Raw genomic sequence first — 114775 nt, 5'->3', positions numbered from 1 at the left:
TCCGCGACAAGCTGCTGGGCAGGCCGGTGAATGACCACGACTGGGTGGTGGTGGGCGCCACGCCCGAGCAGATGCTGGAACTGGGCTATCTACCCGTAGGGCGTGACTTTCCGGTGTTCTTGCACCCCGAAACGCGTGAGGAATATGCCCTGGCCCGCACCGAGCGCAAGAGCGGCCGGGGCTACCGGGGCTTTGTGGTGGAAAGCTCGCCCGATGTGACGCTGGAAGAAGACCTGTCGCGCCGCGACCTTACTATCAATGCAATAGCTACCAGCGCTTATGGAATAAGCGCTGGAGGCACTTTTGATCCTTATTCCGGCATCCAAGACCTGCAAGCCCGGGTGCTGCGCCACGTGACCGATGCCTTCCGCGAAGACCCGGTGCGCATTCTGCGGGTGGCGCGGTTTGCGGCGCGGTTCACCGACTTCACCGTAGCGCCCGAGACGATGCAACTGATGCGCGAGATGGTGCAGCACGGCGAGGCCGACCACCTGGTCGCCGAGCGTGTGTGGCAAGAGCTGGCGCGCGGGCTGATAGAAGAACAGCCCTCGCGCATGTTCGAAGTGCTGCGCGAGTGCGGCGCGCTGCAGGTGCTGTTGCCCGAGGTGGAGCGCCTGTGGGGCGTGCCCCAGCGCGCCGAATACCACCCCGAGGTGGACACGGGCGTGCACCTGATGATGGTGCTGGACATGGCGGCCCGGCTGCATGCCCCGCTGACCGTGCGTTTTGCCTGCCTGACCCACGACCTGGGCAAAGGGACGACAGCGGCCGACATGCTCCCGCGCCATATTGGCCACGAGCAGCGCAGCGCAAAACTGCTCCAGGGCCTGTGCGAGCGCCTGCGTGTGCCCACCGACTGCCGCGAACTGGCCGACGTGGTGGCACGCGAGCACGGCAACATCCACCGCAGCGGCGAGCTGGGTGCCGCCGCCCTGGTGCGGCTGATGGAGCGCTGCGACGCCATCCGCAAACCCGCCCGGTTTGACGAGGTGCTGCTGGCCTGCGAATGCGATGCGCGCGGGCGGCTGGGGTTTGAAGAAGCCGCCTACCCGCAACGCCAGCGGCTGGCTGCGGTGCTGGCCGCCGTGCAATCGGTGGCTACGCGCGATATTGCAGCGCTGGCAGCGGCCAGGGGCGTGAGTGGGCCGAAGGTGGGGGAGTTGATCCACCAGGCGCGTGCGGGGGCCGTAGCGCAGTGGCTCCAGGAGTCTGCCGCGCACTGACGCACAGTGCGCGCGGGTCCTAGACCTACCAGCGCAGCAAGCGCGGCCCCAGCACAGCCCCCAGCGCGGTCGGGATGGCCATGCCCGCCAGGTACCACACGGCCAGGAACGGCGTGGCCATCTCGGGGCAATGCAAGGCGTACACCAGCGCACCCAGTGCGCCCGCCAACAGTCCCGCGCCTGCACCCGCCCACACCAGGCGCGTGGGGGCAGCGCCCTTGAGCGCCCAGAAACCAGCCACGAACGCCGGCACCGACAGCGCCGCGATATTGAATGGGCAAGTCCGCCAGGTGCTGCCCAGAATCAGCGGCATGCGCTCTGCTGCAGATACCTGCGACAACGCCCACAAGGCCATGGCCCACAGCACCAGTGGTGGCACGGCCAGCCACAGGGCTGCGTGGCCCAGCGCCATGCCCGGGCGGGCCATGCGGCGCAGCAGCGCCACGCCAGCGGCTGCCAGAGCTGCGGCAAACACCAGCTTGCCCCAGAACATGGGCAGCGCCATGGTGGCCAGCAGGTCGGGGCGCAGACCGAACAGGGCCAGCATCAGCACTCCGGCCCCCGCAACGCCCACGGCGCTTGCAATCGCAAACCGTTGCTCGATGGCGGTGGACTGCACGGGCCGGTCATCGGTGGCCAGCAGGTGAATCAATTCATCGGTTTTCATGCCATTCCTCCTGGGACTGACGCAAATCAGGATGCACCACCGACCGATCTGCGGCAGCAGGCGATTGGCTTGAACCCGGTTTTGCGTAAGTCATGCCCCTGATCTTGGCGGCCAGGGCCTTGAGCCCCCGGTGCACGCCGACTTTGACGGCCGACTCCGACAACCCCGTGAGGCGCGCCGTCTCGACCACCGACAACCCTTCCAGCTTTACATACTCAATCGGCAGCCGCTGCTTGTCTGGCAGCGTGCGCAGCAGTTGCCCCAGGTCGCGCCGGGCTTCGGCAGCCTCGCTGTCGCTGCTGGCAAACAACTCGTCGGCATCGTCCAACGGGTCGTTGCGGCCTTCCTTCACCGCGTGCGAGCGCAGCCAGTCGATGAGCTTGTAGCGCGCAATCGCGTGCGCCCAGGCCGTCACCGGCATCTCGGGCCGGTAGGTGTGGCGCTGGTTGTGCACGGCCAGCAGCGTCTCCTGCACCAGGTCTTCCACCTCATCGGGCCGCTGCGCGAGGCGGCGACGCAAAAAGGCGCGCAGGTGCGCACTCAGCTCCTTCAAAAAGCGCTGGTACGCGGCTGCGTCGGCATCCAGCCCCTGCAACAACAAGCCGCGCAGGCGCTCTTCCACTATCTCCATGGTGTCTCCCTGCAGGCAATTCGTATGTCGGAGTCAATGGGTTACAGGCAGCACAAAAAATATTTGCGCAACGCCGTCACGATTTTTTTGCGCAGTGCTGTAACCCGCCTGCTGCATCGCGCGAATTACAACGCAGATCGGGCCACGCAACGCAGCCTCTGCGCAGCCACCCGGTCGGATTCAACCTTTATCAACCCTCGGAGAACCGCACCATGACCACCCGCACCCTCAGCCTCGGCGCCCTCGCCCTCGTTGCCCTGACCTCTGGCGCCGCCATGGCCCAAACCAGCGCCGCCCCCATGGACGGCGCCAAGCCCGCCATGGAGAAGTGCTACGGCGTCTCGATGGCCGGCAAGAACGACTGCGCCGCCGGCCCCGGCACCACCTGCGCGGGCACGTCCAAGATGGACTACCAGGGCAACGCCTGGAAGTTTGTGCCCGCAGGCACCTGCACCACCATCAAGACGCCCAAGGGCATGGGCATGCTGACGCCCATGAAGAGCTGACCATGGCATCCCCCCTCACCGCTGGCCTGGGCCTCAAGCCCCAGCACTACGACGAGGCGCTGCGGTGCACCGCCCCCGGCCTGTGGTGGGAGGTGCACCCCGAGAACTACCTGGCCGATGGCGGCCCGCGCCTGGCCTGGCTGGAGGCCATTCGCGCGCGCCACCCTGTCGCGCTGCACGGCGTGTCACTGTCGCTCGCGGCCGATGCACCACCCGACGCGACCCACCTGGCCCGTCTTGCGGCATTGGCTCGGCGCATAGAGCCCGCTATCATCTCGGAACACCTAGCCTGGTCCACCTGGCGCGGGCAGTACCTGCCCGACCTGCTGCCGTTTCCGCGCACGCATGCGGCACTGCACCGCATCGCAAGCAACATCGCCCGCACGCAAGATGTGCTGCAGCGCCCCATCGCCATCGAGAACCCCGCGCACTACCTGCACATCGACGGCCACGACTGGCTTGAGACCGATTTTTTGGCCGAACTGGTGCAGCGCACCGGCTGCGCCCTGCTGCTGGACGTGAACAACGTGTACGTCAGCGCCAACAACCTGGGCTATAGCGCGCAAACCTACCTCGACGCCTTCCCTCTGCACGCCGTGGCCGAAATCCACCTGGCAGGCCACCATGCCGACCCGGTACATGGCAACGCCCTGCTGATCGACAGCCACGATGCGCCCATCGCCCCTGCGGTGTGGGCGCTGTACGAGCAGGTGATCGCGCGCACGGGCCCCGTGCCCACCCTCATCGAGCGCGACGACCAGTTGCCCGCCTTCAGTGAGCTGTTGGCCGAACGTGACCGGGCCCACAACGCGCTCACAGCGGCGCAGTCCGAGGAGGCAGCATGCAGCTGAGCGCATTCCAGGACGGCTTCTGCGCCGCGCTGCTCGGCCATGCCGAGCACGCACCGTGGCTGTCTGCGCTGGAATCCCAGCCCGGCTTTGCCGTGTACCACAACACCGTGCTCAAGGCTTGCATCGATGCACTGCAAGCCAACTACCCCACGGTGTGCCAGCTGGTGGGCGAAGACTGGTTCCGCGCCGCTGCTGCGGTGTTTGTCCGCTCGCAACCACCGCGTGACGGCCTGCTGGCGGACTACGGCGCGGGGTTTACCGACTTTCTGGCCGGGTTTGCACCGGCGGCCGAGCTGCCCTACCTGAGCGCCGTGGCGCGCTTGGACCGCTGCTGGACCGAATGCCATCTGGCGGCAGACGCCACCGCTGTCGGCCGCGACTGGCTGGCGCAGCAGGCGCCCGGCACATTGCCCTTGGCGCAACTGCGCCCCCACCCCTCCGCACGCTGGGCCTGGTGCGATGCGCATCCCGCCTATGCCCTGTGGCAGCGTCACCGCGAAGGCCTGGCACTGCCCGACTCGTTGAACTGGTGTGGCGATGGCGCCCTGCTCACCCGGCCCCATGCGGAGGTGGTGTGGCATCCACTGTCGCGCGCAGGAGTGGCCTTTCTGGACGCCTGCGCCCAAGGCCTACCGCTGGAGGCGGCCGCCACTTCGGCCCTGGATGTCGAACCCACCGCAGACTTTGCCGCCCTGATCAGCACCTTGCTGGACGCAGGCGCTTTGATACCCACCGATTCACGCCCAGGCTGAGGAGCCCTTCATGACCACCAGCACACACTTCCCCACTGCACCTGCCAAAGGCCCACGCGTGCTGTGGGCGCGCCTGGCCGATGCCGCCACATGGCTCACCCCGCACAGCCTGCTGGCCGTGGTCAACCGCGTGGCCGTGGCGGGTATCTTCTGGCTGTCGGCACGCACCAAGGTCGAGGGCTGGTTCACCGTGTCCGACAGTGCCTACACGCTGTTCCGCGATGAATACAAGCTGCCCTTGCTGCCACCCGAGCTGGCGGCGCAGATGGCCACCGTGGCGGAGCACCTGTTCCCGGCCCTTCTGGTGCTGGGGCTGTTCACGCGCCTGTCAGCCCTGGCGCTGCTGGGCATGACGCTGGTCATCCAGGTGTTTGTCTATCCCGATGCCTGGCCCACCCACCTGTCGTGGGCGGGGCTGCTGCTATATCTGGCCGGGCGTGGAGCGGGCCCTGTGTCGCTGGATCGCGCGCTGGGGATTCGCTAAACGGTCACCGCCGTCGTCTGGAGATCAGGCCGCTGCTGTGCGAACCCAGCGCACGATGTCTTGCGCCCCGAGCGCGCCAGACACACGGGCCACTTCACGCCCGTGCTGAAACAGCACCATGGTCGGAATGCTGCGGATCGCAAACCGCGCTGCGATGGCCTGCTGGTCTTCGGTGTTGAGCTTGGCCAGCCGCACGCGGGGTTCCAGCTCGCGGGCAGCTTGCGCAAAGGCGGGGGCCATCTGGCGGCAGGGCCCGCACCAGGGCGCCCAAAAATCCACCAGCACCGGGATGTGGCTGCGCGCCACGTGGCGATCAAACGAGTCGCCATCGAGCTCCAGCGGCACCCCGGCAAACAAGGGCTGGTGGCACTTGCCGCAGTCGGGGGCATGGGCCAGATCAGCGTCTTTCACGCGGTTGGTGGTGTGGCAGTGGGGGCAAACGATGTGCAGGGCGTCAGTCATGGCAGCGGTGGCATGCGGGTTGAACGTGGGGCGTCATTGGGTGCGATAGATGCGATAGGTGCAATGAGGGTTCAAATCACACAAAGGCATGGCACACAGCGACATTGCGGACATTGTGTTTATTTTCAGAAGAGCAGATGGCGGCAGGGGCGGCCCGTTTCAAGATCCCCCCTGCGCGGAAAACGCCGGTCTACCCACCGCGCGCGGCGTCGAATCACCCTTTGCGCGCGGTCAGCTTTAAAGTGTCTGCTAAGGTTTCACCCCATGCAGCTGCTCCCCCAATTGACAACTGCCCACGCGCTTTTTCTGGATTTCGACGGCACGCTCACCGAGCTGGCGCCGCGTCCAGAGGCGGTGCGTGTTGCCTCCGGGCTCATCCCGACCCTTCGTGCCCTGCACGCCCAGCTGGGCGGCGCACTGGCCATCGTGACCGGCCGGCCAGAGGTCGACATCGACCGCTTTCTGGCCCCGTTGCGCCTGCCGTTGGCCAGCGAACACGGCGCCAGATACCGACTGAGCGATACGGCCATTTCAGCCATCGAGCCGCCCGGCCTGGCACCGGTCTTGCACGCCGCCCAGGCGCTGGCAGAGCGGCACCCCGGCCTGCTGGTGGAGCAGAAAAGCGCCAGCGTGGCACTGCATTACCGGCTCATTCCGCACCTCGAAAGCCTGTGCCACGACACCCTTTCGCACGCCATGCAGGGCGTGGAAGGGGTGGAGCTGTTGCGCGGCAAATGCGTCTTGGAAGTGAAGGCCCGCGGCGTGCACAAAGGCCAGGCCATCAGCGACTTCATGCGCCAGTCGCCCTTTGCCGGGCGCACCCCGGTGTTCGTGGGCGACGACGTGACGGATGAAGCCGGGTTTGCCGCAGTCCAGGCACTGGGCGGCTGGAGCATCAAAGTCGGCGAAGGCCCCACCATGGCGCAACACCGCTGCATGACACCCGCCGCCCTGCGCGGGTGGCTTTCGGCCGCACGCACACCGGCCACCACCTCACATGCCCGCGCACCATCCAGCGTGCGACCCGGCGTACCAGAGGGTGCGCATGCCGGTGTACCCGCTATGAACCCGCCAGGAGAGCAAGAACGATGAGCACGGCCGCCACCGCCCCACAGCCCGGCTCCTTGAACCTGGGCATGATCGGCAATTGCGCCATCAGCGCCTTGATCGACGACCACGCTCGCATGGTGTGGTGTTGCCTGCCCCGCTTTGATGGCGACCCGGTGTTCAACGCACTGCTGCAGCCTGGCGACGAGGGCAGCCACTTTGCGATCGAGATGGAAAACCTGGCGTCGACCCACCAGTGGTACGAGCCCAACACCGCCATCTTGCGCACCCAGCTGTTCGATACCGCCGGGCACGGCGTCGAGATCACCGACTTTGCGCCCCGCTTCTACAGCCGCTCGCGCTACTTTCGCCCCACCACACTCGTGCGCCGGGTGCGGCCCATCAACGGCGCACCGCGCATCCGCGTGGCGCTGAAGCTGCGCTACGACTGGGGGCAGACGGAGCCGCGCATCACACGCGGCAGCAACCACATCCGCTATGTGGGTGACAGCATGACGCTGCGCCTGTCCACCGATGCGCCGGTGTCGCATGTGTTGTCGGGGCAGCCGTTCGTGCTGACGCGCGAACACAATTTCTTGCTCGGCGCAGACGAAACGCTCACGGATGGCATCGCCGACACCGCGCGGCTGTTCGAGCAAGAGACCACCAGCTACTGGCGCGGCTGGAGTCGCTCCCTGGCCGTGCCCCTGGAGTGGCAGGAGGCCGTCATCCGCGCGGCCATCACGCTCAAGCTGTCGCTGTATGAAGAAACCGGCGCCATTGTGGCCGCCATGACCACCAGCATCCCCGAGTCGGCCCACAGCGGGCGCAACTGGGACTATCGCTATTGCTGGCTGCGGGATGCGTTTTTTGTGGTGCGGGCGCTCAACAGCCTCTCCGAAGTCGGCACCATGGAAGACTATTTGCGCTGGCTGAGCAACGTGGTGGTGCAAGGCGGCGACAACGCGCAAGGGCATATCCAGCCGCTGTATGGCATCGGGCTGGAGCAGGACCTGCCCGAAAGCCTGGTGCCGCAACTGGCGGGGTACCGGGGCATGGGACCGGTGCGCGTGGGCAACCAGGCGGCAGAGCATTTTCAGCACGACGTGTACGGCAACATCGTGCTGGGTGCAGCGCAGGCCTTTCACGACCACCGCCTGCTGCACCGCGCGGGCCTGGCCGAATTCAAGCGGCTGGAACAGGTGGGTGACAACGCCGTGCGCGTGTATGGCCAGCCCGACGCGGGCATGTGGGAGCTGCGCACGCGCGCCCGGGTGCACACCTCGTCCGCGCTGATGAGCTGGGCCGCGTGCGACCGGCTGGCCAAAATTGCGGTCACCCTGCAGCTGCAGGACCGGGCTGCCTATTGGCAACAGCATGCCGACCGCATGCGCGCCGAGATCATCGACAAGTCGTGGAACGAATCGCGCCAGGCTTTTGCCGAGAGTTTTGGCGGCCATGAATTGGACGCCAGCGTGCTGCTGATGGCCGAGGTCGGCCTCATCAACCCCAAGGACCCTCGTTTCGTAAGCACCGTCGAAGCCATGGAAAAGAGCCTGTGCGACGGCCCCTACATGCGCCGCTACGAAGCCGCCGACGACTTCGGCAAACCTGAAACAGCGTTCAACATTTGCACCTTCTGGCGCATTGACGCGCTGGCCCGCATCGGCCGCAAGGCTGAGGCCCGCGCTATCTTCGAGACCATGCTCGCAGCCCGCAATCCGCTGGGGCTTCTGTCGGAGGACACACACCCCGAAACGCGCGAAATGTGGGGCAACTTCCCGCAAACCTACTCGATGGTGGGGGTGATCAACGCCGCCGTTCGCCTGTCCGCACCCTGGGACAGCGTGATCTGACCATGTAGGGCGGCCCCCCTGGCATCCGACGCGTTGCGATTGGCGGCGGTGTCTGACAGCCTGCAACACGCGTTTGCACGGATGATGAGGCCATGAGCAGACTCGTCGTGATATCCAACCGCGTGGCAGACCCGCGCAAACCCGCCGCTGGCGGCCTGGCTGTGGCCCTGGGTGAAGCCCTTCATCAAACCGGAGGCCTGTGGTTTGGATGGAGCGGTACCGTGGTGGAAAAAGGCACGGCGGGCGAAGGTGAGTTGCACACCCGCAATGCCGGCAATGTGACCCTGGCCACCGTTGATCTGTGCGAGGAAGACCACCACAGCTACTACCACGGCTACAGCAACAGCGTGTTGTGGCCGGTGTTTCACTACCGGCTCGACCTGGCGGACTTCAACGCCAACTACATCGCCGGGTATCGCCGGGTCAACCAGCTTTTTGCACGCAAGCTGCTGCCACTGCTGCGCGACGATGACGTGATCTGGGTGCACGACTACCACCTGATTCCACTGGCCGCCGAGCTGCGCGCCATGGGCTGCAAGCAACGCATCGGGTTTTTCCTGCACATCCCCATGCCGCCACCGCTCATCATGGCCGCCATCCCCCAGCACGAATGGCTCATGCGGTCCCTGTTTGCCTATGACCTGGTGGGTCTGCAGAGCGAGGCCGATGTATCGCACTTCACCCGCTACGTGCGCAGCGAAGGCAGCGCCGAAGAGATCGACGAAAAACGCGTGCGCGCTTTTGGCGCCACCGTGGTCGTGCAGGCGTTTCCGATCGGCATCGATGTCGACGAGTTCACGCGGCTCACCCATGCCAGCGAAGCAATGGACACGTGCGAAGGCATGCGCGCCGAATACTCGCGCCGCCGCTTGCTGTTGGGCATTGACCGGCTGGACTACTCCAAAGGCATCCCCCAGCGGGTGCGCGCCTATCGCGAGTTGCTCGACCGGTACCCGGAAAACCGGGGCAGCGCCACGCTGATCATGATTGCGTCGCCCACCCGCGACGACGTGAACGCCTACGCCGACCTGCGCCAGGAGCTTGAAGGGCTGTGTGGCTCCGTCAACGGCGACTACGGCGAGCTCGACTGGATGCCGGTGCGCTACATCCACCGCATGGTGGCGCGCAAACGGGTGCCGGGCCTGTGCCGCGCGGCGGCCGCGGGGCTGGTCACACCGCTGCGCGACGGCATGAACCTGGTCGCCAAGGAATACGTGGTGGCGCAAGACCCCGATGACCCGGGCGTGCTGGTGTTGTCACGTTTTGCGGGCGCGGCCGAGCAACTCAAAGAAGCCTTGCTGGTCAACCCGTACGACTCGCAGGGCATGGCCGACAGCATCCAGCAGGCGTTGCAGATGCCGCTGCACGAACGCAAGGAGCGCCACGAGAAACTCATGGCACGCATCCGCCAGCACGATGTGCACTGGTGGCGCCAGGCATTCTTGCAGGCACTGGAAGCGGCGGGACAAGACTGACCGACCGACCGACAGGCGCTGTGGCAACGGCAAAAGTGTTTGAAAAAAACTTGGGTTGGTGGCCCTAAAGCCACTTGGCGATCAGGCTGATCAGAAAGCTCAGCAGCAGCGTGGACGCTACCGGCACATCCCAGTCCCGCCCGAGCCATCGAAACCGCAGGTCCCCCGGCAGCCGCCCAAAGCCCAGGCGCCGCAGCAACGGCGAAAGCCAGCTGATGAACATCAGCGCGAGAAAGGTGACCAGCAACCAGCGCAGCATGGCAAGACGCGTGCGACGAGCCTACAACCGGTGCGAGCGGTCGCCGCGCACAAAACCGAGGGGCTCCCACGCCTCGCCCACGCCCAGCGCCAGCACCTTGAAGAGCTCGCCCATTTCGTGTTCCATGATCAATTTGGCCGCTACCGCACGATCTGCCTGCGTTAGCAGCTCCATTTTTGATAGCAAACCACAGTTGATGAGAAAGTGCGCCTGCGTGGTGTAGCCCAGCACGTGCAGGCCCGCGTCCTGCGCGGCCAGCGCCATGGCCGTGAAGTTGACGTGGGCGGTGATGTCCTTGAGGCCCACCGCCGCCAGCGGGTCGCCATCGGCCAGGTGGCCCTGGTGGCACATCACGGTGCCCATGTGGCGCTGGGGGTGGTAGTACTCGCTCTCGCCAAAACCGTAGTCCAGCAAAAAGGCCGCGCCGCGTGTGAGCCGGTCGGCCAGGGTGCGGATGAAACCCTCGCCCTGGGCGTGGATTTCGGTCAAGTAGTCCTGCGGGCCTTCGATGGCTATGGGTGGGCGCAGGTCGGTGGAGCGGTCGGCCCAGGCAAAGCTGCCGTCGTCCTGCACCACCACGCCGCGCTCGTGCCACACACCGCCCTGCTGGCCGCCGTGGCGCGCCAGCAGTTGCACGGGCATGGCATCGAGCACCTCGTTGCCGACCACCACGCCGTCGATGTGCTCGGGCAGTGCATCCACCCAGCGCAACTTGTGGGCGTGCGCCACCAGCTTGGCCTGCTGGCGCGCACGCAGGCTGCCCGACAGATCGACGATGGTGTAGCGCCGCACCTGGTCGCCCAGCGCATCGAGCAGCTGCAGCGCGAGTGCGCCCGAGCCCGCGCCAAACTCCCACACCTCATCGGTGCCGGTGACCGCCAGCGCCTGCCCCACCTGTTCAGCCAGCGTCTGGCCAAACAGGGGCGTGAGTTCGGGCGCGGTCACGAAGTCGCTGCCGGACTCGGGCATGGCGCCGAACTTGGTGGAATCGTTGGCGTAATAGCCCAGGCCGGGCGTATAGAGGGCCAGCGCCATGAAGCGGTCAAAACCGATCCAGCCGCCATGGGCAGCAATGGCGTCGCGGATGTGGGACTGCAGGGCGGTCGTTAAACTGTCGGGCTTTTGGGTCACGGCCCGCATTGTCCTTCACATGTCGTCCCCATCCTCCCCATTTGCCATGCTATCGCCCCGCACCGTGCTGGTGACTGGCGCTGCCAGGCGGCTAGGCCGCAGCATCGCGCTGGCGCTGGCAGCGGGAGGGTGGCAGGTGGCAGTGCACTACCGGTCTTCCGAGCAGGATGCTATTGAAACAGTAGCTGCCTGCGCAAGCTACAAAGGCGCTAGCGCCCATTTTGAGGCAGATTTTCAGGATGAGGCGTCTGTAAAGGCGCTGGTGCCGCAGGTCATTGGGCACTTTGGCCAACTGGACGCGGTGGTCAACAGCGCATCGCTTTTTGAGCACGACAACGCCCAGACCTTTGGTTTTGCCGCACTCGAAAAACACCTGCGCAGCAACACGGCAGCCCCTGTGCTGCTGGCCCAGGCCCTGCACCAGCACATGGCGGACCGTGCCGCCGCCGGCGAAACCAATGCCCAGGGCGCGGTCGTCAACCTGCTGGACCAGAAACTCTGGAACCAGAACCCCGACTTCATGAGCTACACGCTGTCCAAGGCGGCCCTGGAGGCCGCCGGCACCATGCTGGCCCTGGCGCTGGCGCCCCGGGTGCGGGTGGTGGGCGTGGCCCCGGGCCTGACGCTGACCAGCCACCTGCTCAGCGAGGACAGGTTTGCGCAGTTGCACGCCCTGAGCCCGCTGGGCCGGTCATCCACCGCCGAGGACGTGGCCGCCACGGTGCGGTTTGCACTGGAGAACCGGTCCATCACCGGCACCACCCTGCTGGTGGACGGGGGGCAGCATCTGATGAAGTTTGATCGCGATTTTTCGATGATGTGAGCGCAAGCTCACCGCAGGACCATTCATGAACCAAGCCGTTGGCACCCAGATCCTCACACTCACCGGTTTGCGCTTTGATGCCAACCTGGGCATTCTTGACCACGAAAAGACCGCGCCCCAGCCGATCCAGGTCGATGCCGAGCTGAGCCTGGGCGTGCAGCCGCTGGCCCCGCGGGACGACGACATCGGCCATGTGCTGGACTACCGGCGCGTGCGCCAGATCATCATCGACGAGTGCAAGGCCGAGCACGTGAACCTGCTGGAGAGCCTGATCGGCAAGCTCGCCCACCGCCTGATGCAGTTGCCCGGCGTGCTGGGCGTGCGGGTGAAGATCGCCAAACTGGAAATCTTCGACGATTGCGAAGTGGCCATTCGCATCGAAACGGGGCAGTGGTAGGCCGCTTTGCTGCCGGTACGCCCTGCTGCCGTGCCGCCCCCCCGCCTTTTTGCGGCTTGTGTCTCGTTCTTACTGGGGCAGCACCTCAAACGCCAGGAACTGCGTGACCTGGTTGTCGGCAAAGTTGTTGTCGGCCACCAGCACCAGCGTGCGGTTGCCGTTGGGCAGGCGCGGCCCCCACGAGGCGCCCTCGATGTTGTCGATCTTGACGCCCTGGTAGGTGATGGGCATCTCCAGCAACAGCTGCTTTTTCATGGGCTTGTAGCTGGCGCCTTTCAGGCTCTTGAAGGACTGCACGTTGGTGGTGTCGGCCTCCAGCGTGGCCAGCACCAGCCGGATCGTGTTGCCCACGCCATCGGCATAAGCGCGTTCCACGGCAACGAACTCGGTGTTGGACACCGCCAGCAGTTCGGGCAGGCCGTTGTCGGGCGCAAAGGCGCCGGTGGGGGCCTTGTCCACGGGAATCGCAGGCAATGGGTAGGCGTATTGCGCGACGCTCTTGCCACTGGCGGGGTCGAGCTGGAGCACGCGCACCACGCTGCCCGCCTGCAAGCTGGTGATGGGGCCGTCCTCGATCAGCGCGTCTTCGTTGGCAGTGAAAACCATGCCATTGGGGGTAACCGCCAGCGCCTCGAACAGCTTGTTGCTGCGGGCGCCGGTGGTGCTGTTGTCCACATAGTTGAAGGCGCTGGGTGTTTCAAACGCGCGAACAAAGCTGCCATCGGTGCGGATCTCACGCACGAAGGGCTGGTACAGGGCCGCCCCCGTGCCGAAGTTGCCTTCGCTGGAGATATAGAGGTTGCCATTGGGGGCCACGCGGATGCCCTCGGGGTCCACCGTGCGCGTGGTGCTGGACAAGGGCTTGCCATCGGGCCCCTGGATGGAGACCATCTTGTTGATGCGTACGCTCTTGAAGCGGGTGGCATCGAAGTCGAGCGATAGCGAATAAAAGCGGGGGGTGCCACGCTCGCCTCCGCGCTCGTCCGAAATGGCCCAGTAGGTGCCGTCCTGGGCCCGGTCGATGCCCGAGATGCCGCCAAACTCCACGCCTTCGTACAAGGTCTTGGTTTTGATGGCGTAGTCGCCAATCAGGCGCAGGCCGCCAATGCCTTCGGCTGCATCACTGCCGCCGCAGGCCGTGAGCATGCAGGCCAGCCCCCAGATGGCCACGGAGCCGACGACGCGGGAGAAAGTGCAGGAGAGTGGCAACATGGTCAAACCCAAGGGGCAGGAGTCAAAAGCCCCGGAGTGTGCAAGTGCCATATGACGGCGTCGTTACGCAGCCCGGCCAGGGCCCTGCACAGGCAAAGGCCACGCCCCCACGCGCGCCCGGCGCGGCAGGAATGAGACAATTGGCCCATGAGTACCGTCTGGACAGAAGCCGAAAACCCCACCGTTGCAGCGCCACGCAACGATATCAAGATCGAGCGCGAAACCCACAAGCTCGAAAAACGCCTGTGCCGCGAAGTGGGCAAAGCCATCGTCGACTTCAACATGATCGAAGAGGGCGACCGGGTGATGGTGTGCATGTCTGGCGGCAAAGACAGCTACACGTTGCTCGACATACTGCTCAAGATGAAGGCTCGCGCGCCTATCCACTTTGACCTGGTCGCTGTGAACCTGGACCAGAAGCAGCCTGGGTTTCCCGAGCACATCCTGCCCGAATACCTGGCCAGCACCGGCGTGCCGTTCCACATCGAGAACGAGGACACGTATAGCATCGTCAAGAAGCTGATCCCCGAGGGCAAGACCACCTGCAGCCTGTGCAGCCGCCTGCGCCGGGGCATTTTGTACCGCGTGGCCGATGAGCTGGGCTGCACCAAGATCGCGCTGGGCCACCACCGCGACGACATCCTGCAGACCCTGCTGCTCAACATGTTCTTTGGCGGCAAGATGAAAAGCATGCCCCCGAAGCTGGTCAGCGACGACGGCAAGCATGTGGTGATTCGCCCGCTGGCCTACGTGGCCGAGAAGGACACCGCCCGCTGGTCGGCGCACCGCAACTTCCCCATCATCCCCTGCAACCTGTGCGGCAGCCAGGAGAACCTGCAGCGCAAACAGGTGGGAGAGATGCTGCGCGAGTGGGAGAAGAAGTTCCCGGGCCGCGTGGAGAACATGTTCAACGCCCTGCAGAACGTGGTGCCCTCGCACCTGCTGGACGGCAACCTTTACGACTTCAAGAACGCCAAGGCCACGGGCATCGCCAGCGAAGACGGCGACAAGGCATTTGACAAGGAGGAGTTCCTGGCACCCGCGCCATCACTCCTGGGCCCCGGGATGGTGCAGGTGGTGCAACTGTCGTGAACCTCCGCGCCCCGGCGGCACTCTGACCGGTATTGCCTCTCAGGAGAACCGAATCATGACGCGTCGATGGATTTTTTCGCTGTCGCTGTGCGCAGCCGCAGCCCTGGCGGGCTGCAGCACCGGCCCACGCATTGTCGAGGGCCAGGTGCAAAGTTTCTCCACGCTGGCGGCGGTCCCCGCGCCAGCCACCTACCGCCTTGATCGCCTGCCCTCGCAACAGGTGCCGGCCTTTGACCCCATTGCCGCACTGGCCGAACAGGCGCTGGCCCGGGTGGGCCTACAGCGCGACGATGCCGCGCCACGCTTTTTGGTGCAGATTGGTGTTCAGGCGGGTGTGGTTCCCCGCTACGACGGCATGGCGCCGTATGGACCTTCCGGCCCGTGGGGGTTTGGTGGCTGGGGCGGCTGGCATGGCCGGGGGGGCTGGGGCTTTGGCGGCAACTGGGGGTTTTACGAGCCTTCGCCACTGCACCGCCGCGCCGTGAGCCTCATGCTGCGCGACGCTGCCACGCAGGCCGTGGTGTATGAAACCTCGGCGGTACATGAAGACATCTGGGTGAGCGACCCCGCCGTGTATGGCGTGTTGTTTGACGCGGCACTCACCGGCTTCCCCAAGCCTCCCCAGGGCCCCCGGGAGGTGCGTCTGCCCCTGCCCATGCTGGCCCCCCAAGCAACACCTGCCCCGGTCGCGCGGCCAGCGCCCTGACTTTTTCGACACTACGACGACCATAGTCTCCCACCTGCATGCAATCCACCCGCATCGTTGCCGTACGCCATGGCGAAACCGCCTGGAACGTGGACACCCGCATACAGGGTCACCTCGACATTCCATTGAACGACACCGGTCTGTGGCAGGCAGCCCAACTGGGCGAGGCCCTGAGTGGTGAGCCGATTGGCGCCATCTACACCAGCGACCTCCAGCGGGCCCACGCCACCGCCCAGGCGGTGGCCCGCACCACGGGCGCGCCGCTGGTGGCCGAGCCGGGGCTGCGCGAACGCAGCTTTGGCCACTTCCAGGGCCGCACCTTTGCCGAGATCGAAGCCGAGCTGCCCGAGGACGCCCGGCGCTGGCGCAAGCGTGACCCGCACTACGCGCCCGCCGGTGGCGAGTCGCTGGTGACACTGCGCGAACGCATCGAGCGCACGGTGACCACGCTGGCGCAGCAACACGCGGGCGAGCAGATTGTGGTGGTAGCCCACGGGGGCGTGCTGGATGTGCTGTATCGACTGGCCACGCGCCAGGAGCTGCAGGCGCCGCGCACCTGGCAGTTGGCCAACGCCGCCATCAACCGCCTGCTATGGACCCCCGACGGCCTCACGCTGGTGGGTTGGGCAGACACCCAGCACCTTGAAAACGCCGACCGCACCGCACGCGATGAAACCCATTCCTGAGGCACTGGCAGCCACCGTGGGCCTGCGGGTGGACCTGATCGACACGCCCGCGCTGGTGGTGGACCTGGACGCCATGGAGCGCAACATGCAGCGCATGGCGGACTTTGCGCGCAAACACCAGGTGCGCTGGCGCCCGCACGCCAAGATGCACAAGAGCGCCGAGCTGGCACTGCTGATGCAGCAGGCTGGCGCGCAGGGCGTGTGTGTGCAAAAAGTGTCCGAGGCCGAGGCATTGGCCGCAGGCGGCGTGAACGACATCACCATCACCAACCAGGTGGTGGCCATGCCCAAACTGCAGCGTGTGGCCCGGTTGGCCGCACAACTGGCAGCGCGCGGTGGGCGTCTCGCGCTGGCCGTGGACCACCCCGAAGGCATCGAGCGCCTGGCCGAAGCCATGGCGCAATATGGCAGCGACGCGGGGGTGGATGTGCTGGTGGAAATCGATGTGGGCCAGGGCCGCTGCGGCGTGGCCCCGGGCGAGGCGGCCGTGCCATTGGCGCTGGCCGTGGCCGGCACGCCACGCCTGCGGTTCGCCGGCCTGCAGGCCTACCACGGCCGCGCGCAGCACATGGCCAGCACCGTGGGCCGCCGCGAGGCCATTGCAGCCGTGGTGCGCGCCGCCGCCCACACACGCCAACTCATTGAAGCGGCGGGGCTGCCCGTGCCCCTGATCACCGGCTCGGGCACCGGCACACTGGTGCACGAGGCCGCCAGCGGCGTGTTTGGTGAACTGCAGGCGGGTTCGTTCCTGTTCATGGACGCCGACTACGCCCGCAATGAGCGCGAGCCCGCACAACCGGCTTTTGAACACGCATTGTTCGTCAAAACCCAGGTGATCTCGGTGCGCGACGGCCATGCGGTCTGCGATGCGGGCCACAAAAGCCATGCCATCGACTCGGGCCTGCCCACGGTCGCACTGCTGGCGCCCGAACGGGGCTTGCGCTACGCCAACGGCGGCGATGAACACGGCATTCTTTACCCCGATGGCCCCAAGGCGCGGCTGCCCGCGCTGGGCCGCATGCTGTGGCTGGTGCCTGGCCATTGCGACCCCACGGTGAATCTGCACGACTTCATGATCGGTGTGCGCGGCGGGCTGGCGATGGGCATGGTTGAACGCATCATCAGGGTTGATGCCAGAGGCGCGCTGACCTGATTGGGGCAAAAATGCTGCGGCATGAGCGCCGCACCGGACCGCTCCCAGCAAGCTCGCGCCATCGTGCGCCGCAGGAAGGTTTCCCATGAGCCCCAGCCAGATCATCGTTCTTGCCACGCCGGTCTTTTTGGTGCTGATCGCCATCGAGCTGGCCATCGGCTGGCGGCGCCAGCGCAACACCTACCGGCTGGCCGATGCGGTCAGCAGCATCAGTCTGGGCATGCTGAGCCAGACCAGCGCGGTGTTCACACGGCTGCTGCGCATCGGCATCTACACCGCCGTGTTCGAGCATGTGGCCTTGTGGCGCGGTGATGCTTTCTGGCTCAGCGCTCCGGGCTGGCTGCTGGCGCTGGTGTTCTACGACTTGTGCTACTACTGGCTGCACCGCATGGGGCACGAGTCGGCCGTGTTGTGGGCGGCGCACGCGGTGCACCACCAGAGCCAGGATTACAACCTCAGCACCGCACTGCGCCAGACCAGCTCGGGCGCGTTGCTGGGCTGGGTCTTTTACGTGCCGATGGCCCTGGCGGGGGTGCCACCGCTGGTGTTTGCCGTCGTGGCGCTTATCGACCTGCTCTACCAGTTCTGGGTGCACACCGAGCAGGTCGGCCGGCTCGGGTGGTTCGACCGCTGGTTTTGCAGCCCCAGCAACCACCGTGTGCACCACGCCGTGAATGACGCGTATCTGGACAAGAACTATGGCGGCATCCTGATCGTGTGGGACCGGATGTTCGGCACTTTCAAGGATGAGGACGCGCAGGAGAAATGCGTGTACGGCACGCGCGGCCTGCTCAACAGCTGGGACCCGCTGTGGGCCAATGCGCAGGTGTATGCAGGCTTGGCGCACGACAGCTGGCATGCACGCAACTGGGCCGACAAGCTCCGGGTCTGGCTCAAGCCCCCGGGCTGGCGGCCTGCCGATGTGAGCGAGCGTTTTCCGAAGCCCTCCTTCAGCATGGCACAGATGCTGCGCTACCACCCGCCCATGTCGCGCGCCGTGCAAGGGTTCGCCGTGCTGCAGTTCGCCGCGCTGCTGACAGGTGTGGCGGCGTTCCTGTGGCAAGCCGACAGCACCCCGCTGGCAGACAACGCCCTCTGGTTCGCGGTGCTGCTCGTGGCGCAGTGGGCCCTGGGCGCGGTGATGCAGGGGCGCATCGGCATGCTGCAGGCGCTGATGCTGCAAAGCGGAGCGCTCGCCACGGCCACCAGCGCCCTGGGGTTCACGCAGTGGCACTGGTTGTTCAAGCCGCTGACGATGGTGATTGCTCTTATTTTGGTAGCTATCAGCGCTTATTCAATAAGCGCCAGAGGCCGATTTGAATCAAAGTCTTTGTACTTGATGGGTGCGGCGCTGGCCGGGTCGCTGGCGGGCGATGTGTTCCTGATGTTGGACGGTTTTTTCATTCCCGGGCTGGTGAGCTTCCTGGTGGCCCATCTTTTCTACGTGGCGCTTTTCAAGCGCGGCCAGCGCTGGTTTCCGCACCGGGGGGCCTTGGCCGCCACGCTGGGTATCGGCGTGGCGATGTATGCGTTCTTGTGGACGGGTGGCCTGCCCGCCGCGCTGCGCGCACCCGTGGCCGCCTACGTGCTGGTGATCGCGCTCATGGCAGCCCAGGCCATCGGCCGCGCGACGGTGCTGCGCGATGCGCCCGCGCTCTGGGTGGCGCTGGGCGCCGGGTTCTTCATGGTCAGCGATTCCCTGCTGGCCACCCACCGGTTTGTGGTGCCACTGCCGCTGTCCTCTGTGTGGGTGCTGGCCACCTACTACGCGGCGCAGGGGCTGATCGTCACCGGGTGGCTTCGCGGCCTGGCCTCGGCGCCCACCCACACCGCGTTGCGCACAGGCGCCGCCGAGGGCACAAGCGGCACACCAACGTCTGTGGAGATGGGCGCCCCACACGGCGCACCAGGCACACTGGCACGCTCCTAGCCCCCGGGATCTCGTCACTATTTATATAGCCAAAAAGACTTATAGCGCTTATCCACAAAGCGCTGACAGCTATCGATACAATAGCAAATAGCAAATAGCAAATAGCAAATAGCAAATAGCAAATAGCAAATAGCAAATAGCAAATAGCAAATAGCAAATAGCAAATAGCAAATAGCAAATAGCAAATAGCAAATAGCAAATAGCAAATAGCAAATAGCAAATAGCAAATAGCAAATAGCAAATAGCAAATAGCAAATAGCAAATAGCAAATAGCAAATAGCAAATAGCAAATAGCAAATAGCAAATAGCAAATAGCAAATAGCAAATAGCAAATAGCAAATAGCAAATAGCAAATAGCAAATAGCAAATAGCAAATAGCAAATAGCAAATAGCAAATAGCATTGCAGCATGTCAGCCGCCCGGCACGGGCAGTGCGCCACCGGGCGCAGGCTCCACGCCCCAGGTGATCGCTTCATCGCGCGCAATGCGCCCGTCGATCAGCTCCACCAGCCGGTCGCAGCGCGCGGCCAGCCGGGGGTCGTGCGTGACCACCACAAAACTCGTGCCGCGCTCGGCGTGGATGCGGCGCAGCAGGGCAAACACATCGACCGACGAGGCGGTATCCAGGTTGCCCGTGGGTTCATCGGCCAGCACCAGCGGCGGGTCCATGACCAGCGCGCGCGCAATCGCCACGCGCTGCTGCATGCCGCCCGACAGCTCGCCCGGGCGCTTGCCCATCGCCTGGGCCAGGCCCACGGCGGCCAGCAGGCCGCGCGCGTGCTCGCGGTGTGCGGCGCTCACACGCCCTTCGGCCATGAGGGCGGGCAGCGTGACGTTCTCCAGCGCCGAAAACGCTGGCAGCAGGTGGTGAAACTGAAAGACAAACCCCAGCGTGCGGCGCCGACGCAGCGTGAGCGCGGCATCATCGAGCCCCTGCACCGCTTCGCCATCGAGCCGGTAGCTTCCCGAGGTCATGGTCTCCAGCAGGCCCAGAATGTTGAGCAGCGTGCTCTTGCCCGAGCCCGAGGGGCCCATCAAGGCGATGAACTCGTCCCGGCGCACCTGCAGACTGATGCCATGCAGCACCTCGGCCTCGCTGGGGCGGCCCAAGTTGTAGCTCTTGCGCACGGCATCGAGCGCGATCAGTTCGGAGGCGACGGGGTGGTTCATCACATCCTGATAGCCTGCGCCGGATCGAGCGCCGCCGCGCGCCGCGCCGGGGCCACGGCGGCCAGCACGCCGCAGACCGACGCAATCAGCGCCACCTGCAGCGCCGCAGCGGGTGCCAGCGTGATCGAAAACAGCGGCATGCCGTCTGAGCCCCGCACGAAGTGCGTGAACACCCAGATGAGCGCCACCGCCAGCAGCAGGCCCAGCACCGAGCCCAGTGCACCCACCACGGCGCCCTGCACCAGAAACACCCGCAGCACCTGCCCCCGCGTGGCACCCATGGCGCGCAGGATGCCGATCTCGCGGCCCTTTTGCACAACAGACACCACCAGCACGCTGGCAATGCCCAGCACCACCACGGCAAGCACCACGCCCCGGATAATGGCCGTGCTGATGGACTGGGCATTGAGCGCCGACACCAGCTGGGCATTGGTCTCCTGCCAGCTCTCGATCTTGTAGGGGAACTGCGTTTGCAGCTCGCGCGCCAGGGTCTGGGCCACCCACACGTCCTTCAGGGTCAGGTCGAGCTGGCTGGCACCCCCCGGCAGCGCCAGCAGGCTTTGCGCAGCACGCAGCGGCACGATCACGGTGCGCCGGTTCAGGTCTTTCACGCCCAGGTCCACCAGCGCGGTAACGCGCACCGAATCGCTCACCGTGCCGCCCACGCTGCCCGTCTGCACCGTGAGGCGGTCGCCCACGCGCACGCCCAGGTCCTGCGCCAGCTCGCGCCCCACAATCGCCTCGCCCGGTGCCAGCCGCGCGCTGCCGCTGACCACCTTGGAGCGCAGCCCCACCACGCGGTCATAGCGGTCCAGGTCCACGCCCATCAAGGCAATGGCCTGCGATGCCTCGCCGCGCAATGCCAGGCCACTGCCTGACACCATGGGCGAAACCCCGGCGACTTCGGGTAAGCGCTCCAGCAGCGGCACCAGCGCCTGCCAGTTGGCCACCGAACGCAAGCGCTGCGCGCGCGGCTGGGTTTCGGTGAACACAGCGGCCCCGGTCACAGGCAGGGCTGCCGGTGTGACGAGATCGTCCGGCGCGCGCAGGGTGATATGCGCCTGGGCGCCCAGTGTTTTGGCCAGGGTGTTCGATTGCAGGCCGCTGATCAGCGCCGAGATGTAGGCGATGACCGCCACGCCCGCCGCCACGCCCACGATGATGAGCACGGTCTGCATGCGCCCTTCGCGCAGAAAGCGCAGCGCCACACGCAACTCAAAGCCGGGCCACATCAGCATGGCAGCACGCTCAGCGGCCCATGGCATTGGTCAGCGCAGAGCCTGCGTCGCCCCCCTGCCCTTTGCCTTGCCCGTTCCCTTGTCCGTTGCCCTGGGCAGTGGCGCCAGGCGCAGCCGAGCCTGGGGCCCATGGCACCGTGCGAGCCCGCACGCGGTCGCCCGCCTGCACGGCGCCGCCCCGCAGCACGGTGTCGCCTCCTTTCAGGCCATCGAGCACCTCGACCGCATCGAGCGTGTGCAGGCCCAGCCGCACGCTGCGGGCCTGGGCACGCCCCTCCTGCAGCACCAGCACGGTCGCCTTGTCGCCCTCCACCGGGCCGCGCAGGGCCGCCTGTGGCAGTACCAGGGCACGCTCGCGCCGCGCCGTCTCTACTTCGACCGACAAGGTCATGTCCTCGCGCAGGAAAGCGGGGGCCTCATGCTCCAGCGCAAATTTCACCTCGATGGCGCCGCGCTGGGCATCCACCGCCGGTGCGATGGAGAGCACGCGCGCTGCAAAGCGCTGGCCGGCAAAGGCATCAGCCACCACCACCGCCTTCTGGCCCGGCTGCAGTTGGTTCAGAAAGCGCTCGTCCACCTGGGCCACCAGTTGGGTGGGCCCGGCCAGCGCCAGGCTAAGCAAGGCCTTGCCGGGTTGCACGATCTGCCCGGGCTCGACCGCGCGCACCAGCACGCGGGCATCAGCGGGCGCGAGCAGATCGGTCTGCGCCAGGCGGGCCTGGGCCGCCACGGTAGCCGCCTGGGCCAACGCCCATTGCGCCTGGGCTTGCGCCACATCAGTGCCGACATCGGCGTTGGCCTGCATCTGCGCCTGCGCGCTGAGCTGCTGCGCCCGCGCCACCTCCACCGCCCGGTGCGCCTCGTCGAGCTGCGCAGGGCTATAAAAACCCTCAGCCACCAACTGCTGCACCCGCGCCAGGCTGGCGTTGGCGGCCTGCAGGGTGGCGTCAGCCTGTGCGCGAGCCGCCTGCGCGGCGGTGCGGCCGCTGCTGCGCAGGCCCGTGATGCGCGCCTGCGCTTGGCGCTCGGCGGCAACGGCCTGCGCCAAGGCGGCGCGCAGTTCATCCGATTCGAGCCGCACCAGCACATCGCCCTGGCGCACCTGCGCGCCTTCTGCCACGCGCACCTGGGCCACTCGCCCGGTGACCGTGCAGCCCACGTCTACGCGTGACAGCGTGGCCACGCGCGCTGAAAATTGCAGGGTACGCACCAGCGGGGCCGGCTGCAGCACCAAGGCATCGACCTGCGGACCGCGCAGCGCCAGGGCGCCAACCGTGGAGGCAATCACCAGTACGGCAGCGCCCAGCGCCACGGCAAGCCAGCGGCGCTTCACAGAAAATGCCTCAGCGCCTTGGGAGCCATTGGGTCATTCCACAAACAACCCGCCTGCGGCCTGCGGCGGCGTGACCCCGAGGTGCCGATAGGCGGCCAGCGTGGCAATGCGCCCGCGCGGCGTGCGCTGCAGATAGCCTTGCTGGATCAGGTAAGGCTCGATCACGTCTTCGATGGTGCCGGACTCTTCGCCAATGCTGGCAGCGATGTTGTCCAGGCCCACGGGGCCCCCATCAAAGCGGTGGATCAGGGCCTCCAGCAGCTTGCGGTCCATCACATCAAAGCCTTGCGGGTCCACATCGAGCATGGCCAGCGCCTTGTCGGCGATGGTTTTGGTGATGCGGCCATCGCCCTTGACCTCGGCGTAGTCGCGCACGCGGCGCAGCAGCCGGTTGGCGATGCGCGGCGTGCCGCGCGAGCGCCGCGCCAGTTCGAAGCCGCCCTCATCGTCCATGGGGGTCCCCAGCAGGCCCGCGCTGCGTTTGACTATGCGCGCCAATTCTTCAGGGGTATAAAACTCCAGCCGCGCCACGATGCCGAAGCGGTCGCGCAGCGGATTGGTCAACATGCCCGCCCGCGTGGTGGCACCCACCAGGGTGAAGGGCTGCAGGTCAAGCTTGATGCTGCGCGCCGCAGGCCCTTCGCCGATCATGATGTCGATCTGGTAGTCCTCCAGCGCGGGGTAGAGGATTTCCTCGACCACGGGCGAGAGGCGGTGGATCTCGTCGATGAACAGAACGTCGTTTCTTTCGAGATTGGTCAGCAGCGCCGCGAGGTCTTTGGGCTTTTCAAGCACCGGGCCACTCGTCTGGCGCAGGTTCACCCCCAGCTCCGCCGCAATGATGTGGCTAAGCGTGGTCTTGCCCAACCCTGGCGGCCCAAAGAGCAGGACATGGTCCAGCGCCTCACCCCGCATCTTGGCTGCGCCGATGAAGATCTCCAGTTGCTCACGCGCCTTCGCCTGGCCCACATATTCCTGCAGCAGCTTGGGCCGCAAGGCGCGCTCAATGGCCTCTTCCTGCGGCGACGCCGGGGCGGCAGAGATGACACGTTTGTCGGGCGCGGGAGCGAAGTCGTCGGTCTGGATGGTCATTGATTTGGTGTGTTTACAGAGACGGCCCGCTTAAGCGCCAGGTTTCAACCACTGTTTGAGGGCCGAGCGGAATGCCACGTCAAAACGCCCGTAATAGTCACGTCCCGCAGGGGCCAGGCAACTTGACGAGCCCCCATAGAGTTGCCCCACCACGTAGCGAGACGATCCGATCCCCAAGAACAGCCCCGAGCCACTGCTGCCGCCTTCGGTGGTGCCCTGGGTCCAGCCCACGGACAAAAAGCGCCCATCCTGCTGGGTGCTTGCCAGGCACTGCTCGTTGCTGCAGTTGCTGAACTGCGCCACGGCGCCTGCGCTGGTCTTTTGCAGATCGCCGGAGGGATGGTGAATGCCGATAACGCTTGCCGATTGCGCTACGTCACCAAAATAGGAACCGGCATACACGACGCCTTGGGGCGCAGCGCTGTTCAGACGCATGAACGAGGTGTCGGTGGCTGCATCGGCGTAAAGCAGCAAGGCACCGCCCGCAACGCGCTGCGTCGCCGGGTTCAGGCTGCCGCTATCGCATGCGGTGGAACGGTAAAACCAGTCGGTGGTGAGGGACGACGCCACCGATTGCGACGAAACGCAGTGGTTGGCACTGAGGAAATACGGCGTGGTGCTGGACTGGCTATCGTTGAGCAAGGTGCCGGTGCAAAGGTAGCTGTTGCCGTCGCGAACGAAGATCATGCGCGCCACCGAGCGGCTTTCGCTGCTGAGCTCGGGTTTGCACGACACGTCAATGTTGCAGGTGCCCGCCTCGCCCACTTTGGTGACCGTTGGTGCGGCGACTTCGGCGGGTGACAGCACAAAGTGGGAGATCGCGGGGACGGCCATATCAAGCTGCGCCAGGTTCGCGCCCACCGGCACCTCCACCTCCAGCGTGGTCTCGGCGCCACCAAAATCTGGCGACCAGTAGGTGCGCGCCGCATCCCCGGTGTCGCCGGCATCCAGATTGCGCTGGATGGTGCGCAACACCTCTTCCCCAGACACCTGCACGGGCGATCCCCCCGCCTGTGCATAAAACCGCAAGGTGGTGGCGGGCGGCAAACTGCGCACCAGCACCCCCACGCGCACCCCCAACGCGCCGTCTGCCGTGAAACTGATGGCAGCGCGCTGCAGCCCGCCACCGACGGGGGTCCATTGCAGCTGCGCCAGCGTGGCCTGCGGCGTAGCTGTGGCGCGCACGCTCCGGGCCACACCGATTTGCTCAGGGGCACTCTGGCCAGGCACGGCTTTTCCCGTCGCCTTCAACAGGCTCTGCGAGGAGCCCAGCGGGCCGAGTCGAACCGAGACCGGCGGCAGGGCGCGCCCGCGCAGAGTGACCGCCTGAGCGGCCGCGTTTGCAACCTTGGGAAGCCCCAGGTCGAGCGGCTCAATGCGGTTGGTATCCACAGGCGCTTGCGTAACAGGGTCCGCAGGGGCACTCCCGCCGCCGCCCCCGCCACAGGCAGACAACAGCAGAACGGCACACAGACTTGTGAGCCTTTTGAATGCAAGCAGTTTTTTATCCATTTCTTGATGCCTCATGTGACCTATGCCATGTACCAAACCATTACTTCGCCAACGCCTTGAGCGCCAGCTTGATGCCGTCGCTCACCCCCACATCGCTCGGCAGGGCCTTGAGCGCCGCAGCGGCTTCTTTCTCGTTGTAACCCAGCGCCAATAACGCTTGCTGGATATCCGCCTGTGCATCGCTGCCGGGATGACCCGGCACGGCGCCCATGTCGGCGCCCAGTTTGCCCTTGAGCTCCAGCAACAGCCGCTCAGCGGTCTTTTTACCAATGCCGGGCACCTTGACCAAGCGGCCAGCCTCCTGCAGCGAAATCGCCTGGGCCAGATCCGCCACGCCCATGCCCGAGAGGACGGACAGCGCCGTGCGCGGCCCGACGCCTGATATCTTGATGAGCTCGCGGAATGCCTGGCGCTCGGGCGCAGTGGCAAAACCATACAGCACCTGGGCATCTTCACGCACGATGAACTGGGTGAGCAGGCTCACGCGCTCGCCCACGGCGGGCAGGTTGTAAAACGTGCTCATGGGCACATTTACCTCATAGCCGACGCCGTGGCAGTCCAGCAGCACCTCGGGGGGATTCTTCTCCAGCAGGGTGCCGGTCAATTTGCCTATCATTGGAGTCCTTTGGCGCCGCTGCATTGATGGGCAGGCAGCGCACTCTTTTTTGCCGTCATTGGCTTTTGCCGACTGGAATTATCAGCGTGATCCTGCGCCACACCTTCACCCCGCACAACAACACCCGGCTTACCCACCTTTGTGGCCCGGCAGACGCACACCTGCGCACCATCGAAGTGGCATTGCAGGTCACCATTGCCCACCGGCATGAGCAGTTCAAGGTCGATGGTCCCAAGGCCCACGCCACGCAGGCGATGGAGTTGCTGCAAGCCCTCTATGAGATGGCTGAGCGCCCCATCGCCGAGGACCACTTGCAGCTCATGCTGGCGGGCGACGGCGAACTGCTGGAGGCGCCCGAAGGCGACATCGTGCTCAACACCCGCCGCACCGACCTGCGCGGGCGCACCCCCACGCAAAGCCTGTATCTGCAGAACATCGCCTCGCACGACATCACCTTCGGCATTGGCCCGGCGGGCACGGGCAAGACCTATCTGGCGGTGGCCAGCGCAGTGGACGCGCTGGAACGCAGCAGCGTGCAGCGCATCGTGCTCACCCGCCCTGCGGTGGAGGCCGGGGAACGCCTGGGCTTTTTGCCTGGCGATCTGGCACAAAAGGTGGACCCTTATCTGCGCCCGTTGTATGACGCGCTCTATGAGCTGATGGGCCACGACAAGGTGCAAAAGGCGTTCGAGCGCAACGCGATCGAAATTGCCCCCCTGGCCTTCATGCGCGGGCGCACGCTGAACAATGCGTTCGTCATCCTGGACGAAGCGCAGAACACCACGCCCGAGCAGATGAAGATGTTCCTCACCCGCATCGGCTTTGGCGCGCGCGCCGTGGTCACGGGCGACGTGAGCCAGATCGACCTGCCCAAAGGGGCGATGAGCGGGCTGATCGACGCGGAGCATGTGCTCAAGCGCGTCAAGGGCATCGCCATCACGCGGTTCACCAGCGCCGACGTGGTACGCCACCCGCTGGTGGCCCGCATTGTGGATGCCTACGACGCACCGCGCCGCGCCGCGCCCAAACGCAGCTGAGGGCCAGGCACTCCAAACACTATTATTTTTATAGCTAATTGCGCTTTCGCATCAAGCGCTAGAGGCCAAAATGACCTTGAATCAACTCTCCCTATCTCTGCAGTTCGGCCCGTTCGACACCGTGGCCGAACACCGCGCGGCGTTGCCGCGCCACAAGGTCACACGCTGGATTCGCCACGCGCTGTCCACCGACGCAGAGATCACCGTGCGCATCGTGGGCGCCGACGAGGGCCAACGACTCAACCGCGAATACCGCAAAAAAGACTACGCCACCAACGTGCTCACCTTTGACTATTCCCAGGAGCCGGTGGTGACGGCCGACCTGGTGCTCTGCGCCCCCGTGGTGGCACGTGAGGCGCAAGAACAGAACAAGAGCCTGGAAGAACACTACGCGCACCTGCTGGTGCACGGCACCCTGCACGCCCAAGGATGGGACCATGAGACCAGCGCCGAAGACGCCGATGACATGGAGTCGTACGAAACCGACATCATGCAAGAGCTGGGGTTTGCCGACCCCTACGCCAAATAGGGGCCGTCAGGCAGGGCCGACGATGCCCCCCGCCGGAGGCATTGCGCCCCGGTGGGTGGCCCATCTCTGGCCCTCAGCCCACGATCACTCCTTGCGTTCGATCAGCCGATTGATCCGCAGCGCGGCCAGGGTGCAAACGGCACCCGACAACAAATACAAGGAAACGGCTCCGAGCCCAAACCGAGCCGAAAGCCCCAGCGCCACCAGCGGCGCAAACCCCGCGCCCAGCAGCCAGGCCAGATCGGCAGACAGCGCAGCCCCGGTGTAGCGGTACTGCGCCGAGAAATTGGCCGTCACCGTGCCCGACGACTGCCCGTACGACAGCCCCAGCAACACAAAGGCCACCAGCATGAACACGTTGTTGCCCACCGTGCCGGCGCCCAAAAGCCATGGCACCGTGAAGCTGAAGAGCCCGATCAACGCGGCCATCAAGCCCAGCAGGTTGCGCCGCCCGATGCGGTCGGCCAGCCAGCCCGACACCATGATGGCGCCTGCGGCCAGAAAGGCGCCCACGATCTGCACCCCCAGCACCTCCGTGATGGACTGTTCGGAATACATGGTGATCCACGACAGCGGAAACACCGTAGCCAGGTGAAACAGCGCAAAGCTGGCCAACGCAGCAAAGGCGCCAATCAACACATTGCCGCCCTCGTTGCGCGCCACCTGCGCAGCGCTGACCGGTTGCAGCTCGCGTTGCTGCAGCAGCTCGGCATACGACTGCCCCACCACCAGGCGCAAACGGGCAAACAGGGCCACCACGTTGATGGCAAAGGCCACAAAAAACGGGTAGCGCCAGCCCCAGTCCAGGAACTCCGCCACGGTCAGGTGGCTATAGAGGTAGGCGAACAGACTGGCCGCCAGCACAAAACCCACCGGCGCGCCCAATTGGCCGATCATGGCGAACCAGCCGCGCCGCTCGGGCGGAGCGCTCATTGCCAGCAATGACGGCAGACCGTCCCAGGTGCCGCCCAGCGCCAGACCCTGGCCAATCCGCAAGATGACCAGCGCCGCAATCGCTTTGCCCCCCACCGATGCATAACTGGGCAAAAAGGCCATGCCAGCCGTACAAGCACCCAGCAAAAAAAGCGCCAGCGTGAGTTTGGTCCCCCGGCCCCAACGCCGCTGCACCGCCATGGAAACAGCCGTACCCACGGGTCGCGCCACGAATGCCAGCGAAAAGATGGCAAAAGCCATCAACGTGCCGTCGAGTCGCGACAAAAACGGGAACAACAACGATGGAAACGCCAACACGCTGGCGATTCCGAACACAAAAAAGTCGAAATATTCGGACGAGCGCCCAATGATCACCCCCACGGCGATCTCACCGGGGCTCACATCTTCATCGGTATGGGCCCGTGCCAGCGATACCGAACTCTCCAAGCCGGGTGCAGGCAGTGCTGCAGAACCTTGGCTATACATATTGACGCTCCTCAAGCAACTGATACGCCTCCGTTCTACACCCCCCCGGCGAGCCCCACAAGTGAGCTTTCGCTAGAGGCGCCGTAGGAAAACCCTGATTGCTGACCGCCCTGGGAGCCTGTCGGACTTGGAGCGTCGAAAGCGAAAATGGACCCCAGCGAGGACAGTTTTTGCCGGATTTGCAGCCCCATAGCCCGGCTATGGGGCAAGAAGACGGTGTTCTCGAAGAGCCGCGAAGCGAAAAATGGACCGCTGCGGTCCATTTGCAGCCGACGATTTCCAAGTCCGACAGGCTCCTAGCGCCCTGCGACAGATCAAACCCGCCCCATTGCGCGCAAAACCGTTGGCCCGTCATTGACGTTGGACAAAATGTCCAATCGACAAATTCGCTAGCGGTACTACATTGCCCCCCTTCAGTCACTCGCGTTTTTACCTAAGCGCTCTTCTGCCGCGCCCCTAGCATGCTCAAAAACAAGGAAATTCGCAGGCCCGCCTGGTTGGCAGCGATGGCACTGGCCGCCGGTCTTGCCGGCTGCAGCAAGGCTGTTGTCCTCAACCCGGCCGGCGATGTCGCCGCCCAGCAAGGCCATATGGTCGTTACCGCCACGCTGCTGATGCTCATCATCATCGTGCCGGTGATTGCGCTCACCCTGTGGTTTGCCTGGAAATACCGCCAGTCCAACGCCGCCAACACCGAGGCCGACTACGACCCCGAATGGCACCACTCCACCACGCTGGAGCTGGTGATCTGGACCGTGCCGCTGCTCATCATCATTGCCCTGGGCGCCCTGACCTGGATCGGTACCCACAAGCTCGACCCCTATCGCCCTCTGGACCGCATCGACGCCCAGCGCCCCCTGGACGCCAACGTCAAGCCGCTGGAAGTGCAAGTGGTGGCGATGGACTGGAAATGGCTGTTCTTCTACCCCGAGCAAGGCATTGCCACGGTGAACGAGCTGGCCGCCCCTGTGGACCGCCCCATCCTGTTCAAGCTGACGTCCACGTCCACCATGAACGCGTTCTACGTGCCTGATCTGGCCGGCATGATCTACGCCATGCCCGGCATGCAGACCGAGCTGAATGCGGTGATCAACAAACCAGGTGTGTTCAACGGCATGTCATCGCACTACAGCGGCGCGGGCTTCTCGGGCATGACCTTCAAGTTCCATGGCCTGAGCAATGGCGACTTCGCCCAGTGGGTGCAAAAGGCGAAGACTGAGGGCAAGCCCCTGGACAAGATGACCTACCTGAATCTGGCCAAGCCCAGCGAACGCGACCCCGTGCAACGTTTTGCCTCGGTGGAAGACGGCCTGTACGACAAGGTACTCAACCGCTGCGTGGAAGACGGAAAGATGTGCATGCACCACATGATGGCGATCGACGCCCAGGGTGGCGACGCCTATGTGCGCTCGGCAGGGCTGAATCTGCCGCAGGACTGGTGCACTGCCCAGAATGCCGCCCAGGTGGTGGCTTCGCTCCAAACCCGCAACGCACCAGCACAAGCCCCTAGCGCCAGCATCCGCCAATGAGTCTTCCTATGTCCTCCGAAACCATTTCCCCACCCCACTGGGCCCTTGGCCGGCTCAACTGGGACGCTGTACCGATGGCGCATGAGCCCATCGTGCTGTGGACCTTCATCGCCGTCGTGCTCGGCGGCCTGGCCGTCATGGCGCTCATTACCCGGTTTCGCCTGTGGGGCCCGCTATGGCGCGACTGGATCTGCAGCATCGACCATAAGAAGATCGGGATCATGTACATGATCCTGGGAATCGTGATGTTGCTGCGCGGCTTTGCCGACGCGGTCATGATGCGCCTGCAGCAAGCCATGGCCTTTGGCGACAACATGGGCTACCTGCCCCCACACCATTACGACCAGATCTTCACCGCCCACGGCGTGATCATGATCTTCTTCGTGGCGATGCCGCTGGTCACCGGGCTGATGAATTACCTTGTGCCGCTGCAAATCGGTGCGCGCGACGTGTCGTTCCCGTTCCTGAACAACTTCAGCTTCTGGATGACCACTTCGGGCGCCGTGCTGGTGATGGTGTCGCTGTTCCTGGGCGAGTTCTCCACCTCCGGCTGGCTGGCGCTGTCCAACCTGGGGGCGCAGAGCCCGAGCACGGGTCTGGATTACTACATCTGGGCGCTGCAGATTGCCGGGGTGGGCACCACGCTGTCGGGCATCAACCTGATCGTGACCATCATCAAGATGCGCGCGCCGGGCATGAGCCTCATGAAGATGCCCGTGTTCACCTGGACCGCCCTGTGTACCAACGCGCTCATCGTGGCGTCCTTCCCTGTGCTGACGGCCGCGCTGGTGCTGATGTCGCTGGACCGCTACGTGGGCACCAACTTCTTCACCAACGAGCTGGGCGGCAACCCCATGCTCTACGTGAACCTGATCTGGATCTGGGGCCACCCCGAGGTGTACATCCTGGTGCTGCCCGCGTTCGGCGTGTTCTCCGAAGTGGTCGCCACCTTCAGCAAGAAGCGCCTGTTCGGCTATACCTCCATGGTGTATGCCACGGTGTGTATCACCATCCTGTCGTACCTGGTGTGGCTGCACCACTTCTTCACCATGGGCTCGGGGGCCAGTGTGAACACCTTCTTCGGCATCACGACGATGATCATCTCGATCCCGACGGGCGCCAAGATCTTCAACTGGCTGTTCACCATGTACAAGGGCCGCATCCGCTTTGAGCTGCCCATGATGTGGACCGTAGCCTTCATGGTGACCTTCGCCATCGGCGGCATGACCGGTGTCCTGCTGGCCGTGCCACCCGCTGACTTCGTGCTGCACAACAGCCTGTTCCTGATCGCCCACTTTCACAACGTGATCATTGGCGGCGTGGTGTTTGCCATGTTTGCCGGCATCAACTACTGGTTTCCCAAAGCCTTTGGCTACAAGCTCGACCGCGCCTGGGGCGTTCGCTCTTTCTGGCTGTGGGTGGTGGGTTTCTGGGTGGCGTTCATGCCGCTGTACATCCTGGGCCTGATGGGCGTGACCCGTCGCGCCAACCACTTTGAAGACCAGTCTTTGCAAATCTGGTTCATCATCGCGGCCGTTGGTGCCGCAATGATCGCCGCCGGCATTGGCTGCTTCCTGATCCAGCTGGTGGTGAGCTACCTCAAACGCGAACAACTGCGCGACTGGACGGGCGACCCTTGGGACGCCCGCACCCTGGAATGGTCGACCTCGTCGCCCCCACCCGACTACAACTTCGCCGCCACCCCTGTGGTGCATGAAATTGATGCGTGGTGGGATATGAAGAAGCACCGCTACCAGCGTCCTCTGAGCGGGTTCAAGCCCATCCACATGCCTGCCAACACAGGCTCGGGCGCCGTCATCTCGGCCCTGTCGCTGGTGTTCGGCTTTGCATTGATCTGGCACATGTGGCTGCTGGCGGGCGTGTCATTCGTCGTCCTAGTGCTGGCTGCCATCGTCCACACGTTCAACTACCAGCGTGACTTCTACATTCCAGCGTCCGACGTGATCGCAACCGAAGAAGCCCGCACACTCCAACTGGCCCGCCATGTCTGATATCCGTTACTCCGCTGGCGCCGCAGCAGGCGCCCTGGCACCGCGCGACTACCACCTCGCGCATGAGCCCCATCCCGAAAACGGCACCGCGTTGGGTTTCTGGCTCTATCTGATGAGCGACTGCCTCATCTTCGCCTCCCTGTTCGCCACGTATGGCGTGCTGGGCCGCAGCTATGCCGCCGGCCCCACCGGGGCGCAGCTGTTCGACTTGCCGCTGGTTGCCCTCAATACGGCCTTTTTGCTGCTCTCGTCCATCACCTTTGGCTTTGCCATGCTGGAAAAGCAGAAGAAAAACGTCAGGACCACGCTGGTGTGGCTGGCCGTGACCGGCGTGCTGGGTTTGTGCTTTCTGGGGCTGGAGCTGTATGAGTTCTCGCACCTCATCCATGAAGGCGCAGGGCCACAGCGCAGCGCGTTCCTGTCGGCGTTCTTCACACTGGTTGGCACCCACGGCCTGCACGTCACCTTTGGCCTGATCTGGCTCGTGGTGCTGATGCTGCAGATCGGCAAACATGGCCTGATCCCCGAGAACAACCGCCGCCTGATGTGCCTGTCGATGTTCTGGCACTTTCTGGACGTGGTCTGGATCGGCGTCTTTACTTTTGTGTACCTGATGGGGGTGCTGTAAATGAGCCCACAACACACAACCCACGCACCGCACGGCCCTGGGCATGACGATCACCACGCCGGGCACCATGACGATAGCGGCCCGCACAGCACGCTCTCGGGCTACATGATCGGGTTCATCCTGTCGGTCATCCTCACCGCTATCCCCTTCTGGCTCGTCATGGCCAAGGTGATTGCCGACCGCAACACCGCCGTGCTGGTGCTGGGCGGTTTTGCGGTGGTCCAGATTTTGGTCCACATGGTGTTTTTCCTGCACATGAACGGCAAGGTTGAAGGCGGATGGACCTTGTTGTCCACCATCTTCACGGTGGTGTTCGTAGCGATCGCCATCACGGGCACGCTGTGGGTCATGTTCCACATGAACGCCAACATGATGCCCGAGCACCCGACCATGCCCGGGGCCACACAAAACGGCTCGGGCCCGGGCGCCGCCCACGACGCCGCGCCTTGACCGCAATCTGGCCACCCACTCGCCACACCGTGCCAACCTCTGAAGCGGGCGCAAAACGCCCGCATTCCAACACGACCCTGGCGATGCTCACCGTGGTGGGCATCGCCTTTTTTGTGGGGTTTGTCACGCTCGGGGTTTGGCAATTGCAGCGCCTGAGCTGGAAGCTCGACCTCATCGCACGCGTCACGCAGCGCATCGCAGCGCCTCCCGGCCCGCTGCCACCCCAGGCGCAATGGCCCACGCTGGACGTCACACGCCACGAATACCAAACCGTGCGCATTCAAGGAATGTGGCTGGACAACAAAACGGTGCTCACCCAGGCCAACACCGTCCTCGGGCCGGGCTACTGGGTGCTGACGCCGTTGCAGATGGCCGACGGGGGCACGGTGCTGGTGAACCGAGGGTTTGTGCCCCAGGACCAGCGTGCGCAATGGCTGGGGCCAGCCGCGCCGGGCCCGTCGTCTGCCAAGCAGCCCCAGCCCGTCACGGTCGAAGGCCTGGTGCGCATGAGTGAACCCGACGGTGGCTTTCTGCGCCACAACAACCCCGCAGAGCACCGCTGGTATTCGCGTGATGTCGCCGCCATTGCCCAGGCGCAAGCGCTTGCGCATGTGGCGCCGTTTTTTGTGGATGCGGGATTGCCCGGCGGGCGTGCCACCATGGCCACGGCGGAACCATCCTCATCCGGCTCCGTGGGGGCATGGCCCCGCCAGGGGCTGACGGTGGTGCACTTTTCCAATACGCACCTGGTGTATGCGCTGACCTGGTTCGGGTTGGCGCTCATGGTGGTGGGGGCCGCCGTGGTTGTGGCACGCTATGAGGCCCGGCTGCGCGCGGCCAGCCGTCCCCCACTTGCCCATGAACAGCATTAGCACCCGCACCAGCAACGCCCCCGGGGCAGGTCCGACGCCCTCACCCCCTTCGGGCCGCGCCCGCTTTGCCAACGCGGCGGCGGGGCTCAAAAACCTGCACCAGCTGATCCAGCTGCGCTGGATCGCTGTCGTGGGGCAGCTGCTGACCATCGAAGCGACCCACTACAGCCTGGGCATGGTCCTTCCGCTGCAGGAGATGCTGACCCTCGTGGCGTGCATGGTGGCCTTCAATATCGCCAGCCTGCTGCGCTGGCGCAGCAGGCTGGCAGTGGCCGACGTCGAACTCTTCATCGTGCTGCTGGTAGACGTGGCAGCACTGACTGCACAGCTGTACCTGAGCGGGGGCATCGCCAATCCCTTCGTGTTTCTGTATTTGCTGCAGATTGCCGTGGGCGCCATGCTGCTGCGCAGCGGCTACACGTGGTCCATCGTGGTGATTGCGTCGGCCTGCGTCATGCTGCTGTCGCAGCACAGCCGCCCCCTGCCGCTGGCGCCCAACCTGCACGGCGGCTGGCACAGTCCCTATGTACTGGGTCTCCTGGTGTGTTTCATGCTCAATGCCGCGCTGGTGGTGATCTTCATCACGCGCATCAGCCACAACCTGCGGCGGCGCGATGCGCGCCTGGCGGCGGTGCGCCAGCGCGCTGTGGAAGAGGAACACATCGTGCGCATGGGTTTGCTGGCATCGGGCGCGGCCCACGAACTGGGCACTCCGTTGTCCACCATGGCCGTCATCCTCGGCGACTGGAAACGCATGGCCCCCCAGGCCTCAGACCCCGTTTTTCAGGAAGACATCGCCGAGATGGAGGCGCAGGTGCAGCGCTGCAAAACCATCGTGAGCGGTATCTTGCTGTCCGCCGGCGAAACGCGTGGTGAGGCATCCAGCCAGACCACGGTGTGCCAGTTCCTGGACACCTTGGTGAAGGACTGGCGCTCCACGCGCTCCATCGAAACGCTGGTGTATGACAACCGCATTCTTGACGACAGCCCGATGGTGGCCGATGCCACGCTGGAGCAGATGGTTTTTAATGTGCTGGACAATGCACGCGACGCATCGCCCCACTGGGTCAGCTTGCGGGCGGAGAGCGATCGCGATGTGTTGCGAATCGTCGTGACAGACCGGGGCCCTGGTTTTGCGCCCGCTGTGCTGGCACAGGTGGGCACGCCCTACCGCTCCACCAAGGGGCGGCCCGGCGGCGGGCTGGGGCTGTTTTTGTCCATGAACGTCGCACGCACGCTGGGTGGCAGCGTCACCGCGCGCAATCTGCCCGAAGGGGGCGCAGAAGTCACCGTCACGATTGCACTCGCCACCATCGCCCTGCAGGCCCCTCATCAAAAAGACCATGGACACTGAACGTTTGCTGTTGATCGTGGAAGACGACGAGGCCTTTGCCCGCACCCTGGCGCGCTCGTTCGAGCGGCGGGGCTACAAGGTGCTGCATACCGACGGCGTGGTGAAGATGGAAGAGCTGCTGGCCAAGCACACCCCACGCTACGCGGTGGTGGACCTCAAGCTCAAAGGCGACGCCACCGGTCTGGCCTGTGTGCAGCAATTGCATGCCCACAGCGACGCGATGCGCATTGTGGTGCTGACCGGGTTCGCCAGCATTGCCACGGCCGTCGAGGCCATCAAACTGGGTGCCGGGCACTACCTGGCCAAACCGTCAAACACCGATGACATCGAGGCCGCCTTCAACCTCATGGAAGGCAACACCAAAGTGGAGCTGACCAATCGCTCCAGCTCCATCAAAACGCTGGAGTGGGAGCGCATCCACGAGGTGCTGGCCGAAACCGGCTTCAACATCTCGGAAGCGGCCCGCCGCCTGGGCATGCACCGGCGCACGCTCAGCCGCAAGCTCGAAAAACAGCGCGTGTGACGAGAGCGCGGCGGATCGCCGCGCCCTTGCGCCGACGCGTTTACCCACCTTCAAGGCAAAACACCTTTGCGCAGACGCCGTGGCGACAGCGGCGCATCCCTCTCCACATCTCCCGCCATGGCAGGCCTGGTGCGGCCTGGGCGCTGATCGCTCCCTCTTTTTGCGGCCGGCCAAGACATGCTCGCGGCGCCCGATGCGGGGTGGCGCAGGGTCTGCAGCCAGTACGATCCCGCGATGACCGCATGCTTGCCCTCCGAGGCGGCCGCATTTTCGATGGATGGAGAGCCATGTTTGAAACCGCCCTGCTTCTCGCCGCCGCCTTTGTGGCGGGCGCCCTCAATGCCGTTGCCGGGGGCGGCAGCTTTTTGACGCTGCCCGCCCTCGTCTTCACGGGCGTGCCACCCGTGGTGGCCAATGCCACGGGCACGGTGGCGCTGCTGCCAGGCTACATGGCGGGAGCCTGGGGCTTTCGGGAAGACACGGCCCCACCGCCGGGGTTGTCGATGCGCCTGTTGGTGGCACTGTCGGTGGTCGGCGGCGCGGCGGGCGCAGCGCTGCTGCTGGTCACGCCCGACGCCACCTTCCGCCTGATCGTGCCCTGGTTGCTGCTGGCGGCCACTGCGCTGTTTGCTTTTGGCCCGCAATTGCGTGCGCTGCTGGCTGGCGGCAACCCCTCTACCGCCAAGGCCACCGTGGGCGTGCTGGCGGTGGCCGCCTACGGTGGCTACTTCAACGGCGGGCTGGGTATCTTGCTGCTGGCACTGTTTGGCCTGCTCGGGCAAACGAACCTGAATGCCATGAATGGCCTCAAGAACTGGGTCTCGGCCGTACTTACCGCCATTGCCGTGGCGATCTACGCCGCAGGCAGTGTGGTGCTGTGGCAGCAAGCGCTGATGATGATGATGGCCGCCACCGCTGGCGGCTATGGCGGCGCGCGCGTGGCGCGGCGCATTCCTGCGCAGTGGCTGCGCTGGGGCATCGTGCTGACGGGGCTGGTGATGGCGGGGCTTTTCTTCTGGCGGCAGTGATGATCGCCACGGGAAGAATATGAACAAAAACAGCTGCTAGCGCTTATCAGCAAAGCGCCAGTAGCTATTATTTTTGAATAATCAACGGTTTGGGTTTGTATGGGCTGCTGGCGCGGACGGTGCCACCCGCAGCGGAATCGTCACCGGCCCGTCGTTGACCAGGTGCACCTGCATGTCGGCCGCAAACTGGCCGGTGGCAACATCGGGGTGCGCCTTGCGCGCCTGGGCCACAAAATAGTCGTACAGCCGCCGCCCCTCGTCCGGCGCGGCGGCCTGGGTGAAGCTGGGGCGGTTGCCGCCTGTGGTATCGGCCGCCAGGGTGAACTGGCTGACCAGCAGCAGGCCGCCACCGATGTCCTGCACGCTCTGGTTCATCTTGCCGGCAGCGTCCGAAAAGATGCGCAGCTTGAGCAACTTGGCCAGCAGCTTGTCTGCCTCGGCCTCGGTGTCGCCACGCTCGGCGCACACCAGCACCAGCAAACCCGCGCCGATGGCACCGATCGTTTGGCCTTCAACATCGACACGCGCTTCGCGCACGCGTTGCAACACACTGATCACGCCACATCCTTCGGGTCGTCTATATGCGCTTCCACATCGGTGGGCAGCAGTTCGATGGTGGCGCGCAGGCCAGGCACTGCGGACATCAGCCCGCGCTCGACCTGGCCGCGCAATTCAGCGGCATGGCGCAGCGTCCAGTCGGCCGGCATATGCAGGTGCATGTCCACAAACTGGCGCTGGCCCGCGCGGCGGGTGGACACATGGTCGAAACGCACCGCCCCGGGGGGCTGGGTTTGCACGAACTGCTGCAGGGTCGCGTCGATGGTGGCCTGCACCTGGGGTTCCACCGCCGAATCCATCAGCCCCTGGGACGAGCGCCAGACCAGCTCAACGCCCTCCTTGAGGATGTTGAGTGCGACCAGGATGGCGGCCGCTGCGTCCAGCCACAACCAGCCCGTCAGGGCTGCGCCGGCAATCCCCACCACCACCCCGACCGATGTCCACACGTCGGTGACCAGATGGCGGGCGTCGGCCTCCAGGGCGATGGAGCGATGCACCCGCGCCGCCCGGAACATCACCCACGCCAACAGCCCGTTGAGGCCCGAGCTGAACACCGACAAAGCCAGGCCCCAGCCGACCTGTTCGATCGCCTGCGGATTCACCAAGCGGTGCCCGGCGGCCCAGAAAATGCCCACCGACACCCCCACGATCAACAGCCCTTCAAAACCCGAAGAAAAATACTCGGCCTTGTGGTGGCCATAGGGGTGGTCGTCATCTGCGGGGCGTTGCGCCACCGTCACCATGGCCAGCGCAAACATGGCGCTGGCCAGGTTCACAAACGACTCCATCGCGTCCGACAGCAAACCCACCGAGCCCGAGATCGCCCAGGCCAGGGTCTTGAGCGCGATGGTGACCACGGCCACTGCCGCTGATGTCCACAACAGATTGCGCGGCGTGAGCCAAGGAGAGGATGGGGGGGCAGACGGAGACATCGGGTCTTTCAACAAAGTAGGCAAGTGTTCAGGCGGACCAAAACTATCAATTCAATAGCTGACAGCGCTTGCTGAATAAGCGCCAGCAGCCATTTTCATACTAATCCGTCACCAGCCGCGCCTTGACGGTTTTGCCCTTGACCCGGCCATCATTGAGCCGCTGGGCCGCCTGGGCGCCAATGGCGCGGTCGACCGCCACGTAGGTGGAGAAGTCGTTCACATTGATCTTGCCGATCTGCTCGCGGGTGTAGCCCATCTCGCCGGTCAGTGCGCCCAGCACGTCGCCCGCGCGGATCTTCTCCTTGCGCCCGCCAATGATCTGGATGGTGACCATGGGCGGCACCAGCGGGCCACTGCCCGTGGGCGTGAGGTCTGCCACCGGGAACCAGCGCGACTCGCGGCCCTGCAGCACCTCGATCTTGCCGACAAAGCCCATCTCGTCTAGGCTGGCCAGGTTCAGCGCCAGGCCCTCGGCGTCACCCCGGCCTGTGCGGCCAATGCGGTGGATGTGCACCTCGGCATCGGGCGTCACGTCCACGTTGATGACGGCCGCCAGGTTGGCAATGTCCAGCCCGCGCGCGGCCACGTCGGTGGCTACCAGCACCGAGCAGCTCTTGTTGGCGAACTGCACCAGCACCTGGTCGCGCTCGCGCTGCTCCAGCTCGCCAAACAGCGCCAGCGCGCTGAAACCCTGGGCCTGCAGCACGCCCACCAGATCGCGGCACTGCTGCTTGGTGTTGCAGAACGCAATCGACGATTCGGGGCGAAAGTGGTTGAGCAACTGCGACACCGTGTGCAGGCGCTCGCTGTTCTTCACCTCGTACCAGCGCTGCTCGATCTTGCCCTCGGCATGCTGCGCTTGCACCGTGATCTGCACGGGCGACTTCATGAACTGCGCGCTGAGCTTGGCGATGCCTTCGGGGTAGGTGGCCGAGAACAGCAGGGTCTGGCGCTCTTTGGGGCACTGGCGCGCCACGGTGGCGATGTCGTCGAAGAAGCCCATGTCGAGCATGCGGTCGGCCTCGTCGAGCACCAGGGTGTTCATCGCTTCCAGGCTCAGGTGCTGGCGCTCCAGATGGTCCATCACACGGCCGGGCGTGCCCACCACGATGTGGGCGCCGTGCTCCAGGCTCAGCGTCTGCGCGCGCAGCGGCACGCCGCCGCACAGGGTCACGACCTTGATGTTTTCTTCGGCCCGCGCCAGGCGGCGGATTTCGGTGCTCACCTGGTCGGCCAGTTCGCGCGTGGGGCACAACACCAGGGCCTGCACGGCGAAGCGACGCGGGTTGAGGTTGGCCAGCAGGGCCAGCGCGAAGGCTGCTGTCTTGCCGCTGCCAGTGCTGGCCTGGGCGATCAGGTCCTTGCCGAGCAGCGCGGGCGGCAGGCTGGCCGCCTGGATGGGCGTCATTTGCGTGTAGCCCAGCTGCTGCAGGTTGGTCAGCGTGGCGGGGCTCAGTGCCAGCGCGCTGAAGTCAGTGCCGGCTTGGTTTTCTTTGGAGGTCATGGGGGGATTATCGCGACGCTGAACAAGGCCCCCCTTGAGGCAGGGCCCCCAAGGGGTGGGAGATGGGGGTGGGCAGGTGCCCTTTTTTTAAGGGGGCCCACTGGCCCGTGGCATCAGGGCAAGTCCCTGACAGAGGCGTAAGCCGCATCGGATATAACAATTGAATACATACCGAGCGGGACATGCCAGATTCTTCCTTCGCAGCCAAAGCCCCCCGCCCTGGGGGATCCAGCGACTCATTGCTGCGTCTGATCGCCGATTCGGTGCCCGCGCTGATGGCTTACTACGATGTGGCCCATCTGCGCTGCCAGTTCGCCAACCAAGGCTACGCGGCCTACAACGGCCACACGACAGAATCCATCCTGGGGCTGACGGTCCAGGAGGCTATTGGCGACAAGGCCTGGCGGGCCATTGAGCCCCATGTGGCAAAAAGCCTGCGCGGCGAGCATGTGAAATACACCCGCGAACAAACCCTGCCCAATGGGGAGGCGCGGATGATCGAGGTCAACCTGATTCCGCACGTTGACGACCTGCAGCGCACGTTGGGCTCGTTTGTGCTGATCACCGACATCACCGAACGCTGGCGGGCCGAAAACACGGTGCGGCAAAGTGAAGAGCGCATGCGCAAGTTCACTGAGGCCACTGACGAGGCCATCGTTTTCCACCGCGACGGCGTGATCACCGACAGCAACGAGGCCATGCACCGGCTCTCGGGCTACCGGCTCGATGAGACACAGGGCCAGTCGATTTTCAATTTCATCAGCGCCGAGTGGCGCGCCGTGGCGCTTGAATACACGCGCACCGGCCGCGAAGACCCCTACGAGGTGACGATCCGCCACAAGGATGGCCACACCATTCCGGTCGAGGTGGTGGGCAAGACCATGCCCCAGCAGCATGCGGACTACCGCATCGTGGTGGTGCGCGACATCACCGCCCGCAAGCAGGCCCAAGAGCGCGAGGCCTTCATCGCCCTGCATGACAGCCTCACCCACCTGCCCAACCGGCATTTTTTGATGGAACAGCTGTCCCAGGTGCTGTCGCTCGCGCGCCGGCGCCACGGCCGCGCGGCCGTGTTGTTCATCAACCTGGACCACTTCAAGACCGTGAACGATTCACTCGGGCACCAGGCGGGTGACCAGTTGCTGCGCAACGTGGCCGAGCGCCTGCGCCTGGGCGTGCGCGACGCCGACGTGGTGGCGCGGCTGGGAGGCGACGAGTTCGTGGTGGTGCTCACCGATGTGCAGCACCAGGACGATGTGGCGATGGTGGCCGACAAGCTGCTGCACATCATGCATGGCGTGTTCACGGTGGACACGCAGCCCTTGACAATCTCGCCGTCCATCGGCATCAGCCTGTTTCCCGAGCATGGCGCCACCGCCGACACCCTGCTGCGCAGCGCCGACGCGGCCATGCACTACGCCAAAGACAGCGGCCGGGGCAACCGGCAGTTCTATGCCCCCGGCATGGACCCCAGCGCCATCGACGTGCTGCAGCACGAACGCCTGCTGCGCGAAGCCATCGCCCACCACCAGTTTGTGCTGCACTACCAGCCCCAAATGAGCCTGGCCGATGGGTCACTCCAAGGCTTCGAGGCCCTGGTGCGCTGGCAACACCCCCAGCGCGGGCTGGTGGGGCCCGATGAGTTCATCCATTTCTCCGAGTCGCGCGGCCTCATCACGCCCATTGGGCGCTGGGTCATGCGCGAAGCCTGCCGCCAGCTCAAGGCCTGGCAAGACCAAGGACTGACGATGGTGCCGGTGGCGGTCAACTTCTCGGCCCTGGAGTTTCGCCAGCGCGACGTGGCCGCAGAAATTGCGGCCGTCCTCAATGAAACCGGGCTGGCGCCGCAATACCTTGAGATCGAACTGACGGAATCGGTGCTCATGCACCAGACGGGCCCGGTGCTCAACACGCTCAATGCACTGAAGGCCCTGGGGGTCGGCATCTCGGTGGATGACTTTGGCACAGGGTATTCATCGCTGGCCTATCTCAAGCGCTACCCCATCGACAAGATCAAGATCGACCGCTCTTTTGTCATCGAAACCCCCGACAACACCGACGACGTGGCCATCGTCACCGCCATGATCCAGATGGGGCACAGCCTGCAGATCCAGACCGTGGCAGAAGGCGTGGAGACACAGGCGCAGGTGGACCTGCTGGCGGCACTCGGGTGCGATCTGATACAGGGATTCGTGGTGTCTCCCCCCATGGACGCACAGGCGGTGGGCCTGTGGCTTCACAAAAAATAGCCCCGCCTTGTGGACAATAGGGCCATGCCCCTCATCCCCGAATTCATTGCACCCACCCGCCACACCGACCCGGCCGACGCATTGGCCCAGGTGCAGCGCATCTATCAGCAACAAATTGGCCACCTGCGCGAGGCGATGCAACGCTTTGTGGGCGGCGAAACACCCACCAGCGCGGTGCGCGCGTTCTACCCGTTTGTGCGGGTGCACACCACCACTGTGGCGCGGGCCGATAGCAAGCTGGCCTATGGTTTTGTGGAAGGCCCCGGGCGCTACGAAACCACGCTGACCCGACCCGACCTGTTTGCGCGGTACTACGCCGAGCAGTTTCGCCTGCTGCGCGCCAGCCACAACATCGAGCTGGAGGTGGGCACCAGCACCCACCCCATCCCGATCCATTTCTCGTTTGCCGAGCACGACCACATTGAAGGAACACTCACGACAGAGCGCCGCATGCTGATGCGCGACGTGTTCGACCTGCCCGACCTGGCCGCCATGGACGACGGCATTGCCAACGGCACCTGGCAGGCCGCACCCGGCGAGGCCCAACCGCTGTCGCTGTTCACCGCGCCGCGCGTGGACTACTCGCTGCACCGCCTGCGCCACTACACGGGCACGGCGCCCGAGTGGTTCCAGAACTTCGTGCTGTTCACCAACTACCAGTTCTACATCGACGAGTTCGTGCGCCTGGGCCATGCCGAAATGGCCAAGCCCGACAGCGAATACATCGCCTTCATCGAGCCCGGCAACGTGGTCACGCGCCGCGTGGGATTGAGCGCCGAGGCAGGCGACGACCTGGGCGCCGCCCCGCCCCGCCTGCCACAGATGCCCGCCTACCACCTGGTGCGCCAGGACGCGAGCGGTATCACCATGGTCAACATCGGCGTGGGGCCCTCGAATGCCAAAACCATCACCGACCACATCGCCGTGCTGCGCCCCCACGCCTGGATGATGCTGGGCCACTGCGCCGGCCTGCGCAACAGCCAGCAGCTGGGCGACTACGTGCTGGCCCACGCCTATGTGCGCGAGGACCACGTGCTGGACGAAGAGCTGCCGCTGTGGGTGCCCATCCCGGCGTTGTCAGAGATCCAGGTGGCGCTGGAACAGGCCGTGGCCGATGTCACGCAGATGGGGCGCGACGAACTCAAACGCATCATGCGCACCGGCACCGTGGCCAGCACCGACAACCGCAACTGGGAACTGCTGCCCGACAACACGCCCCAGCGCCGCTTCAGCCAAAGCCGCGCCGTGGCGCTGGACATGGAAAGCGCCACCATCGCCGCCAACGGCTTTCGTTTTCGCGTGCCCTACGGCACCCTGCTGTGCGTGAGCGACAAGCCGCTGCACGGCGAGATCAAGCTGCCCGGCATGGCCAACCACTTCTACCGCGAGCGCGTGGATCAGCACCTGCGCATCGGCATGCGCGCCATCGAGATCCTGCGCGACGGCGGCGTGGCCCGCCTGCACAGCCGCAAGCTGCGCAGCTTTGCAGAGGTGGCGTTTCAGTAGGCCAGCGCTACAACAGCCAAGCCTGCAGCGCTGCACTCGCCCGCTGCCGTGGCCACAACCACCATGTCCTGCCCCACCCGCCCCACTGCAGCAACCCTGCGGTGGCAGGCGCGACCATTTCCACCATGCCGGCGGCACCGCGTTCCACGGGCTCAAGCAGAGTTGCCGGAGCTTGGCAGCGTGCGCAGTGAGGACGGCGCAGAGGATCAAAGGGTGGCATCGTTTTCATCTTTGATAACTGTCGCAGCCCGGAGGATCTATTCGCCAGCGTTGGCCAGATGCCCCAATCGTCCAACAGGCTGCTGCTGCGACGGCTGAAGCAAGTCGAACAGAGCCTGGCCCTTGCCCACACAGAAACCCGTTCTGGCGGAGTAATTCCTAAAAACATAGCTACTAGCGCTTAATGGATAGGCGCTAGAGGCAAATTTGGCTCATATTTTCAGCCCTGTGCCTTGCGCGGCTTGACCTTGCTGGCCGCCAGCTTGGCGTTGCTACGCGCCGTGTCCACATCGGTTGCCCGCGCCAACGCCACGCCCATGCGGCGCTTGGTGAAGCTCTCGGGCTTGCCGAACAGGCGCAGGTCGGTGTCGGGCACGCGCAGGGCCTCTTCCACGCCGTCGAACACGATGCCGACCGCGTCCACGCCGCCGTAGATCACGGCACTGGCGCCGGGGTTGCGCAGGCTGGTGTCCACGGGCAGGCCCAGAATGGCGCGGGCGTGCAGCTCGAACTCGCTCTGGTGCTGGGTGCACAGCGTGACCAGGCCGGTGTCGTGCGGGCGGGGGCTGACTTCGCTGAACCAGACCTGCTCGCCCTTCACGAACAGCTCCACGCCGAAAAGTCCCTGGCCACCGAGGTTGTCGGTCACGGCCTTGGCGATCTGGCGCGATTTTTCGAGCGCTGCGGGGTGCATGGGGTGGGGCTGCCAGCTTTCCACGTAGTCGCCGCTCACCTGCACGTGGCCGATGGGGTCGCAGAAGCTGGTGACGATCTGGCCGTCTGCACCCACCGAACGCACGGTGAGCTGGGTGATTTCGTAGTCAAAATCGATGAAGCCTTCCACGATGACACGGCCGTGGCTCACACGGCCACCGGCCATGGCGTAGTCCCAGGCTTTTTGCACGTCGGCCGGGCCGTCGATCTTGCTCTGGCCCTTGCCGGAGCTGCTCATCACGGGCTTGACGACGCAGGGGTAGCCAATCCCGCCATCAATGGCGGCCTGCAGTTCTTCCAGCGAATCGCAAAACTTGTACGGGCTGGTGGGCAGGCCCAGCGTTTCGGCGGCCAGCACGCGGATGCCTTCGCGGTCCATGGTCAGGCGCGCGGCGCGGGCGGTGGGGATCACGCGCACGGTGCCCGCGGCTTCCAGCTCTTCAAGCATGGGCGTGGCGATGGCTTCGATCTCGGGCACCACCAGATGGGGGCGCTCGGCCTCGATCAGCGCCTTGAGCTGGGCCGAGTCGCTCATGGTGATGGTGCGTGCGTGGTGCGCCACCTGCTGGCCGGGCGCGTTCTCGTAGCGGTCCACGGCAATGGTTTCGACGCCCAGGCGCTGCAGGGCGATCAGCACCTCCTTGCCCAGCTCGCCCGAGCCCAGCAGCATGACTTTGGTGGCATGGGGAGACAGAGGGGTTCCGAGGGTGGTCATGGTGGGGCTTTCGGTGCAGAGGTGGTCAAAAAAACGAGGGAGAGAACACGCGCCACCGGCAAGGTGCAAGAGCCTGTTCCAAGAACGTGTTCACGATATAAGGGGCTCCGGGCAACGAGCGCCACATCGGCGCCCTGTGGTGGCAGGTGTGTCCATGTGATGTGCGGGGGGATTTTGACATCGACTGAATCCAGCAGGCACGCCGCGGCGTATTGCACACAGCAGCCAGCTGGCTGCTGACGTTTCAACCCAACACAGAAGTGATACGCCATGAACACGAAAGCCACTCGCTCCCCCACCCTTACCCGCTTCCTACCCATGGCAGGCGCCCTGGCGACCGCCACCTTGCTGAGCGCTTGTGGCTCCATGGCGTCGCCCGGCCATCGTATGTACTCTCAAGCCGACGTGCCCGCCGCGGTGCAGGTGCCCGTCGGCCACAAGGTCGCCATGGAAACCGAGGGCGTGGGCGAGATCACCTATGAGTGCCGCGACAAGGCCGACGCAATGGGCCAGATGGAATGGTTCTTTGTGGGCCCCAAAGCCGTTCTCAATGACCGCACAGGCAAGGCTGTGGGCTCGTACTATGGCCCGCCTGCCACGTGGGAGTCGATGGACGGCTCCAAGCTGACCGGAGCCCAGGTGGCGGTGGCCCCGGCTGGCATGGGCAATATCCCGTACCAGTTGGTCAAAGCCAACCCCGCCATGGGCGCAGGCGCGATGACGGGGGTCACTTACATCCAGCGCGTGGCCTTGAAGGGCGGCGCGGCGCCCGCTGCAGCGTGCAGCACCGCGAACAAGGGCGAGCGCCAGATCGTGAAATACCAGGCCGACTACATCTTCTGGAAAGCGGCCTGAATGAAGCGAACCACCCTCTGAGACGCCCTGCGGTTTGCTCCTGGAGGAGGAACGCAGCCCGGACTTCGGAGCGGCCCTTGCACGGTGGTCGCCTGCCTGGGTCGCACCCATGCCACGGGCTGCGGGTGGCGCCTCGCGCGTCAATCACGGACAGCGGTTCATGAATTACCCAGAAAGGCCCGATGCCGCGCGAGCGGCGTCGCTGCTTACCCCGCCCCGCGCAGCCAGTCCACCGCCTTCTCGGCAATCATCACCGTGGGCGCATTGGTGTTTCCACTCACGATGCGCGGCATGATCGATGCGTCCACCACACGCAGGCCCGACAGGCCGTGCACGCGCAGCTGAGCATCCACCACATCCAGAGGCCCAGGGCCCATGCGGCAGCTGCCCACGGGGTGGTAGATGGTGTCGGCGTACTGGCGGATGAACTGCTCGATCTCGGCGTCGGTGCGCGCGCTGGCAGATGCCGCCAGCTCCTTGGCGCCGAACTTCGCGAGCGCCGGTTGCATCAGGATCTCTCGCGTGCGCTTGAAGCCACGCACCATGCGAGCCATGTCATCGGGATCGGCCAGGAAGTTCGGGTCCACCAAGGGCAACGCCATGGGGTCGCGGCTGGCCAGCGTGACCGAACCCCGGCTCTTGGGCTGCAGCAGGCACACGTGGGCCGAGTAGCCGTGGCCGAACACGGTCTTGCGCCCGTGGTCCACCAGCTTGCCGATCACAAAGTGCAATTGCAGATCGGGCGCAGCCTCCGACGGGTCGCTTTTGATGAAGCCGCCCGCCTCGGCAAAGTTGGTGGTCAACATACCGGTGCGGAGCTTGCGCCATTCGATGATGCCGCGCATGGTCTGCGCCATGCCTGAGAGCGACAGGCCGAACAGGTCCTTCAGTTCGGGGGCGTCCAGCACCTGCACCACGTCCGGGTGGTCGTGCAGATGCTGACCCACGCCGGGCAGATCGTGCAGCACCGGGATGCCGTGTTGCTGCAAATGCTCGGCAGGCCCCACGCCCGACAGCATCAGCAGCTGCGGGGACAGCAGCGCGCCTGCACTCAGCAGCACCTCGCGCCCGGCACGCACCTGTTGCAGCGCACCGCCTTTGCGGTATTCCACACCCACCGCACGCGTGCCGTCGAACAGGATGCGCGTGGCATGCGCACCGGTGATGACCTGCAGGTTGGGCCGCGCCAGGTGCGGCGTGAGGTAGCCCTTGGCTGCGCTGTGCCGCTCGCCGTTCTTGTGCGTGACCTGGTAGAGGCCCACGCCTTCCTGCGTGGCGCCGTTGAAGTCGGTGTTGTGCGGGTGCCCGGCCTGCACACCTGCGTCGGTGAAATATTGGCTGAACCGGTTGGGTGCACGCAGGTCTGCCACGTTGAAGGGGCCGCCCTGGCCATGCCACGCGTTGGCACCACGCTCGTTGTGCTCGGCACGCAGGAAATAGGGCTTCACATCCTCCCAGCCCCAGCCTGGGTTGCCCTGCGCAGCCCAGTGGTCGTAGTCGGCATGCTGGCCCCGGATGTAGACCATGGCGTTGATCGAGCTGGAGCCCCCCAGCACCTTGCCGCGTGGCTGGTAGCCGCGCCGGTTGTTGAGCGCAGCCTGGGGCGTGGTGTTGAAGCCCCAGCCGTTCAGCTCGAACTTGGCCATCACGGCCAGCCCGGCAGGGCAATGGATGAGCACGCTGTTGTCGGTGGGACCCGCCTCGAGCAGGCAGACGCGCACTGCGGGGTCTTCGGTCAGGCGCCCCGCCAGCACAGAGCCCGCAGATCCGCCGCCAATGACGATGTAGTCGAACATGTTGTGTTGTCTCCTCCGCCATGCGGTGTGGCGGCTTGTTGGTCTAGAGTTGATGCACGATAACCGAACGGTCGTGCGGTTCGCTTTACCATTCCCCCATCCGTTTCACTTTGAAGAGGGCTCTCTATATGACGATTCAAACCGTTGGCATCATCGGCGCGGGCACCATGGGCAACGGCATCGCGCAGGCCTGCGCGGTGTCGGGCATTCACGTGGTGATGGTTGATATCTCCGATGCTGCCGTGCAAAAAGGCCTGGCCACCGTGGCCGGCAGCCTGGACCGCCTGATCAAGAAGGAAAAGATCAGCGAAGCCGACAAGACTGCGGCCCTGGCGCGCATCAAGACTTCCACCAGCTACGACGACCTGAAGGCCGCGCAGCTCGTGATCGAGGCCGCCACCGAAAACTACGAGCTCAAGCTCAAGATCTTGAAGCAGGTGGATGCGCTGGTGGCGCCCGAGGTGCTGATCGCATCGAACACGTCTTCGATCTCCATCACCAAGCTGGCCGCCGCCACCAGCCGCGCCGACAAGTTCATCGGCATGCACTTCTTCAACCCCGTGCCCATGATGGCGCTGGTGGAGATCATCCGTGGCCTGCAGACCAGCGACGCCACGCACGACGCCGTGAAGGCCCTGGCCGAGGCCCTGGGCAAGAGCCCCATCACCGTGAAGAACGCGCCCGGCTTTGTGGTCAACCGCATCCTGGTGCCCATGATCAACGAGGCCTTCTTCGTGCTGGCCGAAGGCCTGGCCACCCCTGAAGACATCGACGCTGGCATGAAGCTGGGCTGCAACCAGCCCATCGGCCCGCTGGCGCTGGCAGACATGATCGGCCTGGACGTGTGCCTGGCCGTGATGGACGTGTACCTCACCGAGTTTGGCGACAGCAAGTACCGCCCCTGCCCGCTGCTCAAGGAAATGGTGGCCGCAGGCCGCCTGGGCCGCAAGACGGGCCGTGGCGTGTATAGCTACTGACCCCCTGAGGCACTTCGCGCCGTCCCCCTTACAGGGGGACGCCCCCAGCACACGGAGTGGAGACGACATTTGCATGTCGTGGCGGCCCTTGCGGGGGGGCACTGGTAGGGCGCTGCGCCAGTTTTTGAAGCCGCGGACGCATGGGACCCCAGCGCACATGCGCTGTCCCCCTGGGGACGGCGCAGGCGCCGCGCCGGGTTTTCAATGGTGGAAACGACAAGGAGACCTCGGCCATGACGACAACCACCGCTTCCACCCTCTCCAATGGCACACCCCCACCCGAGGGCTGCATTGACACCCTGGTGCTCGGTCACGTGCTGCTGATCGGCATCAATCGCCCCGCCAAGCGCAATGGCTGGACGCCCCCCATGTTCCGCCAGCTGGCCGAGGCTTACACCCGCCTGGACGACGACCCCGCCTTGCGCGTGGGCGTGCTGCATGCCATGGGCGACCACTTCACGGCCGGGCTGGACCTGCCCGCTGTCAGCGCCTACATGCAGCGCGGCGAGAAAGCCATCCCCGAAGGCCTGGTGGAGCCCCACGACTACGGCCTGCCCGGCTACCGGCGCCGCACCAAGCCGATGGTGGTGGCCGTCAAGGGCATTTGCTTTACCGTGGGCATCGAGCTGATGCTGGGCGCGGACATCGTGGTGGCGGCCGACAACTGCCGCTTTTCGCAGATGGAAGTGCAGCGCGGCATCATGGCCACGGGCGGCGCCACGCTGCGCATGGCCGAGCGCGCGGGCACGGGCAACGCGCTGCTGCACCTGCTGACTGCCGACGAGTTCGGCAGCGCCGAGGCGTACCGGCTGAACTTTGTGCAAAAGGTGGTGCCTGCCGGCCAGGAGCTGGACGAGGCCCTGGCCATTGCCCAGCGCATCGCCGCCCAGGCGCCGCGTGCCGTGGTGGCCACGCGGCTCAACGTGCTCAAGGCCATCGAGCAAGGCCAGGCGGCCGCGGTGGCGGACTTCATCCCCGTGCAGAAAGGGCTGGCCAACAGCGAGGACGCGGCCGAGGGCGTGCGCGCGTTTGTCGAGCGGCGGCCCGCGCAGTTCAGCGGGCAGTAGCTCAGCCGTGCCGCTCGCCCCGACATCCATGGGGTTTTCGCATTCTTTTCATCAAAAAGGCCTGCAGCGCTTTACTCATAAGCGCTAGCAGCTTCACTATCGATAGCAAACCCTTTCCACGCGGCGAAAGAATTGACGGGTACACGCTTGCGCGCGCGGCGCCCGTGATTAGCACCCAAAGCGCAAGGGCGCGCTCCCAGCCGCCCATGCCCCGTTGCGATTTAAGTTTTTCGCAATTAACTTGCACACAATTCAATTGCGCGCCACAATTCACCCCATGCCAAGCAACAGCCATCCATACACGCCCAGCCCGCCGCAGCTCCGGCTAGACAACCAGGTCTGCTTTGCGCTGTATTCCGCCTCGCTGGCAATGACCAAGTTGTACAAGCCGCTTCTTGAAGCCATCGGCCTGACGTACCCCCAGTACCTCGTGATGCTGGTGCTGTGGGAGCGCGATGGAATCACCGTGTCGGAGCTGGGCGAGCGCCTGTTTCTGGACTCGGGCACCCTCACTCCCTTGCTCAAGCGCCTGGAGACCTCGGCCTTGATTGCCCGGCTGCGCGATATGCAGGACGAGCGCCGCGTGCGCATCACCTTGACGCCCTCGGGCCGTGCGCTGCGCGACCGCGCTGAAGCCATCCCCCCCTGTGTGCTGGAAAGCACCCAGTGCACCATCCCCGAGCTGAGCGCGCTGACCACCGAACTCAAACAGCTGCGCGACCGGCTTGGGCAGCGTTGAGCGTTTGGCTTGTATTCACCCCCTGTTGTCTATTTTTTCACCACCGCCCCACTCTGCGGGCACTCACCTCAAAGGAAGTCACCATGGCCTCGCTCGAAAAAGTTCTGTACACCGCCAATGCCCACACCACCGGTGGCCGCGACGGCGCATCGCGCACCGATGACGGCCGTCTGGACATCAAGCTGTCCTCGCCCGGCACCGCTGGCACCGGCACCAACCCCGAGCAGCTGTTTGCCGCGGGCTACTCTGCCTGCTTCATCGGCGCCATGAAGGCAGTGGCGGGCATGCAAAAGATCACCCTGCCGCAAGACCTGGCCATCGACGCCAGCGTGGATCTGGGCAAGGTCGGCCAGGGCTACGGCATTGCTGCCCGCCTGAACATCAGCCTGCCCGGCATGGACCGCGCTGCCGCACAAGCGCTGGTGGACGCGGCTCACCAGGTCTGCCCCTACTCCAACGCCACGCGCGGCAACATCGACGTGACCCTCACCTTGGTGTGATGAATCCTCCGGGTCGGCCCAGGCCGGCCCGGACCATGGCGGCCCGTGCTGCAGGCGCGGCACGCCGCTGCATCCGGCATCCGGCAACCCATGCGATAAAATGCATCATTGCTTCCAAATTGATAGCTACCAGCGCTTTACCCATAAGCGCTGGCAGCTATTTTTTTATGAATTCAGGTCATGCACCATTGCAAGCTAGGATTCAGCCACACGCACGATGATGGGCGTGGGAACCCCGCCATGAAGATTGCCCTGCTGTCCGACATCCACGCCAACCGCCAAGCCCTCGACACCTGCCTGCAACATGCACGCGCGCAGGGGGCAGAGCAATTTGCCCTGCTGGGCGATCTGGTGGGCTACGGGGGCGAACCGGTGGCCATCGTCGAGCAGGCCATGGCCCTGGCCCAAGAGGGCGCGCTGCTGGTGCTGGGTAACCACGACGCCATGGCGCTGGCGCCACCGACCTCGCCCCGCACCCGCAGCGAACTGGGCGCGCAATGGACGTACGACCAGCTCGGCCGCGACCACCTCGCCTTCCTCCAATCGCTGCCGCTGACCCGCCGCATGGGCGCCAGCGCACTGCTGGTGCACGCCAGCGTCGATGCGCCCGAGCAGTGGCGGTATGTGGAAGACTCTGACGCCGCAGAGCGCAGCATGACGGCGGCCCAGGCCATCGACCCCGCCATCCGTTATGTGTTCTGCGGCCATGTGCACGCGCAGGCGCTGTATTTCCTCACGCCCACCGCCAAGCTCATGCGTTTTAACCCCGAGCCCGGTGTGCCCGTGCCCGTGCCGCCCCATCGCCAGTGGCTGGGCATCGCCGGATCGGTGGGGCAGCCGCGTGACGGCGACCCGCGTGCGATGTACGCGTTGTTTGACGATTCCGCCCTGCACATCACTTTTTACCGCGTGCCCTATGACCACCTGGCAGCGGCGGCCGCAATTCGCGCAGCAGGCTTGCCGCACTTTTACGCAGAGCGGCTGGAAACCGGGCGCTGACGCTTCATGAAGCTGCTCGACCCCGGCACCGAGATCGACGGCTTTCGCGTGCGCGAGTGCATTCACGCGGGGGGCATGGCCCACATCTACGCGGTGGAATACGCCACGCCGGCTGCGGCAGATGGCGCCTTGAACAACGCCCCACCTGGCCGCAACCCCGGCTTTGACATGGCGATGAAAATCCCGCGCATGACGGCGGGCGACGGCGCCGAGAACATCGTGAGCTTCGAGGTCGAGCTGCAGATCCTGCCCGTGCTCAGCGGCCCGCATGTGCCGCGTTTTGTGGCGGCAGGCGACCTGCTGCGCCTGCCCTACCTCGTCATGGAATACGTGCATGGGCAAACGCTGCAGCACTGGCTGGATGCGCCCACCCGCTGCGACACCACCACCATCGCTCACCTGGGCGCGGCCACGGCCCATGCGGCGCACAGCCTGCACCAGCAGAACGTGTGCCACCTGGACCTCAAGCCCGCCAACGTGCTCATCAAGGCCGATGGCACCGCCGTGCTGCTCGATTTTGGCCTGTCGTGCCACGCCCACTACCCCGACCTGCTGGCCGAGGAAATGCGCCAGGCCGTGGGCTCGCCCGCCTGGATTGCGCCCGAGCAGGTGGTGGGCATGCGCGGCGACCCGCGCAGCGACATTTTTGCCATCGGCGTGATGCTGTACGAGCTGGCCACGGGCGAGCTGCCATTTGGCGCCCCCACCACCAGCGGCGGCATGCGCCAGCGCCTGTGGATGACGCCCGCGCCGCCCCGCAAGCACCGCCCCGACATCCCGCCGTGGCTGCAAGAGGTGATCCTGCGCTGCCTGGAGCCCGAGGCGTCCAACCGCTACCCCTCGGCGGCGCACCTGGCGTTCGATTTGTCCAACCCCGACCAGGTGCTCATCACCGAGCGCGGCGAGCGCACCCGGGGCACGCCGCTGCGCACCCACATCAAGCGCTGGATACGTGCGGCGGGCATGCACTACACGCCCAGCCCGCTGCCCGCACAGCAGATCGAGGACACCCCCATCCTGATGGTGGCGGTGCCCCATGCCGACGCCAGCGATGCCACGCTGTATTCGCTGCGCCAGGCCGTCACCCGTTCGCTGGGCATCCGGCCCGGGGCCCGGCTCGCCTGCGTCACAGTGCTGTCGCCGTCGGCCAGCAGCACCAGCGACAGCGAGCGCAGCGAAACCACGCTGCACCGCCAGCACATGGCACGGCTGAGGCAATGGGCGCAGGGCCTGGACCTGGCCCACCACCCCGTGAGCTACCACGTGCTGGAAGCCAGTGACGTGGCGCAAGCGCTGGTGCGCTATGCCGCCAGCAACCACGTCAGCATGATGATTGTGGGCGCGGCAACACACGGCCTGCAGACGCAACGGTTTTTTGCCACGGTCCCCATGCGGGTGGCACGCGATGCGCCCTGCACGGTCATCCTCGTCAAGCAGGCGCTGCCGTTCGAGCAGCTGTCCAACGTCATATCGCCCTGATCAGCTTCGTCCGGGCACCGCCCTGTCGCCCAGGCGCCGCGCCGCGCTTGAGCGCAGCAGCGCTTTCGTTTAGCGTGGCGGCATGAGCACCACCACCCTCCAGGTACGCCAGGACCAGCTGGCCACCACCCGCCTGCTGACCACTGAAGACACCGCCCTCGCCGACGGCCAGATCCGCGTGCAGGTTGCGCAGTTTGCGCTGACCGCCAACAACATCACCTACGCCGCCATGGGCGACATGCTGAACTACTGGCAGTTCTTTCCCACCGGCGAGGCGGGTTGGGGCATCGTGCCCGTGTGGGGGTTTGCCACGGTGGTGCAGTCCCTGCACCCGGCCGTCGCCGTGGGCGAGCGGCTATATGGCTACTGGCCCATGGCGAGCCACGCCGTGCTGTCACCGCAGCGGGTCAGCCCATCGGGCTTCAGCGACGGCGCAGCGCACCGCGCGGGCCTGCATGCGGTTTACAACCACTATCTGCGCAGCGGCGCCGACGCGTTCTACCGGCCCGAGACCGAAGACGTGCAAGCGCTGCTGCGGCCACTGTTCATCACCTCGTGGCTGGTTGACGACTTTCTGGCCGACCAGCAGTTCTTTGGCGCCAAGCGCATGCTGCTGTCCAGCGCGTCGAGCAAGACAGCCTACGGCACCGCGTTCCAGCTGGCCCAGCGCGAAGGCATCGAGGTCATCGGCCTGACCTCGCCCGGCAATGTGGCGTTTTGCGAAAGCCTGGGCTGCTATGACCGCGTGGCCACCTACGACGCGCTGGACCAGATCGACGGCGCCGCGCCCAGCGTGTACATCGACTTTGCGGGCAGCGTGGGCCTGCGCCAGCGCATCCTTGTCCACTTCACGGGCCTGGCTTACAGCTGCGCCGTGGGCGCCAGCCACGTGCAGGACCTGGGCGGTGCCGGCCAGTTGCCCGGCCCACGCCCGGTGATGTTCTTTGCGCCCGCACAGGTCAAGAAGCGCAACGGCGAATGGGGTGCACAAGGGCTGAACGACCGCCTGGTGGCCGCGTGGACGCAGTTCAGCGCCACGATACAGGCCCCACCCCAGCCCTGGCTGGTGGTGCAGCACCATGTGGGGCCCGAGGCCACACAGGCGCTTTTCCGGCAAATGCTGCAGGGCGGCGGCGATCCACGCATCGGCCACATCACCACCCTGCAGACGAACTGAAACCGGCCTGGTGGCTGGCGCTGCCAACGGCTCGGCGGCTGGCGCTGCAGGCGGCGACAATGGGGCATGACCCCACTGCCCCCTGACCGCAACGCCCCAGCTCCCGAGACTGCCAGCGACCTGCACCCCTACGCGCGCCTCACCCCCGACCATGTGCTGGACGCACTGGCGAGCGTGGGTCTGTACGGCGATGGCCGGCTCATGGCCCTGTCGTCGTACGAAAACCGGGTGTACCAGGTCACGCTGGAAGACGGCGAACGCGTGGTGGCCAAGTTCTACCGCCCCGACCGCTGGAGCGAGGCACAGATCCTGGAAGAGCACGCCTTTGCCGCCGAGCTCATGGCCGCCGAGGTGCCCGCCGTGGGCCCGCTGGTGTTGAACGGCAGCACGCTGCACCAGCACGACGGTTTTGCGTTCTCGGTCAGCCCCTGGCGTGGAGGCCGCCAGCCCGAGCTCGATGATTTCGAGGTGCTGGAATGGATCGGCCGCTTTCTGGCGCGCATCCACACCGTGGGCGCGGCCCAGCCTTTTGTGCACCGGCCGCTGCTGGACCTGCAGACCTTTGGCACGGCATCGCGCGACTGGCTGCTCACGCACGAGATCATTCCGCTTGACATGCAGGCCACCTGGAAGGCCCAGTGCGACAAAGCTCTTGATTCGATAGCTTCCAGCGCTTTAAGGACAAGCGCTGGAGCCTCATTTGGCTTAAAAGACGCCACCCCCATTCGCCTGCACGGCGACTGCCACCCCGGCAACATCCTGTGGACGCCACTCGATGAATGGGGCCGGGGCGGCCCGCACTTTGTGGACCTGGACGACGCGCGCATGGGCCCGGCCGTGCAGGACCTGTGGATGCTGCTGTCGGGCGACCGGCGCCAGCGCACCCACCAGCTCAGCGCGTTGATCGACGGCTACGAGCAGTTCCGCAGCTTCGACCGGCGCGAACTGGCGCTGATCGAACCCCTGCGCACGCTGCGCCTCATCCACTACAGCGCCTGGCTGGCCCGCCGCTGGCAAGACCCGATTTTCCCGGCTAACTTCCCCTGGTTCGGCAGCAGCGACTACTGGCGCGGCCAGGTGGACATGCTGATCGAGCAGAACGAAGCGATGCAGGAAGAGCCGCTGCAGGTGTAAGTCAGCCGCCGTGTCCGCACCTTGTGGCAAGGCAGGCGGGGCCGCCACGATGTCCATGTCATTGCAAACCAATGTCAACCAGTGACAGTGGCAGCGCTATATCTGGCAGTATCAATGGACTCCCTTCCTAACGGAAGAACCAAAAGTTTCAATCGCCATGCGTATCGCAGTTCTCGAAGACGACCTCATTCTGCAAGAACTTCTCAAGAGCACCCTGGAACAGCACGACCATGTCTGCTGCGCCTACTCCACTGGCGCAGCGTTCCTCAGGGACTTGCGTACGGAAACCTTTGATCTGCTCATTCTCGACTGGCACCTGCCGGATATGGAAGGCCCCCAGGTCGCGCAAACCCTGCGACAGATGGTCGGTCCGCAGCTTCCGATCCTGTTCGTCACGCGCCGCAACGACGAACGCGACGTGATCGCGGGGCTGGCACATGGTGCCGACGACTTCATGACAAAACCGCTGCGCATGGGCGAACTGGTGGCCCGCGCCTCGGCGCTGCTGCGCCGCGCGTTCCCGCAGGCCATGGGTTCACGGCTGGAGTTTGGCCCCTACTGTTTCGACCCGGCCCAACGCTCACTCGCCCTGCATGGCCACATCGTTGAACTCAAGAACCGCGAATACGAACTCGCCTTGCTCATGTTTCGCAACACCGGGCGCCTGCTGTCACGCGGGCATATTCGCGAGGTGGTGTGGGGGGAAGTGAGCGAAGCGCCTTCGCGTTCTCTCGACACCCACGTGTCGCGCCTGAGAACCAAACTGGTATTGACCCCCGCGAATGGCTACACGATTTCGTCGATCTATGGCGTCGGCTACCGCTTGGACAAGGTAGCCACCGACACGGAGCCATCCGGCAACAAAGCACATGGCGCGAAAACACCACGCCCAACACAGACACGCCCCCAACGATGAGCACCGAGGCCCTTCAAGGGTGTGTAGACGAAGGCGCGGTGCCATCCCCTTTCCAGCCGCGCATCACCACATCGGTCACAAACTTTTTGTCGAGCCACAGCCACAGCACAATGGGCGCCAGCGTGGGGACCACCAGCGCACCCAGCTGATAGGCATACACAATCAGCTCCATCTGCCACTGCTCCAACCGCAAGGCACGAATGTTGAGCTGTACGGCCAAAACCAACTGCATCAGCACATAAAACGTCAGGCTGAAAGCCTGTGCCGGCAACAATAACAGGTAGCCAGCCACAGCGCGCCCGATGCGTTTTTTGCCACGTGCGGCCAGCAGCAGCGCCAAAAAGATGGGAAGGCCATAGGCATAACGCGCAGGGCTGGCATCCACGGTGATTTCACCGCGCCGCCCGTTGGCATCGGTGACCGAGACTGCAAAGTCAACCTCCATGTTGCCCGGCTCCAGCCGCACCGTGCGCACCCACATCGGCGCACCCTGTTCCAGCGCGATGTGCGACAACACCCCCACCGGGTAGGAAGTCCAAGGAGACACTTGCGACCACACTGCGGTGAGCACCACGATCCAGCCAAACGCGAACACCACAAAAGTCGTCAATGGCGAGAGACGGCGCATACCAATACTCCGGGGCAAATTCAAACTGCCGCTGGCGGAGCTTCCACCAGATCGGCTGTGTTCTGAGCCGGCGCCTGGGCCTTGGCCCCCGCACGCACCCAGAGCAGCCAGACGATCAACACGTCCAGCATGATGAGGGCCTGCCACAGGTACTCATGCGCAAAGTTGAAGACCTGGGTGTTCCACTGCCCCAGGTAATAAAGGCTGATGACGCGCACGACGTTGAGCCCCTGCACCGCCACAAAACCGGCGAGCAAACCAATCAGTTTGTGGCGCCCGCGCTCAGGGAACGCCACGATGGCGGCGAAAAGCACGATACAGGCCTCAATGCCATTGCACCCCGGCTCGATCGACACACCAAACCCCGTTTGCGTGTTCCATAGCACTTTGCCCGCAGCCGCTGCTGTGGCGTCGAATGTCGTCACCACGGCCGCACAAGCGCGGGCCAGCAGCGCAGTCCAAGGCAGCACCAGGTGCAACTGCACCCAACTGAGCATGTTGACGCCGAACAGCGTGAGCTGGATGAAAAGAAAAACCAGGAAAAACCGCAGCATGAAGGACCAGTGATTGCTTCAACGATATTGAAGGTGGTGGGGTGGGCTGACGTGAGGTGGCTCGCAAAGCCAATTATCTGTGCAAGGCGCTACAACCCCAAAAGGGCCGGTCATGCCCAAACAAGCATACCGGCCCTTGAACAGCATCCACGCTGTGGCGTTAACGTTAACGTTAACGTCGACGCCGGAGCGCCGCGTCACGCAATGCCAACAAGGCCAGCATCGTGGACAGCAGAATGACTCCCCATTCGGAGAGCGTCGGAATCCCCGCCACACCACCGGGAGGCGGCTTGAGCTTGGTCTCTTTGCGTGATGTGTTATTGCCCGGGTTCCCGTCACCTGGCACGCTGACCGAAACGTTGTTCACCAGGGGGCGTGCTCCCGTATAGGGCTTGGCAATACGCGTGTTCAGCATGAACACCGTTTGCGCGCCTTGCGCAAGCTGTGGAACGCTGCAAGTCACGGTACGCGTGCCACTCACATAAGTGCATCGTGCGTCGGCAGAAACGTAGTCGAGCCCGGCAGGCAGCACATCGGTGAGGGTGGCACCCAAAGGTGACTGTGCGTCGCGGCCATAGTTGGTGACAGTTAACGTGTAGGCCACGGCATCGCCATCATCGAGCGGGCCATCAGGCCCTTGTTTGACCACTCCCAGATCCACATTGTTCGCAGTAACACTGGTCGAGGTACGATCCGTGGTGGAGTTGTTCACGATGACATCGTTGCCATTGCGCAAATATTCGACCTCAGCAGGTTTCACCGTTGCGCGGTGGTAGATGGTTCCGGTGCTGGCGCCGGCAGGCAACGACTGCGCTTTCATTTTGAAGCGGATGGTCACGCTCTGCAGCGGCGGGAGCACAGGCACCGTACATGTGAGGGGGCCACTTGTTGCGCCGACCGCTGGCTCTGTGCACGTCGCCGTAGCGCCCGTTTGGGTCAGTCCCCCCTGATAACTGAAAGTTGCAGACGAGGGGACACCCACGCTCAGGTCCGTCGGGAACGTATCGGTCACCACCACATTGGTCGCGTATGAAGGGCCACCGTTGGTCACCACAATGGTGTATTCGGTGTCTTCACCAATGAGCAGACCGTCGGCAGAGTGGCTCATGCTGATGGAAACATCCAGCTCAGCCCGCGTCAGCGTTGCCTGAGCCTCTGCCTCATTGTTTGCGGTGGTGAACTCGGCGGTGGTCGTCGCGACCTTGATCTTGTTCAAAACGATCGTGTTGTCAGGCAAGTCACCCGACGAGCGCATCTTCACCGTCACGGTGCGCTGACTTCTCGACGTCACGGCAGCGGGCCATGAGCAGTTCAATGTGCCGCCGGCCGTTGGGGGTATGGCAGCGGCGCCGCCAGCTTTCGTACAAGTGCCCGCATCAGAAACAACAGGGTCTTCGATGATGATCGCGTTCGGCGGCAACGGATCTACCAGCGTGACGTTTTGAGCAGACGAGGGACCGTCATTGCGCACCGTGGCGGTGAACGTCAATGGCTCGCCCGCAGCTGCGGTCGTTGGCGACACTTGCTTGAGTGCGACCAGATCCACAATCGCCGTCGAAGCAATGACCGCTGAGTCACTGTCATTGGCAGGATTGTTGTCGTTGATATCGGAGGACTTGGCACTCGCAGTGTTCGAATAGTTGCCAGACGCGGCAACCTTCGGACGGATCTTGACCTCGATATCGACTGACGCACCCGCCGCTATCGATGCGATGGTGCAAGTCAACGTTCGGTTGTCGCTATTCTTAGTGCCACTGGGAGTCGGGCAGATAGCGCCAACTCCAGCAGCCGATACAAAACCACCGTTTGGATAACGAGGCGCAGCCGGGGAGCCGATGGTGCCCCCTTCATCTTCACGCACCAAGTTATTCAAAGCGTCCGTCACCGTCACATTGGTCACGGTGGTCGCACCGTTGTTGGTGACGCGCAAGCGGTACGTCACTTCATCGCCACTGACGATGGGCCCAACCCCGCTGGTGATGGTTTTCTCGATGCCCACATCAGCGGTTTCGTTGGAAACAATCACGGTTGCACTGCTGTTCACTATATTTCCGTCTCTGCCGACTACGCCTGCACCCGCGCTATTGCCGAAGGTGGCGAAACTGCCTGCAGCGGCTGATACGTTCGCTGTGACCGTGACATTCAAAGTGGCGCCATTGGCTAGCCCCCCTGTGTAAGCACACGCAGTGATCGAGCCACAAGTCCAATTGGCGGGGATCGGGTCTGCCACAGTCATCGACACGATGTTCAAGCCCACCCCTGGGCTCTCGGTCACGTTAATAGATTGACCTGCCAGGATATTCACGGGCCCGTTGTTTTTGACCGCGAGATTGAACGTGAAATTCTCGCCCGCTTTGACGGGACGAGCGGGCGCAGTTTTGACCAGCGACAACTGCGCTGTATTGCTTCGGTTCACCGAAATCTTGCCTGTATTGTTGGCGGTATTGGGTTCTGCAAGCGCAGGCGGCAACTCGATGACGCCCACATTCTCCACTGGGCCTGTGGCCCCTGCTGCAACAACCGCCGTAAAGCGAATGAACGGCATATCCGTAAAATTACCGCCGGTATAAGGGCTTCCTGCTGTGCTGGTATGCGTGCAGTCAATGACCGTTGCAGTGCTGGCCGAACAGTTCCACGACGGATCAAGCGAAACAAACCCGGTAGATGTCACGCCGGCAGGCAGCGTGTCCGTCACATGCATTCCATACGGCGCCGTGCTGCCGGCTTCCCGACGCGGCTTGAGTGTGTAGGTAACGACACTGCTGACGGCAGCATCGACAGTACCCGGACTCACCGTTTTGGTCAGCGATACATCCACAAAGTTTCCACCAGAGGAAGTAACGCTTGTATTGGCCGTATTGTTGGCGCTCTGCCCGTCCTCCATCAGGTCGGAATTGCTGGAGCCCGCATTTTGAAACCCCGAAACGCTGGCCGCCCCCGAGATCGTGCCGCTCATGTTGGCAATGGCTGGCACAGTCAGTTCAGTAAGCACAGCCCCAACACCGACACCCGCGCTTCCTGGATACGAGCACACCAGCGTGCCGGACGTGATGGGATACCCCGAGGAGGGCGTGCATTGCCAGCCATTGCCCGAAGGATCCGAGGAGAGGATCGCGCCATTCGGCACCGGGAAGCTGACCACCACCCTGCCCGCAGCGGGAATGGCGGTGGGACCGTTGTTCGTGACGTTGATTTTGTAGCTGAACGCGCCACCGTTGGAAACACTGTTAGGCGCCGCGGTCAGCGCAATACCAAGATCAGAAGCCTGCCGGGTCGTGAAGTTTCGCGACAAGTTGGTGTTGTTATTGACATCGCTGTCGGCCGCTGAGTGCGTTGCGCTGGCAAAAGCCTCCCAATTGGTGCTCACGCTGGGCAGGATGACGTTGAAACTGACGCTCTTGAATCCGTCGGCCGCGGCAAGAGTACCCACCGAGCAGCTTTGCGTCTGATTGCCTGCGGTAATCACAGTACCCGCCGCCAAGGCAGGTGCGCACACAATGCCTGCTGGCGCACTGGAATACGATTGAAAAATGCTGTCTAGCGGCAATTTCTCGGTCAGCACAACACCGGATGCGGTCGGCCCCACATTGTTGTGTTTCACTTTCGCGATGTAGGTAAACGTGCCGCCAGCGGGCCCAAAGGAAGCATCTGCGCCCGCGTATTGCCCGTCATGGTTGACCAAGATGTCTGTGCTCTGCGCAAAAGCCGCACCAGCAAACAAGCCTCCTAAGGCCAGCAACCAACGGGTCTTCTGCGCCACCTGTGCGCTCGTGCGGGAATCAGCCAAACGAGCGCCAACAGACGACTTTATCGTCCATACAAAAGCCATGCTTTTCTCCAGTGTGAGTGTTGCCGGGGGCGACCAAAACGCTGTTAGGCGCTGCCGCGAAGCCGAGCGAAACAACTGCTGCAAAAAAATGCAGCGGGTTTCTGGGCAACGGATGCCAAGGGGTGGCCGCGAGTCTCGCGGTGCCACGCCGCTCATGCGCAATTGCCACACTCGTTGACAATGCGTTGCATTCACCAAACACAGCATTTCGGGCGCGACGGCAAAAATGAAGGCCGCGGCCCGCGCCAGGTCTGGCCCGCAATGGCTGAACAAGAGCCCCTCACACATCGCCACATGGTGAAAAACACCGCCCCTATGACGCTCGTCACCCCCCTCATCCGCGATACCATGCCGCGCTTAATCGCCATGGTCGTTTGGGGGGCCGTGGTGGCGTTGCAAAGCGGCTCGGTTGTGGCGCAAACGCAAGGAAAAACACTCGGACAAACGCAGACGCACACACCCCACGTCGACGTCTTTCACTGGTGGGTTTCGGGCGGCGAGCGCGCCAGCGTGGACGTGATTCGTGACGCCACATTGGCGCAAGGCATTGGCTGGACAGAAGCCTCGACCGTGGGCAGCGGCACTGCGCGCTACACCCGGGTGCTAGAGCAACGTGTGCGCGCGGGTAAGACGCCGACTGCAGCGCAGATGATTGGCCATGACATCCACACCTGGGCGGCACGTGGCCTACTGGCCAATCTGGACGACCTGGCCCGGCGCGAGGAGTGGGATGCGGTGGTGCCACTGGATATTCAGCACCTCTCCAAATACGATGGGCATTGGGTGGCAACACCTTTCAACACCCACGCGACCAACTGGTTATGGGTCAACCAGGCACTGGCAACGCGGCTGGGCGCCACCGCACCGCCAGACACATTCCCTGACCTGGTGGCGCTGCTCGAGAAGGCGCGTGTTGCGGGCGTAGTGCCGCTGGCCATAGGGCGAGAGGCCTGGGAGCACACGCTGCTTTTTGAGGTGGTGGCTGCTGGGTATCTGGGGGCTTCCGCCTACCGCAAGGCATTCATTGACCTGCGCCCCGATGTTTTGACGCCAGAGCAGGCCGCCGCGGTGTTCGCACGCATGCGACTTCTCTCGCATTACCTCGACCCAGGCTACAAGACGCGCAGCTGGGACGCCGCCAGCGACATGGTGCGCGCAGGCAAAGCCCTGCTGCAAGCACAGGGTACCTGGGTCAATGGTGAATTTACTGCGCGTGGCATGGTGCCAGGGCGCGAATACGCGTGCTGGCAGTTCCCCGATACGCAGGGCATGTTTGTGTTCAACGCCGATCAGTACATCTTTTTTCGCGCGCCAGTCCAAGGCCAAAATGGCGCGGACGCTTTTGCATCCCTGCTGATGTCTCCGGCGTTGCAGGTGACGGTCAATATAAAGACAGGCGCTGCGCCGGCGCGTGTGGATGCCTCACCCGAACGCTTCAATGCATGTGGCAAGCGCGCCATCGCAGGCTTGCGGGCCTCCAACATGCGGCGCACGGTGCTTGGCTCAATTGCCATGGGCAATGCAAACCCCGCAGCCGTCAAAACAGCCATATACCAGGTAGTGACCAATCACCTACAGGGAAAAATGAATGACGAAGAGGCTGCGAGCTTGCTGCGCAAGGCGCTGGTAGCAGGCGCGCGCGCACGTGCCAAAGAACGCGAATCCCAACAATGAACTCACGCAACCCGTTCGTCAACATGCGCTTCGCCAGCAAAATTGTCATGCTGGTCGGCCTGATGGGGCTGATTGCGCTGACCATCACCACGTATACGCTGGCGCATACCCGCTCCATCAACCGGCAATACAGCCAATTGCTCGCACACGAGGCGCGCGGCGCGTTGATCATCGCGGCCGCAGCCCAGCACCTTAGCAACGCGAGCCGCATTGCCTACACCGTCCTGACGGAGCCTGATGAATCGCGCATGCTTGCCCAGCTCGTGAAGTTGAAGAGCATGGAGCAGCAGTACAACACTGAGATGCACAACTTCAAGCAGTTGTTGCCGACAATGGCCGTCGAAGTGGACTCCATGACCTCCCAGTCCCTGCGGGTGTTTGACATGGCAAGCCGCATCATTGAATCGGCGGCTCGTTGGCGCGGCGACCGGGCTCTGCAGATCATTGATACCGAGTTCGAGCCTGCACTGGGCGCGCTGCGAAGCGACATGGATGCACTGCGGGATCGTTCAGTCCAGCAGTTCCAGACCGCATCCTCTGACCTCACCGCCCAGACCAAGAAAACCATCACAGTTACTGCATTCGCTATCGTGGGCGCTCTGATTCTGGTCATCGCCCTGTCCATTCATGTGGCGATTACTCAAATGTCGCGCCCGCTCGCTGAACTCACGCGCAGCATGGAGCGCATGAGCGAGCGGCAGTATGGCGACGCCATGGTACTGACCACGCGGCGCGACGAGGTGGGCAAGATGGCCAATGCGCTGCAGGTCTTTCGGCAGTCAATGCAACGAGAAGACCGGCTCGCGGTTGAAGTTGCGGCAAGCGCAGAGGCGCATCGGCTCTCGCAACAGCTGATGGACTTGATCAGCGCGATTCCGGGGGCGGTTTTTCAGATGCAGATGACACACAACGGCTGGCGGCGCATCCAGTTCGTCAGTGAAAAGGCGGCGCACCTGCATGGATGCCCACTAGGCGAGCTTCAGACAATCGAGGGACCACCCGGCGGAGAGTTTCTCCATGCAAGTCCCGACGCAATGCAGGACGCGCAAGCCGCTTTTGTGCACAGCGCACGAACACTCAAGCCCCTTGACTTTGATATTGCCATCACGCAGAACGGCAAAAAACGCTGGCTCAAGACACTGGCAACCGCGCGCCGCACCGAAGAGGGAGGCACCATGTTCAACGGGGTGTGGCTGGATGTGAGTGAGCAGAAAGAGCAGGCGGCCATTTTGGCGCAGGCCAAGGACGTCGCAGAACAGGCCGCCGCAGACAAGGCACGCTTTCTGGCGACCATGAGCCATGAAATCCGCACACCGCTCAACGCGATGCTGGGCATGACGCAACTTGCTTTGCGGCATGAACAATCCGCCGCACAACAAAACCGCATGGACAAGGCCCTGCGTGCTGGCCGACATCTGCTGACCATCGTCAACGACGTGCTGGACCTCTCCAAAATTGAAGCGGGAAAGATGGACATTGAAGTGCAGGATTTTTCCCTGCTTGAGTGGATACAGGAGATTCGCGAGCTGGTGTGGCACGAGGCGGACAGCAAGAATTTGGAATTGACCTGGCGCATCGCGTCCGACGTGCCTGGCTGGGTGCGTGGCAGCCGGCACCGCATGGGCCAGGTTCTGATCAACTACCTGAACAACGCCATCAAGTTCACCAGCGCGGGGGGAATCACCATCGCGATCGACGCTGCAGATGTTGATGAACACAGCCTATTGTTGCGATGCGAAGTACAGGACTCGGGGATCGGTATTTCCAGGCAAGACCAAGCGCGGTTGTTTGCGGCGTTCGAGCAGGCCGACATATCCATCACGCGACGCTTTGGAGGGACCGGCCTGGGGCTCACTATTTCGCGGCAGCTTGCCCAATTGATGGGCGGTGCTGCGGGGGTCCACAGCGAATCAGGCCAGGGGAGCACGTTCTGGTTCACGGCCAGGGTACTCCGGGCTATCACCGTAGAGCCTGAAAACACCACACCTCCTGCAAAAAGGGGCGCGCAGGCCCTGCGCGGTCAGCGTGTGCTGCTCGTGGATGACAACGAGATCAATCGCGCCGTGGCTCACGGCATGCTGCAAATGGGCGGGGTTCTGGTGGACGAGGCCCCTGACGGGGCCCAAGCCCTGGCAATACTGCGCCAGGCCCCCGCCGACACGTATGCACTGGTGTTGATGGATATGCAGATGCCCGAAATGGACGGAATGACGGCAACACGCCTATTGCGTGAAGACGCTCGATTTTCCACGCTCCCGGTGATCGCACTGACGGCAAACGCCAGCAAAGGGGATGTGGAGCGCACACGTGCAGCGGGCATGGATGACCACCTTGCCAAGCCTCTGCTGGAGGACAACTTGTGGCGCTGCGTGCTTCGCTGGGCCAGGCCGCACGCGCCTAACGGAGCAGCTTCCGGCGACACGTCAGATGCCGTCCATGCCCAGGGTGCTGACGTCATGACAGCAGGGAGCGGGACCACGGCCACTGTCGCGGAGATAGATACGGCGGCACTGGACGATCTGTGCGAATCGCTGGGGCCCCAACGCGCGCGCCTTCTCATGCGGGATTTTTTGAAGGACACCGCCACCCGCCTAGCTCGCATGCAGGCACAGGCAGACCGGTGGGATCTGAATGACTGGAGCGACCTGATCAAAGAAGCCCACGAACTCAGCGGCAATGCAGGTAGTTTTGGCCTCGCCCGCCTGGGAAACACAGCACACTTCTTGCACTCTGCGGCAGCCAGTGGCAACGTGGCCGCCGTGCGAGGTGCCATGGCACACCTGGCGCAATGCGCAGCCGCCGACCTGGGGGGCCTGCAGGCGCTCGTGGATCACCCACGCCCCCTTGAACAACAAGAGGGATGAGGGGCCTGCCGTTGAGACGCCGATGATCGAGGTGGCGCCCCGTATCCAGAGCACCGCTCCGGGCCATAGCACCCAGCACCATCCACCACGGCCCGTTTCTCAGTGCTTGTGGCGTTTAGGTATGCTGGGCACCCTCCACTGAACAGCACACACAGCATGCAAGACTGGTTGCGAAACATCTTCTCCATCCGCCAGATGCGGCGCGAGCCCTCTGCGAAGGGCGCCCCCAAAGTGGGCGGTGCCATTATTTGCGAGGGGGTCAGGATGCGGATCACACACGCCGTGCCTCAGGAGCTCTGGGAGTGGATGGTGCTTTCAGGCTGGCGCAACATCCCCGTGGCCAACGACCGGCGCGCCACTGCAGAGCTACCCGACGATGCCCTGGCGCAGCTCCTCCAGGCGGCCCCCACCGACCGCAACAGCGTGCACGCACGCCTGCTGCTTACCGCCACAAAGCAGGAGACATAAAAAAGAAGGGGCATCCCTGGTGGGGTCGCCCCTTCTTTTTTGATAGCTGCTGGCGCTTATGAATAAAGCGCTGGCGGCCATTTTTATATCAAATCAAACCAGCAAGGCATTCACACGCCGCACGTAGGCGGCCGGGTCTTCGGGCAAACCGCCTTCGGCCAGCAGCGCCTGATCGAACAGGATGTGGGCCAGGTCGTGAAAGTGCACGCTGCCGTCGAGCTTCTTGACCAGCGGGTGCTCGGCGTTCACCTCCAGCACGGGCTTCGCGTCCGGGGCCTGCTGACCCGCTTGTTTGAGCATGCGGGCCAGTTGGGTGCTCATGCCGTCGTCCTGCACGACCAGGCATGCGGGTGAATCGACCAGGCGTGTGGTCACGCGCACGTCTTCGGCCTTGTCTTTGAGGGCCTCTTTGAGCTTGGCCAACACAGGCTTGAAGGTTTCGGCCGCCTCTTCAGCCGCCTTCTTTTCGGCTTCGTCCTGCAGCTTGCCCAAATCGACCGCGCCCTTGGCAACGCTTTGCAGCGGGGTGCCATCGAAGTCTTGCAGGTAGTTCAGCGCCCATTCGTCCACGCGGTCCGTCATCAAGAGCACTTCAATGCCCTTTTTCTTGAAGACTTCAAGCTGCGGGCTGTTCTTGGCGGCGGCGAGCGTGTCGGCGGTGATGTAGTAAATGGCGTCCTGGCCGTCCTTCATGCGCGCCTTGTAGTCAGCGAACGAGACGCTGGCCGTGTCGCTGCTGGTGCTGGCAAAGCGCAGCAGTTTGGCCAGGCGCTCGCGGTTGGCAAAGTCTTCGCCCAGGCCTTCCTTGAGCACCGCGCCAAACTCGGCGTAGAACTGGCTGTATTTGCCTTCCTTGGCCTTGTCGTCGGCATCGACCACATCGGTCACGGCGTCGGCACCTTCAACGGGTGCGTCATGCTTGTCATGCTTGGCCAGGTCTTCCAGCATCGACAACACGCGCTTCGTGCTGCCTTCTCGGATCGCCTTGACGTCGCGGCTCTCCTGCAGCAACTCGCGGCTGACATTGAGCGGCAGGTCGCTCGAATCGATCACGCCCTTCACGAAGCGCAGGTAGCTGGGCATCAGCGCCTCGGCCTCATCCATGATGAAGACGCGTTTGACGTAGAGCTTGATGCCCGCCTTTTTGTCGCGGTTCCACAGGTCAAACGGCGCCTTGCCCGGGATGTAGAGCAGCTGCGTGTACTCGGTATTGCCTTCGACACGGTTGTGCGCCCAGGTCAGCGGGTTTTCATGGTCGTGCGAGATGTTCTTGTAGAACTCCTGGTACTGCTCGTCGGTGATGTCCTTCTTGGGGCGGGTCCACAGGGCACTGGCCTTGTTGATGGTTTCCCACTCGCCGGTCTTGACCATGCCGCCGGGCTGGCGGCCACCGTTTTCGTCACTGGGGTTGATCAGCTCGCCGTCTTTCCATTCTTCCTTTTCCATCAGGATGGGCAGGCTGATGTGGTCGGAGTATTTGGCGATGACTTGCTTGAGCTTCCAGGCGTTGAGGTATTCCTCGGCATCGTCGCGCAGGTGCAGGATGATGCTGGTGCCGCGTGCAGGGCGGGTAATGGTCTCTACCTCGAAGTCGCCCGTGCCGCCGCTGATCCAGCGCACGCCGTCTTCGGCCTTGAGGCCCGCGCGGCGCGATTCCACCGTGATCTTGTCGGCCACGATGAAGCCCGAATAGAAGCCCACGCCAAACTGGCCGATGAGCTGAGCGTCCTGCTTTTGGTCGCCACTGAGCTTGCCCATGAAGTCCTTGGTGCCGCTCTTGGCGATGGTTCCCAGGTGGTCGATGGCCTCCTGCTCGCTCATGCCGATGCCGTTGTCGGTGATGGTGAGCGTCTTCGCGTCCTTGTCGAAGGCCACACGAACCTCGAGGTTGGGGGCGTCTTCAAACAAGGCGGCGTTGTTCAGGCCTTCAAAACGCAGCTTGTCGCAGGCGTCTGATGCGTTGGAAATCAGTTCCCGCAGGAAAATTTCCTGATTCGAATACAGCGAGTGGGTGACCAGGTGCAACAGTTGCGCCACTTCGGCCTGGAACGACAGGGTTTGTTTGCTCATGGGTAGGTTCTCTCTCTCAGTAGATTCATTCATCAAGGCACGGGGCAGCGGTCCCGCAGAACCGGCGAATGGCGTTCAACCACAAGGCAAACGGTTCGGGTTTCACGGGGTCGGCCCCTTCACAAAAGGGGCCTGGCAAAAAAAGAAATCACGCAAGCCAGACCGGCATGCGTGATTTATGGGCAGCGCCAGCCGTTTCAAGAGGCTGCCATTGCTACGCCTGCGCCGTGCGGGGGCGATCAACCGTCGGCGTTGATGCGCTGGATCAGCGTCTTGAGCATGGCGTCGGCCTTGTCGTTGGCCACCTGGCAGGTGCCCGCTGCCGCGTGTCCGCCACCGCCAAACTCCAGCATCAAATTGCCCACGTGGGTGTTGCTGCTGCGGTCCAGAATGGACTTTCCGACGGCAAACACCGTGTTTTGCTTTTGCAGGCCCCACATCACATGGATGGAGATGTTGGCCTGGGGGAACAACGCATAAATCATGAACCGGTTGGTGGCCCAGATGGTTTCTTCATCGCGCAGGTCGAGCACCACCAGGTTACCGAGGCTGATGGCACAGCTTTGCAGTTGTGCCTTGGCCCGGAGCGCTTGCTCACGGTACAGATTCACCCGCTCCTGCACATCCGGGAGCGCCAGAATTTCTTCGATGGTGTGGTCTCGGCAGTACTGGATCAGGTCCATCATCAGCGCGTAGTTGCTGATGCGGAACTCGCGAAAACGCCCCAGGCCGGTGCGCGAATCCATCAGGTAGTTCAACAGCACCCAGCCTTGGGGGTTGAGGATGTCGTCGCGCGAATACTGGGCGGAGTCGGCCTGGTCCACGGCGGCCATCATTTCGTCGGTCACCCGCGGGAACGCTGCCTTGCCACCGTAGTGGTTGTAGACCACCCGCGCTGCCGATGGCGCATGCGCTTCAATGATGTGGTTCTCGTCGCGGCGGCCCGAGTTGCGCACGGTCTCGGACTCATGGTGATCAAACACCAGGTGGGCGCCGGGCACGTAAGGCAGATTGGTGGTGATATCGCGGCCGGTAATGGCGATCTTGCCATCCTGCATGTCCTTGGGGTGGACAAAGGTGATCTCGTCAATGAGATCGAGCTCATTGAGCAGCACGGCACAAACCAGACCGTCGAAGTCGCTGCGGGTCACCAGGCGGTATTTCACATCACTCACTCGCATCTCCTTGTTTTAAAACTTGAGGTCACAGGGCGCCATGGTAGCCGCGCCACCGCCCCACGCATACGCCGTTGGCATGCCTGCGCAGCCCGCACAGCCACCACGTGCTTGGGTCGCTGGCTGTCAAACAGGTTCCATCCATTGCACCAGTTGCCGCGCCACAGCCTCATCACCCAGCAGCGCAAGATGCCCCACGCGGTAGAAAACAGCTTGGCGCCGCTTGGCAAAATGCAGGTCGCGGGCAGGATCTTCATGAACGCCCAGGGCGCTGTGCAAAGGCACCAATCCGTCACCGATCAGGCGCTCTGCCACCGGACTGCGCCGGGCCGCCAGTGTGCCAGCAAGGGCGTAGCAGGCCACGCGGGGAGGCAGCGGCACCAGTGCGCGCCGGTCGGGGAATGTGCGGAACCGGTCGAGCCCCTGCCAGTCTGCGTCCACCACATGCCCGTAGCGCAAATCGGTGATGCCCGCACTGCGCAACTGCGCCAGCCGCGTGAACGGCCGTGAATACAGTGTGCTCCCGAGCAGCACATCCACCCAGTGGCCGGCACGCTCCATCGGCGCCCCATGGTGTGGCGTGCCCAAAAAAACCAGGTGCCGCAGCAGGGGCAACCAATTGCTGCCGCCGACAGGCGCCACACCGTGCGCCGCATGGTGGCAGGCGCTGCGCGCGACCAGCCCGCCCATGCTGTGGGCCAGCATGGCGATTTCCGTGACGGGCACGGGCCATGAGGCCACCAGGGACTCCAGCATGGCCGACAGCTCGGCACCATTGGTGGAAGTGTGCAAACCCGTGTTGTAGCGCAGGTAAACTGGGGTATAGCCCAAGGCATGGGCCAGGTACGAGCCATGGTCATGGCCAGCGCGCAGCCACTGCAAGTCATTCATGCACAGGCCGTGCAGCAACACCAGCACCTTGCCTGTGGCGTCTTTTGTGGCGCCGAGCGCTTGCACGTCCAGTGGCCGACCAGCCTGGTAAAAGCCCATGCGGGTGCACAACGGGTTGTTGTCCTGTTGCAGGCGGTCGCCCATCACGCCGTTGAGGGCGGCAACTATCGCCTCACGCTCCCACAATACGCTGGTGTCTGCTGTGTGCGGAGCAAAGAAGGGTTCCAGCCTGGCCAGGCCCGCTTGCAGGCCTATATCCACCACCTGCGTCACGCCGCGAATGCTCTGGTACACCATGCCCGTCAGGCCCCGGGCGCGCCCCGGCTGCGCGCCGCCCGGCAAGCCCAGCGTGCCCAGCACCGACTGGTGCACCCCTTCGGCAACCCGGCTGATACCCACCGTCGCCTGCGTGGCCAGGCGGGCCATGCCCCGCAGATCGGATGCACGCAACTGCCGCAGCAGGGAGCGCCTGGCGGCCACCGTGGGGACAGAAACCGGCGCGGCTGGCGCGGCGGGCCCGGCAGACAAACGCGGTGGGGAGGACATGGGGGCAGATCCGAGCAAGGACGCGACGAATGCGGGGGCCTCGGACCGCTCAGCGCTCAGAACCGCTCGTTGGCGGAAAGGTAGCGCCACTGCCCCACCGGCAAGTTCCCCAGGGTGATGCGGCCCATGCGGATGCGCTTGAGGCCCACCACCTTCAGGCCGACCTGTTCGCACATGCGGCGGATCTGGCGCTTTTTGCCCTCGACCAGCACAAAGCGCAGCTGCTCGGGGTTTTGCCATTCGACCTTGGCGGGCTTGAGTGCCTGGCCGTCCAGGCTCAGGCCGTGGCGCAGGCGCGCCAGCATCGCGGGTGGAAACACCGCCTGCACATTCGTGCTCACCGGGTCGTGTTCGCCGATTTCCTGCAGCGGCGCGCTGCGCTCGTCGGGATGGCGTCCCTCGGCCTGGCCCGGGCCCTGATAGACCACACGCACGAGGTATTCCTTCTCCAGGGTCGAATCTTCCCCAATCAGCTGGCGCGCCACGCGGCCGTCCTGCGTCAGAACGAGAAGGCCCACCGAATCGATATCAAGCCGCCCCGCCGGCGCCAGGCCGCGCAGGTGCGGTGGCGTAAAGCGCATGCCGCTGGGGTCATCGCGCCAGTGCGTGCGCGGGTTGATCAGCGCCACCGCCGGCGTGTGGCCATCCTCGGCCTGGCCGCTCACATAGCCCATGGGCTTGTTAAGCAGGATGGTGACGCGATTGTCCTGGTGGCGCTGGGCCGCACGCTCGACCGTGACCGTGTCTTGTGGCGTGACCTTGACACCCATCTCAGCCGGCGCACCGTTGACATACACCCAGCCATGGGCAATCCAGTCGTCCGCCTCGCGGCGCGAGCACAGGCCCAGCTCGGCGAGGCGCTTGTTCAGGCGCACGGCACCGTTGGAACCCTCGGCGCTGGTGGCGGCCTGTGCCGGACTGGGCACGCGCGGCGCAGGCCGGGCCGCAGGTGCGCCCGCAGCGGTCGAACCAAAGCGGGCTGCGGGCGCAGGGCGAGCTGCAGGCGCAGGGCGAGCCGGGCGCGCACCAGACGGGGCCGCCGCTGGCCGAGCCGCCGCTGGCTTCACAGGGGTCGCAGACACCGCAGGGCGGCGCAGCACTGGGCGTAGAGCAGACGGGGCCGCCGCTGGCGCGCCCGCATCAGAAGGGGCCGCTGAATGGACTGGCGGGCGGGAACTCGAAGAAGACATTGCGCGTATTGTTACCCGTGGGCTTGCCAGGGCCGGCCGGCCCACGGGGGATTGATCAGGAAAAAATGGGTGGAATGGCGCGGCGCCACCCCACCGGTACCGCCAAAGCTTACCCCTGGCGCACCTGCCAGGCCAGAAAATCATCGACCGGCAGCGGCCGGGTGATGTGATAGCCCTGCGCTTCATCGCACGCCAGTGTGCGCAGGTGTTCCATGATCTCGGCCGTCTCGACCCCCTCGGCCACCACGGTCAGGCCCAGGTTGTGCGCAAGGTCGATCGTCGAGCGCACGATCATCACATCGTCCTCCCCCACCTCCATGCCCATCACAAATGATTTATCGATCTTGAGCTCATCCACCGGCAGGCGCTTGAGATAGGCCAGCGACGAATAGCCCGTGCCGAAGTCGTCGATGGACAGCTTAAATCCTTGTTCGGACAACCGGTTGAGCATGGCTTCAGCGCGTTGAGGGTCGTCCATGATGGCGCTTTCGGTGATCTCCAGGCAAAAGGCGCTGGCCGGGACCTGATAGCGCGCCAGGATGTCGGCCAGCCGGTCGCTGAGCTCGGGGTCCAGCAGATCGCGGGTGGACAGGTTGACCGACACACGCAGCGGCATGCCGGCCGTGCGCAGATCGGACAGCAACCGGGCCACCTGCTCGAACATCCACAACGTGAGCTGGCGCACAAACCCGGTTTGTTCGGCAAACGGTATGAATTCCATGGGGGGCACCAGGCCACGCTGCGGGTGCTGCCAGCGCACCAGGGCTTCGGCGGCCAGGCTGGCTTGCCCGTGCAGCGGCACTTTGGGCTGCAGATACAGGCGCAACTCGTTGTGTTCCACCGCATGGCGCAGCTCGGTCAGCAACGACAAGGTCTGCGAACTGGCCAGATCGAACGAGGCGTCGTATTGCAGCGCGCCGCTGAGCTTGCGTTTGGCCGCGTACATCGCGATCTCCGAGCGGCTGAGCAGGGTGTCGGCATCGGCGGCATCCCCAGGCCAGCAGGCAAAACCGATGCCCGCGCTCAGGTCCACCGTCTGGTCGTCAAAGGCCAGCGGCACTTCAAACGACTGCGTGATGTGCTGCGCTGTGCCATGTGCGGCCACGGCATCTGCGCGCTGCAGCAAAATGGCGAACTCATTGCCCCCCATGCGCGCGACTATGTCGCCGGCAGATGGCAACAGCTCGGTCAGCCGCCCGGCAACAGCCTGCAGCAAGCGGTCGCCAAACGCGTAGCCCAACACGTCATTGACATGCTTGAACCGGTCCAGATCAAGCGTAAGCACCGCCAGGGGTTGCGCGGCTGCAGTGCTGCCCGCGCTGGCAGCGCTGGCGATGGCCTGAACCACCGCCTCACGAAACCGCTCGCGGTTGGGCAAACCGGTCAAGCGGTCCCAATAGGCCAGCCGGCGGATCTCGGTTTGCTGCGCACCGATGTCCACACGCATGTGGTCAAACGAACGCGCCAGGTTGCCAATCTCGTCGGTGCGGCGGGTGTGCTCCAGCGGCACGTCGTATTCACCACGCGATAGCCGCTGTGTGGCCACCAGCAACGAGCGCAGGGGCGTTGCCAGGCGCTGCGCCACCAGCCCCGTGCCTATGGCAAACAGCAGCACGCCCGCCACCGTGATGATGGCCAGCAGCACCTGCAGCTGGCGGTAGGGCGCCACCACTTCGTCCACCGACCGGAGCAACAGGGACGACACCTCGCCCCCCACGCTGTCGAGTGGGCTGGCGCGCGCCAGCAGCGTGCCTTCCGCGGTGTGCAGCTCGCCCTGCACCACCCCTTCGCGCAGCAGCTGCGCCCTGGCATCAGGCGGCAAGGTGGTCACGGGCACCTTGGCGGCGCCGCCCGCCTCCTTGACCACCAGCGCCACATGCACGGACAGAAGCTGGCGCATTTCATCGGCCTGCGCCTGGACAATGGGAAACCCCATCAGCACCCATCCGATCACCACGGGGGCCCTCATGGGCACCATCACAAACTGGTAAGGCACGCCGTCCATCACCGCGATCTGGCTGCCCTGCGGCTGTGCGGCAAGGCGCGGCACGATCTGCTGCAAGGTTGCGGGAAACTGCGCCATCCCGTCTGACAGGCTGACGGCCCGCAGCGCAAAATCGGTCGCCAGCAGCGCTGTCACCGCCGCCCCGATGCGGCTGCCATGGTTCTCCAGCACCGACTGGATGGTGTCGGCATCGCCCGAGTTCACCGCCGACCGAAACCCATAGTCGGCCGCCAGCAGCGCAGATCCTTGGCGCAGCTGATCTGCGTTCTGCTCCAGCAGGCGGCGCCAGATGTTTTCGTCGAGATCCAGGGCCCGCGCCACCTGCGCGCGGGCGTTGTGATCAATGGATGAGCGCACCACCATAAAACCTGCCGCTTGCACGATAAGCAACAGCAACAGGGACAGTCCCACCATGCGCAGGATCAGGCTGTGTCGCGCCAGGCGCAGTCGCATCAAGGCTGTAACCCCGTCATGCGCACCGACGCCGACACCGCGCCAGTTGCGGGCACCGTCAGTGGCTGCTCCTGCGCTGGTGCGCCCACGGGCAGGCGTGCGTGCCAGGTGCGCAGCGTGTAGACGCCGGGCGGCACGTTGTCGAGTTGCACTTTGCCGCTGGCATCGGGCACGCGGGCATAAAAGGGCGTCTCCACCACCAGCATCCAGCCCACCATCTGGTCATGGATGTTGCAGCCAAGCACCACCACGCCGGGCTTGTCGAACAGCACGGGACTGGAGGGGGTGCCGCTGTAGAGCTTGAGCTCGAATTTTTTGGCCGGAGAAAACGAATACACGTGGTGCCGCACCGAATCGTGGTTGGGGAACCGCACCTCGGTGCCAACGGGCACTACCAATACACCGGGCAAAAATTTGCGTTTTTCTTGCGCCATTTCGACGCCGACAAGAGGTTTGACCTGTTTGCGCGCGTCGGCCGAATCAAGAAAAACCACCGCATCCGCCAAAGGCTGGCCCGCTGCATCGGCCACAGCCACCGCGACAAGTCCTGCATGTGCGGCCGCCCCCAGGCTGCCCACCAGGCACAGCGCGAGCCCACCGCGCAACACCCGTCCACGCCCGGGCGCATGGAAGGCAGGTGCCGTCCTGCGCAGGCCCCTGGCAAAGCGAGCGCACTGGCCAGCGAATGGCGCACACAGAGCCAGCAAGAAGATGGAAAGCAGCGTCATCAATGGCCTCGCGTTTGTTACAGGTTAATACCTATTCGGCCGCAACGGTGGATGATAAAAGGAAGAATGGATGCGGTCGGATACATCATTTTTAATAGCTATAGCGCCTTATGGGTAAACCGCTAACGGCGATTTTCATCAAGATGCGCAGGCACAATAAAAACCTTTATTCGCCGCTGATTGTCCGCCTTCCGGGCGCGGCCATTTGTAACAGCCATGGTCATGTGATTCACGCATGAGGGCATCCCCAAGCCTCATGACCTTGGGCCTGATTTCTCCCTACACTGCGTCGTTCAGACGGCAAGATCAGAGCAGCGCCCCGTGCGGGCATCGATATTGCATTACCCGGATTGCGCTGTTGGATTTTTCTCCGCGATACAAGGACTTTCATGCTGGCCGCTTCTTCTTCACCCAAATCCTTTTCTATCTCCAGCCGGCTAGGGCTGGGGTTTGGATGCATGCTGGTGCTCCTCGTGGCCGTAGCGGCAGTGGGGCATCTCTCGGTGGGCAAGGTGCATGACCAGATGCTCCAGATCACTGGCGTGGGCGCCAGCAAGGCCAAACTGGTCAGCAGCATGCTCGAAACCGTGAGCGCCATGGGCCTCCACGGCCGCTCTGCGGCCATGCTCAACGACATCGACCCCAAGCAGGCCCACGAACAGGTCGAGGCGGTGGCTCAAACGCTCAAGGAATATGCGCAGCTGGAGGCCGCGCTCGCAAAGACCGTGTCACCTGACCAGGCCACCCCGGAGGAGGTCCAGCTGCTCACCCAGGTGCAGGCGCTGGGCCAGAAGACACGCCCCGAGCTGGACACTGCCATCAAGGCGGTGGATGACGGCGACACCGTGAGCGCGACGCTCGCGCTGATGACCCGCGTCGCACCGCTGGAGACCGCGTGGCGCGCCAAGCTGCGCGAACTGAGCGAACTGCAGAACACCCTGAACGCCCAGGCCACCGCACTGGCCGACCAGACCCAGAGCCGTGCGCGCACCGTCGGCGGCCTGCTGGTTCTGCTGGCCATTGGACTCGGCGCATTGATCGCCTGGCGCATCACCGCCGGCATCACCGCACCGCTCGGGCGTGCCGTGGTGGTGGCCGAGCGTATTGCACGCGGCGACCTCACATCCCAGGTGGAGGTGCGCATCCATGACGAAACCGGCCGCCTGCTCGAAGCCATCGCCGCCATGCAGGAGCGTTTGCGCACGCTGGTGGGGGAGATCGGGCAGACCGCTGAATCGATCCTCGTGGCCAGCTCGGAGGTGGCGTCGGGCAACCTCCACCTGAGCCAGCGCACCGAGCAGACTTCGCACAACCTGCAGGGCGCCGCCACCGCGCTGGCAGAGCTGACCGGCACCGTGTCGCAAAGCGCAGACTCGGCCCGGCAGGCCAACCAGCTGGCATCCACCGCATCCGAAGCCGCCACACGCGGGGGCGAAGTGGTGTCGCAGGTGGTGCGCACCATGGACACCATCAGCGCCAGCTCGCGCAAGATCGCCGACATCATCAGCGTGATCGACGGCATCGCCTTTCAGACCAACATCCTGGCACTGAACGCCGCCGTAGAGGCCGCACGGGCGGGCGAACAGGGCCGGGGGTTTGCCGTGGTGGCCGGTGAAGTGCGCAGCCTGGCGGGCCGCTCTGCCAACGCGGCGCGCGAGATCAAAACACTGATCGGCGCCAGCGTCGATCAGGTGCAAGAAGGCAGCACCTTGGTCAACCACGCGGGCAAAACGATGGAAGACCTGGTGCTGTCGGTGCGCCGCGTCTCCGACATCATGGGTGAGATCACGGCGGCCACCCACGAGCAAAGCGAGCGCATCGGCCACGTCAACCAGTCGGTGGGCGCGCTCGAAGAGATGACCCAACAAAACGCCGCGCTGGTCGAAGAGGGCTCGGCCGCCGCAGAAAGCCTGAAAGACCAGGCAGCGCGACTCACCCAGATGGTGGGCGCCTTCCGCCTCACACGCAACGACGGAGGCGACGAAAACAGCTGGAGTCCCGCGTCCACGCAGGCCACACCGGCTGCGGCCGCAGGGCATGTTCGCCTGGCCTCTGCAGGGGCTGCAGGCCGCCCCATGGCACAGCACACCAAGGCGCCGTTATTGCCGCAATGAACGGGCTGAAAGCGCTGAAAGAGCTGAACGCATAGCGCACCGCCCTTCCCGGCCACCTGCGCCGGGCACGCGCCGTCTCACCCACCCTGCCACTGAAAAATGCTGGAGCGCAGCGCGCCCAGGTCCAGCACCCGCAAGCCGCCATATTCCACCCGGATGGCGCCTTGCAGCTCCAGCGCCGCCAGCGCCTCGTTCACGCGCTGGCGCGACAGACCCACCAGATACGCCAGCTCTTGTTGCGTGATGCGCAGCACCTCGCCCACGCCGGGGTACAACACCGGGTTGAACAACGACGCCAGGCTGCGCGCCACACGCACGTCAGGGTTGCCCAGGCGGTCGATCTCGCGCGCGGCAATGAACTGGCCCAGGCGTTCGTTGAGCTGGTTCATCACAAAGCGGTTGAAACCGATGGAGTGGTCCAGCAACCAGTGAAACGTGTCGATGTCCAGCCCCGCCACGATGCTCTTGCGCAGCGCCTGGATGTTGTAGCGGTAGGGTTCTCGCTTCAACGCCGTGCCCTCGCCAAACCAGCCACCGGGCGGCACTCCCGTGAACGTCATGGTCTGCCCCTGCGCGTTGTCGGTGCTCATCTTGAGCAACCCCTCCACCACCCCGAACCAGTAAGTGACAGGTCGCCCCACGCGGCACACGTAGTCGCCCGCCTTCGCATCCCCCACCAGCAACGCGGCCACGGCCCGTTCGCGGTCCGCTGGCAACAGCAGGTGCAGCCAGGGGATCCCTGCAAGCTCTTGCGACGTGGGCGGCCTGCGCCGCTGGTGCAAGGACAGGTCTTGGTTCATGCGCAGTTCCCAATTCCATGGAGGCGCAGCCCCCACGCTAAAGATAAAAAACCCGCGAAGCTGCCACGCGGACTCAAGGCTCCCAGGCGCGGCGGGTGCAGCAAAAGCCGGGAATACCACGAGACCAATTGTCGCCAGACTGACAAAAAAATGTCAATCGTGACGGGATGATGGTGCCTCAGCCCGGCCGCCCGCGCGCGGCCCATGGCCCTAAAAAGAAACAGACATGCACCACCACCCCACACCCACCTCTTCTGAATTGACCCGGGGGCACCTAGATTGCCAGCCCCCGCTGGCCCGGCGCCAGATCCTGGCGGCGGCGCTCAGCCTGCCCCTGCTGGGGGCGGTGCGCCGCGCCAATGCGCAGGACGCGACCATCAAGATTGCGCAATCGACCGCGCTCACCGGTCCGCTGGGCGATCTCGGTTCGGCCATGCACCAGGGTGCCAAGGCCGCATTCGCGGCCTTCAACGCGCGCGGCGGCATCCACGGCAAAACCATCGAGCTGGTGACCAAAGACGATGCCTATGAGGTGCCCAAGGCCCTGGCCAACGTGGAGCAGTTTCTGGCCGACCCGGGCAACTTTGCCCTGTTCAACTGCATGGGAACGCCCATGATCGACGCCATGCTGCCCAAGGTGATCGACAGCGGCATTCCGTTCTTCGCGCCGTTCACGGGCGCGCAGCTGAGCCGCACCAAGACCGCGCGCAATGTGTTCAACATCCGCGCCAGCTATGCCGACGAGGCTGAAAAACTCGTGCAGCATTTGTCCACCATCGGGATTCAACGCATCGGCATCGTTTACCAGAACAACGCGTTCGGCAAAGAGGTGTTCACCGCCGCCAGCGCGTCGATGGACCAGCTCAAGCTGCCCAAGGCACTGTCCGTGACGGTGGAAAACAATGCGTCAGACGCAGGCACCGCAGCGGCCAAGCTGGCCGACGGCAAGCTCGAAGCCGTTGTGATCGGCCTGGCGGGCAAACCCACCCTCGAATTCGTGAAGGCGTTTCGGGGGCTGCAACGCGGCGTGACGCTTTATGCGCTGTCGGTGATGGGCACCTCTGCCACCGTGAAGACGCTGGGCGCCGATGCGACCGGCATGGCGATCTCCCAGGTAGTGCCCCTCCCCAGCAACGCCGTCATGCCGGTGGTGCGCGAATTTCAGTCGGCCTGGAAAACATCGGGCGCCACGGCCGAGCCGTCGCACCTGGCGCTGGAGGGCTACATCAACGCCCGCGTGTTCGCCGAGGCCCTGCAGCGGGCTGGCCGCAACCCCACGCGCGCCGCCTTCATCGACGCCACCTGGAACCTCAAGAAGTGGGACCTGGGCGGCTTCGAGATCAACGCCAGCACCCCCGAGCGCAATGCGTCGCGGTTTGTGGAGCTGACGTTGGTGGGGCGCGACGGCCGGTTCATCCGATAGCACCAACAGGGCGGACCACGGCCCCGCCTGTAAATATCAATTTGATAGCTGCAAGCGCTTGATGGACAAGCGCTACAGGGCAATTTGGCTCATACCCCTCCACCCAACCCCACCAGACCCGGCAGCACTTACGGCCGAACTCTCCGCCGCATCGTGCGCCGAGAAGTCCCGTCCCCGGCCCCTCAAGGCGCCAGACCGTACCGGTAGCCCCGGAACGACCAGACCGTGCGCCCGGGCTCGATCCTCTCCAGCAGCAAACCCGGCGCAGCGGGGTCCCCCTCGTGCAGCACTTGCCCGTTGACAATCGCCATGCGCGACACCGGGTTGCTGGAGTAGGTGATCCCCGAGATCTTCAACACCGGCAGTTGCCCGCGCACGGAATCAGGCAAATCCGCCTGGGCGAACACCGTGCCCGTGGCCGAGATGGGTGATATGGGCGGTGTACCGGCCGGCCCCGTAGCCGCAACGGCCGCAGGTGGTGGCTCACGGCGCACAGGGTCTGCCGGCTCACGCGCAGGCGCGCGCGGGGTTTCGGCAGAACGGGGGCGTGCCAACCCGGCAGACGGCGCTGGTGCGGTGCCGGGCGCCCGGTCCGCTTTTTCGCGCGATGGCGCAGCGGCACGTTTCACGGGCGGTGCGGGCACCGCTGGCTCGGGTGGGGCGATCAGGACCGGCGCGACGGCGGGCGCCGCCACCGGCGCCGCAGGCGCGATGGCAGACATTGCGGGCGGCGCGGCCACGGCCGCCGACGGCGGCGCCGAACCAGCAGCCACCACCACGCCGCCCTGGGGGGCGCTGCGCTGCGTCACCCACCAGGCACCGGCGGCAGCCACCACGGCCACAGAGGCCACCGTGGCCGCGATCCACACAGGCGACGCCATCGCCCGCGTGGTCGCGGCAGCGTTGCCTGGCACGGGCAGTGACTGCGAATGAATACCGGGAACCGCCCCGCGGCCGCGCTCCGCTTCGGCGCGCCGCAGCGCATCAAGAATGTAAGACATGGGATTCAGGCTCCGGTGCGCAGGCGCGGTTCACTCACACCCACCAGGCGATTGAGCAACATCAGGGTCAAAGGGCCAGCACGGCCGTCGGGCGTCACGCCCTGGGCCAGCTGGAATCGCTGGATGCGCGACTGGCGCACGGCAGGCGTCACCGGTCGGCCACCGCCACCCGCGCCCGTGCCGCCTGCTGCGGTGGAGGCCAGTTGCTTGTCAAGCCACGCCAGCCCTGCGGGGGTATCGGTGATCTCGCCTTTGTCAGGCATTCCTGCCGGGGCACGCCACAGCGTGGCGATATCGCCGCGCCATACCTGCGCCAGCTCGCTGACGGGCACCCGCAGCGTATGGCCGCCGCCTTCCAGCACGGCCACATCACCGTCCAGCTGGCGCAGCACGGCCGATACGGCGACGTCGGTTTCGTCCGAGGCAAAAAGGGCCAGCAGCACGGGCCGGTCGATCTGCCGCACCAGGTTCAGCCCCGCGCGGCGGTTGCGGTAACAGCGCAAACCCTCACGCACGAGCGCGGCACACGCATCGACGCCGTCGGGCACCGTAGCCCCCCAGGCCGATGCTAGCGCCTGCCAGGCAGCGCCCTCCCCCGCCGGCTGTGCGGCCAGAAACTGGCTCAGCCCCGATGCCGGGCGCACGGCGGGCGCCGAACCTGCCGCCGAGGCCGCCAAAGCCACCGGGGGCGCAGCCGCCACACCACCGGCCAAGGAAGCCCCGCGCTGCGGGGCCACACTGCCGCCCCCTTGCGCCGCCACGCCACCAGCACCCACTCCAACGCCGCTGCTGCGCGGCGGCGACAAGGGCCAGCCGCCCAGATAGGCGCTGGCCGCTGCCACGACGGCAGCCCCCACGCAAGCCCCCAGTGCCACAGACGCCCACGAGGGCCACGTTCGGCCGCGCCCCCGAGCAGCGGCCGCCGCTGCCGAGGCGGGCGCATCAAACACCTCCCGCGCAGCGCGGTTGACGATGGCGACGCCCACCTCACGCACCCCGGCCGAGTACGCACCCAGCAAGGCCCGGTCGCACAGCAGGTTGATGCGCCGGGGCACCCCACGCGACAGGACATGAATGCGCCGGATCGCGCGCTGGCTGAACGGCACGGGCCCCTGCAGGCCCGCCACGGCCAAGCGATGGGCAATGTACTGCTGGGTTTCCTGCGGGCTCAGTGCATCCAGGTGAAACCGCGCGATCACCCGCTGCGCCAGTTGCTCCAGCGACGGGCTGGCGACCATGGCCCGCAGCTCGGGCTGGCCGATCAGGATGATCTGCAGCAGCTTGCGTTCGCTGGTCTCCAGGTTGGTGAGCAGGCGCAGTTGCTCCAGCACATCGGCCGACAGGTTCTGCGCCTCGTCAATGATGAGCACGCTGTTGCGCCCCGCAGCATGCGCGGCCAGCAACGATGCGTTGAGCGGGTCGATGTAATCCTTGACCGTTTCCCCTCCTGGTGAGGACGCCTGGTGCGGCACCCCAAATTCATCACAGATGGAGCGCAGCAACTCGCCCACCGTGAGCTTGGGGTTGAAGATGTAGGCCACATCGCAGTGCGACGGGATCTGCTCCAGAAAACACCGGCACACGGTGGTTTTGCCCGCGCCCACTTCGCCCGTCAACAACACAAAACCGCCCCCCGCATCCAGCCCATAGAGCAGATGCGCCAGTGCCTCGCGGTGGCGCTCGCTCATGAACAGGTAGCGCGGGTCGGGGGCGATGGAGAACGGGGCGTGCTGGAGACCGAAAAACGGGGCGTACATGTGCGTGAGGATACCGCCCCGCCAAGTCAGGCAGCCGGGGCCGGTGCAAACCACACGGTGGCGCGTTTTGTGTCAGAGGCAGGGTTTAACCTCCCAAGGAGTTTCCCGTAAATTGTCGTCGGCAAGACAAGATGACGTCAAAGTGGGTTCTAGCATTGTCCCAACGCGTTGCCACAGAGCAGCGCCCCCTGCAGTCACCGGGCTGACCCCCTTTTTTTTAGGAGCCGGAATGAAGACCACGTTCCCGCAATTGCTGCTCAAGCATGCAGCCGAGCGCCCCCATGCCCCGGCACTTCGTGAAAAAGAATACGGTATCTGGCAAAGCCACGGGTGGGCCGACCTGGCGCGCCTGGTGGAGCAGATGGCCGCCGGCCTGCACCTGGCCGGGCTGCAGCGCCATGAACACATGGTGGTGATCGGCGCCAACCGCCCCCGCCTGTACGCCACCATGCTGGCGGCCCAGTCGCTGGGGGCCATTCCGGTGCCGCTGTACCAGGACGCCGTGGGCGCGGAATGTATCTTTCCGCTCAACAATGCGGACGTCCGGTTTTGTGTGGTGGAAGACCAGGAACAGGTCGACAAACTGCTGGAGATCCGTGAGCAGTGCCCCCAGATTGCACGCATCTACTTTGATGATCCTCGTGGCCTGCGCAAGTATGAAGAAGAAGGCCTCGCTTCGCTGGACGCACTGATCGAAGCCGGCCGTGCCCATGCCGCAGCCCACCCAGAGTGGTTTCGTACCGAGGTGGCCAAGGCCAGCCCCGACGACGTGGCAGCGATGTTCTTTACCTCGGGCACCACCGGCAACCCCAAAGGCGTGGTGCACACCCATAGCACCCTGATCGACCGCGCCTCGGCGGGCGCCGAATTTGACAAACTCACCAGCTCCGAAGAAGTGCTGGCGTATCTGCCCCCCGCGTGGATCGGGCAGAACATATTCAGCTACGCACAATGGCTGGCCTGCGGCTATGTCGTCAACTGCCCCGAGTCGGCCGGCACCGTGACCATCGATCTCAAGGAAGTCGGTCCCACCTATTACTTTGCGCCCCCGCGCATTTTTGAAGGCCTGCTCACCAGCGTGATGATCCGCATGGAAGACGCGGGGACCATCAAGCGAAAGATGTTCCACGCCTGCATGGAGGTGGCCAAGCGTGTGGGCCCGGCGCTGATGGACGGCGAACCCGTGGGCCTGTGGGACCGCCTCCAATACGCCATAGGCAACGCGCTGGTGTACGGGCCGCTGCGCAACAACCTGGGGTTCAGCCGTGTGCGGGTGGCCTACACAGCGGGCGAGGCCATCGGGCCCGACCTGTTCACCTTCTACCGCTCCATCGGCATCAACTTGAAGCAGTTGTATGGCTCCACCGAAACCGCCGTGTTCGTGTGCCTGCAGCCCGACAACCAGGCCCGCGCCGACACGGTGGGTGTGCCTATTCGCGGCGTGGAGATCAAGGTGGCCGACAACGGAGAGATCCTGGTCAAATCCGCCGGTCTGCTCAAGGAATACTACAAGAACCCTGCCGCCACGGCCGAGGTGCTGACGGCCGACGGCTGGTATCACACCAGCGATGCGGGCTTTCTTGATGGTCACGGCCACCTCAAGATCATCGACCGGGTGAAAGACGTGGGCCGCATCAAGGGCGGCGCCAACGATGGCGCCATGTTTGCGCCCAAGTACGTGGAGAACAAGCTCAAGTTCTTCCCGCACATCAAGGAAGTCGTCGCTCTGGGCGACGGCCGCGAGAAGGTGTGCGTGATGGTCAACATCGACTTCGACGCGGTGGGCAACTGGGCCGAGCGCCGCAATCTGCCGTATGCAGGCTACACCGACCTGGCGCAAAAGCCGCAGGTGTATGAGCTGATCCGCGAGTGCATCGAGAAGGTCAACGCAGACCTCGCCACCGACGCCATGCTGGCGGGCAGCCAGGTGAGCCGTTTCCTGGTGCTGCACAAGGAGCTCGATGCCGACGACGGTGAACTCACGCGCACCAACAAGGTTCGCCGGGGTTTCATCGCCGAAAAATATGCCGTGTTGGTGGACGCACTCTATGCGGGCCGCACCGAGCAATACATCGAGACGCAGGTCAAGTTCGAGGACGGACGCACGGGCAGCGTAAGTGCCACCCTGAAGCTGGCGGACACCAAAACCTTTGCGCCGGTCAAGAAGGCCGCGTGAATGCCCGGCCTCACCCAGACACCGCACCGCATCCCATAGATTGAGTTCAGGCAACCCATGACCACTAAGAAGATCGGCGACGTCATTCTCGACGTCAAGAACATCAGCCTGCGGTTTGGCGGTGTGAAGGCGCTGACCGACATCTCGTTCAACGTGAAAGAACACGAGATCCGCGCCATCATCGGCCCCAATGGCGCTGGCAAAAGCTCCATGCTCAACTGCATCAACGGCGTGTACACGCCGCAGGACGGCTCCATCACCTTCCGCGGCAAGACGTTCTCGCACATGAACTCGCGCCAGGTGGCCGAGATGGGCGTGGCCCGCACCTTCCAGAACCTGGCGCTGTTCAAGGGCATGAGCGTGATCGACAACATCATGACCGGGCGCAACCTCAAGATCAAAAGCAACATCCTGCTGCAGGCGCTGCGCATCGGCCCCGCCGAACGCGAAGAAATTGCGCACCGCGAAAAAGTCGAGCACATCATCGACTTCCTCGAAATCCAGGCCTTCCGCAAGACACCCGTAGGCCAGTTGCCCTATGGCCTGCAAAAGCGCGTGGACCTGGGCCGGGCCCTGGCCATGGAGCCGCAGGTGCTGCTGCTCGACGAGCCCATGGCCGGTATGAACGTGGAAGAAAAGCAGGACATGTGCCGCTTCATTCTCGACGTGAACGACGAGTTCGGCACCACCATCGTGCTGATCGAGCACGACATGGGCGTGGTGATGGACATCTCTGACCGCGTGGTGGTGCTCGACTACGGAAAGAAGATCGGCGACGGCAGCCCCGACGAAGTACGCAGCAACGAAGACGTGATCAGTGCCTATCTGGGCACCTCGCACTGATCAGGAGAACAACACATGGCATTCTTTCTCGAAACACTGATCGGCGGCCTTATGGCCGGCATGCTGTATTCGCTGGTGGCGCTGGGCTTCGTGCTGATCTACAAGGCATCGGGCGTTTTCAACTTCGCGCAGGGCGCGATGGTGCTGTTCGCTGCGCTGGCCATGGCCCGCTTTGCCGAATGGATTCCCCAATGGACCGGCATTCAAAGCCCCATCGTGGCCAACCTCGCCGCGTTCGTGATCGCGGGGGCCATCATGTTCGTGGTGGCCTGGCTGATCGAAAAGCTGGTGCTGCGCCACCTGGTGAACCAGGAGGGCGCCACGCTGCTCATGGCCACGCTGGGCATCACCTACTTTCTGGAAGGCCTGGGCCAAACGCTGTTTGGCAGCGACATCTACAAGATCGACATCGGTATGCCCAAGGAGCCCATTTTCATGCTCGACGGCATGTTCCAGGGCGGCATCCTGGTCAACAAGGAAGACGTGATTGCCGCAGCCATTGCCGCCGCCCTGGTGGCGCTGCTCTCCGTGTTCTTTCAAAAAACCTCCACCGGCCGTGCGCTGCGTGCCGTGGCCGACGACCACCAGGCGGCGCAATCCATCGGTATCCCGCTCAACCGCATCTGGGTGATCGTGTGGTGCGTGGCGGGCGTGGTGGCCCTGGTGGCCGGGATGATCTGGGGCAGCAAGCTGGGCGTGCAGTTTTCGCTCACTACCGTGGCGCTGCGTGCGCTGCCCGTGGTGATCCTGGGCGGCCTGACCTCGGTGCCCGGCGCCATCATCGGCGGGCTGATCATCGGCGTGGGCGAGAAGCTCTCCGAGGTGTACCTGGGCCCGTTCGTGGGCGGCGGCATCGAGATCTGGTTTGCGTATGTGCTGGCGCTGGTGTTCCTCCTGTTCAGACCGCAAGGTTTGTTCGGAGAGAAGATCATTGACCGCGTGTAAGCCATAACAACAAGAACACAGGAGACACACCATGCTCTACCGCGAAAACGGCCAGTTCAAGACCAGCTACCGCGCCGACCAGCAGATCTTTCCCATCGCCCAGGACCGCATCGCCGTGGCGCTGCTGCTCGCCGTCGCGTTCCTGGTGGTGCCCATGCTGGCCAGCGACTACATCTTCCGCGCCATCCTGATTCCCTTCGTCATCATGGCGCTGGCGGCCCTGGGGGTGAACATCCTCGTGGGCTATTGCGGCCAGATCTCACTGGGCTCGGGCGCCTTCATGGCGGTGGGGGCCTACGGGGCCTACAACTTTTTTGTGCGCTTTCCGGGCATGCCGCTGATCCCCGCGCTGATCCTGGGTGGGCTGTGCGCCACGTTCTTCGGCATCCTGTTCGGGCTGCCCAGCCTGCGCGTCAAGGGGCTGTATCTGGCGGTGGCCACGCTGGCCGCGCAGTTCTTCAGCGACTGGATGTTCCTGCGCATCAAGTGGTTCACCAACAACTCCGACTCGGGGTCGGTGTCCGTCAACAACCTGCAGGTGTTCGGTTTTCCCATCGAGAGCGCTACCAGCAAGTACCTGTTCTGCCTGGCCCTGTTGGTGGTCGTGGCCCTGCTGGCCAAAAACCTGGTGCGCGGCGCCATTGGCCGCGAGTGGATGGCCATCCGCGACATGGACGTGGCTGCGGCCGTGATCGGCATCCGCCCCATGTACGCCAAGCTCAGCGCGTTTGCCGTCAGCTCCTTCATCGTGGGCATGGCCGGCGCGCTGTGGGCCTTTGTGCACCTGGGGGCGTGGGAGCCTGCCGCGTTCTCCGTCGAAATCTCGTTTCGCCTCTTGTTCATGGTGATCATCGGCGGTCTGGGCTCCATCGCAGGCGGGTTCTTTGGCGCCGCCTTCATCGTGGTGCTGCCCATCGTGCTCAACCAGTTTTTGCCCGCCTTCATGGGGTTGTTTGGCATCGAGGTGTCCACGGCGGGGGTGTCGCATGCCGAACTGATGATCTTTGGCGCGCTGATCGTGTGGTTCCTGATCGTGGAGCCGCATGGCCTGGCCAAGCTGTGGTCCACCGCCAAGCAGAAGTTGCGCCTGTGGCCGTTCCCGCATTGAAGGCGCAGCCTGCAGGAAACCCCTTACTCGCAATTCCTGATACGGACTTCCCGATTGCCGCGTTAACTGTCTGTCAGTCATCTGGTTTCCCCCCGTGCTTCAACACATTCATTCAAAGGAGACATCCATGAAGCTTTCGAAAATCGTGATCGCCGCTGCGGTGGTTGCTGCCGGTGCCTCGTCCATTGCGACGAGCGCCTTCGCGCAAGCCAAGGAGCAGTTCTTCCCGCTGCTGTCCTACCGCACTGGCCCCTACGCCCCCAACGGCGTGCCATGGGCCAACGGCAAGCAGGACTACATCAAGATGATCAACGCCCGCGACGGCGGCGTGAACGGGGTGAAGCTCACCTTCGAAGAATGTGAAACCGGCTACGCCACCGACCGCGGCGTGGAATGCTACGAGCGCCTGAAGGGCAAGCCCGGCGTGGCGCTGTTCGACCCGCAAGCCACCGGCATCACCTTTGCGCTGACCGAAAAGGCGCCCGTGGACAAGATCCCGCTGATGACGCTGGGCTATGGCCTGTCGGTCGCGCAGGACGGCCAGGCCTTCAAGTGGAACTTCCCGTTCATGGGCAGCTACTGGACCGGTGCCGACATCCTGATCCAGCACATCGGCAAACAAGCAGGGGGCCTGGACAAGCTCAAGGGCAAGAAGATCGCCCTCGTGTACCACGACAGCCCATTCGGCAAGGAACCCATCCCGGTGCTGCAGGAGCGCGCCAAGATGCACGGCTTTGAGCTGCAGATGCTGCCCGTGACCGCGCCCGGCGTGGAACAGAAAGCCACCTGGCTGCAGGTGCGCCAGAGCCGCCCTGACTACGTGCTGCTGTGGGGCTGGGGCGTGATGAACTCCACCGCGCTGAAGGAAGCCCAGGCCACCGGCTACCCCCGCGACAAGATGTACGGCGTGTGGTGGGCCGGTGCCGAGCCCGATGTGCGCGACGTGGGCGACGGCGCCAAGGGCTACCACGCGCTCGCACTCAATGGCTACGGCACGCAGTCCAAGGTGATCCAGGACATTCTCAAGAATGTGCATGACAAGGGCCAGGGCACGGGCCCCAAGGAGGAAGTGGGCTCGGTGCTGTACACGCGCGGCGTGATCATCCAGATGCTGGCGGTCGAATCCGTGCGCCGCGCGCAAGAGCGTTTTGGCAAGGGCAAGGTCATGACCGGCGAACAGGTGCGCTGGGGCATGGAAAACCTGGCCCTGGACCAGAAGAAACTCGACGCACTGGGCTTCAAGGACCTGATGCGCCCCCTGTCCACCAGCTGCGCCGACCACATGGGCTCCACCTGGGCACGCGTGCATACCTGGGACGGCAAGAAGTGGGACTTCTCCTCTGACTGGTATCAGGCCGATGAGCAGATCCTGAAGCCCATGGTCAAGGCCGGCGCCGACAAGTACCTGGCGGACAAGAAGATGACCCGCCGGGATGCGGCGGACTGCCAGTCGTGATCTCTCCCCTGAGGCGCTGACGCGCCCTCCCCCTCTCTCGAATCGCCTTGCGATTCGAGAGAGGGGGACGCCACCAGCGCGTCGGGGCGGCCCTTGCGCGGTGGCACTGGTAGTGGGCTGCGACAGTTTTACGGCCAGTGACTAGCGGTTGCTACTACGGGGCAGCCGCCAATCGAAAGGGTTGCAAGTGCAGCCCTCCCGATTGGCACAGCGAAGGCAACACCATGGATTCAAAAAACATTGTTCTCAACGTCAACGGCATCGAGGTCATCTATAACCACGTGATCCTGGTGCTCAAGGGCGTCTCGCTGCAGGTGCCCGAGGGCAGCATCGTGGCCATCCTGGGCGGCAATGGCGCGGGCAAGACGACCACGTTGCGCGCCATCTCCAACCTGCTGCAGGGCGAGCGCGGGGCGGTCACCAAAGGTTCCATCGAGCTGCGCGGCGAGCGCATCGAGAACCTCACGCCCGCTGACCTGGTCAAGCGTGGTGTGGTGCAGGTGATGGAGGGGCGCCATTGTTTTGCCCACCTGACGATCGAGGAAAACCTGCTGACCGGCGCCTACACCCGCGCCAGCAAGGCCGAGATCGCGGCCAACCTGGAGAAGGTCTACAACTACTTCCCGCGCCTGAAGACACGCCGCACCTCGCAGGCGGCCTACACCTCGGGCGGCGAGCAGCAGATGTGCGCCATTGGCCGCGCCATCATGACCAACCCCAGCATGGTGCTGCTCGACGAGCCCTCCATGGGCCTGGCACCGCAGATCGTCGAAGAGGTGTTCAACATCGTCAAAGACTTGAACACCAAGGAAAAGGTCACCTTCCTGCTGGCCGAGCAGAACACCAACATGGCCCTGAAATACGCGGACTATGGCTACATCATGGAGTCGGGCCGCGTGGTGATGGATGGCGCCGCCAGCGACCTGGCCAACAACGAGGACGTCAAGGAGTTCTACCTGGGCGTGGGCGGTGGCGAGCGCAAGAGCTTCAAGGACGTCAAAAGTTACAAGCGCCGCAAGCGCTGGCTGGCTTGAGAAGCCCCCTTGTGTCGCCTTCGGCGCCTTCCCCCAGGGGGACGCCACCAGCGCGGCGGGGCGGCCCTTGCGCGGTGGCGCTGGCCTTCGGCAGCGCGGGCGACCAGGGCCATGTTTTTTTTCAGACTTCGGACGAATTCACTCTTAATTTCATAGCTGCTTGCGCTTGATGGATAAGCGTCAGAGGCCAATTTCACCTTAAATCACCTCACAAGGAAACCAAGGCATGAGCACGTTCTATGACGCCCTGGAAACCCGCAGCCCACAGGAGCGCGAAGCCGCGCTGATGGCGGCGCTGCCCCGCCAGATCGCGCACGCCCAGAAGGCCAGCGCTGCATTCGCCAGCATCCTGACGGGCATCGACGCCGCCAGCGTGACCACACGCCAGGCGCTGGCGCAGTTGCCTGTCACGCGCAAGTACGAGTTGCTGGAGCGGCAGCAGGCCGAGCGCACAGGCGGTGGCAATGTGTTTGGCGGCTTCAGCGCGCTGGGCTTTGGGCCGGGCATGCGGCGCGTGTTTGCCAGCCCTGGCACCATTTACGAGCCCGAAGGCACACGCGGTGATTACTGGCGCATGGCGCGCGCCATTTATGCCGCAGGCTTTCGCAGTGGCGACCTGATCCACAACAGCTTCAGCTACCACTTCGTTCCTGCGGGTTCGATGATGGAAACCGGCGCCCATGCGCTGGGCTGCACCGTGTTCCCCGGCGGCACGGGCCAGACCGAGCAACAGGTACAGGCGATGGCCGAGCTGCAGCCTGCAGGCTACATCGGCACACCGAGTTTTCTCAAGCTCATCGTCGAAAAAGCCGCCGACATGGGGGTGGCGTTGCCCAGCGTGAAACGCGCGCTGGTGTCGGCCGAGGCCTTCCCGCCGTCGCTGCGCGACTGGCTGGCCGAGCGTGGCATTGCGGGTTACCAGTGTTATGGATCTGCCGACCTGGGGCTGATCGCCTACGAAACCGAGGCCCGCGAAGGGCTGGTGCTCGATGAAGGCGTGATCGTCGAGATCGTGCGCCCCGGCACGGGCGACCCGGTGCCCGAAGGCGAGGTGGGCGAGTTGGTGGTCACCACCCTCAACCCCGACTACCCGCTGATCCGTTTCGGCACGGGTGACCTATCGGCCGTGTTGCCCGGCCCCTGCCCCACAGGACGCACCAACACGCGCATCAAGGGCTGGATGGGGCGGGCAGACCAGACCACCAAGGTGCGGGGCATGTTCGTACACCCGGGGCAAATTGCGGCGATTGCGCGGCGATTTCCACAGGTGCTGCGCGCTCGCCTCGTGGTCAGTGGCGAGATGGCCAACGACCAGATGGTGCTGCAGGTGGAAACCACCGAAACCGCCGAGGGCCTGGCCCTCCAATTGGGCGACGCCATCCGCGACGTCACCAAGCTGCGCGGTGAGGTCGAGATGGTGCCGCCGGGCAGCTTGCCCAACGATGGCAAGGTGATCGACGACACGCGCAGCTACCGCTGAACCGGCGGCGGCGCGCGCGGCAAGCCCCACCCCTGGACGGCCTCACAAGGGCGGCGCAGGGGGCTTGGCGCGGCAACCCCACCCAAGGTGTTGCACAAGGGATTGCACCAAGGGTTCCGGCTGTTTGCGATGGCGCAAAAAACAGCGACACAAGTCCCTCGGCATCACATGGAAATCAATCCATTCCCTATCGAATCACTATGTAATTGATAGCGTTCAACGCTTTATTTTCAAGGGCTACAGAGCTATTTTCATTGACGTCAACCCGCATTTGTTGCTAGGTACTATCCGCAATGTTCGCGCAGGGGGTGCTCGTTATCATGGCGCGTCACTCACAGGAGAATCCATGAAAACAATGCTGAAAATCGCGCTGATCGCAGCAGCCGCACTGACCGCCCTGGGCACCAGCGCACAAGAGTTTCCAGCCAAAGACAAGAACATCACCATCGTGGTGCCGTTTGCGGCGGGCGGCCCCACCGACCGCGTGGCGCGCGACCTGGCCGAGGCCTTGCGCAAGCCGCTGGGCACGACGGTCGTCGTGGACAACACCTCGGGCGCCGGCAGCTCCATCGGCACAGCCCGTGTGGCGCGCGCCACCCCCGACGGCTACACCCTGTTGCTCAACCACATCGGCATGTCGACCATGCCTGCGCTGTATCGCAAGCTTCCGTTCAGCGTGCCCAATGACTTCGAGTACCTGGGCATGGTCAATGAAGTGCCCATGACGCTGATCGCACGGCCCACCATGCCCGCCAACAACTTCAAGGAACTGAACACCTGGATTCACCAGAACAAGGGCAAGATCAACCTCGGCAATGCAGGCCTGGGCGCTGCCTCGCACCTGTGTGGGCTGATGTTCCAGAACGCCATGAAGGTGGACATGACACCCGTCCCCTACAAGGGCACGGCCCCTGCCATCACCGACCTCATCGGCGGACAGATCGACTTGCTGTGCGACCAGACCACCAACACCACGGGGCAGATCGAGTCCAAGAAGGTGAAAGCCTACGCCGTCACCACCAGCAAACGCCTGACCACGCCCGCACTCAAAGACCTGCCCACGCTGGCCGAGTCGGGATTGAAAGACTTTGATGTGACCATCTGGCACGGTTTGTATGCCCCCAAGGGAACCCCGGCGGCCGTGCAAAAGAAGATCAACGATGCCCTGAAGATCGCGCTGAAGGACCCCGATTTCATCAAGAAGCAGGAAGGCCTGGGCGCTGTGGTGGTGACCGACCACCGCGTGGAGGGTGCCGAACACAAGAAGTTCGTTTTGTCTGAAATCGAAAAATGGGGCGCCGTCATCAAGGCCGCTGGCACCTACGCCGATTGATACCCAGGCACAACAGCCTACCGAGACACACCCGGGCCTTGCAGCCTGGGCCCGTCTCCCCCAAAGCCGCCGCGCACCACCAGGTGCCGGCGGCTTTTTTGTGGCCTGCCGACAGGCATACCGAAACCATCAAGGCGTTGAACGAGCGCAGCACGTGCCGTATTCGGGGCATCCAATCGCCTGGGATTGGGGTTATCCATCTGCCCGCCAACGGCGCGCGCGCGTAGAACCGGGGCATCGCACTTTCAAGTACAGGGAATTTTCATGACCACTCCGCAATCCACCCCCTCGCGCCGCCGCCGAGCCACCCTTGCAGGCGCCGCGCTTTTGGTTTGCGCACCATTGGCCTTGCCCGGCGCGGTGTGGGCCCAGGCCGCGTGGCCCAACAAACCGGTGCGCATCGTGGTGCCATTTGCACCCGGCGGCACCACCGACATCCTGGCGCGCGCCATGGCCCCCGAGCTTTCGCGCGCATTCGGCCAGCCCTTCATCGTGGACAACCGCGCGGGCGCCGGCGGCAACGTGGGTGCCGACATCGTTGCCAAGTCTGCGGGCGATGGCTATACGCTGCTGATGGGCACCGTGGGCACCCACGGCATCAACCGCGCGCTGTATGCCAAGCTGCCCTATGACCCCATCAAGGACTTTGTGCCCATCACCATGGTGGCCGCCGTGCCCAACGTGATGGTGATGAATGCCGAAAAGGCCAAGAGCATGGGCGTGCACAACGTGCAGGATTTCATCCGTGTCGCCAAGGCCAGCCCCGGCAAATTGAACATGGCGTCCAGCGGCAACGGCACGTCGATTCACCTCGCGGGCGAGCTGTTCAAAAGCACGACGGGCACCTTCATGCTGCACCTGCCCTACCGCGGCTCAGGCCCCGCGCTGATGGACATGGTGTCGGGCAACGCGGATGTGATGTTCGACAACCTGCCGTCGTCGATGGCGCAGATCAAGGCCGGCAAACTCACGGCACTGGCCGTGACCAGCTCACAGCGGTCTTCCGCGCTGCCGGACGTGCCCACGGTCGAACAAGCGGGCGGCCCCCTGCTCAAGGGCTATGAGGCAAGCTCGTGGTTTGGCCTGCTGGCCCCTGCAGGCACCCCCTCCGACATCGTCAACCGCATCCAGCAAGAGGTCGCCAAATCACTGGCCACACCGACCCTGAAAGAACGGCTGGAAGCCCAGGGCGCCATCCCCGGCGGCAACACCCCGGCCGAGTTTGCCAAGCACATCGACAACGAACACAAGAAGTGGGCGAAGGTGGTGAAAAGCTCGGGCGCCAAGGTGGATTGACGTGGTGGATTGACGTCAACCGGCGCGCCGCACTACCAGGCTGCCCGGCTACCGGCGGGCGCGCCTGGGGGTCACACGCCCCAGACCACGTCTGTGTTCTCTGCCGCACTCTTGCGCAGCATCTCGATGAATGGAGCCGCGCGCTGGCGCAGCCGCACGAGATCGCGGCGCTCTTCGGCGGCGGCTTGTTCATCGGCCTCGGCTGCATCTGCCGGCGGTTGCGCCTCATCGGCTGCCACGGCGGCCTCCAGCGCCGCGATGGCCCCCGGAATCTGCGCTGCAGTCACGATGCCGCTTGGGCCGGGCGTCTTGCCAATGATCGCCACGATCTGCCGCCCCTGAGGTTCCAGCATGATCAGGTCGGCGGCCGCGCGGGATTTGAATTTGTAGAGCATGTGAAGCGTTTTCCTAGGTGGGCAGGCTGTTGCTGGAAGGGGCGTAGATGTAGTCACGCGCAAATGGATAGCTCGATTGTGCCCCGCGCATGGCCCCGCCAGCGACATCGCCATCCGGCCGCGCTGCCAGGATCTGGTGCAACGCCATCCAGCCCTGCTCAAAACCCAGCGCACTGCCCGCCAGGTACAGGCGGTACGCGCGCAACGCCCTCTCGCCTTGTTCCGCACCCGTCTGCGCGTGCAGCACTTCGCGGGCCGCGGGCAATTGGGCTTCCAGCGCGTCGGACCACGCCCACAGAGTGCGCGCGTAGTGCGGGCGCAGGTTTTCCGTATCCACCATCTCCAGCCCTGATCGCGCCAGGTCGTGCAGCACCGCACTCACGTGCAGCAGCTCACCACCGGGAAAGATGTAGTGCTCCACAAAATCACCCATGCCCGCACCCAGCTGCGCGTTGTCCACCGCCCCTGCCGTGATGCCGTGGTTGAGCAGCAGCCCCCCGGGCCGTAGCAGGCGGGTCACGGCGTTGAAATAGCGCCCCATCTTGGCCCGGCCCACGTGCTCGAACATTCCGATGGAGGCGATCTTGTCAAACGGTTGCGTAGCCTGCAGCTCGCGGTAGTCCACCAGCTGTATGCGCACGCGGCCCTGCAGGCCCCGCTCCTCGATGAGCCGCTGCACATGGGCATGCTGATTGCGAGAAAGGGTGATGCCCGTTGCCTGAACGCCGTAGTGCTCGGCGGCCCACAGCAGCAAGCCGCCCCAGCCAGCACCAATGTCCAGAAAGCGCTCCCCAGGCGCAAGGCGCAGCTTGCGGCAGATGTGGTCGAGCTTGGCCTCCTGGGCCTGTGCCAGGGTCATTGCGTTTTCACGGAAATAGGCGCACGAGTACACGCGGCGTGGGTCCAGCCACAGCGCATAAAACGCATCGGACAGGTCGTAGTGAAACTGCACATGCCGCGCGTCGTTCCCCAGCGTGTGGACGGCCATGGACCGGGCGCGTGCCAGCGCCCGGTGCCACCAGCGGTTCTGTTGCTCGCGCGCGGGGTCGCGAGCGATCAGGCCAGCGGCGGCGGTCATCAGATCCCGCATGCCGCCTTCCAGCGCGACGCGCCCTTCGACGATGGCTACGCCCACATTGCCGATCTCACCCGTGGCGAGGGCCACCACAGACATGCGATCCCGAAAGCGCAAGGTCACGTCAGGGTGCGCTGCGCCCAGTTGCTGGCCCGCTGGCAGCTCCACCGCCAGGGGCACGGGCAACGCGGCCAACCGCGCCTCCAGGGTGTGCAACAGGTGCTTCATGGGGCCCATTCTTGAGGGAGCATGAGGCCGCGTCAACACCCGGCGCCCCGCGCGCCAAGGGCGCACCAGGCCTCACGGGATGGCCCCATTGACAGCATTTCGTTTAGGTCTAAACTATTTTCACATGAACATCTTATGTATTGGTGGCGGTCCCGCCGGCCTGTATTTCGCGCTGCTCATGAAGCAGCAAAGCCCTGCCCATCGGGTCACGGTAGTCGAACGCAACCGGCCATTCGACACCTTCGGCTGGGGTGTGGTGTTGTCGGACCAGACGCTGGCCAACCTGCAGGCCGCCGATGCGCCCACGGCCGCACTGATCGGCGATGCGTTCAACCACTGGGACGACATCGAGGTGTTCTTCAAGGGCCGCAGCGTGCGATCCACCGGCCACGGCTTTTGTGGCATTGGCCGCAAGCGGCTGCTCAACATCCTGCAGGACCGCTGCCTCGCGGTGGGCGTGGAGCTGGTGTTCGAAACCGATGTGGCCGACGACCAGGCGCTGGCCGCGCAGTACGACGCCGACCTGGTGATCGCAAGCGACGGCCTCAACAGCCGCGTCCGCACGCGCTACGCCGCCACCTACCAGCCCGACATCGACCTGCGCGAATGCCGTTTTGTTTGGCTGGGCACGCACAAAAAACTCGATGCTTTTACGTTTGCTTTCGAGAAAACGGAGTACGGCTGGTTCCAGGCCCATGCCTACCAGTTCGATGCCAACACCTCCACCTTCATCATCGAGACGCCCGAGGCGGTGTGGAAGGCGCACGGCCTGGACCAGATGGAGCAGCCCGAGGCCATTGCGTTCTGCGAAAAGCTGTTTGCCAAATATCTCGATGGCAACGCGCTGATCAGCAACGCCACGCACCTGCGCGGCTCGGCCAACTGGATCCGTTTTCCGCGCGTGATCTGCAACACCTGGGTACACCGCGAAGCCATCAACGGCAAGCAGGTGCCCATCGTGCTGATGGGCGATGCGGCGCACACGGCGCATTTCTCGATTGGCAGCGGCACCAAGCTCGCGCTGGAAGACGCCATCGACCTGGCCAACGAGTTCGCCACCGGCTTGCCGATTGACGACGTACTGCAGCACTACGAGGCGCGCCGCAGCGTCGAGGTGCTCAAGATCCAGAATGCCGCGCGCAACAGCACCGAGTGGTTCGAGAACGTGAGTCGCTACGCGGGCATGCCCATCGAGCAGTTCACCTACTCGCTGCTCACGCGCAGCCAGCGCATCAGCCACGAGAACCTGCGGCTGCGCGATGCCGCGTGGCTGGAGGGCTATGAAGCATGGCTCGCGGGTGGCAAGGCAGCGGTGCCGCCGATGCTCACGCCCTTCACGCTGCGCAGTGTGACGCTCAAGAACCGCATCGTCGTCTCGCCCATGGCCACCTACAGCGCGGTCGAAGGCGTGCCGCAGGACTTCCACCTGGTGCACCTGGGCGCCCGGGCGCTCGGCGGCACAGCGCTGGTGATGGTGGAGATGACCAGCCCCACGCCCGAGGGCCGCATCACCCCCGCGTGTACCGGGCTGTGGAACGACGCACAGCAAACCGCCTTCGCACGCATCGTGAACTTTTTGCACGGCAGCAGCACGGCCAAGATCGGCCTGCAGCTGGGCCACAGCGGCCCCAAGGGCTCCACGCGCGTGGGCTGGGAGGGCACGGACGAGCCGCTCGCCACCGGCAACTGGCCCCTGCTGGCCGCCAGCCCCATTGCCTATGGCCCGCAGAACCAGACGCCCGCCGCCATGACCCGCGCCGACATGGACCGCGTGACCGCCGCATTTGTGGACAGCGCCCGCCGCGCCGCCGCCTGCGGCTTTGACTGGCTGGAGCTGCACTGCGCGCACGGCTATCTGCTGGCCAGCTTCATCAGCCCCATCACCAACCAGCGCACCGATGAATACGGTGGCAGCCTGGAGAACCGCTGCCGCTACCCGCTCGAAGTCTTTGCCGCGCTGCGCGCCGTGTGGCCCGCCGACAAGCCGCTGGGCGTGCGCATCTCGGCCCATGACTGGGCACCCGGCGGCACCACGCCCGATGACGCGGTGGCCATTGCACAGCGGTTCAAGGCGGCAGGCGCCGACCTGATCGACGTCTCGTCCGGCCAGACCACGCGCGACTCGCGCCCCGTGTATGGCCGCATGTACCAAACGCCGTTTGCCGACCGCATCCGCAACGAGGTGGGCATTGCCACCATGGCAGTGGGCGCAATCACCGATGCCGACCACGCCAACAGCATCATCGCCGCCGGCCGCGCCGACCTGTGCGCCATTGCGCGCCCCCACCTGGCCGACCCGGCCTGGACGCTGCACGCCGCCGCGCAACTGAGCCCCGTGGCCGCAGCGCACACCGACTGGCCCGTGCAGTACACCAGCGGCCGCGACCAGATGCTGCGCGAAATATCCAAGCAAAAACAGCTCGAAGCGCTCGCCAATCAAGCGCAAGCAGCTACCAAAAACAGAGCATCCGAAGAGGAAGGCTAGCCATGGACCTAGAAGCCCGCCTGCACGGCGCCGCACCCAGCGAACACCCCGAAGCCCTGCGCCTGTGGCTGCGCCTGCTCACCTGCACGCAGCTCATCGAAAAGCAGGTGCGCAGCCACCTGCGTGCGCAGTTCGACACCACCTTGCCGCGTTTTGACCTGATGGCGCAGCTGGAGCGCGCGCCCGACGGCATGAAGATGAAAGAGCTCTCGCGCCGCATGATGGTGACGAGCGGCAACATCACCGGCATCACCGACCAGCTGGTGGCCGAAGGGCTGGTGGAGCGCATGGACGTGGTAGGCGACCGACGCGCGTACCTGGTGCGCCTCACGCCGCAAGGCCGCGCGCAGTTCAACACCATGGCACGCCAGCACGAGCAATGGATCGTCGATGCCTTCGCCACGCTGGGCGAGCGCGACATCGCCACCTTGTACCGATTGCTGGGCAAGGTCAAGGAACACACACAGGAGACAGCCGAATGAAGCACTACATCGGGGCGAGCAACCCCATGCGCGAGCAGTTCAACCCGCAGGCCAGCTATGTAGCCGAGCACTTTGCCTTGAGCTTTGCCGATGGTGTGGGCACCGTCACGCTCAACCGGCCGGACCGCAAGAACCCGCTCACCTTCCAGAGCTATGCCGAGCTGCGCGACTTCTTCTACGCGCTGCGCTTTGCCACCGACGTGAAAGCCATCGTGGTCACCGGTGCGGGCGGCAACTTCTGCTCGGGCGGCGACGTGCACGAGATCATCGGCCCGCTGACCACCATGACCATGCCCGAGCTGCTGGAGTTCACGCGCATGACCGGCGACCTGGTGAAAGCCATGCGCGCCTGCCCGCAGCCCGTGCTGGGCGCCATTGACGGCATCTGCGCCGGTGCGGGCGCCATGATGGCGCTGGCCTGCGACATGCGCTACGGCACCGAGGCCACCAAGACCGCGTTCTTGTTCACCCGCGTGGGCCTGGCGGGCGCCGACATGGGCGCCTGCGCACTGCTGCCGCGCATGATCGGCCAGGGCCGCGCCAGCGAGCTGCTGTTCACCGGCCGCGCGATGACGGCGCATGAGGGCCTGGCCTGGGGCTTCTTCAACGACCTGTATGAAAGCGCCGACTTGCTGGCCAACGTGCAGGCCACCGCGCGCGCGCTGGCCGATGGCCCCACCTTCGCCCACGGCATGACCAAGACCATGCTGAGCCAGGAGTGGAGCATGACCATCGAGCAGGCCATCGAGGCCGAGGCGCAGGCCCAGGCGATCTGCATGCAGACCGAAGACTTCCGCCGCGCGTACGAGGCGTTTGCCGCCAAGCAAAAGCCGGTGTTCCAGGGAGATTGAACCCATGCACGTCGCAACGCCCCCCGCCCCCTCCCCGCCCTCCACGGCGCACCTGGCCCTGCCCTTTTTTGACGACGCCCACCGCACGCTGGCCGCAGGCCTGGTGCCCTGGGCGGCCGCGCAAGCGGTCGATGAAACCGACGACCGCGCCGCCTGCCGCGACTGGGTGCAACGCCTGGGCGCGGGCGGCTGGCTGCGCTACTGCGTGCCTGCCGCACATGGCGGCGCGCTGCCCGCGCTGGACTCGCGCGCGCTGGTGCTGCTGCGCGAGACGCTGGCCTACCACTCGCCGCTGGCGGACTTTGCGTTTGCGATGCAGGGGCTGGGCAGTGGCGCGATCACGCTGGCGGGCAGCCCCGCGCAGCAGGCACACTACCTGCAGGGCGTGGCGCGCGGCGAGCTGATCGCGGCGTTTGCACTCAGCGAGCCAGAGGCAGGATCAGATGTTGGCGCTATGAAAACAATAGCTACCAGCGCATATCCCACTGGCGCTACAGGCACTTTTTGCTTGAACGGCACCAAGACCTGGATCAGCAATGGCGGCATTGCGGACTTCTACTGCGTGTTCGCCAAGACCGACCCGAGCGGCGGCACGCGCGGCATCAGTGCCTTCATCGTCGATGCCAACACACCCGGCCTGGACGCCTCGCGCCATATCCATGTGATGGCGCCCCACCCGCTGGCCACGCTGCAGTTCACCAACTGCACCGTGCCCGCCACCGCGCTGTTGGGCGAGGAGAACGGCGGCTTCAAGCTCGCCATGCGCACGCTGGACATCTTCCGCGCATCGGTGGCCGCTGCGGCTCTGGGCATGGCGCGCCGTGCGCTGGCCGAGGCCGTGCACCACGCGCGCCAGCGCCGCATGTTCGGCCAGACGCTGGCCGACTTTCAGCTCACGCAGGCCAAGATCGGCGAGATGGCTGCGCTGGTGGACAGCGCCGCGCTGCTCACCTACCGCGCGGCCTGGCTGCGCGACACCGGCCAGGCGCGGGTCACGGCAGAAGCAGCGATGGCCAAGATGACGGCCACCGAAAACGCCCAGCGCGTGATCGACATGGCGCTGCAACTGCACGGCGGGCGCGGCGTGGAGGTGGGCAGCAAGGTCGAGTCGCTGTACCGCGACATCCGCTCGCTGCGCATCTACGAAGGCGCTACCGAGGTGCAACAACTCATCATCGGCAAGGCCGTTCTGCAGGAGTGATCTGACTATGCGTTTTCCGTCCGCCCAACCCGACCACTTTGTGCACGACCGGCTGCCGCCCACCTCTGCCCTGCCGACCCTGCGCTACGACCTGCCCGAGCTGCAGATCGCCAACCAGGCCAACCTGGTGCACGCCCTGTTCGACCAGGCCGAACGCGCAGGTCACATCGACCGCCCTTTTCTGCGCGGCCCCCACCGCACCTACACCTACCGCGACGCCCGCACCGAGGCCGCGCGCATTGCCGAGGTGCTGACACAAGACCACGGCCTGGTGCCCGGCAACCGCGTGCTGCTGCGCGGCGGCAACACGGTGGAGATGGCGCTGGCCTGGCTGGGCACCGTGTACGCAGGGTTGGTGGCCGTGGCCACCATGCCGCTGCTGCGCGCGGGGGAGCTGGGCAGCATCATCGACCGCGCCCAGCCCACGCTGGCGCTGTGTGATGGCCGCCTGCTGGCCGAGCTGCAGACTGCCCAAGCACAACACCCGGTGCTGGCCACCATCGTTCCCTTCCACACCGCCCCCAATGCGGCCGACCTGCTGCAGCGCTCGCAGGGCAAACCAGGCACCACGCCGCCCTGCCCTACGTCGGCAGACGACATTGCGCTGATGGCCTTTACCTCAGGCACCACCGGCGTGCCCAAGGCGCCGGTGCACACCCACCGCGATGTGCTGGCCGCCTGCGAAGCCTGGCCGCGCCACGTGCTGCGCGCCACGCCCGACGACATCGTGGCAGGCTCGCCGCCGTTGGCTTTCACGTTCGGGCTGGGCGGGTTGCTGCTGTTCCCGATGTGGGCAGGGGCCAGCGTGTACTTCCCCGACCAGCCGTACACGCCCGAAACCATGGTGCGCCTGATGCGCGAGGCGGGCGTCACCATCTGCTACACCGCGCCCACCTTCTACCGGCAGATGGCGCCGTTTGCACAGCAGCTCGGGTTGCCGCGCCTGCGCATCTGCGTGAGCGCTGGCGAGGCCCTGCCCGACGCCACGCGCCGCCTGTGGCATGGCGCCACGGGCATCGACATGACCGATGGCATTGGCGCCACCGAGATGTTCCACATTTTTATTTCGTCGGCCGGTGGCTCGTCGCGGCCAGGGGCGATAGGCAAAGTGGTGCCGGGCTACACCGCCCGTGTGGTGGACGATGACGACAACGAAGTGCCACGGGGCACGGTGGGAAAACTCGCCGTGATCGGCCCCACGGGCTGCCGGTATCTGGACGACTCGCGCCAAAGCCAGTATGTGCGGCACGGCTGGAACCACCCCGGCGACGCGTTTACGCAGGATGCCGACGGCTACTTCTTTTACCAGGCGCGCGATGACGACATGATCATCACGGCGGGTTACAACGTGGGCGGCCCCGAAGTCGAAGACGCCTTGCTGCGCCACCCCGCCGTGGCCGAGTGTGGCGTGATCGGCGTGCCGGACGAAGAGCGCGGCATGGTCGTAAAGGCCATCTGCGTGTTGAAGCCCGGCCACACGGGCGACGCCGCCATGGTCAAGGCCTTGCAGGACCACGTCAAAGCCACCATTGCCCCGTTCAAATACCCCCGCGTCATTGAGTTCGCCAGCACGCTGCCGCGCACCGAAACCGGCAAACTCCAACGCTTCAAGCTGCGCCAGGCAGCCCAACAGGCGCCCCGCACCGACACCTAAGAAACCATGAACACATTTTTGCAACCCGCAGGCTGGGTGCCTCCCAAGGGATATGCCAACGGCGTGGCCGCACGCGGCACGATGATCTTCACCGGCGGCCAGATCGGCTGGAACGCGCAGCAGCAATTTGAAAGCGATGACTTCATCGACCAGACGCGGCAGACCCTGCTCAACGTGCGCGCCGTGCTGGAAGCCGGTGGCTCCGGGCCAGAACACCTGGTGCGGCTGACCTGGTACGTGGTGGACCGCAAGGAATACAACGCGCGCCTTCGCGAGCTGGGGGCCGTCTACCGCGAGGTGCTGGGCAAGAACTTTCCGGCCATGGCCTGCGTGCAGGTGGCTGGGCTCATGGAAGAACGCGCGAAGATCGAAATCGAGGCCACGGCCGTGGTGCCAGACAGCGTCGACTGACGCTCGGCGTTCAGCAACGCTTCCCAAAGGGGATGCCGCCTGTGCAAACGCCCACCTGCGTCATGCACTGTGTCGGGGGTGGCCCACCCGCTGACCACCCCACCACCGCTGCAGCGCGGGGCCATACAGAATGAACGCCAGCGCAGCGCCGATCAGCGGCAGCGCGGCATACACCCAGCCCGTGAGCAACTCGCCGCCCAGCACCACACCCACCAGCAACGCCACAGCCGGGTTAACGAATGAATAGCTCCCCGCCAGCGCAGCCGAGGTGTTCTGCAGCAGCCACAGGTACGCGTTGAGCGCCACCAGCGTGCCAAACACCAGCAGGTACACCCACGCCGCCCACGACTTCGCACTGACGTGACCCAAGGACGAGAGCGGCTCGAACCACAGCGCCACCACCAACCCCATCGCGCCACCCGCAAACCACTGCGCGGCCGAGGCCATGGCGGGCGCGGGCAACGACAGCTTGCGCGACGCATACGAGCCAATGCTCCAGCACAGCGGTGCGCCAAAGGCCAGCAGCGCACCGAGCCAGGTGGCAGAGAAATCGCCCTCCAGCGCCAGCAGCAGCGCGCCCACCACACCCAGCGCCAGGCCGATCCAACTGGTCAACGGCACATGCTCGCCGCCCCCGCGCGACCACAGCGCCAGCCACATCGGCATGGTGGTCACCACCGTGGCCATCAGGCCCGAGCCGATGCCCAGCTTTTGGGCAAAACCAATGAAGTTCATCGCCAGAAACACCATGAGCCCGCCCACCAGGGCGCAGTTGCGCCACTGTTCGCGCGTGGGCAGTGCATGCCCCTGCCAGATGGCAATCGCCAGCATCACGCCACCCGCGCACAGAAAACGAATGGCATTCATGAGCAGCGGCGGCATGGTCTGCAGCGCAATGCCGATGGCGAAATACGTGGTGCCCCACACCACATAGACCAACAGCAGCGCTACCGCCACCGCCCAGTTGCGCTGGGATTGCACTTGCGCATTGAAAATTGCCGGCATATTCTTCACCTTACCGAATAATGTATGGAAATCGCGAGGTTTTCGTAATTTTTATCAAAAACAGGCGCTTATGCAAGCAAATATTCAGACAGATGAGATGGACGCCAGAATTATTTCTGCACTGGGGGCAGACGGCCGACGTTCATACTCCGATGTGGGCGCAGAAGTGGGTCTGTCCACCGCCGCCGTCCATGAGCGGGTGAAGAAGCTGCTGGACAAGGGCGTGATCCGCCGTTTCTCGATCAGCGTGGACCCTGCGCGGGTAGGCCTGAATTTCACCGCGTTTGTGGCCATCCGCAACGACGGTGGCATCCACTGCCGCGACGTGGCGCCCCGCCTGCGCGCCATGCCCCAGGTGGAGGAGCTGCACAGTGTGGCGGGTGAATACGACTTTTTGGCCAAGGTGCGCACCACCCATGCGCGCGCACTCGAGGACGTGATCTACGAGATCAAGGCCATTGCCGGCGTGGCCCGCACCACCAGCACCGTGGTGCTCAACACCGAATTTGAAGACAGGCCGCTGGACCTAGTTTGGATGGCCCGCGCAAAAGGCGACTAAGCGCCTGTTCAAGAAGCGGCTGAGCGGTGGCCCCTCGCCCCCGCATCAACCAGCAGCCACGCCCGCCATCAACGCCAGGTAATGCGGCAAGCCCTGCGTGGCACGGCCCGGCACCTTGGCCAGGTCGTCATAGCGGCGAAGGCGAATGGCCTCTTGCGCAAAAGGCTGTTGCGCAAACTGCGCACACTCCACCAGCTCATACGGGCCGCCCTGCAGCGCCAGGCTGTGCTGCGACGCAGGCGACAGCGACGCCCAATAGCCCCCCTCCATGGCGCACAGATAGCGCTTGGCATCCACGTGCATGCGGATGGGCTCCAGCACCGCATCGGGCAGCACACCCCGCAGGAACGGCAGGGCCACGTATTGGTGCAAGTCGTCGTGGCGGGGGGCACGGGCCTCGTGCACGGAGGCTGACGGTGCCAGCAGGTGGCCCAGGTCGTGCAACAAGGCCGCCACCACGGTGGCGGGCGTTTCTCCCGCGTCCTCGGCCAGGTGCGCACACTGCAGCGCATGGTCGAGCTGGCTCACGGCTTCACGGCCGTATTGTTTTTGGCCCTGCTCGGTGAGCAGCAGGGCGATGTCTGAGAGCGTCAGCGACATGGTTATCCCCTTAGAACGTGAACACGTTCTCAGACCATGGTTTTGCGGATGCGCGCCGACACCACATCAATGGCACTCACCGTGACCACGATGATCAGCATCACCGCACAGGTTTCGGCGTACTGAAAACCGCGAATGATCTCCCACAGCACCACGCCAATGCCCCCCGCGCCCACCATGCCCACCACCGAGGCCGAGCGCACATTGGCCTCGAAACGGTAGAGCGTGTACGAAATCCACAGCGGCATCACCTGCGGGATCACGCCATAGATGATTTCATGCAGCGCGCTCGCGCCGGTGGAGCGGATGCCTTCCACGGGCTGTGGGTCGATGGCCTCCACGGCCTCGGAGAACAGCTTGGCCAGCGTGCCCGAGGTGTGGATCCACAGCGCCAGCACGCCGGCAAATGGCCCCAGGCCCACGGCCACCACGAACAGCATGGCAAACACCATTTCATTGATGGCGCGGAACGCATCCAGCACGCGGCGCACCGGCTGGTACACCCACCAGGGCACGATGTTGGACGAGGCCAGCAGCGCCAGCGGCACAGCGGTGACTACGGCCAGGGCCGTGCCCCACAGCGCAATCTGCAGCGTGACCAGCATCTCCTGCACATAGATCTGCCACTGCGAAAAATTGGGCGGAAAGAACTCCGCCGCGTAGCTGACCATGTTGCCCGAGTCGTTCCACAGGGCTAGAGGGCGCATGTCGGCGCCCTTCCAGGACGCCGCCAGCAGCACCAGCAGGATGCCCCACGACAGATACCAGGCCAGGCTGCGCTTGGGCGCCGTGGTGCTGGCCAGCGTGGCCAGCGAGGGATTCAGAGCAGAAGACATGGGGGTACCTGGGCCGCGAACACAAACCAACGGATTACTTCAACGACGCCAGCTGCTGGTCGATCTCGGCCAAGCGGGTCTTCTTGTCGGCGTCGGCCAGCGTGCCATCGGCCTCGATCTTGTTGCGCTTGCCAAACAGATCGAGCTGGCGGATGGGCGTGAGCTGGGCGTTGGTCGATGGCTTGAAGCCAGACAGCTTGGAGATCTTCATCACGATCTCTTTCTCGCGCGGATCGGTCTTGGCGTAGTTGTAGAAGAAGTTCTTGATCTTGGCCTTCAGAGGCTCAGGCAGGTCCTTGCGTATCACCAGGGGGTCCAGCGGGATCAATGGCGAGGTCCAGACGATCTTGATGTCCTTGAACTTCTCGGGCTGGCGCTCCTTGAGCTTCTCGAGGTTTTCGCTGTTGTTGGTGGCTACATCGACCTGCTTGTTGGCCACGGCCAGGGCATTGGTCTCGTGGTTGGCGCTGCGCGTGACCTTGAAATGTGTCTTCGCGTCGACCTTGTTCTGCGCAAAGGCGTAGTAGCCGGGCACCAGGAAGCCCGAGGTGGAGTTGGGATCGCCATTGCCAAAGCTCAGCGACTTGCCGTTCTTGAGCACGTCATCCAGCGTGGCCAGGGGGCTGTCCTTGTGCACGATGAGGTGCGAGTAGTAGCCCTGCGTGCCATCGGCATTGACCATCTGCGCAAATACCTCGCCATTGGCGCGGTCCACGGCTTCCATGGCCGACTTGTTACCCAGCCACGCCGCCTGCATCTTGTTAAAGCGCATGGCTTCAATGAGGCCTGCGTAGTCGGACGCGAAGAAGGCGTTGATCTTCAGGCCGGTCTGCTTGGCCATGTCGTCCAGCAGGGGTTGCCAGTCAGCCTTGAGGTTTTGCGAGGCCTCGGTCGAGATCATGCCGAAGTTGATGTCCTGGGCCAACGCGCCCGCGGTCAATCCCAGCCCGAGGGTCAGGGCGGCGCACAGTTTCTTGATCATGGTGAAAGCTCCAGAGAAGGGGGTTAAAGGAATCGAAATACCGTTCAGACGGCCTGGACCATGGCCGGTGACCACTGCGGTGCGGGCATCGGCGCCGAGACAGGCGTGGTGGAAACACCCGCCGCATCCGCCAGGATCTCGTCAGCCTGCACGCCATAAAGGCCCCGCAGCAGGGCGGGTGTGAGAGCTGCCGACGGGCCGTCGTACACCACCTGCCCGTGGTGCAAGGCCACCACACGGGGCAGTATTTGATGGCCACATCCACCTGGTGCAGCGACACGATGACGGTGCAGCGGTCCTCGCGGTTGATGCGCGCCAGGATGTCCATGACCTTGCGCGAAGATTCCGGGTCGAGCGACGCAATGGGCTCGTCGGCCAGCACCACCTTGGCGCCCTGCACCAGCGTGCGGGCAATGGCCGCGCGCTGCTGTTGCCCGCCCGACAAGGTGGACGCACGCTGTGCATGGCACTCGGCAATGCCCACGCGGCTGAGCGCCTCCAGCGCCAGCGCACGCTCCTGCGGCTTGAACACGCGCAGCCAGCCACGCCACCGGGGCGTGCGGTGCAGCAGGCCCACCAGCACGTTCATCAACACGGGCAAACGGTCCACCAGGTTGAACTGCTGGAACACAAAGCCCACCTGCGAACGCACCTTGCGGATGTCGCTGTGGATGCGCCCGCCCTGCTGCACGCAACGGCCATCCACCTCGATCAGTGAATCGCTGGCCGCATCGGCCAGCACCAGGCCCGCCACATGGCGCAGCAGGGTGGACTTGCCCGAGCCCGAGGCGCCGATCAGTGCCACCATCTCACCGCGTTGCACGGTGAGGTTGATGTCGCGCAGGGCGTGCTTGCCGTTAGCAAAGTGCTTATTCAGTTGTCGGATGTGAAGTGCGGCTGGCATGGCTGCCTCCTGGGGTTAAGTCGTCTAGACAACCAAAGTCTGGTTGCAACGCATGACAGTGCTTTGACAGTTGGGAGAAGTTTGGATGTCAGCGTCCTAGAGCACGCGCTGCCCTTCGCGCCACACACCGCGCACCACGGCCTGCCGTCCGCCACCGGGCAGCTCGGCCATGTGCACCTGCACCAGATCAGCGCGCAGGCCGGGCGCCAACGCGCCCCGGTCCGCCATACCCGCCGCCTGGGCCGGGTTGCGGGTGACGGTGGCCACGGCCTGCGGCAAGGGCAGGATGCCGTCGTCCACCAAACGCATCACGGCGCTCAGCAAGCTGCCGGGCACGTAGTCGGATGACAGGATGTCCAGAAGGCCTGCACGGGCCAGGTCGGCCGCAGCCACGTTGCCCGAGTGCGACCCACCCCGCACTACGTTGGGCCCGCCCATCACGGTGAGCAGGCCGCGCTCATGCGCCGCCTGGGCCGCGGCCAGCGTGGTGGGGAACTCCGACATCGCGGCCCCTTCGGCATGGGCCTGCTCCACATGGGCCACCGTGGTGTCATCGTGGCTGGCCAGCGAGATGCCATGCGTGCGGCAGTAGTCCACGAAATACGCACGGTGCGGCTCGGCGTACTGCGCCTGCAGCGTGGCGGCGTGCGCCACCTGGCGCTCAAACTTTTCGGCGCTCCAGCCCTTCTTGCCGGTGTAGTAGGTGCGCGCCTGCTCGATGTTCTCCCACTGGCGCTGGCCCGGGGTGTGGTCCATCAGCGAAATCAGCGACAGGCGCGGGTGGCCGTGAAAAGGCTCGAACAGGTCGATGGTGTTGGGCGCTGGCAGCTCGCAGCGCACATGCAGGTGGTGGTCCGCACGCAGCAGGTTGCGCTCGGTGCAGGTGGCGATGGTGTCGAGCACGCGGTTCCAGGCGCTGCCGCGCAGGCTGTCCACATCGGCCTCGCCCACGCCCAGCGCATCCAGCACCGTGGTGATGCCTGCGGCCGCAATCTCGGCATCGTGCGCCAACAGCGCGGGCATCTCGGCCCATTGCACCTTGGGGCGTGGCATCAGGTGGCGCTCGAAATTGTCGGTGTGGATTTCCACCAGGCCGGGCAACAGGTAGTCACCGCCCAGGTCGATGCCTTGCAGGGCTGCGGTTGCACCGCTGTCTACCGCTTGAATACGCCCTCGGTCCACTTGCAGGCTGCCCTGCACCACCTCGCCCGGCAGCACCATGCGGGCGTTCTTGAACACGGTTGCCGTCATGCCGACGCTCCCCGAAAGTCACCCACGTTCACGCGGCGCGTGGCCACGGCCGCGCCCACGTGCGCATCGTGGAAGATGCCGACCAGTGCTGCTCCGCGCGCCACCGCCTCGCTGATCATCGCGATCACCGTTTCGGTGTTGGCCGCGTCGAGCGATGCGGTGGGCTCGTCCAGCAGCAGCAGCGGCTTGGGCTTGATCATGTTGCGGGCGATGTTGATGCGTTGCTGTTCCCCCCCCGAAAAAGTGGCGGGCGGGAGGTGCCACAGCCGCTCGGGAATGCGCAGCCGTGTCAGCCACTGGCGGGCGGTGTCGCGCGCCGCCTCGACGGCCGCCAGGTCGTCGCCCGCGTCCTCCGCCAGCGGTTCGGCCACCACATCCAGCGCCGACACGCGCGGGATGACGCGCAGAAACTGGCTCACATAGCCCACGGTATCGCGCCGCAACTGCACCAGCGCTCTCGGCGTGGCCTGGGTCACGTCCACCAGGGCGCCATCGACCGAGCGCACCGTGATGCTGCCCGCGTTGGCCCGGTAGTTGGCGTAGATCATCTTGAGCAGCGTGCTCTTGCCCATGCCCGAGGGGCCGTCGAGCACCACACATTCGCCGGGCTGCACCGTCAGGTTCACATGGCCCAGCACGGGCAGTTCGATGCCGTTCTGGTGGTGCAGGGTGAAGCGCTTGGCCACCCCTTGCATCTGAAGTATGGGTGCGTTGGAAGTGTGGTTCATGGCTGCAGTACCGAAGAAACAAGGAGCTGGGTGTAGGGGTGTTGCGGGTCGTCGAGCACCTGGTCGGTCAAGCCCGTCTCCACCACACGGCCGCGCTGCATCACCACCATGCGGTGGGCCAGCAGGCGTGCCACGGCCAGGTCGTGCGTGACCACGATGGCAGCCAGCTGCATCTGTCGCGTGAGCTGGCGCAGCAGGTCCAAAAGCCGCGCCTGCACCGACACATCCAGGCCCGAGGTGGGTTCATCCATGAAGACCAGGCGCGGTTGCGTGACGAGGTTGCGCGCAATCTGCAGGCGCTGGCGCATGCCGCCCGAGAAGGTGCGTGGTGCATCGTCGATGCGCGCGGCGTCGATCTCCACGCGCTGCAGCCATTCCGTTGCCGTGGCACGCAGGCGGCCATAGTGGCGCTCGCCCAGGCCCATCAGGCGCTCGCCCACGTTGGCGCCGGCCGATACATCCATGCGCAGGCCATCGGCCGCGTTCTGGTGCACGAAGCCCCAGTCGGTACGGGCCAGCAGGCGCTGCTGGGCTTCGGTCATGACATACACGTCCTGCAGTTCGCCACTGCGCTGGCGGAACTGCACCGAGCCTTCGTCCGGTGCGCTGCGTGCGGCAATGGCGTTGAGCAGCGTGGACTTGCCAGAGCCGGACTCACCGACCACTGCGAGCACCTCGCCGGGCCACAGGTCAAAGGAAGCGCCCTGCAGCGCCACGCGGTCGCCATAGCGCTTGCTGACGTTGCGCACGCTCAGCAGCGGCGCGGCATTTTCGGGGTGGTTCATGTGAGGGTCTCGACGACAAAGCTCAGGCCGTGCTGCGCAAAGCCCAGGGATTCATAAAAGGCATGGGCGCCGGTGCGGCGGGCGTTGGACGAGAGCGCGAGCTTGTAGCAACCCGCCTCGCGCGCCTGCTGCATCGCGTGGGCCATCATCTGGCGGCCAATGCCACGGCCCTGCTGGTCCTTTGCCACCACCACGTCCTCGACGATGGCCGATGGCGCGCCCCGGTGCGCCAGGTTGTGCATGACGAGCAGCGCATAAGTGCCCACCACGGCGCCGTGCTGCGCGGGGTCACAAGCGACCCACAGGCGGTAGCTGGGGTAGTGGGCAAACTGGGCCCACACGGCCTGGGCTTCCTCCACGGTCAGCACGTCTGCGGCGCTGTCTTCAATGGCTGCGTATAGGGCCAGCACGTTCTCCAGGTCGGCACGCTGGGCTTCGCGAATGTGCACGGCGCTCATGCTGCGCCGCCTTCCACCACCGCAGAGTCGGCTTGCTGCGACTGGCGCTCCTGGCAGTAGTCCGAATCCGAGCACACATGCATGCGCCCGCCCTGATCGTCGATGATGACCTCGTCCAGAAAGCTGTCGGTGGCGCCACACAGCGCGCAGGCTGCGTCCCAGCGCTGCACTTCAAAGGGGTGGTCTTCGAAGCCCAAGCTCTCCACCGGCGTGTAGGGCGGCACGGCGTAAATGCGCTTTTCGCGGCCCGCGCCGAAGAGCTGCAGCGCGGGGTTCATGTGCATCTTGGGGTTGTCGAACTTGGGGATGGGCGATGGCGCCATCACATACCGGCCGTTGACCAGCACGGGGTAGTCGTACGTGGTGGCAATGTGGCCGTAGCGCGCGATGTCTTCGTAGAGCTTGACGTGCATGAGCCCGTACTCGGCCAAACCATGCAGCGTGCGCGTCTCGGTCTCGCGCGGCTCCAGGCGTTGCATGGGCTCGGGCACCGGCACCTGGTAGACGATGACCTGGCCTTCGGCCAGCGGCGTCTCGGGGATGCGGTGGCGTGTCTGGATCAGCGTGGCCTCGCGCGTGCGGGTGGTGGTTGCCACGGCGGTGGTGCGCTCGAAGAAACGGCGGATGTTGACGGCATTGACCGTGTCGTCAGAGCCCTGGTCGATGACCTTGAGGCAGTCCTGCGGGCCGATGATGGACGCCGTCACCTGGATGCCGCCCGTCCCCCAGCCATAGGGCAGCGGCATCTCGCGCGAGCCAAACGGCACCTGGTAGCCCGGAATCGCCACCGCCTTGAGGATGGCGCGGCGGATCATGCGCTTGGTGCGCTCGTCCAGGTAGGCAAAGTTGAAGTGGCCGTCCACCGGCGCGGCGTCGGCGGGCAGGTCCATCACGGCGGGTTCCATGGGTGCGTTCATGGGGCTTCTTCCATGTGGGGGGTTGCGGGGTTGGCGGCGGCGCGCATCTTGCGCACCAGCTCCAGCTCAGACTGGAAGTCCACGTAGTGCGGCAGCTTCAGGTGCTGCACGAAGCCAGAGGCTTCCAGGCTGTCGCTGTGGCCCAGCACAAATTCCTGCATCTGTGCGGGCGACTCGACCGGCTCACCCAACTCGTCGGCGCGCAGGGCCCGGTCCACCAGGCTCATGGCCATCGCCTTGCGCTCGCTGTGGCCAAACGCCAGGCCATAGCCGCGCGTGAACTGCGGGGGCTGGCTCTTGCTGCCCGCAAACTGGTTCACCATCTCGCACTCGGTGATCTCGATGTCGCCGATGTCGATGGCAAAGCCGAGTTCTTCGGGTTCGATCTCCACGGACACCGTGCCCAGGCGCACCTCGCCCACAAAGGGGTGCGAGTGCGAGTACCCGCGCTGCGTGGAATACGCCATGGCCAGCAAAAAGCCCTCGTCCCCCCGCGCCAGGTTTTGCAGGCGGGTGGCGCGGTTGGCCGGAAAGCGCAGCGGCTCCCGCGTGAGGTCCGTGGGCATGGGGTCACCCGGCGGCACGGGACGTGTCTCGATCAGGCCTTCCTGGTTGAGCAGGTCCACCACGCGCGGGGTGGCGCCGGGCGGCGTTGCTGCGGGTGCCGCCGCGTTCGCCGAAGCGTCCAGCTCCTTGCCCTCGGCCAGCAGCGTGAAGTCAAGCAGCCGCTGCGTGTAGTCGTAGGTCGGGCCCAGCACCTGCCCGCCGGGCAGGTCTTTGAAGGTGGCCGAGATGCGGCGGTCGAGGACCATGCGGGCGGTGTCGAGCGGGCAGGTGGTGCCCAGGCGCGGTAGCGTGGCGCGGTAGGCGCGCAGCAAAAAGATGGCTTCGACGAGGTCTCCCGCTGCCTGCTTGATGGCCAGCGCGGCCAGCTCGGGGTCGTACACCGATCCCTCGGTCATCACCCGGTCCACCGCCAGCTTAAGCTGCTGGCGGATCTGCGCCACCGACAGCTCAGGCTGCGCGGTATCGCCCCGGCGCTGGCGGGCCAGCAGTTGGTAGCTATTGAGGATGGCGGTTTCTCCGCCCTTGACGGCAACGTACATATCAGGCCTTCTCGGTGTGCAGCGCGTCTTCGCGGCCCGCAGTGATGCGAGTGGTGCGTGGCAGGCCGACGATGTGAGCGTGCGTCCCCAGCAGCACGTCCACACCACATGGAAACACCGCATGGTTGGCGGCCCATTGGGCGGCGAAGTCATTCGGTAAACCGTCGACCTGCAAAGCCGCTGCGCCCTGGATGCCAGGGCCTGCCAGGCGCCACGCACCGGTGGCACCCACCGTGGTGACCATGGCCTGCGCCACATCCACCACGCAGGTGGCCGACTGGTCGGGATAGGTGTCGCTAC

The 114775-nt window shown here is 64.7% G+C and carries 101 protein-coding genes and 1 pseudogene (2 of these 102 cut by a window edge); 58 read left to right on the top strand and 44 right to left on the bottom strand.

Features of this window, described 5'->3' with window-relative positions; translation table 11 throughout:
• Window positions 1-1223, top strand: the 3' portion of a protein-coding gene (locus tag KI609_RS03100; protein WP_226446982.1) for a multifunctional CCA addition/repair protein. It extends 28 nt beyond the left edge of the window; 1223 of the gene's 1251 nt are visible here — the last part of the coding sequence; the start codon falls outside the window, past its left edge; its stop codon occupies window positions 1221-1223.
• 25 nt (window positions 1224-1248) lie between these two features.
• On the opposite strand, the gene KI609_RS03095 is transcribed toward KI609_RS03100, so the two are convergent.
• Together KI609_RS03095 and KI609_RS03090 are read right to left on the bottom strand one after the other, a co-directional pair.
• Window positions 1249-1890: a DUF1109 domain-containing protein gene (locus KI609_RS03095; protein ID WP_226446979.1), complete on the bottom strand. Its 642-nt coding sequence runs from the start codon at window positions 1888-1890 to the stop codon at window positions 1249-1251.
• Window positions 1877-2521, bottom strand: a complete 645-nt coding sequence (locus tag KI609_RS03090; RefSeq protein WP_226446977.1) for a sigma-70 family RNA polymerase sigma factor — start codon at window positions 2519-2521, stop codon at window positions 1877-1879. Before KI609_RS03090 ends, KI609_RS03095 begins: the two co-directional genes overlap by 14 nt.
• Before the next feature lie 212 nt (window positions 2522-2733).
• Between KI609_RS03090 and KI609_RS03085 the strand changes: the two genes are divergently transcribed.
• From KI609_RS03085 to KI609_RS03070, 4 genes are read left to right on the top strand one after another with little or no spacing between them, the layout of a single operon-like run.
• Entirely contained in the window at window positions 2734-3027 is a 294-nt protein-coding gene (locus tag KI609_RS03085) for a DUF2282 domain-containing protein (RefSeq protein ID WP_015015875.1), read from the top strand.
• A 2-nt stretch (window positions 3028-3029) separates the two neighbouring features.
• Window positions 3030-3878: a DUF692 domain-containing protein gene (locus KI609_RS03080; RefSeq protein WP_226446975.1), complete on the top strand. Its 849-nt coding sequence runs from the start codon at window positions 3030-3032 to the stop codon at window positions 3876-3878.
• Complete coding sequence (locus KI609_RS03075) at window positions 3869-4630, top strand: DNA-binding domain-containing protein (RefSeq protein WP_226446972.1); 762 nt, start codon at window positions 3869-3871, stop codon at window positions 4628-4630. The genes KI609_RS03080 and KI609_RS03075 overlap by 10 nt, the downstream gene beginning before the upstream one ends.
• Window positions 4631-4640: 10 nt before the next feature.
• Window positions 4641-5114 (top strand): DoxX family protein, encoded by a 474-nt coding sequence (locus KI609_RS03070; protein WP_226446970.1) that lies wholly within the window; start codon window positions 4641-4643, stop codon window positions 5112-5114.
• 24 nt (window positions 5115-5138) lie between these two features.
• On the opposite strand, the gene trxC is transcribed toward KI609_RS03070, so the two are convergent.
• Window positions 5139-5576: a thioredoxin TrxC gene (gene trxC / locus KI609_RS03065; protein WP_226446968.1), complete on the bottom strand. Its 438-nt coding sequence runs from the start codon at window positions 5574-5576 to the stop codon at window positions 5139-5141.
• Between the two features lie 264 nt (window positions 5577-5840).
• Between trxC and otsB the strand changes: the two genes are divergently transcribed.
• From otsB to otsA, 3 genes are all read left to right on the top strand, one after another.
• Window positions 5841-6668 carry a trehalose-phosphatase gene (gene otsB, locus KI609_RS03060; RefSeq protein ID WP_226446965.1) on the top strand — a complete coding sequence of 276 codons (828 nt, stop codon included), beginning with the start codon at window positions 5841-5843 and terminating at the stop codon, window positions 6666-6668.
• The gene (locus KI609_RS03055; RefSeq protein WP_226446963.1) at window positions 6665-8479 is read left to right on the top strand and encodes a glycoside hydrolase family 15 protein; all 1815 of its coding nucleotides are present in this window, start codon (window positions 6665-6667) and stop codon (window positions 8477-8479) included. The genes otsB and KI609_RS03055 overlap by 4 nt, the downstream gene beginning before the upstream one ends.
• 92 nt (window positions 8480-8571) lie before the next feature.
• Window positions 8572-9954: an alpha,alpha-trehalose-phosphate synthase (UDP-forming) gene (gene otsA, locus KI609_RS03050; RefSeq protein WP_226446961.1), complete on the top strand. Its 1383-nt coding sequence runs from the start codon at window positions 8572-8574 to the stop codon at window positions 9952-9954.
• Between the two features lie 64 nt (window positions 9955-10018).
• Here otsA and KI609_RS03045 read toward each other — a convergent pair whose 3' ends face one another.
• Entirely contained in the window at window positions 10019-10213 is a 195-nt protein-coding gene (locus tag KI609_RS03045) for a DUF2905 domain-containing protein (RefSeq protein WP_226446959.1), read from the bottom strand.
• 21 nt (window positions 10214-10234) lie between these two features.
• Window positions 10235-11353, bottom strand: coding sequence for a class I SAM-dependent methyltransferase (locus tag KI609_RS03040; protein ID WP_226446957.1), 1119 nt, complete (start codon window positions 11351-11353; stop codon window positions 10235-10237).
• Between the two features lie 10 nt (window positions 11354-11363).
• Here KI609_RS03040 and KI609_RS03035 point away from each other — a divergent pair, with 10 nt between their 5' ends.
• Together KI609_RS03035 and KI609_RS03030 are read left to right on the top strand one after the other, a co-directional pair.
• Window positions 11364-12167, top strand: a complete 804-nt coding sequence (locus KI609_RS03035; RefSeq protein ID WP_226446955.1) for an SDR family oxidoreductase — start codon at window positions 11364-11366, stop codon at window positions 12165-12167.
• A gap of 25 nt (window positions 12168-12192) precedes the next feature.
• Window positions 12193-12564, top strand: a complete 372-nt coding sequence (locus KI609_RS03030; protein WP_226446953.1) for a dihydroneopterin aldolase — start codon at window positions 12193-12195, stop codon at window positions 12562-12564.
• A gap of 69 nt (window positions 12565-12633) precedes the next feature.
• Here KI609_RS03030 and KI609_RS03025 read toward each other — a convergent pair whose 3' ends face one another.
• Window positions 12634-13776 carry an esterase-like activity of phytase family protein gene (locus KI609_RS03025; RefSeq protein WP_226446951.1) on the bottom strand — a complete coding sequence of 381 codons (1143 nt, stop codon included), beginning with the start codon at window positions 13774-13776 and terminating at the stop codon, window positions 12634-12636.
• Between the two features lie 147 nt (window positions 13777-13923).
• On the opposite strand from KI609_RS03025, the gene ttcA reads away from it, so the two are divergent.
• The 5 genes from ttcA to KI609_RS03000 all read left to right on the top strand — a co-directional run bounded on the left by ttcA (window position 13924) and on the right by KI609_RS03000 (window position 19343).
• On the top strand, window positions 13924-14868 hold the full coding sequence (gene ttcA / locus KI609_RS03020; protein WP_226446948.1) for a tRNA 2-thiocytidine(32) synthetase TtcA: 945 nt from the start codon (window positions 13924-13926) through the stop codon (window positions 14866-14868).
• 55 nt (window positions 14869-14923) lie between these two features.
• Window positions 14924-15574: a DUF4136 domain-containing protein gene (locus KI609_RS03015; protein WP_226446946.1), complete on the top strand. Its 651-nt coding sequence runs from the start codon at window positions 14924-14926 to the stop codon at window positions 15572-15574.
• 38 nt (window positions 15575-15612) lie between these two features.
• Entirely contained in the window at window positions 15613-16260 is a 648-nt protein-coding gene (locus KI609_RS03010) for a histidine phosphatase family protein (RefSeq protein ID WP_226446943.1), read from the top strand.
• Window positions 16244-17413, top strand: a complete 1170-nt coding sequence (locus KI609_RS03005; protein ID WP_226446941.1) for a DSD1 family PLP-dependent enzyme — start codon at window positions 16244-16246, stop codon at window positions 17411-17413. The genes KI609_RS03010 and KI609_RS03005 overlap by 17 nt, the downstream gene beginning before the upstream one ends.
• A gap of 85 nt (window positions 17414-17498) precedes the next feature.
• Window positions 17499-19343, top strand: a complete 1845-nt coding sequence (locus KI609_RS03000; RefSeq protein ID WP_226446939.1) for a lysoplasmalogenase family protein — start codon at window positions 17499-17501, stop codon at window positions 19341-19343.
• Window positions 19344-19754: 411 nt separating this feature from the next.
• Here KI609_RS03000 and KI609_RS02995 read toward each other — a convergent pair whose 3' ends face one another.
• The 6 genes from KI609_RS02995 to ruvA all read right to left on the bottom strand — a co-directional run bounded on the left by KI609_RS02995 (window position 19755) and on the right by ruvA (window position 26304).
• A complete protein-coding gene (locus tag KI609_RS02995; protein ID WP_226446937.1) occupies window positions 19755-20513 on the bottom strand; it encodes an ABC transporter ATP-binding protein in 759 nt (252 codons plus the stop codon).
• Window positions 20513-21751: an ABC transporter permease gene (locus KI609_RS02990; RefSeq protein WP_226446935.1), complete on the bottom strand. Its 1239-nt coding sequence runs from the start codon at window positions 21749-21751 to the stop codon at window positions 20513-20515. Before KI609_RS02990 ends, KI609_RS02995 begins: the two co-directional genes overlap by 1 nt.
• A 10-nt stretch (window positions 21752-21761) precedes the next feature.
• Entirely contained in the window at window positions 21762-23084 is a 1323-nt protein-coding gene (locus KI609_RS02985) for an efflux RND transporter periplasmic adaptor subunit (protein ID WP_226446932.1), read from the bottom strand.
• Window positions 23085-23117: 33 nt separating this feature from the next.
• Window positions 23118-24176, bottom strand: coding sequence for a Holliday junction branch migration DNA helicase RuvB (gene ruvB / locus KI609_RS02980; RefSeq protein WP_226446930.1), 1059 nt, complete (start codon window positions 24174-24176; stop codon window positions 23118-23120).
• 30 nt (window positions 24177-24206) lie between these two features.
• Window positions 24207-25568, bottom strand: coding sequence for a trypsin-like serine peptidase (locus KI609_RS02975; protein ID WP_226446929.1), 1362 nt, complete (start codon window positions 25566-25568; stop codon window positions 24207-24209).
• 160 nt (window positions 25569-25728) lie between these two features.
• A complete protein-coding gene (gene ruvA, locus KI609_RS02970; protein ID WP_226446928.1) occupies window positions 25729-26304 on the bottom strand; it encodes a Holliday junction branch migration protein RuvA in 576 nt (191 codons plus the stop codon).
• Window positions 26305-26390: 86 nt separating this feature from the next.
• On the opposite strand from ruvA, the gene KI609_RS02965 reads away from it, so the two are divergent.
• Both KI609_RS02965 and ybeY read left to right on the top strand, forming a co-directional pair.
• Complete coding sequence (locus KI609_RS02965) at window positions 26391-27341, top strand: PhoH family protein (RefSeq protein WP_226446927.1); 951 nt, start codon at window positions 26391-26393, stop codon at window positions 27339-27341.
• 70 nt (window positions 27342-27411) lie between these two features.
• Window positions 27412-27870, top strand: a complete 459-nt coding sequence (gene ybeY / locus KI609_RS02960) for an rRNA maturation RNase YbeY (RefSeq protein WP_226446926.1) — start codon at window positions 27412-27414, stop codon at window positions 27868-27870.
• 84 nt (window positions 27871-27954) lie between these two features.
• Here ybeY and KI609_RS02955 read toward each other — a convergent pair whose 3' ends face one another.
• Window positions 27955-29289 carry an MFS transporter gene (locus KI609_RS02955; RefSeq protein WP_226446920.1) on the bottom strand — a complete coding sequence of 445 codons (1335 nt, stop codon included), beginning with the start codon at window positions 29287-29289 and terminating at the stop codon, window positions 27955-27957.
• 461 nt (window positions 29290-29750) lie between these two features.
• Between KI609_RS02955 and cyoA the strand changes: the two genes are divergently transcribed.
• The 8 genes from cyoA (at window position 29751) to KI609_RS02915 (ending at window position 37685) form a co-directional block, all read left to right on the top strand.
• Complete coding sequence (gene cyoA / locus KI609_RS02950) at window positions 29751-30818, top strand: ubiquinol oxidase subunit II (protein ID WP_226446918.1); 1068 nt, start codon at window positions 29751-29753, stop codon at window positions 30816-30818.
• 8 nt (window positions 30819-30826) lie between these two features.
• Complete coding sequence (gene cyoB, locus KI609_RS02945) at window positions 30827-32830, top strand: cytochrome o ubiquinol oxidase subunit I (RefSeq protein ID WP_226446916.1); 2004 nt, start codon at window positions 30827-30829, stop codon at window positions 32828-32830.
• Window positions 32823-33458, top strand: coding sequence for a cytochrome o ubiquinol oxidase subunit III (cyoC, locus tag KI609_RS02940; RefSeq protein ID WP_226446914.1), 636 nt, complete (start codon window positions 32823-32825; stop codon window positions 33456-33458). Before cyoB ends, cyoC begins: the two co-directional genes overlap by 8 nt.
• Entirely contained in the window at window positions 33459-33908 is a 450-nt protein-coding gene (cyoD, locus tag KI609_RS02935) for a cytochrome o ubiquinol oxidase subunit IV (RefSeq protein WP_226446912.1), read from the top strand. It abuts the gene before it with no gap.
• Window positions 33909-33991: 83 nt separating this feature from the next.
• Window positions 33992-34780 carry an SURF1 family protein gene (locus KI609_RS02930; RefSeq protein WP_226450160.1) on the top strand — a complete coding sequence of 263 codons (789 nt, stop codon included), beginning with the start codon at window positions 33992-33994 and terminating at the stop codon, window positions 34778-34780.
• Window positions 34767-36134 carry an ATP-binding protein gene (locus KI609_RS02925; protein ID WP_226446910.1) on the top strand — a complete coding sequence of 456 codons (1368 nt, stop codon included), beginning with the start codon at window positions 34767-34769 and terminating at the stop codon, window positions 36132-36134. Before KI609_RS02930 ends, KI609_RS02925 begins: the two co-directional genes overlap by 14 nt.
• Window positions 36124-36657 (top strand): response regulator transcription factor, encoded by a 534-nt coding sequence (locus KI609_RS02920; RefSeq protein WP_226446908.1) that lies wholly within the window; start codon window positions 36124-36126, stop codon window positions 36655-36657. The genes KI609_RS02925 and KI609_RS02920 overlap by 11 nt, the downstream gene beginning before the upstream one ends.
• A 287-nt stretch (window positions 36658-36944) precedes the next feature.
• A complete protein-coding gene (locus KI609_RS02915) occupies window positions 36945-37685 on the top strand; it encodes a sulfite exporter TauE/SafE family protein (protein ID WP_226446906.1) in 741 nt (246 codons plus the stop codon).
• Between the two features lie 81 nt (window positions 37686-37766).
• On the opposite strand, the gene dtd is transcribed toward KI609_RS02915, so the two are convergent.
• The 3 genes from dtd to dbpA form a co-directional block, all read right to left on the bottom strand.
• Entirely contained in the window at window positions 37767-38243 is a 477-nt protein-coding gene (gene dtd / locus KI609_RS02910; protein ID WP_226446903.1) for a D-aminoacyl-tRNA deacylase, read from the bottom strand.
• A complete protein-coding gene (locus KI609_RS02905) occupies window positions 38240-39175 on the bottom strand; it encodes a cation diffusion facilitator family transporter (protein WP_226446901.1) in 936 nt (311 codons plus the stop codon). Before KI609_RS02905 ends, dtd begins: the two co-directional genes overlap by 4 nt.
• A gap of 100 nt (window positions 39176-39275) precedes the next feature.
• Window positions 39276-40679: an ATP-dependent RNA helicase DbpA gene (gene dbpA / locus KI609_RS02900; RefSeq protein ID WP_226446899.1), complete on the bottom strand. Its 1404-nt coding sequence runs from the start codon at window positions 40677-40679 to the stop codon at window positions 39276-39278.
• A gap of 182 nt (window positions 40680-40861) precedes the next feature.
• On the opposite strand from dbpA, the gene KI609_RS02895 reads away from it, so the two are divergent.
• Both KI609_RS02895 and KI609_RS02890 read left to right on the top strand, forming a co-directional pair.
• Entirely contained in the window at window positions 40862-42928 is a 2067-nt protein-coding gene (locus KI609_RS02895) for a putative bifunctional diguanylate cyclase/phosphodiesterase (RefSeq protein ID WP_226446898.1), read from the top strand.
• Between the two features lie 24 nt (window positions 42929-42952).
• The gene (locus KI609_RS02890) at window positions 42953-44434 is read left to right on the top strand and encodes an AMP nucleosidase (protein ID WP_226446896.1); all 1482 of its coding nucleotides are present in this window, start codon (window positions 42953-42955) and stop codon (window positions 44432-44434) included.
• A 439-nt stretch (window positions 44435-44873) separates the two neighbouring features.
• Here KI609_RS02890 and purT read toward each other — a convergent pair whose 3' ends face one another.
• Window positions 44874-46082, bottom strand: a complete 1209-nt coding sequence (purT, locus tag KI609_RS02885; protein ID WP_226446895.1) for a formate-dependent phosphoribosylglycinamide formyltransferase — start codon at window positions 46080-46082, stop codon at window positions 44874-44876.
• A 270-nt stretch (window positions 46083-46352) separates the two neighbouring features.
• Here purT and KI609_RS02880 point away from each other — a divergent pair, with 270 nt between their 5' ends.
• Window positions 46353-46937: a DUF3455 domain-containing protein gene (locus tag KI609_RS02880; protein ID WP_226446894.1), complete on the top strand. Its 585-nt coding sequence runs from the start codon at window positions 46353-46355 to the stop codon at window positions 46935-46937.
• A gap of 206 nt (window positions 46938-47143) precedes the next feature.
• Here the strand turns inward: KI609_RS02880 and KI609_RS02875 are convergent, their stop codons facing one another.
• A complete protein-coding gene (locus tag KI609_RS02875; protein WP_226446893.1) occupies window positions 47144-48733 on the bottom strand; it encodes a GMC family oxidoreductase in 1590 nt (529 codons plus the stop codon).
• A 128-nt stretch (window positions 48734-48861) separates the two neighbouring features.
• On the opposite strand from KI609_RS02875, the gene KI609_RS02870 reads away from it, so the two are divergent.
• The 9 genes from KI609_RS02870 to KI609_RS02830 all read left to right on the top strand — a co-directional run bounded on the left by KI609_RS02870 (window position 48862) and on the right by KI609_RS02830 (window position 57721).
• Window positions 48862-49710, top strand: coding sequence for a 3-hydroxybutyryl-CoA dehydrogenase (locus KI609_RS02870; protein ID WP_226446892.1), 849 nt, complete (start codon window positions 48862-48864; stop codon window positions 49708-49710).
• 233 nt (window positions 49711-49943) lie between these two features.
• Window positions 49944-50777: a crotonase/enoyl-CoA hydratase family protein gene (locus tag KI609_RS02865; protein WP_226446891.1), complete on the top strand. Its 834-nt coding sequence runs from the start codon at window positions 49944-49946 to the stop codon at window positions 50775-50777.
• A 277-nt stretch (window positions 50778-51054) separates the two neighbouring features.
• On the top strand, window positions 51055-51516 hold the full coding sequence (locus tag KI609_RS02860; RefSeq protein WP_226446890.1) for a MarR family winged helix-turn-helix transcriptional regulator: 462 nt from the start codon (window positions 51055-51057) through the stop codon (window positions 51514-51516).
• Between the two features lie 83 nt (window positions 51517-51599).
• On the top strand, window positions 51600-52016 hold the full coding sequence (locus KI609_RS02855) for an organic hydroperoxide resistance protein (RefSeq protein ID WP_226446888.1): 417 nt from the start codon (window positions 51600-51602) through the stop codon (window positions 52014-52016).
• A 240-nt stretch (window positions 52017-52256) separates the two neighbouring features.
• The gene (locus KI609_RS02850; RefSeq protein ID WP_226446886.1) at window positions 52257-53015 is read left to right on the top strand and encodes a metallophosphoesterase family protein; all 759 of its coding nucleotides are present in this window, start codon (window positions 52257-52259) and stop codon (window positions 53013-53015) included.
• A 6-nt stretch (window positions 53016-53021) separates the two neighbouring features.
• A complete protein-coding gene (locus KI609_RS02845; protein WP_226446884.1) occupies window positions 53022-54494 on the top strand; it encodes a bifunctional serine/threonine-protein kinase/universal stress protein in 1473 nt (490 codons plus the stop codon).
• An 82-nt stretch (window positions 54495-54576) separates the two neighbouring features.
• Complete coding sequence (locus KI609_RS02840) at window positions 54577-55671, top strand: DUF2855 family protein (protein ID WP_226446883.1); 1095 nt, start codon at window positions 54577-54579, stop codon at window positions 55669-55671.
• 66 nt (window positions 55672-55737) lie between these two features.
• Entirely contained in the window at window positions 55738-56805 is a 1068-nt protein-coding gene (locus tag KI609_RS02835; protein ID WP_226446882.1) for a serine/threonine protein kinase, read from the top strand.
• A gap of 157 nt (window positions 56806-56962) precedes the next feature.
• On the top strand, window positions 56963-57721 hold the full coding sequence (locus tag KI609_RS02830) for a response regulator transcription factor (protein ID WP_226446881.1): 759 nt from the start codon (window positions 56963-56965) through the stop codon (window positions 57719-57721).
• A gap of 13 nt (window positions 57722-57734) precedes the next feature.
• Here KI609_RS02830 and KI609_RS02825 read toward each other — a convergent pair whose 3' ends face one another.
• The 3 genes from KI609_RS02825 to KI609_RS02815 all read right to left on the bottom strand — a co-directional run bounded on the left by KI609_RS02825 (window position 57735) and on the right by KI609_RS02815 (window position 62732).
• Window positions 57735-58349 carry an exosortase H-associated membrane protein gene (locus KI609_RS02825; protein ID WP_226446880.1) on the bottom strand — a complete coding sequence of 205 codons (615 nt, stop codon included), beginning with the start codon at window positions 58347-58349 and terminating at the stop codon, window positions 57735-57737.
• Window positions 58350-58369: 20 nt separating this feature from the next.
• Window positions 58370-58903 carry an exosortase H gene (xrtH, locus tag KI609_RS02820; protein ID WP_226446879.1) on the bottom strand — a complete coding sequence of 178 codons (534 nt, stop codon included), beginning with the start codon at window positions 58901-58903 and terminating at the stop codon, window positions 58370-58372.
• Window positions 58904-59075: 172 nt separating this feature from the next.
• Window positions 59076-62732 (bottom strand): IPTL-CTERM sorting domain-containing protein, encoded by a 3657-nt coding sequence (locus KI609_RS02815; protein WP_226446878.1) that lies wholly within the window; start codon window positions 62730-62732, stop codon window positions 59076-59078.
• A gap of 294 nt (window positions 62733-63026) precedes the next feature.
• Between KI609_RS02815 and KI609_RS02810 the strand changes: the two genes are divergently transcribed.
• The 3 genes from KI609_RS02810 (at window position 63027) to KI609_RS02800 (ending at window position 67738) form a co-directional block, all read left to right on the top strand.
• Window positions 63027-64406, top strand: coding sequence for an ABC transporter substrate-binding protein (locus KI609_RS02810; protein ID WP_226446877.1), 1380 nt, complete (start codon window positions 63027-63029; stop codon window positions 64404-64406).
• Window positions 64403-67270 (top strand): ATP-binding protein, encoded by a 2868-nt coding sequence (locus KI609_RS02805; RefSeq protein WP_226446875.1) that lies wholly within the window; start codon window positions 64403-64405, stop codon window positions 67268-67270. The genes KI609_RS02810 and KI609_RS02805 overlap by 4 nt, the downstream gene beginning before the upstream one ends.
• Window positions 67271-67534: 264 nt before the next feature.
• Entirely contained in the window at window positions 67535-67738 is a 204-nt protein-coding gene (locus KI609_RS02800) for a hypothetical protein (protein ID WP_226446873.1), read from the top strand.
• A 93-nt stretch (window positions 67739-67831) separates the two neighbouring features.
• On the opposite strand, the gene htpG is transcribed toward KI609_RS02800, so the two are convergent.
• The 6 genes from htpG to KI609_RS02770 all read right to left on the bottom strand — a co-directional run bounded on the left by htpG (window position 67832) and on the right by KI609_RS02770 (window position 76796).
• Window positions 67832-69808 (bottom strand): molecular chaperone HtpG, encoded by a 1977-nt coding sequence (gene htpG / locus KI609_RS02795; protein ID WP_226446871.1) that lies wholly within the window; start codon window positions 69806-69808, stop codon window positions 67832-67834.
• Between the two features lie 239 nt (window positions 69809-70047).
• The gene (locus KI609_RS02790) at window positions 70048-70983 is read right to left on the bottom strand and encodes an exopolyphosphatase (protein ID WP_226446869.1); all 936 of its coding nucleotides are present in this window, start codon (window positions 70981-70983) and stop codon (window positions 70048-70050) included.
• 126 nt (window positions 70984-71109) lie between these two features.
• A complete protein-coding gene (locus KI609_RS02785; RefSeq protein WP_226446867.1) occupies window positions 71110-72420 on the bottom strand; it encodes an esterase/lipase family protein in 1311 nt (436 codons plus the stop codon).
• A 56-nt stretch (window positions 72421-72476) separates the two neighbouring features.
• Window positions 72477-73346, bottom strand: coding sequence for a pseudouridine synthase (locus KI609_RS02780; protein ID WP_226450158.1), 870 nt, complete (start codon window positions 73344-73346; stop codon window positions 72477-72479).
• A gap of 373 nt (window positions 73347-73719) precedes the next feature.
• Entirely contained in the window at window positions 73720-76068 is a 2349-nt protein-coding gene (locus KI609_RS02775) for a putative bifunctional diguanylate cyclase/phosphodiesterase (protein ID WP_226446865.1), read from the bottom strand.
• The gene (locus KI609_RS02770) at window positions 76068-76796 is read right to left on the bottom strand and encodes a methylamine utilization protein (protein ID WP_226446862.1); all 729 of its coding nucleotides are present in this window, start codon (window positions 76794-76796) and stop codon (window positions 76068-76070) included. Before KI609_RS02770 ends, KI609_RS02775 begins: the two co-directional genes overlap by 1 nt.
• Before the next feature lie 389 nt (window positions 76797-77185).
• On the opposite strand from KI609_RS02770, the gene KI609_RS02765 reads away from it, so the two are divergent.
• Entirely contained in the window at window positions 77186-78910 is a 1725-nt protein-coding gene (locus KI609_RS02765; RefSeq protein ID WP_226446860.1) for a methyl-accepting chemotaxis protein, read from the top strand.
• Window positions 78911-78987: 77 nt separating this feature from the next.
• Here KI609_RS02765 and KI609_RS02760 read toward each other — a convergent pair whose 3' ends face one another.
• Complete coding sequence (locus KI609_RS02760; protein WP_226446858.1) at window positions 78988-79710, bottom strand: Crp/Fnr family transcriptional regulator; 723 nt, start codon at window positions 79708-79710, stop codon at window positions 78988-78990.
• Window positions 79711-79936: 226 nt separating this feature from the next.
• On the opposite strand from KI609_RS02760, the gene KI609_RS02755 reads away from it, so the two are divergent.
• A complete protein-coding gene (locus tag KI609_RS02755) occupies window positions 79937-81133 on the top strand; it encodes an ABC transporter substrate-binding protein (RefSeq protein WP_226446856.1) in 1197 nt (398 codons plus the stop codon).
• A gap of 182 nt (window positions 81134-81315) precedes the next feature.
• Here KI609_RS02755 and KI609_RS02750 read toward each other — a convergent pair whose 3' ends face one another.
• Both KI609_RS02750 and KI609_RS02745 read right to left on the bottom strand, forming a co-directional pair.
• Window positions 81316-82134 carry a general secretion pathway protein GspB gene (locus KI609_RS02750; RefSeq protein WP_226446854.1) on the bottom strand — a complete coding sequence of 273 codons (819 nt, stop codon included), beginning with the start codon at window positions 82132-82134 and terminating at the stop codon, window positions 81316-81318.
• 5 nt (window positions 82135-82139) lie between these two features.
• Window positions 82140-83891 carry an ExeA family protein gene (locus KI609_RS02745; protein ID WP_226446852.1) on the bottom strand — a complete coding sequence of 584 codons (1752 nt, stop codon included), beginning with the start codon at window positions 83889-83891 and terminating at the stop codon, window positions 82140-82142.
• 229 nt (window positions 83892-84120) lie between these two features.
• Between KI609_RS02745 and KI609_RS02740 the strand changes: the two genes are divergently transcribed.
• The 9 genes from KI609_RS02740 (at window position 84121) to KI609_RS02700 (ending at window position 95562) form a co-directional block, all read left to right on the top strand.
• Window positions 84121-86067, top strand: a complete 1947-nt coding sequence (locus tag KI609_RS02740; protein ID WP_226446849.1) for an AMP-dependent synthetase/ligase — start codon at window positions 84121-84123, stop codon at window positions 86065-86067.
• A gap of 57 nt (window positions 86068-86124) precedes the next feature.
• Window positions 86125-86910, top strand: coding sequence for an ABC transporter ATP-binding protein (locus KI609_RS02735; protein WP_226446847.1), 786 nt, complete (start codon window positions 86125-86127; stop codon window positions 86908-86910).
• Between the two features lie 15 nt (window positions 86911-86925).
• Window positions 86926-87855 carry a branched-chain amino acid ABC transporter permease gene (locus tag KI609_RS02730; protein WP_226446846.1) on the top strand — a complete coding sequence of 310 codons (930 nt, stop codon included), beginning with the start codon at window positions 86926-86928 and terminating at the stop codon, window positions 87853-87855.
• A gap of 31 nt (window positions 87856-87886) precedes the next feature.
• Entirely contained in the window at window positions 87887-88963 is a 1077-nt protein-coding gene (locus KI609_RS02725) for a branched-chain amino acid ABC transporter permease (protein WP_226446842.1), read from the top strand.
• A 127-nt stretch (window positions 88964-89090) separates the two neighbouring features.
• Entirely contained in the window at window positions 89091-90419 is a 1329-nt protein-coding gene (locus tag KI609_RS02720; RefSeq protein ID WP_226446840.1) for an ABC transporter substrate-binding protein, read from the top strand.
• Between the two features lie 224 nt (window positions 90420-90643).
• On the top strand, window positions 90644-91453 hold the full coding sequence (locus KI609_RS02715; RefSeq protein WP_226446838.1) for an ABC transporter ATP-binding protein: 810 nt from the start codon (window positions 90644-90646) through the stop codon (window positions 91451-91453).
• Between the two features lie 226 nt (window positions 91454-91679).
• On the top strand, window positions 91680-92933 hold the full coding sequence (locus KI609_RS02710) for a phenylacetate--CoA ligase family protein (protein WP_226446836.1): 1254 nt from the start codon (window positions 91680-91682) through the stop codon (window positions 92931-92933).
• A gap of 346 nt (window positions 92934-93279) precedes the next feature.
• Complete coding sequence (locus tag KI609_RS02705; protein WP_226446834.1) at window positions 93280-94266, top strand: tripartite tricarboxylate transporter substrate-binding protein; 987 nt, start codon at window positions 93280-93282, stop codon at window positions 94264-94266.
• 264 nt (window positions 94267-94530) lie between these two features.
• Window positions 94531-95562 (top strand): Bug family tripartite tricarboxylate transporter substrate binding protein, encoded by a 1032-nt coding sequence (locus KI609_RS02700; protein ID WP_226446832.1) that lies wholly within the window; start codon window positions 94531-94533, stop codon window positions 95560-95562.
• Window positions 95563-95633: 71 nt separating this feature from the next.
• Here KI609_RS02700 and KI609_RS02695 read toward each other — a convergent pair whose 3' ends face one another.
• The gene (locus tag KI609_RS02695) at window positions 95634-95957 is read right to left on the bottom strand and encodes a DUF1840 domain-containing protein (RefSeq protein WP_226446830.1); all 324 of its coding nucleotides are present in this window, start codon (window positions 95955-95957) and stop codon (window positions 95634-95636) included.
• Window positions 95958-95970: 13 nt separating this feature from the next.
• The gene (locus KI609_RS02690) at window positions 95971-97260 is read right to left on the bottom strand and encodes a class I SAM-dependent methyltransferase (RefSeq protein WP_226446828.1); all 1290 of its coding nucleotides are present in this window, start codon (window positions 97258-97260) and stop codon (window positions 95971-95973) included.
• A gap of 124 nt (window positions 97261-97384) precedes the next feature.
• Between KI609_RS02690 and KI609_RS02685 the strand changes: the two genes are divergently transcribed.
• The 6 genes from KI609_RS02685 to KI609_RS02660 are packed head-to-tail and all read left to right on the top strand — an operon-like array spanning window position 97385 to window position 104344.
• Complete coding sequence (locus tag KI609_RS02685; protein ID WP_226446826.1) at window positions 97385-99745, top strand: bifunctional salicylyl-CoA 5-hydroxylase/oxidoreductase; 2361 nt, start codon at window positions 97385-97387, stop codon at window positions 99743-99745.
• 2 nt (window positions 99746-99747) lie between these two features.
• Entirely contained in the window at window positions 99748-100227 is a 480-nt protein-coding gene (locus KI609_RS02680; protein ID WP_226446824.1) for a MarR family winged helix-turn-helix transcriptional regulator, read from the top strand.
• Entirely contained in the window at window positions 100224-101078 is an 855-nt protein-coding gene (locus KI609_RS02675) for an enoyl-CoA hydratase family protein (protein ID WP_226446822.1), read from the top strand. Before KI609_RS02680 ends, KI609_RS02675 begins: the two co-directional genes overlap by 4 nt.
• A gap of 4 nt (window positions 101079-101082) precedes the next feature.
• Window positions 101083-102279, top strand: coding sequence for an acyl-CoA dehydrogenase family protein (locus KI609_RS02670; protein ID WP_226446820.1), 1197 nt, complete (start codon window positions 101083-101085; stop codon window positions 102277-102279).
• A 7-nt stretch (window positions 102280-102286) separates the two neighbouring features.
• Complete coding sequence (locus KI609_RS02665; RefSeq protein WP_226446818.1) at window positions 102287-103933, top strand: AMP-binding protein; 1647 nt, start codon at window positions 102287-102289, stop codon at window positions 103931-103933.
• A gap of 6 nt (window positions 103934-103939) precedes the next feature.
• A complete protein-coding gene (locus KI609_RS02660; protein WP_226446816.1) occupies window positions 103940-104344 on the top strand; it encodes a RidA family protein in 405 nt (134 codons plus the stop codon).
• 60 nt (window positions 104345-104404) lie between these two features.
• Here the strand turns inward: KI609_RS02660 and KI609_RS02655 are convergent, their stop codons facing one another.
• On the bottom strand, window positions 104405-105349 hold the full coding sequence (locus KI609_RS02655) for an EamA family transporter (RefSeq protein ID WP_226446814.1): 945 nt from the start codon (window positions 105347-105349) through the stop codon (window positions 104405-104407).
• Window positions 105350-105419: 70 nt separating this feature from the next.
• On the opposite strand from KI609_RS02655, the gene KI609_RS02650 reads away from it, so the two are divergent.
• Window positions 105420-105908: an Lrp/AsnC family transcriptional regulator gene (locus KI609_RS02650; RefSeq protein WP_226446812.1), complete on the top strand. Its 489-nt coding sequence runs from the start codon at window positions 105420-105422 to the stop codon at window positions 105906-105908.
• A gap of 45 nt (window positions 105909-105953) precedes the next feature.
• Here KI609_RS02650 and KI609_RS02645 read toward each other — a convergent pair whose 3' ends face one another.
• The 11 genes and pseudogenes from KI609_RS02645 to phnH all read right to left on the bottom strand — a co-directional run.
• Window positions 105954-106508 (bottom strand): phosphonate degradation HD-domain oxygenase, encoded by a 555-nt coding sequence (locus tag KI609_RS02645; RefSeq protein ID WP_226446810.1) that lies wholly within the window; start codon window positions 106506-106508, stop codon window positions 105954-105956.
• Window positions 106509-106537: 29 nt separating this feature from the next.
• Complete coding sequence (phnE, locus tag KI609_RS02640) at window positions 106538-107344, bottom strand: phosphonate ABC transporter, permease protein PhnE (protein WP_226446808.1); 807 nt, start codon at window positions 107342-107344, stop codon at window positions 106538-106540.
• A 34-nt stretch (window positions 107345-107378) separates the two neighbouring features.
• A complete protein-coding gene (phnD, locus tag KI609_RS02635) occupies window positions 107379-108326 on the bottom strand; it encodes a phosphonate ABC transporter substrate-binding protein (protein ID WP_226446806.1) in 948 nt (315 codons plus the stop codon).
• A 44-nt stretch (window positions 108327-108370) separates the two neighbouring features.
• A pseudogene (gene phnC, locus KI609_RS02630) lies at window positions 108371-109230 on the bottom strand (phosphonate ABC transporter ATP-binding protein).
• Between the two features lie 96 nt (window positions 109231-109326).
• Window positions 109327-110481, bottom strand: coding sequence for an alpha-D-ribose 1-methylphosphonate 5-triphosphate diphosphatase (locus KI609_RS02625; protein WP_226446803.1), 1155 nt, complete (start codon window positions 110479-110481; stop codon window positions 109327-109329).
• Window positions 110478-111209, bottom strand: coding sequence for a phosphonate C-P lyase system protein PhnL (phnL, locus tag KI609_RS02620; protein WP_226446801.1), 732 nt, complete (start codon window positions 111207-111209; stop codon window positions 110478-110480). Before phnL ends, KI609_RS02625 begins: the two co-directional genes overlap by 4 nt.
• On the bottom strand, window positions 111206-111994 hold the full coding sequence (gene phnK, locus KI609_RS02615; RefSeq protein ID WP_226446799.1) for a phosphonate C-P lyase system protein PhnK: 789 nt from the start codon (window positions 111992-111994) through the stop codon (window positions 111206-111208). Before phnK ends, phnL begins: the two co-directional genes overlap by 4 nt.
• Window positions 111991-112452: a GNAT family N-acetyltransferase gene (locus tag KI609_RS02610; RefSeq protein ID WP_226446797.1), complete on the bottom strand. Its 462-nt coding sequence runs from the start codon at window positions 112450-112452 to the stop codon at window positions 111991-111993. Before KI609_RS02610 ends, phnK begins: the two co-directional genes overlap by 4 nt.
• The gene (locus tag KI609_RS02605) at window positions 112449-113369 is read right to left on the bottom strand and encodes an alpha-D-ribose 1-methylphosphonate 5-phosphate C-P-lyase PhnJ (RefSeq protein WP_319003124.1); all 921 of its coding nucleotides are present in this window, start codon (window positions 113367-113369) and stop codon (window positions 112449-112451) included. Before KI609_RS02605 ends, KI609_RS02610 begins: the two co-directional genes overlap by 4 nt.
• On the bottom strand, window positions 113366-114475 hold the full coding sequence (locus KI609_RS02600) for a carbon-phosphorus lyase complex subunit PhnI (RefSeq protein WP_226446795.1): 1110 nt from the start codon (window positions 114473-114475) through the stop codon (window positions 113366-113368). Before KI609_RS02600 ends, KI609_RS02605 begins: the two co-directional genes overlap by 4 nt.
• Window position 114476: 1 nt before the next feature.
• On the bottom strand, window positions 114477-114775 hold the final stretch of the coding sequence (phnH, locus tag KI609_RS02595; RefSeq protein ID WP_226446793.1) for a phosphonate C-P lyase system protein PhnH. Its footprint extends 352 nt past the window's final position; only the last 299 of its 651 coding nucleotides appear in the window; its start codon lies beyond the right edge, outside the window — the gene reads right to left on this strand; it ends in the stop codon at window positions 114477-114479.

The sequence above is a fragment of the Acidovorax radicis genome, from assembly GCF_020510705.1.
Lineage (GTDB): Bacteria > Pseudomonadota > Gammaproteobacteria > Burkholderiales > Burkholderiaceae_C > Acidovorax > Acidovorax radicis_A.
This window is presented reverse-complemented; position numbering and strand designations above follow the sequence as displayed.

Bases quoted from the DNA above. Each gene is read 5' to 3' on its own strand.
- KI609_RS03095 (WP_226446979.1), bottom strand. From the start codon at position 1,890: ATGAAAACCGATGAATTGATTCACCTGCTGGCCACCGATGACCGGCCC.
- KI609_RS03090 (WP_226446977.1), bottom strand. From the start codon at position 2,521: ATGGAGATAGTGGAAGAGCGCCTGCGCGGCTTGTTGTTGCAGGGGCTG.
- KI609_RS03085 (WP_015015875.1), top strand. From the start codon at position 2,734: ATGACCACCCGCACCCTCAGCCTCGGCGCCCTCGCCCTCGTTGCCCTG.
- KI609_RS03080 (WP_226446975.1), top strand. From the start codon at position 3,030: ATGGCATCCCCCCTCACCGCTGGCCTGGGCCTCAAGCCCCAGCACTAC.
- KI609_RS03075 (WP_226446972.1), top strand. From the start codon at position 3,869: ATGCAGCTGAGCGCATTCCAGGACGGCTTCTGCGCCGCGCTGCTCGGC.
- KI609_RS03070 (WP_226446970.1), top strand. From the start codon at position 4,641: ATGACCACCAGCACACACTTCCCCACTGCACCTGCCAAAGGCCCACGC.
- trxC (WP_226446968.1), bottom strand. From the start codon at position 5,576: ATGACTGACGCCCTGCACATCGTTTGCCCCCACTGCCACACCACCAAC.
- otsB (WP_226446965.1), top strand. From the start codon at position 5,841: ATGCAGCTGCTCCCCCAATTGACAACTGCCCACGCGCTTTTTCTGGAT.
- KI609_RS03055 (WP_226446963.1), top strand. From the start codon at position 6,665: ATGAGCACGGCCGCCACCGCCCCACAGCCCGGCTCCTTGAACCTGGGC.
- otsA (WP_226446961.1), top strand. From the start codon at position 8,572: ATGAGCAGACTCGTCGTGATATCCAACCGCGTGGCAGACCCGCGCAAA.
- KI609_RS03045 (WP_226446959.1), bottom strand. From the start codon at position 10,213: ATGCTGCGCTGGTTGCTGGTCACCTTTCTCGCGCTGATGTTCATCAGC.
- KI609_RS03040 (WP_226446957.1), bottom strand. From the start codon at position 11,353: ATGCGGGCCGTGACCCAAAAGCCCGACAGTTTAACGACCGCCCTGCAG.
- KI609_RS03035 (WP_226446955.1), top strand. From the start codon at position 11,364: ATGTCGTCCCCATCCTCCCCATTTGCCATGCTATCGCCCCGCACCGTG.
- KI609_RS03030 (WP_226446953.1), top strand. From the start codon at position 12,193: ATGAACCAAGCCGTTGGCACCCAGATCCTCACACTCACCGGTTTGCGC.
- KI609_RS03025 (WP_226446951.1), bottom strand. From the start codon at position 13,776: ATGTTGCCACTCTCCTGCACTTTCTCCCGCGTCGTCGGCTCCGTGGCC.
- ttcA (WP_226446948.1), top strand. From the start codon at position 13,924: ATGAGTACCGTCTGGACAGAAGCCGAAAACCCCACCGTTGCAGCGCCA.
- KI609_RS03015 (WP_226446946.1), top strand. From the start codon at position 14,924: ATGACGCGTCGATGGATTTTTTCGCTGTCGCTGTGCGCAGCCGCAGCC.
- KI609_RS03010 (WP_226446943.1), top strand. From the start codon at position 15,613: ATGCAATCCACCCGCATCGTTGCCGTACGCCATGGCGAAACCGCCTGG.
- KI609_RS03005 (WP_226446941.1), top strand. From the start codon at position 16,244: ATGAAACCCATTCCTGAGGCACTGGCAGCCACCGTGGGCCTGCGGGTG.
- KI609_RS03000 (WP_226446939.1), top strand. From the start codon at position 17,499: ATGAGCCCCAGCCAGATCATCGTTCTTGCCACGCCGGTCTTTTTGGTG.
- KI609_RS02995 (WP_226446937.1), bottom strand. From the start codon at position 20,513: ATGAACCACCCCGTCGCCTCCGAACTGATCGCGCTCGATGCCGTGCGC.
- KI609_RS02990 (WP_226446935.1), bottom strand. From the start codon at position 21,751: ATGCTGATGTGGCCCGGCTTTGAGTTGCGTGTGGCGCTGCGCTTTCTG.
- ruvB (WP_226446930.1), bottom strand. From the start codon at position 24,176: ATGACCATCCAGACCGACGACTTCGCTCCCGCGCCCGACAAACGTGTC.
- ruvA (WP_226446928.1), bottom strand. From the start codon at position 26,304: ATGATAGGCAAATTGACCGGCACCCTGCTGGAGAAGAATCCCCCCGAG.
- ybeY (WP_226446926.1), top strand. From the start codon at position 27,412: ATGACCTTGAATCAACTCTCCCTATCTCTGCAGTTCGGCCCGTTCGAC.
- KI609_RS02955 (WP_226446920.1), bottom strand. From the start codon at position 29,289: ATGTATAGCCAAGGTTCTGCAGCACTGCCTGCACCCGGCTTGGAGAGT.
- cyoA (WP_226446918.1), top strand. From the start codon at position 29,751: ATGCTCAAAAACAAGGAAATTCGCAGGCCCGCCTGGTTGGCAGCGATG.
- cyoB (WP_226446916.1), top strand. From the start codon at position 30,827: ATGTCCTCCGAAACCATTTCCCCACCCCACTGGGCCCTTGGCCGGCTC.
- cyoC (WP_226446914.1), top strand. From the start codon at position 32,823: ATGTCTGATATCCGTTACTCCGCTGGCGCCGCAGCAGGCGCCCTGGCA.
- cyoD (WP_226446912.1), top strand. From the start codon at position 33,459: ATGAGCCCACAACACACAACCCACGCACCGCACGGCCCTGGGCATGAC.
- KI609_RS02930 (WP_226450160.1), top strand. From the start codon at position 33,992: ATGCTCACCGTGGTGGGCATCGCCTTTTTTGTGGGGTTTGTCACGCTC.
- KI609_RS02925 (WP_226446910.1), top strand. From the start codon at position 34,767: ATGAACAGCATTAGCACCCGCACCAGCAACGCCCCCGGGGCAGGTCCG.
- KI609_RS02920 (WP_226446908.1), top strand. From the start codon at position 36,124: ATGGACACTGAACGTTTGCTGTTGATCGTGGAAGACGACGAGGCCTTT.
- KI609_RS02915 (WP_226446906.1), top strand. From the start codon at position 36,945: ATGTTTGAAACCGCCCTGCTTCTCGCCGCCGCCTTTGTGGCGGGCGCC.
- KI609_RS02905 (WP_226446901.1), bottom strand. From the start codon at position 39,175: ATGTCTCCGTCTGCCCCCCCATCCTCTCCTTGGCTCACGCCGCGCAAT.
- dbpA (WP_226446899.1), bottom strand. From the start codon at position 40,679: ATGACCTCCAAAGAAAACCAAGCCGGCACTGACTTCAGCGCGCTGGCA.
- KI609_RS02895 (WP_226446898.1), top strand. From the start codon at position 40,862: ATGCCAGATTCTTCCTTCGCAGCCAAAGCCCCCCGCCCTGGGGGATCC.
- KI609_RS02890 (WP_226446896.1), top strand. From the start codon at position 42,953: ATGCCCCTCATCCCCGAATTCATTGCACCCACCCGCCACACCGACCCG.
- purT (WP_226446895.1), bottom strand. From the start codon at position 46,082: ATGACCACCCTCGGAACCCCTCTGTCTCCCCATGCCACCAAAGTCATG.
- KI609_RS02880 (WP_226446894.1), top strand. From the start codon at position 46,353: ATGAACACGAAAGCCACTCGCTCCCCCACCCTTACCCGCTTCCTACCC.
- KI609_RS02875 (WP_226446893.1), bottom strand. From the start codon at position 48,733: ATGTTCGACTACATCGTCATTGGCGGCGGATCTGCGGGCTCTGTGCTG.
- KI609_RS02870 (WP_226446892.1), top strand. From the start codon at position 48,862: ATGACGATTCAAACCGTTGGCATCATCGGCGCGGGCACCATGGGCAAC.
- KI609_RS02865 (WP_226446891.1), top strand. From the start codon at position 49,944: ATGACGACAACCACCGCTTCCACCCTCTCCAATGGCACACCCCCACCC.
- KI609_RS02860 (WP_226446890.1), top strand. From the start codon at position 51,055: ATGCCAAGCAACAGCCATCCATACACGCCCAGCCCGCCGCAGCTCCGG.
- KI609_RS02855 (WP_226446888.1), top strand. From the start codon at position 51,600: ATGGCCTCGCTCGAAAAAGTTCTGTACACCGCCAATGCCCACACCACC.
- KI609_RS02850 (WP_226446886.1), top strand. From the start codon at position 52,257: ATGAAGATTGCCCTGCTGTCCGACATCCACGCCAACCGCCAAGCCCTC.
- KI609_RS02845 (WP_226446884.1), top strand. From the start codon at position 53,022: ATGAAGCTGCTCGACCCCGGCACCGAGATCGACGGCTTTCGCGTGCGC.
- KI609_RS02840 (WP_226446883.1), top strand. From the start codon at position 54,577: ATGAGCACCACCACCCTCCAGGTACGCCAGGACCAGCTGGCCACCACC.
- KI609_RS02835 (WP_226446882.1), top strand. From the start codon at position 55,738: ATGACCCCACTGCCCCCTGACCGCAACGCCCCAGCTCCCGAGACTGCC.
- KI609_RS02830 (WP_226446881.1), top strand. From the start codon at position 56,963: ATGCGTATCGCAGTTCTCGAAGACGACCTCATTCTGCAAGAACTTCTC.
- KI609_RS02825 (WP_226446880.1), bottom strand. From the start codon at position 58,349: ATGCGCCGTCTCTCGCCATTGACGACTTTTGTGGTGTTCGCGTTTGGC.
- xrtH (WP_226446879.1), bottom strand. From the start codon at position 58,903: ATGCTGCGGTTTTTCCTGGTTTTTCTTTTCATCCAGCTCACGCTGTTC.
- KI609_RS02815 (WP_226446878.1), bottom strand. From the start codon at position 62,732: ATGGCTTTTGTATGGACGATAAAGTCGTCTGTTGGCGCTCGTTTGGCT.
- KI609_RS02810 (WP_226446877.1), top strand. From the start codon at position 63,027: ATGGTGAAAAACACCGCCCCTATGACGCTCGTCACCCCCCTCATCCGC.
- KI609_RS02805 (WP_226446875.1), top strand. From the start codon at position 64,403: ATGAACTCACGCAACCCGTTCGTCAACATGCGCTTCGCCAGCAAAATT.
- KI609_RS02800 (WP_226446873.1), top strand. From the start codon at position 67,535: ATGCGGATCACACACGCCGTGCCTCAGGAGCTCTGGGAGTGGATGGTG.
- htpG (WP_226446871.1), bottom strand. From the start codon at position 69,808: ATGAGCAAACAAACCCTGTCGTTCCAGGCCGAAGTGGCGCAACTGTTG.
- KI609_RS02785 (WP_226446867.1), bottom strand. From the start codon at position 72,420: ATGTCCTCCCCACCGCGTTTGTCTGCCGGGCCCGCCGCGCCAGCCGCG.
- KI609_RS02775 (WP_226446865.1), bottom strand. From the start codon at position 76,068: ATGCGACTGCGCCTGGCGCGACACAGCCTGATCCTGCGCATGGTGGGA.
- KI609_RS02770 (WP_226446862.1), bottom strand. From the start codon at position 76,796: ATGACGCTGCTTTCCATCTTCTTGCTGGCTCTGTGTGCGCCATTCGCT.
- KI609_RS02765 (WP_226446860.1), top strand. From the start codon at position 77,186: ATGCTGGCCGCTTCTTCTTCACCCAAATCCTTTTCTATCTCCAGCCGG.
- KI609_RS02760 (WP_226446858.1), bottom strand. From the start codon at position 79,710: ATGAACCAAGACCTGTCCTTGCACCAGCGGCGCAGGCCGCCCACGTCG.
- KI609_RS02755 (WP_226446856.1), top strand. From the start codon at position 79,937: ATGCACCACCACCCCACACCCACCTCTTCTGAATTGACCCGGGGGCAC.
- KI609_RS02750 (WP_226446854.1), bottom strand. From the start codon at position 82,134: ATGTCTTACATTCTTGATGCGCTGCGGCGCGCCGAAGCGGAGCGCGGC.
- KI609_RS02745 (WP_226446852.1), bottom strand. From the start codon at position 83,891: ATGTACGCCCCGTTTTTCGGTCTCCAGCACGCCCCGTTCTCCATCGCC.
- KI609_RS02740 (WP_226446849.1), top strand. From the start codon at position 84,121: ATGAAGACCACGTTCCCGCAATTGCTGCTCAAGCATGCAGCCGAGCGC.
- KI609_RS02735 (WP_226446847.1), top strand. From the start codon at position 86,125: ATGACCACTAAGAAGATCGGCGACGTCATTCTCGACGTCAAGAACATC.
- KI609_RS02730 (WP_226446846.1), top strand. From the start codon at position 86,926: ATGGCATTCTTTCTCGAAACACTGATCGGCGGCCTTATGGCCGGCATG.
- KI609_RS02725 (WP_226446842.1), top strand. From the start codon at position 87,887: ATGCTCTACCGCGAAAACGGCCAGTTCAAGACCAGCTACCGCGCCGAC.
- KI609_RS02720 (WP_226446840.1), top strand. From the start codon at position 89,091: ATGAAGCTTTCGAAAATCGTGATCGCCGCTGCGGTGGTTGCTGCCGGT.
- KI609_RS02715 (WP_226446838.1), top strand. From the start codon at position 90,644: ATGGATTCAAAAAACATTGTTCTCAACGTCAACGGCATCGAGGTCATC.
- KI609_RS02710 (WP_226446836.1), top strand. From the start codon at position 91,680: ATGAGCACGTTCTATGACGCCCTGGAAACCCGCAGCCCACAGGAGCGC.
- KI609_RS02705 (WP_226446834.1), top strand. From the start codon at position 93,280: ATGAAAACAATGCTGAAAATCGCGCTGATCGCAGCAGCCGCACTGACC.
- KI609_RS02700 (WP_226446832.1), top strand. From the start codon at position 94,531: ATGACCACTCCGCAATCCACCCCCTCGCGCCGCCGCCGAGCCACCCTT.
- KI609_RS02695 (WP_226446830.1), bottom strand. From the start codon at position 95,957: ATGCTCTACAAATTCAAATCCCGCGCGGCCGCCGACCTGATCATGCTG.
- KI609_RS02690 (WP_226446828.1), bottom strand. From the start codon at position 97,260: ATGAAGCACCTGTTGCACACCCTGGAGGCGCGGTTGGCCGCGTTGCCC.
- KI609_RS02685 (WP_226446826.1), top strand. From the start codon at position 97,385: ATGAACATCTTATGTATTGGTGGCGGTCCCGCCGGCCTGTATTTCGCG.
- KI609_RS02680 (WP_226446824.1), top strand. From the start codon at position 99,748: ATGGACCTAGAAGCCCGCCTGCACGGCGCCGCACCCAGCGAACACCCC.
- KI609_RS02675 (WP_226446822.1), top strand. From the start codon at position 100,224: ATGAAGCACTACATCGGGGCGAGCAACCCCATGCGCGAGCAGTTCAAC.
- KI609_RS02670 (WP_226446820.1), top strand. From the start codon at position 101,083: ATGCACGTCGCAACGCCCCCCGCCCCCTCCCCGCCCTCCACGGCGCAC.
- KI609_RS02665 (WP_226446818.1), top strand. From the start codon at position 102,287: ATGCGTTTTCCGTCCGCCCAACCCGACCACTTTGTGCACGACCGGCTG.
- KI609_RS02660 (WP_226446816.1), top strand. From the start codon at position 103,940: ATGAACACATTTTTGCAACCCGCAGGCTGGGTGCCTCCCAAGGGATAT.
- KI609_RS02655 (WP_226446814.1), bottom strand. From the start codon at position 105,349: ATGCCGGCAATTTTCAATGCGCAAGTGCAATCCCAGCGCAACTGGGCG.
- KI609_RS02650 (WP_226446812.1), top strand. From the start codon at position 105,420: ATGCAAGCAAATATTCAGACAGATGAGATGGACGCCAGAATTATTTCT.
- KI609_RS02645 (WP_226446810.1), bottom strand. From the start codon at position 106,508: ATGTCGCTGACGCTCTCAGACATCGCCCTGCTGCTCACCGAGCAGGGC.
- phnE (WP_226446808.1), bottom strand. From the start codon at position 107,344: ATGTCTTCTGCTCTGAATCCCTCGCTGGCCACGCTGGCCAGCACCACG.
- phnD (WP_226446806.1), bottom strand. From the start codon at position 108,326: ATGATCAAGAAACTGTGCGCCGCCCTGACCCTCGGGCTGGGATTGACC.
- KI609_RS02625 (WP_226446803.1), bottom strand. From the start codon at position 110,481: ATGACGGCAACCGTGTTCAAGAACGCCCGCATGGTGCTGCCGGGCGAG.
- phnL (WP_226446801.1), bottom strand. From the start codon at position 111,209: ATGAACCACACTTCCAACGCACCCATACTTCAGATGCAAGGGGTGGCC.
- phnK (WP_226446799.1), bottom strand. From the start codon at position 111,994: ATGAACCACCCCGAAAATGCCGCGCCGCTGCTGAGCGTGCGCAACGTC.
- KI609_RS02610 (WP_226446797.1), bottom strand. From the start codon at position 112,452: ATGAGCGCCGTGCACATTCGCGAAGCCCAGCGTGCCGACCTGGAGAAC.
- KI609_RS02605 (WP_319003124.1), bottom strand. From the start codon at position 113,369: ATGAACGCACCCATGGAACCCGCCGTGATGGACCTGCCCGCCGACGCC.
- KI609_RS02600 (WP_226446795.1), bottom strand. From the start codon at position 114,475: ATGTACGTTGCCGTCAAGGGCGGAGAAACCGCCATCCTCAATAGCTAC.